Source organism: Leucobacter fengyongliangi, assembly GCF_050971685.1.
Lineage (GTDB): Bacteria > Actinomycetota > Actinomycetes > Actinomycetales > Microbacteriaceae > Leucobacter.
The window spans coordinates 1-115,343 of record NZ_JBPCEU010000012.1 but is presented as its reverse complement, the minus strand read 5'-3'; the positions used below and the strand labels follow the sequence as shown (position 1 = coordinate 115,343).

The window sequence follows — 115,343 nt, the reverse complement described above, 5'->3', positions numbered from 1 at the left end:
TGACGAGCGAGCTGGGTGCCAGCGCCCCGACGACCGGCGGCACCGACGCGACCGAGAGTCTCGAAGACGAAGACGGCGATGTGCCGATCGTGCGTTTCGTGAACCTCATCATTTCGCAGGCGATTCAGGATCGCGCCTCCGACATTCACATTGACCCCACCGAGAAGCGACTGCGCGTGCGGTACCGCATCGACGGCGTGCTGCACGACGTGCAGCAGGCGCCGACCTCGATCAAAGACGGGGTGATCTCGCGTCTGAAGATCATGAGCGGCATCGACATCGCCGAACGGCGCAAGCCCCAGGATGGCCGCATTTCGGTGACCCACAACGGTCGCTCGATCGACCTGCGCGTGGCGACGCTGCCCACGGTGTGGGGCGAGAAGATCGTCATGCGTATTCTCGACAACTCGGCATCGAAGATCAAGCTCTCAGACCTTCACATGTCGCCGCGCAACATGGACGTGTACTCGCAGTCGTTCAGAAAACCGCACGGCATGCTGCTCGTGACCGGGCCTACCGGCTCGGGCAAGTCGACCACGCTGTACACGACCCTCAGCGAGGTCGCCCGGCCCGAGATCAACGTGATCACCGTCGAAGACCCGGTGGAGTACCGGATGGACGGTGTGAGCCAGATGCAGGTGAACCCGCGCGCGGGCCTTACCTTCGCGAGCGCGCTGCGGTCGATTCTGCGTGGCGACCCCGACGTGGTGCTCGTGGGTGAGATCCGCGACGCGGAGACCGCGCAGATCTCGATCGAGGCGGCCCTCACCGGGCACCTCGTGCTGTCGACCCTGCACACGAACGATGCGCCGAGCGCGATCACGCGCCTCGTCGAGATGGGTATCGAACCCTTCCTTGTGGCCTCGGCGCTTGAGTCGGTCGTCGCGCAGCGGCTTGCGCGGCGGCTGTGCGACAAGTGCAAGGTGATGCGCAAGCCCGACGGGGAGCTGCTCGAGCGGTTGGGGTTCACGATTCCGGGCGGCGAGGCGCTCGTGGGCGAGCCCGTCGGCTGCTCGCGTTGCTCGAACACCGGGTACCGGGGGCGCGTCGCGTTGCACGAGGTGATGATCGTGAGCGAGGGGGTACAGCGTCTTGCGGTTGCTCACGCCTCGGGGCTTGAGGTGCGCGAGTTGGCGGTCGAGGAGGGTATGGTCCCGCTGCGAGAAGACGGGTGGCGCAAGGTGCTCGAGGGCATCACCTCGATCGAAGAAGTGCTGCGCGTCGCGTCGTGAGTTTTTCAGCGTCGGCATTGCCGGCGCATCGGTGTAGCACTGGCTACACTGTGATGAGGTTGCCGCTTGCGTGGTGCCAATAAGGGGGACGTAATGACGGGTTCGTTCGTGCTGGATGATGCGCTGGCGCATGTGGCGAGTGTGCAAGCTTCTGACTTGCATTTGGCGGTCGGATCACCGCCGGTGATTCGCGTCGATGGGCAGCTGCAGCATTTGCCGGGCGGCTTTGAACGTTTCACGCCCGACACACTTCGCGAGGTGTTGCTGTCGATCGTCACCCCCGATCAGCGAGAAAAGCTCGAGACCGAGCTCGAGCTCGATCTCGCTTATTCGGCCGTGGGCGTTGGCCGGTTTCGCGTGAACATGTACTGGCAGCGCAACTCGTTGGGTGCAGCATTTCGCTTCATCGACAACAAGATTCGCTCGCTTGATGAGCTAGGCATGCCCCCGCAGGTGCGTGACTTCGCCTACCTGCCGCGCGGCCTGGTACTCGTCACCGGGCCCACCGGCTCGGGCAAGTCGACCACCTTGGCATCGCTCATTGACGTCGTGAACACCGATCTGGCGAGCCACGTGATGACGGTGGAAGACCCGATTGAGTTCTTGCATAAGCACAAGAAGTCGATTGTGAATCAGCGCGAGGTCGGCACTGACACGCACACCTTCGCGGCGGCGCTGAAGCATGTGCTGCGGCAGGATCCCGACGTGATTCTGGTGGGCGAGCTGCGCGATCTCGAGTCGATCTCGGTGGCGCTCACCGCGGCCGAGACCGGGCACCTCGTGTTTGCGACCTTGCACACGGTCGACGCGGCGCAGTCGATCGACCGCATCATCGATGTCTTCCCGTCACACCAGCAGGGCCAGATTCGTACGCAGCTCTCGGCCAGCCTGCAGGGCGTGATCTCACAGACACTGCTGCGCAAGATCGGGGGTGGCCGCGTGGTCGCAACTGAGGTGATGAAGATGACCCCCGCGATCGGGCACCTCGTGCGCGAGGCGAAGTCGCACCAGATCTATTCGAGCTTGCAGTCTGGAGCCGAGCACGGCATGCACACGATGGATCAGTCACTCGCCGACCTCGTGCGGCAGGGCATCGTGACCTACGACCACGCTCGCGAGAAGGCGAGCGATCTGAAGAGTTTCGAGTCGCTCGCGACGCGCGGTGCCGGCGATCGTGACGCTGCCGCAGACGCGATGGCGGTGGCCGGGCTTGGCTTTGACGACGAGTTCGCCGTCACCGACCTGCCGCGACGCAAGAGGTTCTAAGACATGGCCGAGTCGACGACCCTCTACGTCTACCGAGCGCGCAACAGTGCCGGCAAGACTGTCAAGGGACGCCTGCACGCCGCGAGCGAGGCCGCGGCCGTGAATGCGGTCGAGGCGCAGGGCCTCATTCCGGTCTGGGTCAAAGACAACGATTCACTCGGACTTAACAAAGACCTCAACATTGCGTTTCTGGAGAAGAAGCCGAGCCTGAAAGACCTCGCGATTGCCTCGCAGCAACTCTCGGTGATGGTGGGCTCGGGCGTCACAATCTTGCGTGCCCTCGAAATCGTGAGCCAACAGACGGAGAACCAGATTCTCGCGAAGGGCTTTGCTGATGCCCGTCGCGAGGTCGGGCAGGGTTCGTCACTGTCTGCCGCGATGGAGCGCCGCCCGAAGGTGTTCCCGCTGATCATGGTCAACCTGGTCCGTGTAGGCGAGGCGGGCGGCTTTCTCGACGAGGCGCTGGAATCGGTGGCGAAGAACTTCGAGACCGAGCTGAAGCTACAGCAGAAGGTCAAAGGCGCGATGGCGTACCCCGTCGTCGTGTTGTTCGTCGCGATTCTCTCGGTGATCGCGATGCTGGTGTTCGTGGTGCCCACCTTCGAGAGCCTCTTTGCCGGGTTCGGCGATGAGCTTCCCGTGCCCACGCAGATTCTGGTCGCGATGTCGCGCTCGGCGGTGGTGTGGGTGCCGCTGCTCGCGATCATCTCGATCGCGGTGGCGTTCTGGTACTCACGCAATAAGAATGAAGAGAAGGTTCGGAAGGTCGTCGACACCGCGAAGGTGAACATGCCGATCTTCGGGCAGCTCTTTCGCAAGGTAGCGATCGCGCGCTTCAGCCGCAACCTCGCGGTGATGCTGAACGCGGGCGTACCCATGCTGCAGGCGATCGGCCTCGTGGCGAAAGTCTCGAGCAACTGGGTGATTGAGCAGGCGCTGCTCGAGGCCGAGAACTCGGTGCGGCACGGGCGCCCGTTTGCCCTGCCCCTGGCGCAACACGACGTGTTTCCGCCGATGGTCACCCAAATGGTCGCGGTAGGCGAAGACTCGGGCGCGCTCGACAAGATGCTGAAGAGCATCGCAGAATTCTACGACCGCGAGGTTGAGACCGCGGCGGATCAGCTGACCTCGCTCATCGAACCACTACTCATCGTGCTCGTTGGCGTGGTGATCGGTGGCATGGTCGTTGCGCTTTACCTCCCGATCTTCGGCCTCGTCGGCGCCATTCAGGGCTGAGATTCGCCGCTCCAAACACAGTGGCACTTGGTGCCAAATGAAATGTGCGGAACGGCAACGCTACGCAAAGTTGTACTGAATCCCAGTAGACTGAGGGTGTTCCCGGATCAGCACCGTTCGGGAGCCATAACATCCCGGTGCATTGACCTATGGAGTCACACATGCTTGAGCGTATGAAGAACGTTCTGAAGAACCGCAAGGCCGACGGAGACAAGGGCTTCTCGCTCGTTGAGCTTGCGGTGGTTATCGTGATTATCGGCATTCTTGTTGCCATTGCAATTCCGGTGTTTGGGAACCTTCAGACCTCTGCGGAGCGGTCGCAGCTCCAGGCTGGGGCAGCGAATGGCGCCTCGATCATGGCATCGAATATTGCCAGTGATGCTGCTTCGGTTACGGCTGGGTTGTCTAACTTGGCGCAGGACGGCGTCACGATTACATACACAGGAACTACCTTGAGTACTTATTGTGTTCGTGCGGCTAAGGGTACTGCCTGGTCTCAGAAAGGTCCAGTCACTGGTTGCTCGGGCAACAGCTGGGATACCACGCCTCCAACAGTGTCTGCTACAACAGCTATCTAGGGCCACTTAGCAGAGCGCTCTATCTTAAAGGGCAGGGAACCAGCCTCCGGGGTTCCCTGCTCTCAAGTTCTCTATGATGAAGATCTCAGCGTATTTGAGTTGTAGAGCTTCTCGAAGTTCTCAATTTTGAGTTCTGGTCAGTAAAGGTCTGAGTGTCTTGTCTAATGATCGAAAGGCTCAGAAGCGATCCGATGCGGGTATCGGCATGACCGAACTCGCGGTCGCGATCCTAGTGCTCGGCATTGTGCTCGTGGGTCTCTTCCCGCTGGTCATCGATTCCGTGCGTCTCGCAGTTCAAAACGCTGACGTAGCCCAGGCCAACCGCATCGTCGCAACTCAACTCGACCAGAGCCGCGACGAACTCTCGATCAAGGTCTGCGATTCGGCGGCTGTGGAGACACAGAAACCGCTGACACTCGCCGCGCCAGCCAACGAGAAGTTTCAGGCAGATCGCACGGTCACCTGCGGCTCCGATCGCTTGGCTACTGTCACCATCCGGGTGCAGGCGCTTTCCGCCGAATCCAACACCATCGCCGAAGCCACGACCCAGGTAGTCACCGCTGAAAGTACACCATGAACCGCGACCGCAGGGCAGATGACGCAGGCTTCAGCCTGGTCGAGCTCGCGGTCTACATCGTGGTGCTCGGTCTAATCTCCACCATCATCGCGACCACCATGGTCAGCCTGTTCCGCTCGGAGTCGACGGTATCGGGCCTCACCACCTCGGCGAGCGACGGTCAGAACGCCGCTACCCTCCTCCGCGCAGACATCCGCAATGCCCGTGAGTTCCGCGTCACCGACGGCGGCGCGACGCTTACGGCGTCGGTTGCGGGGCGATCCGCCTCGATCACATGGCGCTGCGTGCGCTGGCAGGTCACAGGCACCGGTGATGAACGCACCCTCACTCGCGATGAGAAACCTGATGCTGCTGGCCAGCCCTGGAATACGGTCGGAAGTCTCCCTACATTCTTGACCGAGGTCGGGCCTCGCACCGACGGCGCCACGACCTTTCCCTTCTTCGCGGGTGGGGCCGCCTCCGGGGTGGAGGGAACCCTGACCTACTCCTGGCGGGTGGGTACCTCCGACGGGGGCACGATTAACATCGTCGGCGACACCCGCAACCACACTCAGGGGCAAGTGGCCAACCCTGCCACGACGTGCTTCTGAGAACAAAGCCTGACTGAGAGGATGAACGCATGACCCACCGTGGCACGCTTCCTCACCACCCACTCCGACTGCCCCTGCGCAACGACCACGGCATCGCACTGCCGATGGTGCTCATGGTCTTCATCGTTGGGGTCGCGCTGATCTCTGCATTTCTCGTCGCTATTGTCGGCTCCTCACAGGTCACGGCAACTAACAAGAACATCGTGCAGGCTCAGGCCGCCGCAGAGGCCGGTATTGCCGCTGCTGAGGCCACAATGCGCTCAGCTACCATCGACCCGTGCCTCACCGATTTGAGCGCACTCGCCTCTACCGGCACTCTGACATACAGCTTTTCGACCGCCGTGCCCACCTGTGAGGGTGTCGCTCCCGATCGCCGTGTCGTAATCCGCGCTACCGGCACTGCAAGCGGAGCGAGCGCGACGGTTGAGACCGTCTACCGCTGGGTGCCTGGCGGAGGCACCTCCGGTGGTGCCGGTGATTACTTCATGTACGTCGCGGGTACGAGTGACCTGCAAAACAATTCAATTGCTTTTCTGGGTGGAACCAGCCCGAACCCAGTAATCGCAATGGCAGAATCCGGTCTTGCCTGCAAAGGTCAAATTATGCCTGGATCTTTGCTTATCAAGGGCAATTTCACCGTAGATTCCGGTGGCACGGTCACAGACTCAGCCGGAAAAGCCTTCAACTGCATCGTCAAAGGTTCAGCACATTTCGGAAGCAACCTCAACATCAATGCAACATTGAAGGTCGAGGGTGACCTTCGCTCAGCTGGCACCGGGGAAGTTCCCATCAAGGGCGACGTAACGGGCAGTGTCTTTGCCAATGGCGCGGTAACACTTTCGAACGGGGGGTTGGTCGGCGGGAATATCTCTACCAGCAGTAACGTCTCCGTCGGTGATAACGCTCGAGTGGGTGTTTCAGGAACTCCGGAAAACGACGGAAACATTAATGCAGACGGAAACGTGACTCTCGGATCAGGCTCGGTCGTCGAAGGCAGCGTCACCGCGCGTGGCACCGTCACTCTCACTGGTACGGCTCGGGTAAAAGGCAGCATCACTGCGATTGGAGATGTGAGCCTCGCCGCAACCTCAAACGTCGAGGGTGACGTTACCAGTGGCGGTAAGATCGACGCGAACGGGCAGGTCGGGATCATTCGCTCCACCACCGATCACACAGCCGGCAACCTCACCACCTCGGGAGGGGTATCGGTCGCTAACGGTCGTGAGGTTCCCGGCCGTATCCGCGCCGGATCAAACGTCGACCTTAATGGCGGCAACTGGGTCGGCCGCACCCTCAGCGGATGTGTGGTTCAAGCTCCAGCAGTGAACTGGAATTCCCCGCCTGCGGGCCTTGATATCGATGCGCGGAAGTGCACCTCGACCGCAGGGGCACCGGCTACCCCAACGGTGAGCCTGGTGGGTGCGGTGCCTGCCCCGCCGTTTGCGCCATGGCGCGAATACACGCACACCCCCGAACAAGCCGCGCTCTGGGCAGGCTTCGAAGTGAAGACATACACGGGTTCGAGCCAGTGCGACCCCTGGAACAAGGCTCAATTCAACGGTTGGAAGCAGCTCGGCAGTTCCAGCGGGCCGGTGCTTTACGATTTGCGCAACTGCGGGCTTCTCGACCCCCAGAACGTCGCCGTTGAGGTTCGTTCTGACGCAGTCCTGCTGGTCGATCGGGTGGACTTTAAGAACGTAACCGTGACCTCCCAAGGCGGCGTTGCTCGCAAACTTTGGATCGTAGACCCCGGAACACGAACCGCCTGCACTGTCGGATCTGACTCAGTCACCATTGATGGTACTGACTTCAACTCACCCATCACGACGATGGTGTACACGCCGTGTGGCGTGCACATGCAGAACTCGTCGGTAGTCGGATCGATATACGCCGGCGGCTACTTCACTCAAGGAAGCGCTATCCAGAATTCGCTGACCTTTAGTCCGATAGGGCTTCCGGGTTGGAGTTCTGGGGGCACCACTGGTGGCGGTGGTGGCACGACCTCAGGCACACCTCGGCTTGGCGAGGACATATTGCTCCAACGCAACGTCGACTGATGCAGGCGTGGGGTCCGACCGCGGCCGGGGTGTTTGGGCTGCTCATTGGGTCGTTCCTTAACGTCGTGATTTGGCGAGTGCCGCGAGGGGAGTCGCTCCTTCCCGACAGCCATTGCCCCAAGTGCGACGCGAAGATCCGTCCGTGGCACAATGTGCCGGTGATTTCCTGGATTGCGCTGCGCGGGAGATGTGCGAATTGCGGTACCCGAATCAGCGCGCGCTACCCGCTCGTTGAGATTGCGACGGGTGCAGCGTTCGCCCTCGTGGCGGGGTGGGTGTTCAGTGTGGTCGGCGCGACAACGCCCTTTGGGGCTGCTGGCGCGTTGTCTGCCATTGCCGCGTGGCTCGTGCTCGCTGCATACCTGTGGCTTGCTGCGATCAGCATCGCCCTCACGCTGATCGATCTCGAGCACAAACGACTTCCTGACGCTATCGTCGTGCCGAGTATCGCGGTCGTGACCGCCCTGCTCGGTGTCGCGGCAGCCCTCAGCGGAAACTGGTCGCAATTCGTGTCGGCTCTGGCGGGTGCGGCGATCCTCTTCGTTGCCTACTTCCTGATCGTGCTTGTCTACCCGCGAGGTCTCGGCGGAGGTGACGTGAAGCTCGCGCCGGTGCTGGGCGCGGCACTCGGCTTCGTCGGCTGGGATGCCCTCGCGGTCGGTGCCTTCGCCGGTTTCGTGCTCGGTGCTGTCTACGGCCTGGCCCTCATCGCAATGAGGCGCGGAGGGCGAAAGACTGAGATCCCATTCGGCCCATTCATGCTCGCGGGCGCCTGGGTCGGCGTGTGGGCTGGACCAGCCGTCATGCACGCCTACCTGTCACTCTGGGCACTAGGCTAAGGGAAAGTGAACAATGTGCACTGACCGACCGGCAAAGGGGAGCTGAATGGCCACACGCACCATTGGCCTGGACATTTCTGCCCGGCGCCTTCTTGCCGCGGAAGTGAGTGGGAGTATTGGCCGTCACCCGACGCTGCACCGTGTGCACGCGGTCGAACTGCCCGAGGGAGCGGCAAGAGACTCTGAGGTCATCGACGTACCGGCCGTCTCGAACGCATTGAAGCAGCTGTGGCGCGAAGGCGGCTTTAAGAGCAAGCGTGTGGTGCTCGGAGTGGGGAACCAGCGTGTGCTTGTGCGCGACCACACGGTGCCCCTGATGCCGCTGCCGCAGCTGCAGCAGGCGCTGCCATACCAGGTGGCTGATCTACTTCCCGTGCCCGTGACCGAGACGATTCTCGATTTCTATCCCGTCGCCGAAGTCGAGGGCAGTGACCCGCCGCAGGTGCAAGGGCTGCTTGTCGCCGCCATCAAAGACAGCGTCGAAACCAATGTGGCCACGCTTGAAGACGCAGGGCTGCGGGCCGCGGGCGTAGACCTCTCACCATTCGGGATGCTTCGGGCGCTGATGCCCGGCGGGCAGCTCAACGGGTGTCACACCGTGGTCTACCTCGGCGCGCGCACCACCTTCATCGTGGTCGCGGTAGACGGCACCCCACGCTTCGTGCGCATCGTTCCGGCGGGTGGCGAAACGGTCACCGACGCGGTGGAGGATCTCACCGGGCTGGAGCGTGAAGAGGCTGAAGCCCTGAAGATGACCATTGGCATTGACCAGGGCGCCGATCCGCAATATCGCGAGACAGCCGACGCGATGCTTGCAGCCCTCCGCAGCATTTTCGGGTCTATCCGCAGCACGAACAGCTATTACCTCAGCAACCTCGGGGGGCAACCCATCGAAAGCCTGATCGTGATGGGTGCCGAGACGCTCGTGCCTGGCTTTGTGCGCGCGGTCGGCGAATACGTCGATCTGCCGGTCACAGTCGGCACGCCCCGGGTGGGCGTGCGCGTCGACAAGAGCCTCGACCCCGAGACCTTCGCCAAGTACGAACAAGAACTCGCGATTCCCATCGGTCTGGGTTTGAGGAAGGGGTAGCTCATGGCAATGAAACGAAGCCCCATCGAGTTTGGTCGCAGCCCCAGAGTCAACCTCCTGCCCGAAAAGCAGCGCGCCGAACAACGGCACGAACAGACCCTGCCCAAGCTCCTCCTCGCGCTCGTAGCCAGCGGGGCCGTCGCCGCACTCATTTTCGCCGCGGGCATGATTCCCGTGACCCTCGCGAATCAGGAACTTGCCGCAGTGGAAGCTGAATCGCAGTCGCTGAATGTTGAGATCGCGAGCTTCGGTGAGGCGCAGGAGATGCTGGCCGCAGTGGGCGGCCGGTCATCCGATCGCCTGGTGATCACCGAAACCGAGGTGCTCTTCATGTCACTCCGCGATCAGCTACTCGCCATCGTGCCCGAAGGCTCGACCATTGTTCGGTTCGCGGCTGCCCTGCCCGGCGGCGAGGCAGACGCAGCAGCCGAACCCGCGGTTGCTGAGGCCTGCGCAGCAACGGGATCCTCTCTCGATCTCACGCTGGCGACCCCCGGCGAGGGCGGCCTGACCGCCGCCGCGGCGTTCCTTGAGCGAGCCGGCATGCTTGACGGCCTCGTCTGCGGGCTCGTCATAGATAACAGGCTGCTCAGTGCGGGGGATGTGGCCGCCTCGGAAACTCAGCTTCGCCTCATCTTTGATGAAACGGTGCGAGCCGGTCGCTTCGTTGAGGAGGAAGCTCAGTGAGTGCAAAAACCCGACTTTGGGTGCTGATCACCGGCGTGCTGTGCGCATTCGTGCTGCTGTATGGCGTGGTCGCCGGCCTGTTGCCGCAGTTGACCGCGGCATCGGGCACGAGATCCCTCGCCGACAACACCGCACTCACCGTCGAGACACAGCGAGCGCAGCTCGCGATCCTGCAGCAGGCCGACGCGGACTCCGAAGAGCTTCTCGCCGAACTGGCGGAGCTCGAGATCGCGATTCCTGTGTCCACGGATTGGCCGGTGTTCCTTCGGGAGCTCGCGAGTATCCAAGGTCAGTCCGGGGCGCTCCTGTCGGAGTTCGTGGTGGGCGAATCGATTCTTCCCGAACCCGCTGCGGCCCAAGCAACGCCCGCAGACCCCGCAGCGACAGCGGAGGCCGCTCCGGCGGATCCGGCAGTTGCTGAAGGCGCCGCGGGAGCCGCCGTCGCCGCGACCGGACTCGTCGAGATCCCCATCACCGTCACGGTCACCGGCACGGCAGATCAGGTCGCACAGTTCTTCCGTTTGCTTCAGACGGGGGATCGCCTGGTGTTCGCACAATCTGTCGACATTGACAGCACGGGTGAGACGACGAACGGTACGCTGCTCGGGTCAGTCTTCGTGGTGCCCGAGTGATCCGTGCCGTGCCCCTCGCAGCTGAGCGAGTTGCCTCTATAGACTGAACTGCATGGCCGACACTCAGCTAGACCACCGGCTCACGCCCTTTCGGGCATTTCTCTTCGACCTCGACGGGGTGGTGACCCCGACCGTCACGCTGCACATGCAGGCGTGGCGCGAGACGTTCAACCAGTATTTCGCCGGGCGCGGGCTTGAACCCTTTCGCGACGAAGAGTATTACGTGTCACTCGACGGCCGGCCGCGCTTCGACGGCGTCGCCACGGTGCTCTTCTCCCGGGGACTTGAGCTCGCCGCGGGCACACCCGCGGACGACGACTTCTTCAGCATCTGGGGCATCGGCAACCGCAAGAACCTGGTCTTCGCCGACCTGCTCGCGAGTGACGGGATTGACCCCTACCCGGGCACGATCCGCCTGCTCGATGAGCTGGCGCAGTTCGACGTGCAAATCGGCCTCGTGTCGAGCTCACGCAACGCCGAGGCGGTGCTCGCCGCTGCCGGCGTGCGCGATCGCTTCGAAGTGGTGGTCGACGGGCTCGTGGCCGCCGCCGACGGGCTGCCCGGTAAGCCGAACCCAGACACATACGTCGCCGCAGCCGAGCGGCTCGGTGCTGCACCCGCCGAATCCGTCGTCTTTGAAGATGCCGAGTCGGGCGTCGCCGCCGGCCGCGCCGGGGGCTTCGGTCTCGTCGTAGGTGTCGACCGGGGAGCTGGCGCAGACGCGCTGCGCGCCGCGGGCGCAGACCTCGTGGTCGCAGATCTTGATGAGTTGGTGCGATGAGCCTCCGGCCCGACCCCTTCGGTGCGCGAGTCGAAGAGCTTCGTCGCGACTTTGGCGACGACCCCTGGCGGCTCACCGTTCACGGCACGAGTCGGGAAAGCGCCGCGGTCGATGAGACCCTCTTCGCGCTCGGCAACGGCTACCTCGGCATGCGCGGTAACCACGAAGAGGGCACCCCGCTGGGCAGCCACGGCACCTTCATCAACGGCCTGCACGAGACCTGGCAGATCCAGCATGCCGAGGGCGCGTACGGCTTTGCCGAGCAGGGCCAGACCATCGTGAACGTGCCCGACGCGAAGACGATCCGCATCTATGTCGACGACGAGCGACTCAATCTCGACACCTCCGAGATACTCGACACCCACCGCACCCTCGACCTGCGGGCCGGTACCCTCACCCGCACGCTGCTCTGGCGCAGCCCCACAGGCAAGCGCGTGCGCGTCGAAACGCGCCGACTCGTGTCGCTCGCCTCGCGTCACCTGGCGACGCTCGAGATGCGCGTCACCGTGCTCGATGCTGATGCCGACGTGTCGGTGAGTAGCTTGATCCTCAACCGCCAAGACCTGGGCCGCGTGCGCACCGAGGAGGCCGACGGGGTCGGTGGCGAGCTGCCCGCGGGGGATCCGCGCCAAGCCGAGGTCATGCGCGAGCGAGTGCTCGATCCCGGCCCGATGGTGCGCGACGGACAGCGCAGCATGCTCAGCTACCGGGTGCACAACTCAGGCATGGCGGTCGCGGTGGGGGTGGATCACGACTTCGACCCCGGTCTCGGCGATCTGGCCGAGATCGGGTGGAGCTTCCAAGTCGACGGCACGGCCGACCGGCTGCGGCACGTCTACCAGGGCGTGGCGCGTGCCGGGCGCACGATCCGCCTGCAAAAAACCATCGTGTACCACGCCTCCGCGAAGGCGACCCAGAGTGAGCTCATCGACCGCTGCGTGCAGTCGCTCGATCGCCTGAGGGCGGAGCCACCCGAGCGCCGGTGGTCGGAGCAACGCCGCGTGCTCACCGAATTCTGGAACCGCGCCGACGTCGAGGTCGACGCAGAGCCCGGGGTGCAGCAGGCGATTCGCTGGAACCTGTTTCAACTCGCGCAGGCCACCGCGCGCGCCGACGGCCTTGGGATTCCCGCGAAGGGGGTCACCGGCTCGGGATACAGCGGCCACTACTTCTGGGATTCCGAGATCTACGTGCTGCCGTTCCTCACGTACACGAGCCCGGAGTGGGCGAGAAACGCGATCCGCTCACGTCACCGCATGCTGCCGAAAGCCAGGCACCGCGCAGCGACGATGAACGAAGAAGGCGCGCTGTTTCCCTGGCGCACCATCAATGGCGAGGAGGCCAGCGCCTACTACGCCGCTGGCACCGCGCAGTACCACATCAACGCAGACATCACCTATGCGCTGGCGCGGTACGTGAGCGCGACGAGCGACCTCGAGGTGATGCTGCTCGGGGGCAGCGACATCGCGGTCGAGACCGCCCGCATGTGGGCGAGCCTTGGCTTCTGGCGCACCGACCTCGACGGCACGCACAACTTCCATATTCACGGCGTCACCGGGCCCGACGAATACACGACGGTGGTCAACGACAACCTCTTCACCAACGTGATGGCGCGCTTCAACCTGCGGTTCGCCGCTGAGGTGGTGCGCACCCTCGCCGAGGAAGCGCCGCGCGAACACGCCCAGCTGGTGGATCGGCTGCAGCTGCAGCCCGAGGAGGTACGCGCATGGGAACGCGCCGCCGACGGCATGTGCGTGCCGTACTCGGACGAGTTGCGGGTGCACCCGCAAGACGCTCACTTCCTCGAGCGCGAGGTGTGGGATCTCGAGGCCACCCCGCCCGAGCAGAAGCCGCTGCTGTTGCACTTTCACCCGCTCGTGATCTACCGCTTCCAGGTGCTGAAACAGGCCGACGTGGTGCTGGCCATGCTGCTCGCGAGCGACGAGTTCACCACCGATGAGAAGCGTCGCAACTTCGAGTACTACGACGCGCTCACCACGGGCGATTCAACCCTCTCTGCGGTCGTGCAGTCGATCATCGCCGCCGAGGTGGGGTATCAAGACCTCGCATACTCCTACTTCGATCAGGCGCTTCGCGTCGATCTCGACGACCTACACGGCAACGCCGGCGACGGGGTGCATATTGCCTCTACCGGCGGCGTATGGATGGCGCTCGTGCACGGCTTCGCCGGCATGCGAGACGTGGGCCGCAGGCTCGAATTCGATCCGCGACTGCCCGACCACTGGGGCGGCCTGCGCTTCAAGCTCGCCTGGCGCGGGCAGGTGCTCGGGGTCGAGCTCGCCCCCGCGCGCATCAGCTTCACGCTGCTCGACGGAGACCAACCCCTGCGGGTGCAGGTGCGAGGCGAAGAAGTGGTCGTCGAGCCGGGGGAGCCGCGCCACGTGCGGTTGGATAGCCAGGGCCCGATTCTCGGGCGGTTCCCGGGGCTCTCCGCGGCCATGCTTCCCCGCGAGTCGGAGCCCGGCGCCGTCGCAAACCTCACCTCGGAGATCCCCACTGTGACCTCCGAAATCCCGACTCGCCCGCCGCAGCCGTAAGCTTCCGGCCTGCACGATGGGCCTAGGATAGAGGGTATTCTCGGCCATTCTCGAGCTCTCGAAAGGCAGACGACATGACCTATGTGATCGCGCTTCCCTGCGTTGATGTGAAAGATCGCGCCTGCGTCGACGAGTGCCCGGTCGACTGCATCTACGAGGGTGAGCGTTCGCTCTACATTCACCCCGATGAGTGCGTCGACTGCGGTGCCTGCGAACCGGTGTGTCCGGTTGAGGCCATCTATTACGAAGACGATCTGCCGAGCGAGTGGTCTGACTACTACAAGGCCAATGTCGAGTTCTTCGACGAGATTGGCTCGCCCGGCGGCGCGGCAAAAGTCGGCATCTACAACTTCGACCACCCCATCATCGCGGCGCTCCCGCCGCAGGGGGAGTAGCGTGCGCGGGCCCCTGCCCGACTACCCCTGGGATGCGATGGCGCCCTACGCCGAGCGGGCCGCGGCCCATTCCGGCGGGGCACTGAATCTGTCGATTGGCTCCCCAGTGGATCCGTCGCCCGTCTCCGTGCGGGAGGCGCTGGCCGCTGCAACCGACGCCCACGCCTACCCGGCGACCGCCGGCACCCCGCGCCTGCGCGAGGCGATCGCCGAGTGGTACCTGCGTCGACGGGGCGTCACGGTCGCCCCGAGCGCAGTGTTGCCGACGGTGGGTTCGAAAGAGCTCGTGGCGCTGCTGCCGTTTCTGCTTGGCCTCGGTGCGGGCGAGGCCGTCGCGTTTCCTCGCATCGCGTATCCCTCATACGCGATGGGTGCGGCGCTCGTGGGCGCTGATGCGGTCGCGGCTGACGATCCGGCCGAATGGCCTGAGCACACCCGCCTGGTCTGGCTGAACTCCCCGAGCAATCCCGACGGTCGGGTGCTGAGCATTGAGGCCCTGCGCTCCGCCGTCGTCCGTGCCCGCGAGCTCGGTGCCGTCATCGTCGGCGACGAGTGCTACGCCGAGTTTGGGTGGGATGCGCCCTGGACGAGTGAGCCCATTCCGTCGCTGCTCGATCCGCGCGTCGTGGGCGACGACCACCGCGGAGTGCTCGCCATCTACTCGCTCAGCAAGCAGTCAAACCTCGCTGGGTATCGCGCTGCGTTCTTGGCGGGCGATCAGCAACTGGTGGATCAGCTCCTCACCGTGCGCAAGCACGCCGGCCTCATGCTGCCCGCCCCCGTGCAGGCCGCGATGGTCGCGGCGCTCGGCGACGAGACGCACGTCGACACCCAGCGCGAGCTGTACCGTGCGCGCCGAGCCGTGTTGCGCCCGGCGCTCGAGTCCGCGGGCTACGCGGTCGAGGGCAGCGAAGCCGGGCTCTACCTCTGGGTGACCCGTGGGGTCGATGCGTGGCAGAGCGTGGCCGAGTTCGCCGAACTCGGAATCATCGTGGGGCCGGGCCCGTTCTACGGAGACCACTCTCCGAACCACGTCCGCCTCGCGCTCACCGCGAGTGATGCCGACATTGCCGAGGCCGCGCGTCGCGTCGCCGCGGGGCGCTAGGCGTTTAACCGCCCCAAGACCGCGCGATCCGCTGTTGCGCGAAACGCACAGAAATTGCGCATTTGTTTCGATATCGAGATAGTCTGGGGGTCGAGAAACCTAAAAACTCGCCGAAAGATTGCCGTGAAACGGCTAAGCTTGGAGAGTGCTGTGCTCCATATCAGGCGCACTGCACCCACACCGACCCCACGAGGAGACGACGTGACTGAATCGACTCAGGGCCAAAGCCTTGGTACCGCGAAGCTCACTGTGAATGGCCGTGAGGCGGAGTTCCCGGTGCTCACCGCGGCCGATGGCAACTCTGCCATTGACGTCAGCACGCTGACCAAGCAGACCGGTCTCACCGCACTCGACTACGGGTTCGTAAATACGGCATCTACCAAGTCGGCTATCACCTTCATCGATGGCGAAGAAGGCATCCTGCGCTACCGTGGGTACCCGATCGAGCAGTTGGCCTCCGGGTCCACCTTCCTCGAGGTTGCCTACCTGCTGATCTACGGCGAGCTACCCACGGCAGACGAGCTGGCCGCGTTCGATGGTGAGATCCGCCGCCACACCCTGCTGCACGAAGACATGCGCTACTACTTCGAGGGCGTGCCGCACACCGCGCACCCGATGGCCGTGCTGTCTGGTGGGTTGCAGACTATGTCGACGTACTACGAGAACTCGCTCGACACCGCGGTGCCCGAGTTCGTCGAAGTGAACACGATTCGCCTCCTCGCGAAGCTGCCCGTGCTGGCGGCCTACGCGCACAAGAAGTCGATCGGGCAGGCATTCCTGTACCCCGACAACAACCTGAGCTTTGTCGAGAACTTCCTGCGCCTGAACTTTGGCAACCGTGCCGAGAAGTACGAGATGAATCCGGTGCTCGTCGATGCGCTCGACAAGCTCCTCATTCTGCACGCCGACCACGAGCAGAACGCGTCGACGTCGACCGTGCGCCTCGTCGGCTCGACCGGGGCGAACATGTTCTCCTCGATCTCGGCCGGCATTAACGCGCTGTCGGGCCCGCTGCACGGCGGCGCCAACGAAGCGGTGCTTGACATGCTCGCGCAGATCCGCGACTCGGGTCAGAGCGTGCAGTCGTTCGTTGAGCGCGTGAAGAACAAGGAAGCCGGCGTGAAGCTCATGGGCTTCGGTCACCGCGTGTACAAGAACTACGATCCGCGTGCGCGCATCGTGAAGGAGAGCGCCGGAAAGGTACTCGCCGAACTCGGAGTGAATGATCCGCTGCTGGCGCTCGCGCAGGAGCTCGAGCAGATCGCTCTCGAAGACGACTACTTCAAGGAGCGCAAGCTCTACCCGAACGTCGACTTCTACACCGGCGTGATCTACAAGGCGATGGGCTTCCCGACCCGCATGTTCACGGTGCTGTTCGCGATCGGTCGTCTCCCCGGGTGGATCGCGCAGTGGCGCGAGGCGCACGAAGACGCGCAGACGAAGATCGGCCGCCCGCAGCAGCTGTACATCGGCAGCCGCGAGCGCAACCTCGACCGCTAGACGCTCCGGGGGCCGCGGCCAGCTGTGCTGCCCACGGCCACCTGCGCCATGAGCTATTGGGTTTTGGTCACCACCAAATCCCCCCAGGCACCACCTGATCTCCCAGACCCGGCAGAATGACCTTCAACCGGTGGATCGCGCTCCAAACAGCCGGTTGAAGGTCATTCTGCAGGATGGGGGGGGTGGGGCGGAGTGCCCCGCCTACGCGTGCAGCGCGGCGTTGAGCACGATCCCGTGGCCGGTGCGCGGCAGGGCCTCAACGGCCCCCGTCATCGAGTTGCGGCGGAACAGCAGGTTCGGCACACCCGAAAGCTCGTTCGCCTTCGTGTCCACCGGCTCGCCAGCAGACTCGACGGTGCCGTGCGGCAGTCGCACCTTGGTGCCCGCCGTTACGTACAGCCCGGCCTCCACCACGGTGTCGTCACCGATCGAGATGCCGATGCCCGAGTTCGCCCCGAGCAGCGCGCGCTCGCCCACGCGCACGCGCTCGGTTCCGCCACCCGAGAGGGTTCCCATGATCGAGGCACCGCCACCGATGTCCGAGCCGTCGCCCACAATCACGCCCTGTGAGATGCGACCCTCCACCATCGAGGCACCGAGCGTGCCCGCGTTGAAGTTCACGAACCCCTCGTGCATCACGGTGGTGCCGGGGGCGAGGTGTGCGCCGAGGCGCACGCGAGACGTGTCGGCGATCCGCACACCCTTCGGCACGAGGTAATCGGTGAGCCTGGGGAACTTGTCGAGCCCCACCGCGGTGATACCGGCCCGCTTCAGCACTGGCAGTCGCCGCGCATAGTCGGCCGGCAGCATGGGCCCGGCCGTCGTCCACGCGACGTTCGGCAGCGCCCCAAAAATGCCGTCGAGGTTGAGGGTGTTCGGCTGCACCAGGCAGTGCGAGAGCAGGTGCAGACGCAGGTACGCGTCCTCGGTGCTCGCGGGGGCCGCGTCGAGATCGATCTCGAGATTGACGAACCGCAGCTCGACACCGCGCGTCTCGTCGCGACCGGCGAGCTCCTCGAGGTCGGTGGGTGCGATCAGTGGATCGCGATCCGCCGGGCGATGCCCAAGCTCAGGGGCGGGAAACCAGGCGTCGAGCGTGGTGCCGTCGGAAGCGATGGTGGCGAGGCCTGCGGCCCAGGCGAAGCGCGATTCAGTCATGCCTCTAGGGTAGTAGGGTGAGCAACTCCCCAGAAACTCTCGACCTTGATCCCGCAGCTTGCCCGGTCGAACTGACCCGGCAGCTGTGCAACATCGCATCTGTCTCGGGCGACGAGCGGCGCATCGCCGACGCGGTCGAGCGCCTGCTGCAGGGTGCCCCGCACCTCCACGTCACCCGCGATGGCGATACCCTGATCGCCCGCACTGAGCTGGGGCGAGCGCGCCGCGTCGTGATCGCCGGCCACCTCGACACGGTGCCCATCAACGACAACCTCCCGGTGCGCGATGTGCTCGACCCGGCAACGGGCGAGGCTGTGATCTGGGGTCGCGGCACGGTTGACATGAAGGCCGGGGTTGCGGTGCAACTCGCGCTGGCGCTCGAGCTTGCCGAGCCAACGGCCGACCTGACCTGGGTTTGGTACGACCACGAGGAGGTCGCGAGCGACCTGAATGGGCTGGGCCGCGCGCTCGCCCACGCACCACACCTGTTCGCCGCCGACTTTGCAATTCTCGGCGAGCCCACGAGCGGCACCATCGAGGGCGGCTGCAATGGCACGCTGCGCGCGCGGGTTACCCTGCAGGGTACGCGCGCGCACTCGGCGCGCAGTTGGATGGGCGTGAACGCGATCCACCGAGCCTCGGAACTGCTCGGCAAGCTCGCGCGCTTCGAAGCGGAGATAATCACCGTCGACGGCCTCGACTACCGCGAGGGCCTGAACGCCGTGCGTGTTTCGGGTGGGGTTGCGGGCAACGTGATTCCCGACCGCTGCGATATCGAGGTGAACTATCGCTTCGCACCGAGCCGGTCGAGCGACGAGGCGGTCGCCTTCGTGCGTGCGTTCTTCGCCGATGCCGACGAGGTTGAGATCGTGGATCTCGCGCCCGGGGCGCGCCCCGGCCTCGATGCTCCGCTCGCGCAGAGCCTCGTGCGCGCGGTCGGTGCTCAGCCCACCGCGAAGGTCGGGTGGACGGATGTCTCGCGCTTCTCTGCGCTCGGAATACCCGCGGTGAACTTTGGGCCGGGGGATCCACTTCTTGCGCACGCCGACGACGAACGGGTGTCGACTTCGCAGATTGAACACACGTTTCAGGCGCTCCGAACCTGGCTCGCCGGTGAATTGTGACAAGAGTGGGCACTGAGGGTTTCCCTCGTCTATCTCTCAACCGATACAATTGAGACACCGACGCACAAGCAAGGAGATGCAATGGCGGCAATGAAACCGAGGACCGGCGACGGCCCGATGGAAGCGGTTCGAGAAAGTCGTGTAATCGTAGTTCGGGTTCCGCTTGAGGGCGGCGGCCGTTTGGTTGTTTCTGTCAATGATGCAGAGGCCAAGGAGTTGCGCGACGTGCTTTCTGCTGTCGTCGACGGCTAAATAACAAGATCCAAATATGAACGAAACCCCTGCCCGGTGGGCGGGGGTTTCGTGATTCCGTGAGGCTCTGTGAGCATTCAGAACGCGGTCACACCTCGATGCGCGTGAGCATCAGCAACCCGTCACCCGCAGGCGAAAGCACCGGGGCGATAGCGGGCGACTCAGCGACGGTCGTGAGGAGGTCGCGCATATTCTGGGTCACCTCGTCGCGAGCGGCGGGATCGGTCACGCGGCCGTGGGCGAAGGCATTCGGCACCAAGACGGTGCCCCCGGGGCGTACGATCTGTAGTGCATGCTCGAAGCAGTCGAGCAGATTGGCCGCGTCTGCGTCGACGAGCACCAGGTCGTACGAGCCGAGATTCAAGCGGGGGAGCACCTGCAGCGCATCGCCCTGAATCAGGCGCAGGTGGGCTGAGGGCACCCCGGCTTCAGCGAACACGGTGCGGGCCTGGCGCAGATGCTCGGCCTCGATCTCGATTGAGGTGAGGGTTGCCTCGGGAACGAACCGCAGCAGCGACAGGCCGCTCAACCCCACTCCCGTGCCCACCTCACAAATGGCGCGCGCGCGGGTCGCCGCGGCCAGGCCCGAGAGCTGGGCGGCCACCGCACGACTCACCGGCTCGACACCGATCTCGAGCGACAGCCGACGGGCGCGTACCTGAGCCTCAGACTCAGTGGGGTACTGCTCGGCGTACTGCCAATTGCGTTCGAGCCGGCTCAAGGTTCCTCCGTGATGATGTGTTCGTCGTGCGAATGCCTCTACGTTACCGCCCGCGTTGGCGCCTGGGATGGCGGCGCGCGGCCGAGTCGGATCGGGTGGGCCCGCTGCACTACTATGGCTTCATGGGCTTGACGATCGACAAGATCCTGGTGATCCTCGTGATCGCCATGTTCGTGTTGGGTCCAGAGCGCTTGCCCATGTACGCGAAGAAACTTGGAGAGCTGGTACGCAGTGTCAAGCGCATGGCCGACGGCGCGAAGGATCGACTTCGCGACGAGATGGGCCCCGAGTTTGACGAGGTCGATTGGAAGCAACTCGACCCGCGCCAGTATGACCCGAGACGCATCATTCGTGACGCGCTGCTCGAAGACCAGAAGGAAGCTCAGACCGAGGCCAGGCGCAGCCGTGCCGCGCAGGCGAGCCAGACACGTCGTATCGGCGGCGGCCCCGTCGCGGCTGCGTCAGACGTAACGGGCGCAGTCGCTGCCAGCGGACTTTCTCAGGACAACCCGGGTGGTCCCCTCAACTTCGACGAGGAAGCTACGTGACCGGTAGCGCCATGCTCGATCCCGAAACACTGGCGAACGAGTCCATTTCGCGTGTGCTCGAAGAGAACGCCTCTCTGCAGCGCACCCTGGATGATCTGGGTTCCGCAGTCGATGCACACTCGATCGTTGCCATCACGGATCGTCGCGGCGTGATCCTTGAGGCGAACAGCAAGTTCGTCGAGCTGTCGAAATACACCCGCGAAGAGCTGATCGGAGCGCCGCAGAACATCGTGAACTCGGGCCACCACCCGCGTGAGTTCTGGAAAGAGATGTGGGCGACCATCGGCCGCGGAAACGTGTGGCAACGCGAGCTGTGCAACCGTGCGAAAGACGGCAGCGAGTATTGGGTTGCCACCACGATTGTGCCGATGCTCGACCAGCGGGGCAAGCCCGAACGCTACATCGCGCTTCGCACTGACACGACCAAGCTCCACGCGGCCAGTAGACGTATGCGTGATCTGGCATACCGCGATCCACTGACCGGGCTCTTGAACCGCACCGCCATGCTTGAACGCCTGAACGAATGCACAGCGGGGAGTTCGACGGGGTACCGGGCATTCGTCACGGTGGCGCTCGAAGATCTCGGGGTGTTGAACGACGCGTTCGGATACCCGGAGGGTGATCGGCTGCTGCTGCACACCGCAGAGCGTTTAATTGGCATGCAGCCACGACCCGCCGAGGTCGCGCGCATCGACAACGCGGGGTTTGCGCTGATGTTCGATCAGCTGGGCGAGGACCGAGAAGAGGCCGAAGCGCAGGCGATGATCCTCGCAGAACAGGTCGTGTTCGAGGTGGGCACCACGATTCGGCTCGATCTCGGCTTCTCGCTGGAGCCCGCGGTGCGAGTGGGGTTTGCTCTGTGTGGCGGTGGTGAAAACCAAAGCGGGGCGGAGGTATACCAGCAGGCAGAAATTGCGCGGCGACGTGTTTCGATGTCGCGCGGCACGCATCAGCCCAGCAAGTTTGAGCCCGAGATGGTGGAGGAGATCCGCGATCGAACCAAACTGCTGCTCGAGCTCCGTCACGCCGTCGCACACGATGAGTTGCGACTGTATCTGCAACCCATCGTTGATATTGCAGGAACGGTCGAGGCGTACGAAGGCCTGGTGCGCTGGCAGCACCCCGAGCGAGGCCTCGTGCCGCCTTGCGAGTTCATTCCGCTGGCCGAGCAATCGGGGCTGATCGTTGATCTGGGCACGTGGGTGCTGCATGAGGCGTGCCGGATACTTGGCGAGTGGGCACAAGACGAGGCGAGGCAGCACCTGACCCTGTCGGTGAACGTGAGCGAGCGACAGCTCAACCCACGAAACTTTCCCGATTCCGTGCGCGCAGCGCTTGCCCGGCACGGCGCGCCGGCGGATCGACTCAAGGTCGAGGTGACCGAGAGCCTGATGCACGACGACATTGAGCGCTCGATTCAGGTGCTCGATGAGCTGCGCGAGACCGGGGTGCAGGTTGCCCTCGACGACTTCGGCACCGGGCACTCGTCGCTGAGCTACCTGGTTCGGCTGCCGGTCGATCAGTTGAAGATCGACCGTTCATTCGTGCTGCTCATCACCGAAGACAGCAACGGCGCGGCAATCGTGCAGGCGATCGTTGATCTTGCCCACGTGATGCAACTGAAGGTTGTGGTCGAGGGGGTCGAGACGCGCGAGCAGTTTCTCTTGCTGCGCGAACTCGGCGTCGACTCGTTTCAGGGGTACCTGTTCGGTCGGCCCGCGCCGCTTGCTCAGATCTCTTAAGGCAGCGGATCAGCGCGCGTCGCGCACCGAGACGCCCAGGGGCTTGCCCGCGAGCCCGCGGCCCTGCGCGGCGAGCACCCCGGCGATGCGGTTGAGCTCGCGCGCGGCGGGGTCGTGCGGCAGCTCGAGCACAGCCGGCTGACCGGCATCTCCGGAGGCGCGAAACTCGGCGCTGAGCGGGATGCTCCCGAGCAGCGGTACCACTCCGTGTTCGTCGGAACTCAGGCGGTCGGCAACGAGCTTACCCCCGCCGGTACCAAACAGATCGAGCACCGTGCCGTCTGGCTGCGCGAGGCCCGCCATGTTCTCGATCACGCCGCTCACCCGTTGCCCCGTCTGCCTCGCGACGAGTGCGCTGCGCACCGCAACGTCTGCCGCAGCCTCCTGCGGGGTGGTGACGACGAGCACCTCGGCCTGCGGCAGCAGCTGGCCCACGCTGATCGCCACGTCTCCGGTGCCGGGCGGGAGATCGAGCAGCAGCACGTCGAGGTCGCCAAACCACACATCGCAAAGAAACTGCTCAATCGTGCGGTGCAGCATCGGACCTCGCCACGACACGGCCGTCTGCCGGGGGTCGGAATCGCCCAGGAACATTCCGATCGAGATGACCTTCACCCCGTGAGCTACGGGAGGCAGGATGAGATCGTCGACGCGGGTCGGCTGCTCCACCCGCCCGTCGTGGCTGAGGCCCATCAGCGACGGAATAGAGAAGCCAAACACATCAGCATCAATGAGACCGACGGAAAGGCCACGCGCAGCGAGCGCGGTTGCGAGCGAGACCGTGACCGATGACTTTCCCACGCCGCCCTTGCCGCTCGTCACGGCGATCACTCGGGTGAGTGAGGCGGGACCAAACTGCGACACGCGCTGGGCGCGGGATCCACGCACTCGGTCGGTGAACTCCGCGCGCGCAGCGGGCGACATCACATCGACATCGATGTGCGCGCCCGTCACGCCGGGGGCTGAGAGTGTCGCTGCTCGAGTGTCTGCCTCGATGCGTTGTGCTGCCGGGCAGCCGGCAATCGTGAGCGAGATACCGACGGAGGCGATGCCCGAGTCGTCGACGGTGACCCCGCGTACCATGCCGAGGTCGGTGATAGGGCGAAGGATTTCCGGATCCCGCACGCCGTCGAGCGCGCGCCACACTGCCTGCTCGGTGGCAGTGGCCGACGAGCGATCAGCGAAGTGGATCATCGATCCCTGTGCCGGGTTCAGTCTCTGCGGTATCTGCGGTGTCATTCTTCGGCGAGTCGTCGTTCTGCTCTCGGAAACCCGTACCGATCTCTTCGGCCTGGTCTGCATGCGCAGAACGCTCGGTAGCCTGTTCCTGGCGATCGATCTCGCGCTCCAGCTCGAGGTCGGCCAGGAGCGCCCGGAGCTCGGCGCGCACGAAGTCGCGGTCGGGAAGGTCGCGGAGCGCGATCCGCAATGCAACTACCTCACGCGCGAGGAACTCTGTGTCGGCGAGGGCGCGTTCGGCGCGCTGCCTATCTTGTTCGATCTGCACCCGGTCCCGGTCATCTTGGCGGTTTTGCGCGAGCAGGATCATCGGGGCAGCGTACGACGCCTGCAGGGAAAGAATCAGCGTGAGCGCTGTGAAACCGAGTGCTGCAGAATCGAAGCGCCACGGCTCGGGCGACATCGTATTCCAGGTGAGCCATGCCAATGCGAACACGGTGAGGCCGAGCAAGAACCAGGGCGTACCCATACCGCGGGCGATGCCTTCGGTCCAGCGGCCGAAGCGTTCGTTGCCGCCCCCGTCGCCACGGCGAAACAGACCAAAGCGGCGCTCGGTGCGGCTGTTCGGGCTGGTCGGGGAGTCGAGAGCGGCCCGGCGCCTTGCCGGATTCATCGGTGCGCTCCGGGCAGCGGCGTATCGTCGACCGCGTGGCGCCAGTCGTCGGGAAGGAGATGATCAAGTACGTCGTCGACGGTCACGACACCCACCAGTCGTTGTTGATCGTCAATGACGGGCAGCGCCACCAGGTTGTAGCTGGCGAGGCGCCGCGCGACCTCGGCTGCGCTGGCGTGCACCGACACCGGTTCGATCTCGGTGTCGATGAGCGCAGACATGCGCTCGTGCGGCGGATAGCGCAGCATGCGCTGGAAGTGAGCCATGCCAACGTACTCGCCGGTAGGGGTCTCATAGGGTGGGAGCGTGACATAGACCGCGGATGCCATCGCCGCAGGAATTTCGGTTCGGCGGATCATCGCCAGACCCTCGGCGACACTCGACTCGGCAGAGAGCACTATCGGCGACGGGCTCATGAGGCCACCTGCGGTGTCGGAATGATACTTGAGCAGTCGCCGCACGTCTTTGGCTTCCTCGGGCTCCATGAGTTCGAGGAGTTCCTCGCCCTTGGCTGCGGGGAGTGCGGCAATGAGGTCGGCCGCGTCGTCAGGCTCCATTTCGTCGAGAACATCGGCGGCGCGGTGGTTCGAGACTTGCCCGAGGATCGCAAGTTGGTCGGTCTCGGTCATTTCCTCGAGAGCATCGGCAACCAGGTTGTCGGGCAATTCCGTCACGACCTCGATCATGCGGGCGTTCGGTAGTTCAAGGAGCGCCTCTGCAAGGTCGGCGGGTTTCAGATCGACCAGGGTCTGAATGAGAGATTCTGCCGACTGGGCGTTCGCCGAGTCTGTGGGGAGTCGTAAGTCAGCCCAGCGCACGATGCGGGAGTCGCCGCGCGCGAAGGGGGCCGCCGGCTTGGGCAGTCGCACGAACACCTCGGAAACGATCCACTCGCCCGAGCGCGTGCGATCGATCGCCGCGTCTTCGATCGTGGCGACGCCGGCGACATCCGCCAGGTGCACCTCGCGGCCCATCATCTCGGCGATCATGCGCGTCTCACCCAGTCGCTGCTCGAAGCGGCGCACATTGATGAGACCGGTGGCGATGATCTGGCCCGCACCGATCGACGTGATGCGCCCGATCGGAACAAATACGCGACGTTTGCCCGGGATCTCAACGATGAGCCCCACGACCCGGGGGGCCGCGGCTGCGCGGTAGACCACGAGGACGTCACGGACCTTGCCGATGCGGTCACCGACGGGATCGAATACGCCCCGGCCGGCGAGTCGACGCACGAAAATTCGCGAACTGCTCACAGGTCAAGACTAGTCGGGTTGCCTGGCTGACTCACTGGGCCAGACCCCAGTGTGCCGAAGTTGTTTTCGCGTGCTGCCTCCCTACGGAATTCAAGTGGGAGAGGCATGCTTGCTTTGTCGGGTGCTCAATGAGAGGGAGGGATGCTTTTTGGGCCCAAATCGGTGCTCGCGGGTCGTGAATGTCGGTGGTGCCTGGTTGACTGTACATATGTTCGAAAATGATCTCACTCGCGACGAAGCCGGGTCCGCTGGCGCTGCCGGTTCGGCGCCCGGCGCGGGTGACGCGCGGGCCTCGCGGGTGCGATTCGTTGCCCCGGGGGGTGGCGGCGCGAATGCGGGCCGTGGTGGGCGCGGGAAGCCTGGCGGGCCCGGTCTGATCCACGATTACGATCTGGTGTTGCTCGCCGGGTACCGTGACGATTGGGTCGCGGCGACGAAGCGGAAGGCCGAGGCGGAGGCTGATCAGGCGCGGGCGCTCGCGAAGATCGTCGCACTGTCGCAGCATGTGCGCGAGGAGGTGGCGCCGGGGGCTTCGGATACTCACGATGTGGTGTTGCGGTCGTTCGTTGCGGAGTGCGCGACCCGGGTGCAGGTGAGTGACCGTGCATTGCTTGAGCAGTGCTCGCAGGCATGGAATCTCGCGACCCGGTTCCCGACCGTGTTGACGGCGTTGGGGGTGGGGCAGATCACCACGGCGCATGTGCGCGCGATCGTCGCGGCGGGGGCGCAGCTGCCGGGCGGGGCCGAGGGCGCCACGGTGCGGGCCGGGTTTGAGGCGCGGGCGCTGGAGCTTGCGGGCGAGCTCACCCCGGGGAGGTTGCGTACGAAGTTGCGGCAGGTCGCAGAATCGCTCAACCCGGTGTCGCTCGACGTGCGCCACGAGGTGGCGGTGGCGTGCCGTCGGGTGTGGGTGCGGGAGCTTGAAGACGGGATGGCGGAGATCGGGGCGGAGGTCTCGGCGGTGCTGGCGTATGGCATTTTCGATCGTCTGACGCAGGGTGCACGCGCCACGAAGCGTGCGATCGGTGCGACGGGGGCCGCGGATCCTGATGTGGATGTGCGGGGCATGGATCAGCTTCGCGCCGACATCTTCGCCGATTTGCTGCTCACGGGTGTGACCGGAAGCCCGTGCGAGATCGACGCGGAGCGGTGTGCGGGCCTCGCCGATGATGACGAATCGGGTGCGGGTGCGGGCGGTAGTGCTGGCGGTGGTGCTGGGGGTTGCGGTGCGGGTCACGGTGATGCTGATGCTGATGCTGATGCTGGTGCTGGTGCTGGTCGTGTTGGGCGGGCTCCGACGCATCGGGCCGGGATCTTGGGTGTTGCCCCGACGATCACGGTGTTGCTTCCCACCGGGGAGCACGCTGAGCATGCAACCCTGTCGGGGTACGGGCCGATCGACGCGGTCACCGCGAGGCAGCTCTCCGCGGTCGCGCCGGGCTGGAACCGTGTGGGCCTCAACGAAGACGGTGGGGTGACAAGCACCGACCGGTATCGGCTCACGGAAGCGATGCGGCGCACGCTCGAGGCCCGAGACCAGCACTGCCGGTTCCCAGGGTGTCGAATGCCGACCCACTTCTGCGATGTTGACCACACGGTGGAGTGGATGAACGGTGGGAAGACCAGTCTCGAGAATCAGGCTTTCATGTGCAAACGCCACCACGCGCTGAAACATCCCGACTTGCTGGACACGGCACGCTGGTCGGTGCGGCAAGAACCGGGTGGCACGCTGATCTGGACGAGCCCCCTCGGGGTGGATCATCCCGACCGCCCCGAGTACGCCTATGCCGGGTCGGCATCGGCATCGGCATCGGCATCGGCGCCGCCGCCACCGCCGCCACCACAGCCGGCACCACCGCCGCCACCGCCGCCACCACCGCCACCACAGCCGGCACCACCGCCAGCACCGCAGCAACCGCCACCAGCACCGACATCGCCGGCGCCACCGCAACGGCCACCAGAATCGGGCCAGGGGAGAAGTGCACCAACTGAGTGTTCCGAATCGCCTCCGGGGTAAGGCTGTGGAAGAACTGCGTCATCTGAGGGTTCCGAAGGGCTCCGGTAGCACTAACGAAGCGCCGCCGGTGCGATGACCGAGCCTGCCTGATGAGAGTCAAGTCTCGGAATTATTGGGGAAGGACCAACTCGGGCCAGTGTGCTGGAACCTCAGCGTTTGCATTTTGTGTCGCAACGAACCCTGTATTTGCCTCCCCAACGAACCCTGGATCTGGCTTCGTAACGAAGCCTTGTATCTGGCCCCGCATCGAACGCCGCATCTGGCGCTTTACGAGTCGAGGATCACCTGTTTCACCTGTCCTGCTCCGGAATGTGGGGCCGGCGTGGGAGAATCGCGGCATGAGCAATTCAAATCCCGGTGCAAAGCGGCGCCTGCCGCAGATGCCCGAGCTGCCCAAAGGTGAGGTCATCTCCACCTACGATCACTACGCAGACGCGATGCACGCTGTCGATCGCCTCGCGCGTGCAGACTTTCCCGTGAATCAAGTCTCGATACTTGGGAATGACGTGCGCAGTGTGGAACGAGTCACTGGAAAGCTCACCTATGGTCGCGTTGCGCTCATGGGAGCGCTTTCCGGTGCATATCTCGGCCTATTTCTCGGTCTCCTGCTATTTATCTTTCAACCGGAAAATTCGGCGATATTCGGCGTCTTTCTTTCTGCGATAGCAATTGGCGCGGGATTCGGAATGCTTTTCGGCGTGCTCTCTTATGCTATGAATCGAAATAGAAGAGACTTTTCTTCAGTTATGCAATTCGTTGCGACAAGATATGACCTCATTGCTTCGCCCGCTTTGGTGCATCAAGCGAGAGAAATTCTGGCGAGAAGCAACGATTAGTGCGCAGCCTCGTATTTCGCGAGCAGCGCGGCCGGAATTCTGCCCCGGTCAGACACCTCGAAGCCCTGTGCGCGCAACCAGGCACGTACCCCCTTCAGATCGGCACTCCCGCTGGCGCTCGAGTTGGCGCGAACTCCGGCGCGCGATGAGGCGCGAGAAGAACTCCCGACCTTGCGTGCGGCAGCGAGATAGCTAGACAATGCTGCACGCATCTCATCGGTGTGCTCGTCGGTGAGATCGATCTCGTAGTCCACACCGTCGAAGGCGAACTTCACAGTGCGGCCCGCGCCCGGAACAATTTCAGTGCCGTCGAGATCGTCGACGAGGATTTCAGTAATTCGCTTTGCCATGAGACACCCTGTATTTTATTCGTTCGAGCGAAAGTCGCAAAATGTATCGGAATTGCCTCATCAGGTGATGAGTTGGATACATAGATTAGGAATGAGTATAAGGGAACTCGGAATTCACGCGCGGATTCACCGAATCATTCCTCCTGATGCGCAGAAGTGAATTTACTCTCCGGGTGTGCGACGTGAGCGAACCCATTCCTCGACGGCCTCGGGAGTGCGGGGAATCGCTGCAGAAAGATTGATGCTGCCGTCTTCGGTGACAAGAATGTCGTCTTCGATGCGCACCCCAATGCCGCGATACTCGGCGGGGGCGGTGAGATCGTCGGGCTGGAAGTAGAGCCCGGGCTCGATCGTGAACACCATTCCCGCCTCCACGATCCCGTCAAGGTACATTTCTCGCCGTGCCTGCGCGCAGTCGTGCACGTCAAGTCCCAGGTGGTGGCTCGTGCCGTGCACCATGTAGCGGCGGTGATAGGGGGTGGTGTCGCCGGTCGCGGCTGCGGGCAACAATCCCCACTCGCGGGTCTTTCGCTCGATCACGCGCATCGCAGCATCGTGCACATCACCAAAGCGGATCCCGGGCCGCACGATGGCTCGCGCCGCGTCCGCCGCCTCGAGCACCGCTTCGTACACTCGGCGCTGCACCTCGGTGAAGGTGCCCGAGATCGGCACCGTGCGCGTAATGTCAGCGGTGTAGAGGCTGTCCATCTCCACCCCGGCATCGAGCAGCAGCAGCTCGCCGTCGCGCACCTCGCCATCGTTGCGCACCCAGTGCAGGGTGCACGCGTGGTCGCCTGCCGCCGCGATCGTCTCGTACCCGACGGTGTTGCCCTCAAGTCTTGCGCGCTGGTTGAACACGCCCTCGACGACGCGCTCACCGCGGGGCGCCTGCGCGGCCCGGCCGAGGGCGCTGAGCACGTCATCAAAGCCGCGGGCGGTCGCGTCGACGGCCGATCGCAGCTCGCTCACCTCGAACTCATCTTTCACGAGCCGCATCTCGGATGTCACGCGCGCCAGCTCCGCGTCAGCCAGTGTTCGATCATGGTCGTTGTCGACGAAGGCATCGAGCGGTGCGGTTGCGAGGCCAAGGTCGGCCGCGACCTGGGCGAGCGAGGGGCGGTTCCCGATCCAGAACTCTCCGATCTCGGAGTTCGCGAAGAACTCGTCGGTGTCGCGGCCGGCGCTCTCGCGGAAGTACAGCGTGGCGGTGTGGGTCTGCGCCGATCCGCCATCTGATGCAGCCTCAGCCACCGGGTCGAGCACGAGGATCGCGCCGGGCTCGGCATCGCTGCCCCAGCCCGTGAGGTGAGCGAACGCGCTGTGGGCTCGAAACTGATAGAACGTGTCGTTTGAGCGCTGCTTCATGACGCCCGCCTTGATCACGAGCCGCTCACCGACGAACTGGGTTCCCAGGGCAGCACGTCGCCGCGCGGCAAACCCTGCCGCCGGGCGCTCGGTGGGAAGCTGCTCGTTACGCTCGGCCCAGCCAGACATGACGTAGGCGAGAAATCCCTCCCCGCCCGGGGTCGTGCTCCGGCTGCTGTTGTCGATCTCTGCCTCGTGAGTGGCTGCCTCGTGCGTGGTTGCCTCGTGCGTGGCTGCCTCGGTCTCGCTGTGCGTCATGCCTTCCATCTTCCCACTGGTCGCTGAAGTGGCACCCAGAGACAATACGATGGGGGAATGAGCACACGGTTGCGGGCTGACGGGATTTCGTCGCAGCCCATGCGTTTCGACCTCCACACGCACTCCGTGCACTCCGACGGCACGACGACCCCGACCGAGATCTCGCACCTCGCGGCATCGCTCGGGCTTGGCGGTTTCGCCCTCACCGACCACGACACCACCGAGGGCTGGGAGGAGGGGCGCGTCGCGGCCAGCGCAGCGGGTCTCGAGTTTCTGCCCGGCATGGAGATCACCACGAAGCACGAGGGCCGATCCACTCACCTGTTGGCCTATGGGATCGACCCGAGCCACGACGATCTCACCGCCGCGCTCGCACGGGTGCGTGAGTCGCGGGTAGGGCGTGCGCGCGAGATGGTGCGCCGTCTCGCCGCGGATTTCGACATCGTCTGGGAATCGGTGAACGCAGAGGGGTCAGTGCGAACCGTGGGGCGACCCCACATTGCCGACGCGCTCGTGGACGCGGGATACTTCGCAGATCGCTCGGCAGCCTTCGCCGATGTGCTGCACCCGGGATCGGCATATTACCTACCCACCTACGCGATCGACACGGTCGAAGCGATTCGTATGGTGCGCGATGCCGGGGGGGTCGCCGTGCTCGCGCACCCGGCCGCGGGCCGTCACCGTCGGGCGGTCGACCCGTCGGTACTCGAGATTCTGGTCGAGGCGGGTCTTTGGGGTATCGAGCTCGACCACCCCGAGAATCGACGCGAGTGGATCCCGGTGCTTGCCGACTTCGCCGATGCACATGGGCTGCACGTCACCGGGGCGAGCGACTATCACGGCGCGGGGAAGCCGAACCGGCTCGGCGAACACACGAGCCCGGCAGCGATCTGGGACGCGATTCGCGCCCAGGTCGCTGCGCCGCACTAGCCGACCCGGTTCGGTTCAGTCCGCTCTGCCGCAAAGCAGGGTTCAGCGGGAATGCCGGGAAGCGACCGACCCGCTGAACCTCCTCGGGCCGGTGCCCGAGTCTCTGCTCTACCTATTCGGTGCTCTACCTATTCGGTGCTCTTCCTATTCGGCGGAGCTTTCAGTGGCCTGCGCCTCACTCGTGCCGCTCGCGGGTGCCTCTCCGGCACCGGTGTTGCGGCGGCGACGCCTGCGCCTGCGCGCCGAGGTCGAGGTGCCTTCGCCCAGGGCGATGGCCTGAATCGCTTCGCGATCCGCGCCGGGCTCGCCGGTTCCCTCACTGTCGTGACCGTGACCCTCGTGACCGTGTGCCTCGTGACGACCGCGCCCCTTTGGGTTCGCGCTGCGCGTGCGGCTACGGGTGCGACTGGCGGAGCCTGATCCGCCCTCTGACGGACCTGCTGAATCTTCTGAACCATCGCGAGCCGACCCGCCGCGAGCCGACCCGCTGCGAGTTGAACCGCCGCGAGTGGAGCCGCTGCGACCCTGGTCGCTGCGTGGTGCGCGCTCCTTGATCGGCGTCGCCTTGAGGCGGCCCTTGGTGCCCTCGGGGATCTTCAACTCCTCCATGAAGTGCGGGGAGGAGGAGTAGGTCTCGCGCGGCTCGGGGATGCCAAACTCGAGCGCGTTGTTAATGAGCGCCCACTTGTGCATATCGTCCCAGTCGACGAAGGTGACCGCGATGCCGGTGCGCCCAGCGCGTCCCGTGCGCCCCACCCGGTGCAGGTAGGCCTTCTCGTCTTCGGGCACCGTGTGGTTGATCACGTGCGTCACGTCGTCAACGTCGATGCCGCGAGCCGCGACATCGGTGGCGATGAGGATCTCTTTCTTGCCGGCCTTGAACGCGGCCATCGCGCGCTCGCGCTGCTCCTGGTTCAGGTCGCCGTGCACGCTGACCGCTGCGAAGCCGCGATCGGTGAGTTCTTCCTGCAGCCTCGCTGCGGCACGCTTGGTGCGCATGAAGATCACGGTCTTGCCGCGACCCTCGGCCTGCAAAATGCGACCGATGATCTCGTCTTTGTCGAGCGAGTGCGCGCGGTAGATGATGTGCTCGATGTTCGCCTGCATCTGCCCCTCGTCGGGGTCAGTCGCGCGAATGTGGATCGGGTTTTTCATAAAGCGGCGAGCCAGCGCGACGATCGTGCCCGGCATCGTGGCCGAGAAAAGCATGGTGTGGCGCACCGGTGGGGTCTGCGCGAACAGCTTTTCGATATCGGCGAGGAAGCCGAGGTCGAGCATCTTGTCGGCCTCATCGAGCACCATTTCGCGCACATTCTTGAGATCGAGGATGCGCTGGCCGGCGAGGTCAAGCAGACGACCCGGGGTGCCGACGACGACCTGCGCGCCGTCTTTCAGCTGATCGATCTGGCCTTCGTACGCCTTGCCGCCATAGATCGGCACGATCTTGGTCGCGCGGCCCTTGGCGGCGAGCTCGAGGTCTTCGAACACCTGCACCGCAAGCTCGCGGGTCGGTACGACCACGAGGGCCTGCACACCGGGCCCGGGCGCATCGCCGAGGCGCTGCAGCAGCGGAAGGCCAAACCCGAAGGTCTTGCCGGTGCCGGTCTTGGCCTGCCCAATGATGTCTTGGCCCGAGAGCGCAAGCGGAATAGTTTCAACTTGGATGGGAAACGCGTCGATGATGCCGGAAGACGCCAAAGCGTCGACCAGGTCTTGTTCGACGCCGAGTTCAGAGAACGTGGTCACGTGAGATCCTGTCGGTAGAGCTGTTGCTACGCGCTGACTGAGCCCTACGCGTAGCGCGCCGCTGCTCCTCGGCAGTGGCACCAAATGACGTGCAGGCGAGAGAAAGAGTCGCCTGCTTGCCCCAGTCTATGCGGTGGGCATCTGCATGCGCCGGTACACTGGCCAAGTGTTCGAGTGGATCAAGGGGCTGCGCAAGCCGAAGGTGCCCGCGCGCTTGTCAGGTGTGCGAAACGGTGACGTCGATGCGGTGCGCGTTGAGCTTGCGGAATTTGCCCCCGGAATTCTGCCGTTTCTGGGTCTGACCGCCTACCTGCAACTCGAACTCTACGAGGCCTCTGCGACGGCCGTCGCTGGCGCACCAAACCTGCAAGCCAAAGAGGTGCTCGCCCGCGTGGCTGGGGTGAGTCTGCATAAACACCAGAAGCTCACCGATGAACTTCGGCGCCGCGGGCACGAGCCGCATAAGGTGATGACGCCGTTCACCGAGGTGATCGATAGCTACATCGATCGCATTGAGGTGCGCGACTGGCACCAACACGTGCTCTCCATTTACCTCGTGGGTGGGCTCTTCGACGGGTTCTTCGCGGCGCTCGCCGGGGGCCTGAAAGACAGCTATCGCTCCGATGCCGTGTCGATTTTGCGCGATTCGACCGGGCGTGACGAGCTGGCCGAGCTGCTTTCCTCTGAGATCGCCGCGGATCCGACGATCGCCCACCGCCTGTCGCTCTGGGGCCGCAGGCTTGTCGGCGACACGCTGCTCGTCTCGCGCGCGGTGCTCACGCTGAGCGAGAAGCGAGAGTTCGTGGCGAGTGAGGTCGAGCCGGTCTTCACCGAACTGATTGCAGACCACACCAGGCGCATGGACAGCCTGGGTCTGACCGCCTAGGTGTTCGCGACCGAGGGAGTGCCGGTGGGGTTTTCGGGGGTGGATCAGCCGCAGTTGCAGTGCCGCTACTTTCGCGCCGATGAGTGTCGCTCGTGTTCGCTCATTGAGACTCCATATGCCAGGCAACTTGCCGAGAAGTTCGAGCGTTGCCGCGCACTTCTTCCCGCCATTCGCGAGGATGCCTGGCTCGAGCCCTTCTCCGGCGGCGATCGCGGGTTTCGCAATCGCGCCAAGCTCGTGGTGGGGGGAGCCCCCGGCCACGTCACGCTGGGTATCCTCGGGCCAGAAGGCCGCGGCGTTGATCTGCGCGAGTGCGCGATCCAATCTCCTGGCATCGCCTCAGAGCTTCCGGCGCTCGCCGAGTTGTTGAACGCGCTCGGCATCGAGCCCTACGACGTGCCCGCGCGGCGCGGTGAGCTCAAGTTCGTGCACGTCACGGAGGCGCCAGCCGATCCACTGGCAAATGGGGGCGGCGAGCTGATGCTGCGGTTCGTGGTGCGCAGTGAACACGGGCTTGCCCTGCTGCGCTCGGCGCTGGCCTCGATTCGCCGCGCCCTGCCGCGGGCAACGGTCATCTCGGTGAATCTCCTGCCCGAACATAGGGCGGTGCTGGAGGGAGAGCGCGAAGAGATGCTGTTCGGCACCTCGCTGCCGATGCGACTCGGACCGGTCACCCTGCACCTGCAGCCCCAGAGCTTCTTCCAGACGAATACCGCGGTCGCGCGCGCACTCTACGCACAGGTCTCCGGGTGGATCGACGAGATCGGCCCCGCCTCGGTGTGGGATCTGTACTGCGGTGTTGGCGGCTTCGCTCTGCACTGCGCGGGCCCCGGCCGCGAGGTGCTGGGCGTCGAGCTGAGCCCCGCCGCGGTGAGCGCGGCGACGCGATCCGCAGGTGAAGCCGGTCTCGACGCACGCTTTGTGGCCGGCGACGCAACCGAATTTGCGTTAGCCACGGCACCCGGCGAGCTGCCTGATACGCTCATCGTGAACCCGCCCCGGCGCGGGATCGGACATGAACTCGCGTCGTGGATCGAGGGGTCGGGCATGGCCCACGTTGTCTACTCGAGCTGCAATCCCGAGTCCCTTGCGCGCGATCTCGCCGCCATGCCCGCTTACGTCGTGCGGGAGGCGCGAGTCTTCGACATGTTCCCGCATACCCGGCATGTCGAAGTCGCGTGCCTGCTCGAAAGCAGATAGGAAGAGACTGTGCCAAAGCGTTTAGTGTGCAGTGGGTGTGAGCAACTCCCGAAGCTCGTGTTCTCCGAATCCGATGTCTACGTTCACCTGCCAACGGATCGACACCTCGTTCTCGTCGAGCGGGAGCTCACGGCACACGGCTACTCCTTCTCCCGGGTTGACGGCGGATTGCTCGTCCCTGCGGTCGACTTTGAGAGCTTTCTCGGGTTCCTGAGTTCCTCCGTGTTTAACACGGTCGAGAAGAAAGACGTGAAGGTTCTTCCGCTGCAACGAGGCGAGGCATTGAGCTTCGCTGCGATCCGGAATCTGAAGAGTCTCTCGGAGTGGGAGATCATTGCGCACGGCCAGGATGTCGTGTCGATCATCGATGAGGCCCGCATCAAAACCCTGTTCCAGCCGATTATCCGGGCGGAGACGGGCGAAATATACGGCTACGAGGCGCTGAGTCGGGGCATCTTGCCCGACGGCAGCATCATGAGCCCGGCCCGCCTGTTCTCTCAGGCGAAGGCGATGGATCTGCTCTTCTACCTCGATCGCGCGTGTCGCGAGGCTTCCCTGCGTGCCGCGGCTCGGCAGGGGATCACCCGGAAAATTTTCATCAACTTCGTGCCCACGGCAATCTACGAGCCAACACTCTGTTTGCAGACGACGGCGCGCGTGCTCGCCGAGGAAGGGCTCGATTCCGAGCAGGTGGTGTTCGAAGTCGTTGAGACCGAGAAGGTGGAGGACTTCGGCCACCTCAACCGCATTCTTGATTACTATCGCGACAAGGGATATTCCACCGCGCTCGATGACATCGGTAGCGGGTTCTCCGATGTGGGAACGCTCCTGCAGCTCCGACCCGACTACATGAAAATTGACATGGAGGTCATTCGCGACATCCATCTCCATCCGCACAAACAGGAACTGCTCGACGTGTTCATCGAGAACGGCAAGAAGATCGGCCTCAGCATTCTCGCCGAGGGGATTGAGACGCTCGAAGAATACCGTTATCTGCGCGAGAGAGACGTTGACCTGATGCAGGGGTACCTCTTCGGGAAACCCGAAGAGGTACCAGTAGCAACGGTGAGGATGCCCGAATAACGGGTAGCTGGGCTAGTTGACGAACCCCACGCGACGACCTGAATCTGAGCCGAGCTCGACGTAGGCGATCGCGGCGGTGGCGACGAGGTAGTGCTTGCCCTTGGAATCGGTGAAGGTCACGAGCGGCTCGCTGCCTGAGATGGCCTTCCCCACGAGTTCCTGCAGTTCGGCGACTGCGACGTTCGACTCGAAGCTCAGTTCGCGAGGGGAGTGGGTGATGCCGATACGAACTTCCACGGGTGCCTCCTGGGGTGAATGACGTCTGAAACCGTTCGCGCGTGGGCGCTACAAGCTGTGCCTTGAGTCTACGGCGTTGCATGTTCGCAGATGGTGGATCGGGCTATTCGTTCGCCATGAGCGCAGACCATGCCGAAACCGCGCGCAGTCGGTGTCGGAGGGTCGCCCTAAGCTGGCGGCATGGTCACGCTCGATCCCTCCCAGCAGCTTGTGCTTTCGCTCGACCCGGCCCGACACGCGCGTGTGCTCGGCGCACCGGGCAGCGGCAAGACCGAGGTGCTCGTGGAAGCGGTCGCGCGCCTGCTCGAACTGCCGGGCTGGGGCGAACATGACATCTGGGTCTGGGGGGCCAATCGCGAGGTGGCCGCGGGCCTCCGCGGCAGACTCGAACGTCGCATTGAAGGGCCGCTCGGGGGCACACCCGCGCGCACCGCGACATCGTTCGCGTTTGCGCTGCTGCAGCGGATCGCCGCGACCGAGGGGCGCACACCGCCGAGGCTGCTGACGGGCACGGCTCACGACGAGGCGGTCGCGCTCATCGTCGAGGCTGCGCTCGCCGCGGGAGGCGAGACGCCGTCGATGCTTCAGGCGGGGGTGCTCCACCCTGATGTGCTGCGGGGTGAGTCGTTCCGCGCTGAGGTGCGCGAGGTGTCAAGGGTGCTCGACGACTTCGCGATCCACCCGGAAGAACTTGCCACCAGGTTGCGGCGTGCGCTTCGGGAGGGTGGGGGCGCCCACACGCTGTTGCCCGACCCCGAGCTTGCCGAACATTGGCTCGTCGCGTGCGAACTGGTGGCCGCGGTGAATGCGCATTTGCGGGCCACACGGCCCGACGAGCTGTCTTCCAGCGAGTTGATGCGTGTGGCCGCTGGCGCGCTGGTGTCGCAGCAGAACGTCGCGGTGCCGCGATTGGTCCTGGTCGACGATGCGCAGGAGCTCGGGGAAGGAGAGCTTGCGCTTCTGGCCGCCCTCGTGAGGCGGGGCGCTCGCGTCTGGTCATTCGGAGACCCCGACATCTCCACGGGCGCGTTCCACGGCGAGCGGGTGCGAATGCTCGCGGGGGTGAGCGCTGAGCTTGAGCGGCGCGGCGCTCCGGCGTTGCCCACCGGACTCACCGAACAACTGGTGATTCTCACACGCGTCCATCGGCAGGGTCAGGTGCTCAGAACATTCGTGCAGCAGGTGAGCGCCCGGGTCGGCACCGCGGGTGTCGGCCAGCAGCGGGAGGCGGGGGCCGCCCCGCGAACTGACGCTGCGGAGCTCGCAGGGCCTGGGGGCAGCGTGCAGTTTGCGACGGTCGCCTCGTCGGCCGAGCAGCTGGGTGTCATCGCGCATCGGCTGCGCCGCAGGCGGCTGGGCCTCGATGCTGAGATGCCGATGGCATGGAGCGACATGGCCGTGATTTGCCGCAGCAGGGGTGAAGTGATCCGCACCGCGCGTGTGCTTGCCGGGCACCAGGTGCCGACGAGCGTAGCCGCCGGCGGAGTCGTGCTGCGAGATTCCCAGCTCGTGCGCGAACTCATCCTGATCTTGCAACACGCGCTTGGTTTTGAATCGCTCACGCCACGACACCTGCTCGATCTGCTGGGTGGTGTGATCGGCGGGCTCGACCCCATCGCGCTGCGTCGACTCCGGGGTGAGCTTCGACTGCAGGAAAATCGGCGCGCGCGTGCCGAGGAACGGCCTCCGGTCTCCGTCGAGGAACTCGTCGCGCAGGCCTGCGCCGCTCCGAGCAGTGCCCCGGTCGTCGACTCGCGCGCAGGCCGAAGTCTCGGACGTCTCGGCGCGCTGCTCTCGGCGGCGCGGGTGGCGGCCGAGCGGGGCGGAACCCCGCGAGAGGTGTTGTGGGAGATTTGGCACGGAACGGGCCTCGCCGCCTCACTGCAGAATGAGGCGCTCGAAGGTCGTGGCTCGCGCGCGGACGAGGCCCACCGTTCGCTCGACGCCGTGCTTGGTCTCTTTTTTGCGCTGCAGCGACACGAGGAGCAGGACAGCAATCTCCCCGTCTCCGACCTGCTGCGAGAGCTGCTTGTGAGTTCGGTGCCCAAAGACTCGCTCGCAGCTCGGAGCGAGCGCGACGTGGTGACGGTGACCACACCTCAGGGTGTCATCGGTCGCGAATTCGGTGTGGTGTGCGTGCTCGGGCCGCAGGAGGGATCGTGGCCCAACCTGCGATCCCGCGGCTCGCTACTCGGCGTGATCGCGCTGGAACGATGGTTGCGCGGAGAGGTGGCCGCGGCACCTTCTCGCAAAGACACCCTGCACGATGAACTTCGGCTCCTCGTGCACACCTGTGCACGGGCCCGCCACGAACTGCTCGCCGTCGCAATTTCCGATGAGGATCACCACCCCAGCGCCTTTTTCGGCCTCGGCCGCGATTACGCGGTCGCGGGGCCCCTGCCGAGCACCAGGTTGACCCTGCGAGGTGCGGTGGCCGAGATGCGACGTCGACTGACCGCTGACTCAGGCGATGAAGTAGCGCTTCGTTCTCTCGTAGCGCTCGCCCGCGCGGGTGCCTCCGGCGCACACCCGACGGAATGGTATGGCGTGAGCCCCCCGAGTACCGAGCGGCCGCTGGTTGATCTTGCCGGCGACCCCGAGGCGTTCGTTTCGGTGAGCCCCTCGCGGCTCGAAGATGCCGAGCGGTGTCCGCTCGACTGGGCGATTTCGACGCTCGGGGGAGGCGGTACTGGCGTGAGCCAGGGAATCGGCACCCTGCTGCACCGTGCGCTGGAGACGGCGGATGGTGCGGTCAGTGCTGAGGAGCTGGTCGAGGTGGTGGCCGCCGAGTGGGGTGGTCTCGTATTCGAGGCCGAATGGGAGGCGGAGCGAAAGATGGAGCTCGTGAAAGAGATGGCCCGCGGGCTTGCCGACTACCTTGCTGAGTTCGAGGGTTCGAATCGGGTGGTCGTCGGGCGTGAAGCAAAGCTCCGACTGGAGATCGATCGTGCCCGCATCGTGGGTGTCGCCGATCGGCTCGAGGCGCGTGAACTCGCAGATGGAAGGGTCGAGATCTCGGTGGTCGACCTCAAGACCGGCGCCACGATGCCCTCGGGCCCAGAGCTTCCCACGCACGCACAGTTGCAGGCCTATCAGTTGGGGCTGATCCACCACGCGTTTGATATCGAGGGTGAGATTTCGGCTGCCAGCACGGTGAACGGAGGCGCGAGGCTGCTGTTCGTGCACCCGGATGTGCGCACCACCAGGGGGGCGGAGGCGGGCAGCACCTTTCGTCAGCCGACGCAGCCCCTGCTCGATACCGAGGGGCAGCGCGTGTTCAGGGAGCGCGTGGCCGCGGTGGCGGAGGTGATGGCCGCGGGTACATTCGTGGCTCGCGTCGAACATCACTGCAGCGACCCGCATGCACTCGGGGGGGCGTGCAGGCTTCACGTGATTCCGGCGGTGAGCCACGCATGAGCGATCAGAGCCCCAACTCCAAGATGGAGACTCCCGCACGCATGCCCGTGCCCGTATTCTCGGCTGCGCGAGTGGCCGAAATTATGGCAGGTCCGGGCCATACCGTGATCATCCCCACCGCAGAGCAGACGACGATCATCGAGCATCCTCTCGGCGGCACCGCCCTCGTGATCGCCGGCGCCGGCAGCGGCAAGACCGAGACGATGGCCAACCGAGTGGTCTGGCTCGTTGCGAACGGTTTTGCTGACCCCTCGCAGATCCTCGGCCTCACGTTCACCCGTAAGGCGGCCGGAGAGTTGGGTGAGCGCATCGCGGGGCGGCTCGCGACGTTCACCGAGCGGCTGATCGATGCCGGCCAACGGGGCCGACTCAGTGCTACAGAGGTGGATCGGGCCCAGGCGCTCGCGGAGGTGCTCGGCGATGGCCTCGACCTGCCTGACGTGAGTACCTACAACGCCTTCGCGTCGGGTGTCGTGCAGGAGTTCGGAGCACTCGCCGGGATCGCCTCCTCGGCCACCGTCATCGACGAGGCCACCGCGTGGCGCATCGCGCGCGACGTGGTGTGCGCGAGCACCGACCCCGAACTGGTGTCGTCGGGCGATTCCATTGCGCAAGTGGTGGGCCGGGTCATCGAACTCGACCACGCGGTCTCAGACAACCTCACGTCATTCGACCTCGTCGCCCAGGTGATCACCGAGTTCGAGCGGGTGGGCTCGCTGCCCTATAACGACAAGTCGACAGGTGCACACAAGCTCTACGCCGAAATTCGAGACATTCTGAAGAACATGCGCGGCACGCAGATCGCGCTCCGGCTCGCGCGGGTGTTCGCCGAGGAGAAGCGACGGCGTGGGCTGATCGAGTTCTCCGACCAGCTAGCCCTCGCTGTCGAGACCCTCCAGCGCTTCCCCAAGGCGACGGTCCAACTTCGGCAGCGCACCCCGGTCGTGCTGCTTGACGAAGTGCAAGACACTTCGGTGGGCCAGACACGATTGCTGTCGATGCTTTACGCCGGAACCTCGGTGATGGCCGTTGGCGATCCGCACCAATCGATCTATGGCTTCCGCGGGGCCTCGGCAGACAATCTGCGGTCGTTCCTTCGCGACTTTCGCCGACCCGGGGCCCCAGCTGCGGAGGCCGCGACGCTCAGCCTCTCGGTGAGCTGGCGCAACCCGAGCGAGGTGCTGAAGGTAGCGAACACGATCTCGGCACCGCTGACCGCGACCACGCCGGTCGATGTGCCGCGGCTCCGCTCGAAGGAAGAGCATCTCGGACCGAAGACTGGCACGGCAGTCGGTGCCAGTGCCAGTGCCAGTGCCAGTGCTAGTGCTGGTGCAGGTGACCTCCGAGCGAAGGCGCACACTGCGGTGGAGTGGCGGTTTCCCGAGACGCTTGACGAGGAATTCGAGCAGCTCGCGACCTGGATGCGAGATGCCCGCGCCGAGCACCTGCAACGCACCGGAACTCCCGCGACTGCGGCCGTGGTGATGCGCGCTCGCAAGTGGATGCCGGCCGTTTCCGACGCGCTCACGCGGGCGGGGGTGCCCAATCGCATCGTCGGTCTCGGGGGGCTCCTCACCACACCCGAGGTGACCGAGGTGGTGTGCGCGCTGCGCTGCGTGTGGTTTGCAGATGCGGGTTCAGACCTCATACGGCTTCTCGCAAGCCCCAGGTTTCGCGTCGGCGCTGCGGACCTCGCGGGCCTGCGCCACGCCGCGAGCTGGTTCGCGAAGCGAGACACCGGCCAGCAACCGCTGAGCGAGGAAGACCTGCGGGGCGAACAGGCGCTTCCCGACCCGGATCGGCAGTTCACCCTGCTCGATGCGGTCGATGAAATCAGCTCGATGAAGCGGCTCGACCACGTCGCTCTTGCGCGCATCAGCGAGGTGGGGAAGGAACGTATTCGTGAGGCGGGTCAGGTGTTGCGGCGCCTGCGACAGGCGGTTGGGCGCGACATTCCGGGTCTGCTGCGTGCGGTCGAATACGAGTTGCGGATCGACATCGAACTCGAGGCGAATGAGCGCACGGGGTACGCGGGCGGTGCGCTTGCCCGCGCAAATCTCGATGCCTTCACCGACCTCATCGAGGTGTTTCTCTCGACCGACAAGCACGGCACCCTCGCCTCGGTGTTGGCGTGGCTCGAACGTCTCACCGAGCTCGATCAGGCCGCCGAACACGTTCCCGAACCCGAGCCTGGCACGGTGCACCTCATCACGGGCCACGGTGCCAAGGGGCTTGAGTGGGACCTGGTGGCGGTGCCGCGACTCGTCGAGAGTGAGTTTCCCGGCTCGCCCAAGGAAGGCCTGGGGTGGCTGCGCCCCGGGAAGATTCCTGACGAGCTTCGAGGGGATGCCGCCGCGCGGCCAAAACTCGACTGGCGCATCGCCACGACCCAGGCGGAGTTGCGAGAGCGCATCATGGGTACCCGCGGGAAGGGTGACGGGTCCACCGAGCCCGTGCCCGGGTATAAAGAGCTCCTTGCCGAACGCAGCCAGGAGGAAGAACGTCGCCTCGCTTACGTCGCGGTGACCCGCGCGGCCTCCCGGCTGCTCCTCACCGGATCGTTTTGGGGCGGAACGAAAACCCCGCGCGGTCCTTCGACCTTCCTCACCGAGCTCGCTGACGCGGGGGTCATCACGGGGCTTCCTGTGCAGAGTGCGCACGAGGAGGACCCCCTCGACCGGCCCGAACGAACGGCGGAGTGGCCACTGGATCCGCTGGGCGCGCGCGCGGAGGCGGTGCTCACCGCGGCGGCGACGCTCGAACGGGCGCTCGAGGAGCCGGCGGAGTCTCGTCCGCCGCAACACGGAGCTGGCGTGGAGCCCACGGTGGAACTCCTGCTTGCCGAGCGCGATGCTGCCACCCGGGACGCGGTTCAGCCAGCGAACGCTGAACGACTCACCGCATCGACCTTCCACGAGTTCATCGAACATCCCGCGGAGGCCGAGCGGCGCAGGATCCGCCCGGTGCCGATGCGACCCTATCGGCGTACCCGCACCGGAAACCGTTTCCACGAGTGGGTCGAACGTCGCGTGACCACGAGCCTGGGCACGGCGGTGCCGCTGTGGGGGTTTGATCCGGAAACCGACGATCTCTCGCGACTCGAGTTTGATGGAGAACCCGAACTGCAGCCACTGATCGAGCAGTTCGAGCGCTCACGCTTTGCTGATCGTCAGCCGATCGCCGTCGAACTCGAGGTATCGATTCCGTTCGCGGGCAGACGACTCGTCTGCAAGCTTGACGCGGTGTACGCAACCGGCGAGGGAACGGACGCTCGGGTCGAGGTCGTCGATTGGAAGTCCGGACGCCCGCCAAAGAACGACGCGGAGCGCCGCTCGCGCTTCCTGCAGCTCGACCTGTATCGGCACGCCTACGCGCAATGGGCTGGCATCGATCCCGCGCGCATCGATGTCACCCTGTTTTACGTTGCAGAGGGGCAGGAGTTGCGTGGCGAGGGCAACCGTTCCCTTGCTGAACTCGAACAACTGTGGCTGGCCGCCGCAGAGTCACTGCACGGGGAGGCATAGCCGCGGGCTTTTCCGAGGGTCTCCAGCTATCTCTCGAGCGGATCGATCGGCTGTGTCGCCTGATCGTTAATGGAGGCAGGACCCTCGCTGGGCTCTGACGTTTCTTCAGGCGCTTGTGCATCGCCCTGCGCGGGCACCGCAACGGGTTCGATGAAGTCGGTGTCCGCGTGAAACATGCGATCTTCGTCGAGCGCCTCGTATTCCGCGGTCTCAGAACGCGGGTCGAACGGCACGTCAGGAACCTCGTCGAGCAGTTGCTCGACTTCGCTTCCGGAAAGGGTGCTGCGCGCCGGAATGGGGGTGCCCAGTCGGTCAAGCCGATCCACCAATCGATCGAACATCGCAACCGCATCGTCGACAACAACCGAATCGTGCGTGTCGACCCCGTGGAGCAGCCAGCGCGCGACCTCGAGTTGATGGTAAAAGTGGGCCCGGGCGCGAATTTCGCGCATTCCCGTGACTCCGCGAATCGCCGAATACCGCGCGAGTACTGCATCGAGCGCGTCGCCACTCGAAGCGAGCAACCATGCGAGATCCGTCGCCGGATCGCCGGCGGCGAGCGCGTCCCAGCCCAAGATGCCGACAATCTGGTCGTCGGTCACGATCAGCTGATCTGCGGTCAAGGATCCGTGCACGACGGTCGGGGCGAAATCCCAGAGTGAGGTCGACCGGAGCGTGTCGAGCCACCTTTGATGCACGGTTTCGGGCAGCAGGTGGGTCTGCGCGGCACGCTCGACGAGTCGCAGGGCCTGGCCTCGCGCCTCTTGGGCCGACCGCGTGGGCAACCCACCCTGCTGCACCAACGAAGTGGGGAGATTGTGGATCGCGGCGAGCGCCTCGGCGACCGGCTGCAGCAGCAGTGCATCTGCCTCGACGTTGCCCGCATCGACACGACCGCCCTCAATGAATGTGGTGACGACTGCTCGCGTGTCGCCCGCGCGAGTGATTCCGCGTGTGAAGGGCACAGCGAACGGCAGTTCTTCCCGTGCGCCCTCGGCAAGGGCGGCAAGCCCGAGCAGCTCGGCCGACTGCCGTACCTCTGCGTTCGGGGTTCGGGGGACGCGGATAATCAGGTCGCCGTCGTCGGTGACGAGGACCGCCGAGCTGTACGCACCGTCGCCGTCGGCGGTGTGGGAACGGGTGCCGCGAACGTTCAGCCCGGGCACCGCCGAGGTTGCCAGCGCGGCTAAGGTTAGAGGGGTGCTCGCCATACGTTCAGCGTAGGCATGAGCACGGCGTGGCGGGGCACGCCACGCGCAGGGACTGCGATGCCGGCTGAATGAGGAGCAACGTATGACGCACCGGGATGCGCCGCCGCTATCGGGAAGCGGCATCGACCGCGATGCCCGCACCCGCATGAGCGAGGCCACGCTGGACGCTGCCTGGCGGGAGCCGCAGACCCGGCTCTTGCGGTTGCGCGGCGGGCAGGTGTCGGTCCTGCAATCCGTGGATGGTGCCATTGCCTTGGCGCTGAGCCCAATCACTTCTGACCGACTGCCTTCGGCTCTGTACCTCGGTCGCTGGGAAGGTCGCGCAATATTCGCGGAGGTTCTCGACGTGCAGTCGACGTCAGGGGAGCAGACCGACGGGACCACTGGCGAGCCGGGCGACTCGGGAGCTGCTGGCGACTCCGGCTCTGCTGGTGATGCCGGCGATGCCGGCGATGCCGGCGATGCCGGCGATGCTGCAGAATCCGGCAGCCCAATCGCACAATGGCGGCACCCCTTCGAGTTCAGCTCGGACCTTGACCGCGCGGAACGCGAACTCATGACCACGGCACTCGCACTGAGCAACTGGCACGCGAGCCACCCGTATTCGACCCGCGACGGCCAGCGCACCGAGCCGGTACTCGGTGGATGGGCGAGACACGATGCGCACGGTGGCGAGCACTTTCCACGCACCGACCCCGCGGTGATTGTTCTGGTTGAGCACGAAGACCGGCTGTTGCTGGGCTCGAACGTGTTGTGGGAATCCGGCAGATTCTCGTTGCTCGCGGGTTTTGTTGAGGCGGGCGAGTCGGCGGAACAGGCGGTGGTGCGCGAGGTGGGTGAAGAAGCGGGCATCCGCGTCGGCGACGTGCGCTACGTCGCCTCACAGCCATGGCCATTCCCGCGCTCGCTGATGCTCGGTTTCCGGGCGAGGCTCGCGCCGGGTGTGCACCCCGACGACGTGATTCCGGAGCCGGAAGAGATTTCCGAGTTGCGTTGGTTCACGCGCGAGGAGCTTCGCGCGCCCGCGCCGGGTCTCCTCCTTCCGGGCACGTTGTCGATCGCCAGGTGGCTGATCGACGGGTGGGTTGCCGAGGGCGACGACCACGGAGAAGGCTCGGAGGACGCGGGAGGCGTTTCGTGATCGACGTGCTCGACGGGCTTGATCCCGATCAGCGGGAGATTGCCGAGTGCGTGCGTGGCCCAGTGCTCGTGCTTGCCGGTGCGGGCACCGGCAAGACTCGCACAATTACACGGCGGATCGCGCACGGCGTGCGCACCGGGGTGTACACCCCCGAGCGTGTGCTTGCGGTGACGTTCACCCGGAAGGCCGCGGGAGAAATGCAGGGCCGACTGCGGGCACTCGGCGCAGAGGGCGTTCGCGCGCAGACGTTTCACGGTGCCGCACTCGCGCAACTCGGCTTCTTCTGGCCGCAACTGGTGGGTGGCCCCGCGCCGAAGGTGTTGGGGGGCAAGATTCCCACGGTCTCTCAGGCCGTGGAGTCGCTGCATCTGCGCCTCCCCACCGAGACCTTGCGCGACATCGCGAGTGAGATCGAGTGGCGCAAGGTGTCGATGCTCGGTCTCGAGAGTTACGCTGCGAAGCTCACCGCTGCAGTGGATCCGCGCCCCGTGCCCTCGGGCATCACTGCCGAGCAACTCCTCGCGATCCACGAGCGATACGGCAGTCTGCTCGACGACCGTCGCCAGATTGACTTTGAGGACGTACTGATTCTCTTGGCCGGCATGCTCGAAACCGAGCCCCGCGCCGCGATGCAGGTGCGCGAGCGCTATCGATTCTTCACCGTCGATGAGTATCAGGACGTGTCGCCGCTGCAACACGCGGTGTTGCGCGCCTGGCTGGGCGAGCGCGACGACGTGTGTGTCGTTGGTGACGCGAGCCAGACCATTTACAGCTTCGCGGGGGCATCGAGTTCGTTCCTGCTGCGGTTCGCCGGCGAACACCCGAACGCCCGCGAGTTTCGGCTCGAGCGTAACTACCGCTCGACTGAGCCGATCGTGCGCTGCGCGAACCGGCTGATGCGGGATCGGCCGGGCGCACTCACGCTCGAGTCCCAGCGTGAATCGACCGTGCACGAGAACCTTCCCACGGTGGAGTGGTTTGCGAATGAGAAGGACGAGGCGCAGGCTGTCGCTGCCTCCATCAAGGCGAGCATTGCCGCGGGAACGCCAGCCAGCGAGATCGCGGTGCTCTTTCGCACCAATGCCCAGTCGGCGAGCGTGGAGGCCGAGCTCGATCGATTCGGGATCGGGTCGCGGGTGCACGGCGCTCAGCGGTTCTTCGATCGTGCGGATGTGCGGCAGGCGGTCATGCTCATTCGTGGCCAGTCGAAGGTCGCGGATCCTCGCCCGTTGTTTCAGATTGTGAGCGATCTGCTCAGGTCGTGCGGGTGGAGCTCCCAGCCCCCCGCGGGGTCGGCTGGGCGGGAACGCTGGCAGGCGCTCAATGGCATTCTCACTCTCGTCGATGAGCAGCCGCCCGGAACCACCGTGCATGCGTTTAGTGAAGAATTGCTTGCCAGGCAGCGTGCACACCACGAGCCGACGCTTGACACGGTGACGCTCAGCGCGGTGCACGCGGCCAAGGGGCTCGAGTGGTCACTCGTTCACCTCATTGGCATGAGCGAGGGCCTGTTTCCTATCTCTTACGCCACAGACGAAGAAGCGATCGAGGAAGAACGTCGGCTCGTCTATGTGGCCATTACACGGGCAAGGGACGAGTTGCGTATCTCTGGCTCAGCCGGCCGTGCGCGCGGCGGGCGTCAGCCTTCGCGCTTCATCGCCGAGGCTGGGCTCACCATGGCTGGCTGAGGGTTGAGGCCTCGACGTGCCAGGGCACCGCGCTCGCCGTCGCACACGCACAGTCGGGGTGCGCCAGCACTGAGTGCTCCTCGGGAATCGTGCTCGGCATTCCGTCTTCGACTCTTAGGCGCAGCTGCGTCACCCGCTGCCAGTCGGACTCATCCCACCGTCGGTGCACGTAGGCCAGCGCGAGCGCCGAGGCGAACTCTGCACTCGCCGGAGTCTCCGCCGCGGGGAAGCGCCCGTGGAGTTGCGCGGCGAGCGCGGGGAGGCCCGGGTCGTGAGCGACCTCGCGGAGGTGCAGACAGGTAATACACGGTGCGCGGCCGGGGATCACCAGTGGCCCGATGCGGACGCTGCGATCGGTGAACCGCACCGCCAGGTGCGGCAGGCCAGAGGCGGCAAGTTCGTGAAAGGTCGCCGGAGGCTCCATGAATCGCTCCACCACGATGCAGAGGTCGGGTGAGACGTGGTCGCTCGCGAGTGCATCACTCGGTAGGAGCGACCAGTGAAGCGATTCCCAACCTGCGCGACCGACGGCGCTGCGGAGGCTCTCGGCCGCGCCGCCCGTGCCGAGAACCGCGATGCGCAGCCGACGTGCTTCGACGGGGGCCGTCCCGACAGCGGATTTCTCGCGTCTGTCGCCACTCGACCCGCCACTCGACCCGCCACTCGACCCGCCATTCGACCCTCCGTTCGACCCGCCCCGCGATACGCCGCGTGCGTTGCCGTGTGGGTCATCAATTCGTCGGGTGACGAGCACGGGGGCAACGAGTTCGATCAGTGCTCGCCGCTCTGCTGCTGTCGCGCCCACGAGCAGCGATGCCCGGGGCAATTCCGAGAGCGGCAGCCCCCGTTGTAGCACACCCAGAAGTCGCTGGGTGCCCGCGGAGGGCGCTGTGATTCGTGCCTCTGCTCGGTCAAAGCCCAGTCGCAGTGTCTGCGGATCTTCCCAACACAGGGGGAGTGCCGGGTCAATGCAAGCGAACGATTCCTTCATGCTCCCAGCATGCCGCTCGCGACCCCGCGTCTGTGAGTTCTCCACAGAGCCAGTCGAAGTGTCCGAGAATTCCTCCGTGCGCCCGGCCTGTGAGGGGGATTACACCGGTGGAGGAGTTGGCTCCTCGCCGCGGCGGTTCTCGCCGGAATCGCCCTCGCCAAACTGGCCCGTGTCGCTCCCCGCTGACGGCAGGTCACCATCAAGTAGCAGTGCGAGTTCCCGATCAAAATCATCTGGCTCGGAGGCTGCGGGTTCGACACCAGCGAGGCCCAGTCGCTCGAGCAAGCGGGCCGGGTGATCGAGCTCTTCGGCCGTCGGCAACAGATCGGGATGCGACCAGAGGTCATCACGTCGAGCGGTGCCTCCGCGCTCGGCCACCAGTCGCCAGACCGCCGCCGCCTCGCGTTGGCGGCGCGGACGAAGCTCAAGGCCCACGAGGGTGCTGAATGCGTGCTCGGCGGGGCCGCCAGCGGCACGGCGGCGCCGCACCATCTCGCCGATCGCGTCGGCACCCGGCAGACGTGTCACCGCGGCCGCAGTGACAACGTCGACCCAACCCTCGATCAGGGCAAGCATCGTCTCAAGTCGTTGGTGCGCAGCCTCTTGCTCGGGGGTCTTCGGCGGAATCAGAGCACCGCTGGAGACCAGGTCCTGGATCTTCGAGGTGTCGGACGGATCGAGATCCCTCGCGAGCTCTTCGATATGTGAGGTGTCGATGCGCATTCCGCGCGCGTAATCGGTGACTGCGGTGATGAGGTGCAAGCGCAACCACTTTGTGTGGCGAAACAGCCGCGCGTGGGCAAGTTCACGCACCGCGAGATAGAGCGTCACCGCCTCCGCGTCCTGGTCGAGGCCGGTGGCGAACGACGTCACCCCGCTGGGGATCAAGGTTCCACCCTCGCGGCCGGGCCCCGCGAACAGTGGGATTCCCACATCGCCGCCAGCGGCGACCTCGTGCGAGAGTTTGCCCACGATCTGTCCGAGTTGGGTCGCAAAAAGGGCGCCACCGACACTTCGCAACATGGGGCCAAACTGGGTGATTGAGCCAGACAGCTCCTCGGGAAGTTGGCCGGTCAGGGCATCGGTGAGCGCGCGGGCGATGGAGTCGGCGACGGGTTCGGCCAGGCTGATCCACGTGTCTACGCTTTGCTGTACCCATTCAATGCGGGTGATCGCTCGCGGCGCATCGGGAGCTTGGCCGACATCGGTCACCTCGTCGAGCCAGAGCGAGGCGACAGGAAAGGCTCGCAGGGCCCCGGCTGGGTCACCCGACGGCCCGCCTCCGCCAGCGATCTCGATCGCTGTACGCCGTGTGATGGACCAGTCGATGCCCTCGGTGGGATTCTGCATGGCCTGCTGCAGCGAGGCAAAAAGGCCCTGCAGGGCAGCAGGGTCGCCCGGGAGTCCGGCCGCCTGGGCGAGGGTCGCTGGATCGAAACTCGGGTCGGTCGGGCCGCCTCCGCCCGCAAGCAAATCGCGCAGCATGCGCTGCAGTTCATTGAAGGCATCGTCTCCGTTTGCCTCGGGTGTGCCTTCGTGGTCTTGCGCGCCCATGCTGTCTCCTTGCGTTCGAAACCACGCTACGGCACACACTCAAGAATCGGCTGCTAGATTGTGCCCACTCGGCCGCCCGGGTTCCGCTCACTGCGAACAGATGTCGGAAGCGGGCCGATGACGGAAGGACAGCGTGGCGCACAACACGAACGTGACGGCAGGTGGTGGGGTGCGCGGCTGGTGGATCGGGGCAGCCTTCCTGGTGCTCATGACCCTGGGTGCAGCAACAATTCCTTCCCCCTACGCTATCGAGCAACCCGGCCCGGTAGTCGATGCGTTCGGCAGCATCGAAACCGCGGAAGGGGAAACCCCCGTCATCACAGTTGAGGGGGTCGAGACCTTTCCCACGAGTGGCACCATCAATATTCTGAGCGTGACGATCAGCGGATCGCCCGACCGGCCCCTCGCATGGCTGGCACTCGCGCGCACCTGGTTCGACCCAACGCAATCTGTGGTGCCGCTCTCTGCACTCTTCCCCGAGGGCATTTCAGCGGAGGAGCGCGCAGCCGCGAACGCCCAATTGATGGAGACCTCGCAGCTGCAGGCAACCGCAGCCGCGCTCGGTCAGCTCGGACAACCCCTGACCGGCGAGGTGCGGGTGATGTCCGTCGTAGACGGCGGTCCGGCCGAGGGGATTCTGGAACAAGGGGACACGATTCTTGCTGCTGGCGAGCGCGAGATCGGAGGGCTTGGTGAATTGCAGGCGGCGCTAGCTCAGGCCGGATCCGGCGGACAGCTCACCCTGGACATTGCCCGAGGCGGAAATGACCTGAGGGTTGTCGTGAGCCCGCAGGCACGCGGAAGCGATCCACAACCCTTACTCGGTGTGACCGTCACCACGGAACTCGAGATTCCGTTTGACGTCGAGTTCCAACTCGACAAGATTGGCGGCCCGAGCGCTGGACTCACCTTCGCGCTGGCACTCTACGACCTCCTCACCCCGGGTGAGCTCACGGGCGGGCTGACCGTGAGTACCACAGGAACGATTGATGAGGTCGGCACCGTCGGCCCGATCGGGGGCGTGCCCCAGAAACTGTGGGGCGCGGCAAACGCGGGCACGGACCTCATCCTCCTTCCCCTCGCAAACTGTAGGGATCTCCCAGAGTCCCTGCCTGAGGGGGTACAGGTCGTGCCGGTGGCGACACTCACCGAAGCGATTACCGCCATTGACGCCGTCAAGGCGGGCGAGACCCCAGCAGGGCTCGAGCGTTGTGAGGCCCCCGTGTAACAGGGCAGGAATCGGCCAGCCCGGATCCTGCCCAGTGCGTGTCCAGTGCTTTGTCAGAGCGGACAGATAGGGTGGGAAAGACGCTGAATACGCGACCCCTACAGGAAGTATCGACGTGACCGACCAGACCAAAGTTGACTCGCCGGCCCGCCCGCGCCGTATCTCACCCCTCGCCGTCACGGTGGTGTTGGTGGTGGTGCTCATACTCGGCTTCCTCGCGGCAGCCACCATCATCGGCGAGGTGATGTGGTTTGATCAGCTCGGCTTCTTGCCGGTGCTGACGACCCAGTGGATCGCCGCAGGTGCGATGTTCCTCGTCGGCTTTGTGGTGATGGCCGTGCCGGTGTTTTTCGCCATCGATCTTGCCTACCGGAAGCGCCCGGTGTATGCGCGACTCACCGCGCAACTCGATCGTTATCAGGAATTGGTTGAGCCGCTGCGCCGACTCATCAAGTGGCTCTTGCCAGCGGTCTTTGGACTCTTTGCCGGCCTGGCCACGGCATCACAGTGGCAGAGCGTATTGCTGTGGCTGAACGCCGAGCCCACCGGTACAACCGACGCCGAATTCGGCCTCGATATTTCCTTTTACCTGTTTGATTTGCCGCTTTTGCAGGGCATCGTGGGATTCGCGTCGGCGGTTATCCTGATTAGCCTGCTCGCGGGTGTCGCGACAAGCTATCTCTACGGTGGCATTGCCTTCTCCGGTCGCGACGTGCGCATTTCAAAGTCCACGCGCATTCAGGCCGCTGTGCTGGCCACGCTCTATCTTCTGCTGCAGGGTGTGAGCCTTTGGCTTGATCAGTACCTCACCTTGACCGACGACGCAGGTCTGTTTACCGGCGCGACCTTCGCGGGCGTGCACGCAGTGATTCCCGGCAAGCAGATTCTGGCGGGGATCGCGGTTCTGGTAGCGGTTCTCTTCATCATCACCGCGTTCACCGGCAAGTGGCGGCTGCCGGTCACCGGTACCGTGCTCTTGCTGGTGTCGAGTCTGGTTCTCGGCGTGGGGTATCCGTGGGCGGTGCAGCAGTTCCAGGTCACCCCTGATGAGAAGAGCCTCGAAAGTGATTACCTGGCGCGAAACATTGAGGCTACCCGTACCGCGTTCGGAATCGACGAGGTTGAGGTCGAGCGCTACGACGCGGTCACAACCGCAGAGCCGGGTGCGCTTCGCGACGATGCCGTAGCGACCGCCAACATTCGTATCATCGACCCCGAAGTGGTGTCGGCGACCTTCGCGCAGCTCGAGCAGAGCCGACAGTACTACCAGTTCCCCGACTCGCTGAGCGTTGATCGCTACGAGATTGACGGTGAGGTCGTCGACACGGTGTCGGCGGTGCGCGACATCAACGTGGAGAGTCAGACGAGCTGGTTCAACCGCACGCTCGTCTACACCCACGGATATGGACTAGTTGCCGCGTACGGCAACCAACGCTCCGAGGGCGGCGAGCCGGTGTTTCTGGAGAGCGGGATCCCGACGAGTGGGCGCCTCGGCGAGTTTGAGCCGCGCATCTACTTCGGTATGAACTCGCCCGAGTACTCCATCGTTGGCGGCGAGCGCGAGCGCCCAATCGAGCTTGACTATCCAGCTGATGATGAGAGCGAAGCTCCCGCAGCGGAACCGGCTGCCGCGGCTGACGAAACAGCCGCAGAGGGTGCGACTGACACGACAGACGCGGAAGCTTCTGCCGCCGAGGAAGAGGCCGCGATCGCAGCCGAGGCCGAAGCTGCAGCCGCCGATGAGGAAGTCGTAGCTGAGTCTGACGGGACGAGGCAGAACCTCACCACCTTCACGGGGGGCGGTGGCCCGGTGCTGTCGAACATCTTCACGAAGCTGATCTATGCCTTGAAGTTCCAAGATATGGAGGTCCTGCTCTCGGGTGCCGTCGTCGATGGTTCGGAGATTCTCTACGACCGAAACCCGGTTGACCGCGTGTCGAAAGTGGCCCCGTACCTCACGATCGACTCTGCTCCGTATGCGTCGGTCGTCGACGGGCGAGTGGTCTGGATCGTCGACGGGTACACCACCTCGTCCGACTACCCTTACTCTGACCTGAACGATTTCAACGCGCTCAAGGTCGATGCCGACAATCCCCGTACCTCGCCGCTCATCGATCCGGTGAACTACATTCGCAACTCGGTGAAGGCCACCGTCGATGCGTATGACGGCTCAGTGAACCTGTACGCGTGGGACGCGGAGGATCCACTGTTGAAGGCCTGGGGCAACGTTTTCCCCGGCACGCTGAAGCCGGTCGACGAGATGAGCGGTGACCTGCTCAGCCACGTTCGGTACCCGGGCGACCTGTTCCGCGCGCAACGCGAGGTGCTCTCGAAGTACCACGTCACCGACGCGGGAGCGTTCTACTCCTCAGAGGATGCGTGGCGGACGCCGAACGATCCGGTCTCAGCTTCAGCCGGGAGCGCCGACGCACTGCGTCAGCCGCCCTACTACCTGACCCTTTCCGCAGGTACCGGCGCTGAGCCCAACTTCTCGATCTACTCGACCTATATTCCTGCCGCGGAGGGCGAGGGGCAGCGCGACATCCTGACCGGGTATCTCGCTGCGAACGCCAACGCAGGTTCGAAAGACGGCGTCGTCGCTGAGGGGTACGGTACGCTCAAGCTGTTGACGTTGCCCAAGGGCAACACCGTGCCGGGTCCGGGTCAGGTACAGAACAGCTTCACCACCGACTCGCAGGTTTCGAACCTGCTGAATATTCTCCGTCAGGGTGAGAGCCAGGTCATTAGTGGCAACCTGCTCACTCTGCCGCTCGGCGGCGGTCTGCTTTACGTGCAGCCGGTCTACGTCCAAGCTTCCTCGGGTACGAGCTTCCCGATCCTGCAGAAGGTGCTCGTCTCCTTCGGCGATCAGATTGCGTTCGAAGACACGCTTGACCAAGCGCTCGATTCGCTCTTCGGTGGGAACTCAGGCGCCCAGGCCGGAGATGGTGACGTGCCGGTCGGCGAGGGGGAGACGCCCGCCACGGATGGTGCAACTGACGGCGGAGAGACCACCGCCCCCAGCGCCGGGTCGGCCACACAGTCGGCTGCGATGCAGGCTGCTCTGCAGGCGATGCAGCAGGCAATTGCGGATCGGGATCAGGCGATGAAGGATGGTGACTGGGCCGCATACGGTGAGGCCGATCAGCGGCTTCGGGCCGCACTTGAGCAGGCCATCCAGGCAGAGTAGTCGGTGCGGGTGGCTTCGCTCTCTCGGGAACGCAGGCCGCTCAAGATTAGGCGCTCACAGGCGGGCTCGGAAAGAAATTTCCGAGCCCGTTTCTGTTACTCGGGCGAGGTCGCGAATCGATTGCTGCTCGGACGCTGAGAGGCCTGGCCGCGGAGGCTCCGCGAGAGGAAACCGGGAAAACAAAAGAGGCGCCCGTGAGGGCGCCTCTTTCTTTTTCGTTGCGGGGGCAGGATTTGAACCTACGACCTCCGGGTTATGAGCCCGGCGAGCTACCGAACTGCTCCACCCCGCGGCACAAGAATTAACTCTAGCACGGAAGTCTGCGCGGCACGAATCGAGGCCAGGTGAGGGCGTTTCTTCGGTCTCTCGTGCCTGTGGAAAGCGGGCGCGGCGGGGAAGCGCGCCCACGCATGCTGGGGAAACCAAATCGAAGGGATCCCCATGACTCGCTTACGAGCACGCACGTTTACATTCGCCCGAATGCTGGCGCTGGGCCTTGCGGTGGTTCTCGGCCTCTCGATCGTCGTCCTTGGCGGTCCTGGCCAGACTCCAGCGTCAGCGTATACGCCGGGGCGGATGCTTGACTTCAACGGATGGCCAGTCGGCACTTTTCAGCTCGCGAACGGCCAGTTCGTCTATTGCGTCGAGCCTGGTGCGAACCCACCGAACCAGACCCAGCAGTGGGCCGATGTGGTGGACGAACTGCGAGGGTACTCGATCGATATGTCGGATGTCACCGGCTGGTCGGGCCAGGTATCGACAGCGCCGATTAGCGGCGAGCCACTGAGGAGAATCAACTATGTGCTGTCGACTCACGGTGACACCCAGAGCGCAGACACCGCGGTGGCGGTGCAGTTCGCGATCTGGATGCTTCGTGAGGGTGCTGGCGAGGCTGCCTGGCTGGCTCATCACATCGCCTGGGTGGAGCAGCACGGTGGCATGAGCCAGATGAATGCGGCGCGCGCCTTGGTTGCTGAGGCCATCGCCATCGCCCTTCCTCCGTCCCCGCCGAGCCCCACTGCACTGCACCTGCGGGAGGAAGGCGATTTCGGTGAGGGTGTGGTCGCGTATCCCGAGGGTGCAACCGAACTGCGCATCTCCGGAGGCGCTTTTGCCGATGGCTCGACTGTCATGACGCTTGATGGCAGCGCAGCGGGCGAGGTGAGCTGGCGCGCGCACCTGCACCCCAGCGGGTGGCAGCGCCTGAACCACGTGCGGGTGAGCGGGTCGTGGAGTCTGCCCTCTCGGGGCTGGCCCGCGCAACTCGAGGTGTACCCGTCACTCGTTCCGGAGGAGCAGACGCTGAGCTGGGCGGTCGGGCCGGTAAGCGAGACCTATTCGGGAGAGTGGGCACCCGTCGAAATCGCCATCGACACACAGTTTTCGCCAGTCCTGTCCACGCAGGTTGTTGAGCGGTGGCTCCCGCGCGAGAGCACTCCCTTCGCCGACAGGGTCACCCTATCGGTGGGTGAAGACAGTGCGCCCTGGGCGCAGCGCGTTCATGGCGAGGGGGGCTACACGTTCGCTCCGATCGTGGCGAACGGTGTGGTGTACGGCCCGTTCAACCGGCCCCAAACGCTCAGCGATTCGGTTCCCGTTGGTGCCCCGATTGCGGGAACGGCCAGGTTGGTGGCCGACCGAGGGCCCGGATCATACGAGATCACCAGCGCGCACGTGCCTGACGAGTCGGGGTACTACTACTGGGTGTGGGAGGTCGCTGAGACCACCCAGCTCCCTGAGGTCAGAAGTGCGCAGCTCCTTGCTGCCGACTACCGCTTCACTGACAGGTTTGGCCTTGTTGAGGAAGGGCATGTCACAGCCACTCGGCTTCGCTGGAACACTGAGCTCCTGAGCAATGAAGTGACGATCGACCAGTTGCATCTGACCGACCGGCTGACAGCGACACTGCACGGCGGCGCTTGGTTGCGCGACGAGACGGGCGCCAGAATTCCCGCGCGCATTCGTCTCAGCGTCTATGAGTCCTCTCAGATGCCCCGGCAGCAAAGTGAGCTTCCTGTGGGCGCACAAGAAATTGCCCGAGGGTTTATTGAGGTGAATGCTCCGAATCGAACGATCACCTCGGACCCTATCGCGCTCCCCGAGGGCACCCGCGGCTGGGTGACCATCCGTGCGTGCCTCGTGGCGGAAGACCAGCAGGAGAGGTGGCGTGGATACGTGGAGGAGTGGTGTGACGACTATGGCGTTCCTGCGGAGACGGCCCGCATCGTTGTGCCCGAGTCGCTCGCGATCACGGGCGGTGCAGGAATCGAGGCTTTGGCGATCGGCGGGTTTACCATCCTCGTAACCGGGGTCGCGCTGCTGGTTGTGTCGCGAGTCCGTCGTCCACGAGCGTGAGCGGCGGGTGCGAGGCAAAATCAAAGCGCGCAGCACCTCTCCAGTCGACACAAGTCAAATTCATAGAATTGCCGGGCATGCTGGTCACACGAGAAAGGGAGCCCCAATGACTCAGACCCCCGATGCGGATCAACCGACCACCCAGTACCCGACCTTCGTTCAACAGCCCGTGCAACAGGTATCGCAGGCTCCCCAGCCGATGCAGGCACCGCAGCCTCAGCGCAACCGAAGCGGTGGCCTGGTCGCAGGAATCGCCATTGGAGCCATCATCGGCAGTCTCGTCGGTGGCGGCGCAGCGGCGGTCATCGCCACGAATGTTGGTGGCGCGCCGGTCGTGCAGGCCACGGGTGGAACGTTGACGCTCTCGAACGTGGATTCCGCGACTGCGATCTCCGGGGTTGCAGCGGTTGCGACGCCCAGCGTGGTGACCCTCCAGGTCACCTCCGCAGCGGGCAGCGGATCGGGCTCCGGAGTCATCTTTACCTCCGATGGGTACATCATCACGAACGCTCACGTAGCCACGCTGTCGGGTGCGACCGCCGACCCCGAGATCTTTGTGCGCCTGAGCGATGGCACCAGGCTGAGCGCGGTGCTCGTCGGGAGCGATCCCTACGCAGACATCGCGGTGGTGAAGGTAGATGCCGAGGGGCTCACCCCGATGGCCATCGCCGATTCTGAGGCGATCAACGTCGGCGATCTCGCGGTGGCCATCGGTGCGCCGTTGAATCTCTCGAATACGGTCACCAGTGGAGTTGTGAGCGCCCTCAACCGTGGGATCTCGATCGCCAGCTCCATGGTGCCGGAGGGAACAGACGATGAGGTTGCGCCGGAGGACCCAAACGGGGGCAACGAGTTCCCATGGGACTTCCGGTTCGAGACACCCGAAAATCAGGGCCAGCAACAGATGCGTGGAAGTGCAAGCGTCGCGGTGCCCGTCTTGCAGACCGACGCATCGATCAACCCAGGAAACTCCGGGGGAGCGCTGCTGAACGCGCGCGCCGAACTGATCGGCATCAACGTAGCGCTGGCATCGAACGATAATTCAGCGACGGCCGGAAGCGACGGACTGGGCTTCGCCATACCGTCGAACCTCGCGGTGCGCGTCGCGGAGGCGATCGTCGCTGGCGAGCAGCCATCGCACGGTCTGCTCGGTGTGAGCGTCGTGGCGGCAAGTCAAGACACCGACGAGGATGCAAATCGCGAGGGCGGCCTGATCGCCGAAGTGGTTCCCGGGGGAGCTGCAGAAGAAGCTGGCCTCCGGGTCGGCGACGTGATCACCGCAGTGGACGGCGTGGCAGTTGATTCCAGCACCGCGGTTTCCGCAATGATTCGGTTGCACGCGGGCGGCAGCGACGTGACCATCACGTACTCCCGGGATGGCGAGCTGAGCGAGGTCGAGGTGACACTCGGCACGCTCGAATGGTAATCACGCAACGAACCTTCGCGGGCGCCGCTCACCGGGTATGAACCGGCTGCGCGGCGCCCGCGCTGTCTCTCTGCCTTCGCGCCCCGCGTATGCCATAGGGTGTCAGTCGTGAGTGATGGCGGACTGAACTTTGCGCGCGCGAACCTGGCGAAGCTTCTCGCGCTTCCCACGTTTGCCTTCGCATGGATACTCGCACTCTTCGTACCCCGATCTGCTACTCGCTGGGTATTCGGCAGCGGCAGTGGAGTCGCGGAGGGCGCACTTGCAGTGGCGCGCGCGCTCCGTCACACCGACTCGCAGGCACAGATCATGTGGGCGGTAGCTACTGATGACGAAGCGCACGCTGCAGAGGCAGAGGGCTTCACCCCAGTGCGTCGGAGTAGCTGGTCAGGGTTTTGGGCAACGCTTCGTGCCGGGCAAATCGTCGTTACCCACGGGCACGGTGATGCGAATCGATACGGAGTGTTCGGTGCCCGTGTGACGCACCTCATTCACGGTGCCCCGCTGAAGCGTCTACATCTCGATTCCCCGGTCACGACCCAGTTCTCCGGCCCCTCGATCGTGCGGGCGCTCCTCCGGCGTATGTATCTCGCCGGCAGCAACAGAATCGAGCTTTTTGTTGCGGGTTCGGTCACTGCCGCGGAACGACTTCGCACCGCGTATCGCGTGGCGCCTGGGCGCGTGCGCGTGCTCGGCGATCCCCGTGACGATGTTGTCGCCGCACAGGCCGCGGATCCGCGCCTCGCCGCCAACGCGCGGATCGAGGTGCGTGAGCTTCTCGGGCTGCCGCCTGAGGCCGCAGAATACGAACGCCCAGAGCCCCTGGTGCTGTATGCGCCGACGTGGCGAGACGGTGATGTCGACCCGGGAGTTCCGACCGCACAGGAGGCAGCGTCGATCCACAAGCTCATGGAGAGTTTGGGTGCACGACTGGTGCTGCGCCCCCACCCCCTGGGTGCCGGACCGTACGCCGAGGTCACGGGAGCGCGGGTGCACCTGCTGGGCGCGGAGACGGTGCGCGACATCACCCCGCTCCTCGGCGCGTTCGATGCCATCATTACCGACTACTCGTCGATCGCGGTCGATTTCTCGCTGTTGGCGCGCCCCATCGTTTGGTTTGCGCCGGATCTCGAGCACTACGTCAGGACCCGGGGACTGTACGAGCCACTGGAGGTCACCTCGGCCGGCCAGTTGCAGCGGGACTGGCCCGGGGCCCTTCGCCACCTGTCCGAAGTCATTGTTCCGGGATCGCGGGCCCGTCGTGCGGCTGAGACAGACGCACGCACCCTTGCGAGGCGGTTCCACGCGCATCCCGAGGGGGGTGCCGCTGCGCGGGTCGTCGCGGAAATCGTGCGACTTGGACAGCCTGCGCGCGAACGGATCCCCGCCGGGGCCGTGTTTTTCGAAAGCTATTACGGGCGTCAGGTCAGCTGCAATCCGCTTGCCATCGACCGAGAGATTGCGATCAGGCACCCCGAGGTGCCGAGGTACTGGAGCGTCATCAGCGAGCGGATCACCCCGCCACCGGGAGCACTCCCCGTGCTGGTGGGTGGGGCAGACTGGCTCGCCGTGCGACGCCGCGCACGACTCCTTGTGGTCAATGACTGGTTGCGTTACGGATTCCGCAGACACCGCGGTCAGACCGTGCTGCAGACCTGGCACGGCACGATGCTCAAGCACCTGGCGCTCGGTCGCCCCGGCATGACGCTGCGCACGCGCCTCGCGATCCGCCGAGAGAGCAGGCGCTGGAATTTGCTGCTGTCGCAGAATCCGCATTCCACCGCCCAATTTCGCACCAGCTACGCCTACCGCGGGGAGATCCTCGAGACCGGCTACCCCCGAGACGATCGCCTGGCGAACGCGCTTGCTGGAGCGGAACGCAGCCCGGTGCGCATCGACACGGCGCGGAGAACACTGGGCATTCCCGGGGGCCGACGCGTGCTTGTCTACGCTCCGACGTGGCGCGACTCGCGACTCGCGCTCGTTGACGAGCTCGACGTTCGTGCGCTCGCCGCCGAGCTGGGTGACGACTGGGTCGTAGTCGCCCGTGGCCACACGCGCACGCACGGCCTGGGAACGTATGCCGGGGTCGACGGTGGTGTCATCGATGCGTCGGCTCACCCCGACGTGAACGACGTGATTCTGGCCGCCGACTTCCTTGTGACCGACTACTCCTCGGTGATGTTTGACGCGGCGGTCGCGCGGGTACCAACGATCTGCTTCGTTCCCGATCTCGCGCAGTATCGCGACCGCGAGCGCGGCTTCACATTTGAGTTCGATGCGCTCGCGCCGGGCCCGCTTCTCACCGAGCGCAGTGCGGTGGTCGCATGCGCGCAGGAGCTTGCAGCTCATGGCGCCGCCGCACCATGGATACTGGAGAACGCAGCGACCGCCGAGCGCTTTCGCGACACCTTTGCCCCGCACGACGACGGAGGTGCCGCAGCACGCGTGGTTGACGCGCTTGAAGCTCGGGGAGCCCTACCGCGCGCGTGACCGATCCACGGTGCGGCTCGCGCCCCCCGCGATTCCGACGAGGAACCCGACCCCCCAGCTGACGTGCATGGTGACGAGCACTGCGGCACCCACGAGGCGTTCGCGCACTCCGTGCAGAGCGGGGAGCCGCGTCGTGCCAAACGCCACCGCGCCCGCGTAGGCGAGTGGCAGTGCGTGCACCACCGACCACCAGGCCCACGGTACGAGCCCGACGCACTGCAGCGCGAGCACGACGAGGCTCGTGGTCAACGCCAGCACGAGCGCACCCGGGGCGAAGAATCGCCACGGATGAGCGCGCGGGTGGCGACGCACCAAGACGGCTCGCCAGGCACCCGTGGCGAAAAACTGGCGCGAGAGATCCGGCAGACTGGCACGCGGCCAGTAGGTGACGCGCAACGACGGATCGAACCACACGATTCCGCCCGCCATGCGGATGCGCAGGTTGAGTTCCCAGTCCTCGCCCCGGCGGATGCCTGGATCGTAGCCTCCGACGGCTTCGATTGCCTCCCGACGGAAAATACCCAGGTAGGCGCTTTCGGCGGGACCGGGGGTTCCGTCGCCGTGATATGCGCCGCCCCCCAGACCATAGGGACTGTTGTAGCCGGCCGCGATCGCACGCTGAACCGTGGTGCGGCCCGCGGCCTGCATCACCCCGCCGACGTTCGCCGCGCCCTCGCGACGCAGCGCGGCGATCCCCGCGCTCGTGTACTCGGGCACGAGCTCGCTGTGGGCATCCACCCGCACAACCACGGGAAACCTGCTTGTAGCGATCGCGAGATTCAGGCCGATGGGGATGTCTCGCCCGGGGTTCTCAACGAGCCGCACCCGAGGGTCGGCAGCGGCCAGGCGATCCGCAATCTCAGTGCTGCGGTCGGTCGACGGCCCGAGCGCCAACACGATTTCTTTCTCGCCCTTGTACTGCTGCCCAAGAATTGTGCGCACGGCGGTTTCGAGGTGCTCTTCCTCATTGAGGACCGGCATCACGTAGCTCACCGCGGGCAGTGAGGGCAGGGGAGTCAAGTGCACCCCATGATCTTCCCACGCGCCGCTCGGGAGGATCGTCCCAGCGGCCGCGGCTACGCTGGGAGGATGCAGTTTTCCAAGGACAGTAAGCGCGCGATTCGGCTCGCCAAGCGGGTACTCAAGGGTCGGCGTGCCTTCTTTGAAGTACGCGATTTGCTCGCCGCCCGTGGCCCGCTGCCGGCGGGTAAGTTCCGCGTGGGGGTGTATTTCGCTGACAGCGACGTCAACATCTACCAGATGCGGCAGTGGTATGCACCGCTCCGCGAACTCTCGAAAACCCACCCGGTCCTCTTGATTGCCCGCAACGCAGCCGGAGCCCGGCAGCTCATGCACGAGAGTGGGCTGGAGGTCGCTTTCGCACCAAAAGTCACCGGTCTGGAGCGGCTGATTGTCGAGCAACCACTGGAGGTGATTCTCTATGTCAACCAGAACACCAGGAACTTTCAGATGATGCGGTACGGGAGTCGCTGGCACGTGTTCATCAACCATGGTGAGAGCGACAAGATGTACATGACCAGCAACCAGCACAAGGCGTACGATTTTGCGTTCGTTGCGGGAGATGCCGCACGAGCCCGACTCTCGAAGGCACTGTGGGACTACGACGTTGACGCGCGCACCGTCGCGATTGGGAGGCCACAAACCGATCACCTTGCGGGCGACCCGCCTTTTCCCGACGACGACCGCACCGTCGTGTTCTATGCCCCCACGTGGGAGGGCGACCGCCCGGCGGCTAGCTATGGTTCAGTCGCCTCTCACGGAGAAACACTCGTGCGTCGCCTGCTTCAGACCGGCCGACATCGCGTGGTGTATCGGCCTCACCCGCGCAGCGGGGTGGTGGATCCCGCCTTTGGTGCGGCAAATGAGCGCATCATCGCGGCACTCGCTGAGGCAAATCGGCGCGATCCTTCGGCCCATCACGTCTTCGACCAGTCGCCCCAGCTTGGATGGCAGCTCAGCTTGCCGGATGTTGCCATCTGCGACGTCTCAGCGATGATCTACGATCGGCTCGCGACAGGTAAGCCACTCATGGTCACGCGTCCGCTCGCGCCCGAGGCGGAGATCGACGAGGGTGGGTACCTCAGCGTGTGCGAGTGGCTGAGTGCCAGCGACACGGAGACAGTAGACGAGGTGCTCGATCGTGTTATCGGGGACAACGCCGCGCGCGAGCGTCTGGGCACGTGGTCGAAGCACTACTTCGGCGACACCACACCCGGGGCCCCGAGCAGGCGTTTCCGTGAGGCCATTGAAGCACTCTTCGTTCGTGCGGACGAGTGGAAAGCTCGTACGCGGTCGTAATTCGGGGAGCGGCTGAGCAGCAGACGAAACCTAGCTGTTGTGCTCGGAATTGTAGCGGTTCAGCACGTCATCGATCGGGCCATCGAGTTGCAGCTTGCCCTGGTCGAGGTAGAGCCCGCGGCTGCAAAACCGCCGGAGGTCGCGCTCGTTGTGAGAAACGAGAAACAGGGTCTTTCCCTCGGCGAGGAGCGCGTCGATCCGCCGATAGCATTTCGTTCGAAAGGCCTTGTCGCCAACGGCAAGCACCTCATCAACCAGCAGCACCGGCTCGTCGAGTTGCGAGACCACCGAGAAAGCAACGCGCACTTTCATGCCGCTCGAGAGGTGTTTGAACGGCGTGTCGAGCACGCCCTGAGCGCCGGCGAACTCGACGATTGCATCAAATCGCTCGGCGAGCTCCGCGCGACTGAGCCCGTGCAAGCCGGCCGTGAGGTGAATGTTGTCGCGCACCGTCAGGTCGCCAGCAAAGCCGCCGGTGAGCTCGATCAAGGGTGCAACTCCGCCGTGCACCGTGACGTGACCGATGTCGGGAAGTAGTACTCCCGCGACGAGTTTCAAGAGGGTCGACTTTCCCTGGCCGTTCCGCCCCACCACCCCGATCGCTTCGCCCGCGTGAACGGTGAACGAGACGTCTCGCAATGCCCAGAATTCACCCGTGTGTGTGCGTCGCTGCTTGCCGGCGAACAGGTCTTTGAAGCTGCGCCTCGCCCCGCGATTGCGTCGGAATCTCACACCGAGACCCGATGCAGTAATGATCGCCGGGGCAGCGCCCGGGGTGTGCTGCTGGCTTGCTCCGATGTGTGCGTCCACTTCGTGAGATGAGGTCACGTTACAGCTCCTTCAATACGCCACCGACGCTGCGGCGAAAGACGAGAATGCCGACGAGGAGCGTCACCGCGGTGATCGCCGATGAGACACCGACCAGGGCCCAGTTGAGTTGATCGGGGAAAAAACCCGCGCGGAAGAGGGCGAAGATGCCGGAGAGCGGATTGGCCCACGCGAGCGGTGCGACGACCGCCGGAAGGTCACTGGCGCCGTAGATCACGGGTGAGGCATAGAACAACATGCGCAGCACTAGCTTCGCCGCTCGCTCAAGATCGCGGAAGAACACGACAAGCGGTGCCAGTATGAGCCCGACACCCAAAATGAGGGCACCCATCAAGATGATCCCCAGCGGGAACAGCAGGATGTACCAGTTCACGCTCGCGCCGTTGATCAGAGCGAACAGCACCAGCACGGGCAAGCTGAGAAGGAATTCGATGCCCTTTGCACAGACGATGCGGGCGACCCAGATCCACCGCGGAAGCGCGACGGAGCGCACGAGCTTGACGTCGCGCAGGAAGGCGCGTGTTGAATCTCCGACTGCACCGTTGAACCACACCCAGGGCAGCATGGCGGTGAGGAGAAACACGATGTATGGCTCCTCGCCGAGGCTCCGGGGGAGGAGCTGGCTGAAGATGAACCAGTAGATCAGGCTCATCAGCAGCGGGTCGAGGATGGACCAGAAATAGCCGAGCACCGAAGTTGCGTAGCGAACCTTGAGGTCACGAACCGTCAGGAGTCGCAGCGAGCGCCACGCGCTCGCGCGAGGGGAGCCCGGGGCGCGGTGCCTGCGGGTGTCGGCGGGTGAAGTCACAGGCCTATTCTGCCTGTATTCCGGGTGTCATTGCTGGAGAGTCAGTCGCGAACCGCAGGCGTTGGGGTTTGGTAGGTTAGGGGTGTGTCACATTTGCCCCCCAGCGCTGATCTCACGCCCGACTCCGGTTCCGGCGGTCTGACCGGTGTCGAAGCCGAGGGCAAGCCAGGTGCGAACGCGGATCCGGGTCTGCCGCGCACAGTGAGACGGCGTCCGCAGAGACGGTCGGTTTCTGCCGGAACGAGCCGATCCGCGACCTCGATTGCGTCTGACGAGGTGGCTGATATGAGCAGGACTGAAGATACCACTGATTTCGTTGCATCGACTGACGTGGTAGACCCCAGTGCCGTGACCAGTTCAGCAGACCTGGTTGAGCCTGAGCTTGAGGATTCCCCCGAGACTGAGCCCGAGCCTGAGCCTGAGCCTGAGGATTCCCCCGAGCCCGAGCCCGAAACTCTGCTCGCTACCGAGGGTGCGCCTCAGCCCGAAGCGTCCTCGGCGCCGGAGGCACTCCCGGTTCGTGACGCAGAGCCGTCCTCCGAGCCAGCACCGGCTCCTCAAGCGGCACCGCGCACTGGCCGCATTGAGATCCCCGTTCCGTCAATCGTGCGTGCGCGTGAACGTGCTGCGGCGGTGGCCCAAAACCCGGTGGTGCTGCGCACCGAGCAACTCACCAAGAGTTACGGGCAGGTATTGGCCGCGGCTGAGATTTCCATCGAGGTACATGCCGGATCTTTTACCGGGATTGTTGGGCCCAACGGAGCGGGTAAGACCACTGTGCTTTCGATGATCAGCGGGGTGAATCGTCCGACCTCTGGCCGCATTACGGTGCACGGAATCGATGTATGGTCTGATGGGCCCGCGGCGAAGCGAGTACTTGGCACACTGCCCGACCGGTTGCGATTGTTCGACCGACTCAGTGGCGCGCAATTGTTGTATTACGCGGGAGTCCTGCACGGTGTCGACGAGTCTTCACTCGCTCAGCGCGCATCCGAACTCGCGAAGGCTTTCGGTCTTGAGCCTGCGCTCGACCGGCCGGTGTCTGATTACTCCGCCGGAATGCAGAAGAAGATCGGCCTCGCGTGCGCCATGATCCACGCGCCCGAGGTGCTGGTGCTCGACGAGCCGTTTGAAGCGATCGACCCTGTTTCGGCCTCCAACGTCACTGAGATCCTCGAGAAGTTTGTCGGCGGCGGCGGCAGCGTCATCATGTCGAGTCACAGCCTCGACCTGATCCAGCGTGTCTGCGACAACGTCGTGGTGATCGTCGATGGTTCGGTGATTGCTCAGGGCACGGTCGACGCGGTGCGCGACGGATTGAGTCTTGAAGAGCGGTTCCGGCATCTCACCGATGCCCCTGACTCCGGGAAGGGGCTGGAGTGGTTGCACGGCTCTGCAGACTCCGACTAGCACTTCTCCTCAGCGTTTTCCGCGGCACACCCTCGGCCGTTGCGCGGTCGGTCATTACCGGGGTGCTCGCTTTGGCTGGTGCTGTTGCCCTGACAGTTCTTCCCCAGTGGATCGAGCCTTCGGAGTCTGCCTACGCGGGGATTGACACGATACTGGTCTCCGTAGTGATTGCGGCTGCCGTCATCATGCCGCTCTTCGCAAACCGCAACCACCTCGAGCCGAAGCACTTCGCTCAGTATCCCGCTCGCTCCTCACAGATTGCCGCCGGGATGTTGATCAGTACCGTGTTGAGCTGGCCGACGCTGTGGTTCGTCGGATGGTGGGTGTCGCTCGTTGCACTCCGGCCTGAGTGGCGATCGGTGTGGTGGGCTCTGGCACTTGGTGCGGTGCTCGCGCTCCTCCTCACGATTTCAGGTGCCCGGGTTGCCTCCGCGGTTGCGAAGCTTGTCGTCTCTTCGCGAAGCGCCGGCGCTGTTCGGGCGACCGGCCTCCTGTTGCTCATTGCCGCGCTTCCTGTTGTCGTGTTTGCGGTCACGCAGGCGCTCAGTTCCCCTGGTGGCAAGCTCACACGTGACGCTGCGACGGTGCTGGGATGGACTCCATTGGGAGCCACCGTGGCAGGAATCACGAACGCCGCAGCTGGCGATATTGCAGGTGCCCTGCTGCGTTTCGGCGTGGTTGCGCTGACAGTGCTTGTGTTGGTTCTCGCATGGTTTTTGCTCGTCAGAGTCTCGCTTGAGCGCATCGATCGGCCGACTGACCCGAACGTTGCTCGCCAAGGCCTCGATTGGTTTGATCGTTTCTCTGCCAAGCCGGGGCCGGTGATCGGCGCTCGCGCGCTCACCTATTGGGTCCGCGATCCGCGTTACCGGGTTGCGCTTGCCGCGATCCCACTGGCACCGGTGCTCATCGTGCTCGCGCTGTGGGTCGCTGGAGTTGATGCACACACGCTCGCGCTGGTGCCGCTGCCGGTCATCCTGTTGCTGCTGGGGTGGTCGCTGCACAACGATGTGGCGATGGATTCGACGGCACTGTGGATCCATGTGGCCAGTGGCACCCGGGGCCGAGACGATCGGTTTGGGCGACTTGCGCCGGTGCTGCTGCTGGGGTTGCCGCTCGCGCTGGTGGGATCAAGCGTCACGGTGACGGTGATGGGGGACTGGCGCGTGCTTCCAGCAGTCATTGGGATGAACCTCGGCGTACTGCTTGCTGCAGCCGGGGTGTCGAGCGTATTTTCCGCACTCATGCCATACCCGTCGACTCGCCCAGGGGACAGTCCCTTCGCGCAACCTGCCGTTTCTGGTGCCGGGTCAGGCCTCGCGCAGAGCCTGTCGATGATGGTCGCGCTCGTACTCGCGGTGCCCCCCATCTGGGTTGCCGCGTCCGCGATCAGCGCGGTGAGCTTTGGCATGAATTTCTGGGCACTCATCTTCGGTGCTGGGTACGGGCTCGTCGTGGTGACAGTCGGGGTGCTGATCGGCGGCCGTGTCTTTGACCGTGCCGCCCCAGAACTGCTCGCGCTGACGCAAACCTTCGATTGATGTGTGGATCGGGCAGTTCTGATCTCGATCACACTGTTGCCGAGTGCCACGATTATTGCTGAGGCGCTTCCCTGGAACGGCGCGTAGAATCTTCTCCATGGGTATCTTTACGCGTGACAATCCGGCCGGTGGCGGCGGAACTGATGTGCTGGATCGCGAGCTTGAGCAGCTGCTGAATGAGGAACAGGTCGAAGACGGCGATCATGAACGCTTCTCGCACTTCGTGCCGAAAGACAAGATCCTTGAATCCGCGGTGACAGGAAAGCCGGTTCGCGCACTGTGCGGCAAGAAGTGGACTCCGTCACGTGACCCGGAGAAGTTTCCGGTGTGCCCTGACTGCAAGAAGATCTACGATCGCATGCGCAAGTAGGCCGCGCCCCGGTCAGAGTAACTGACCAGGGCGGTGGTGCTTTGCGCGGGTGTCGCGCCAGACTCCTAGCGGTACTCCGTGGTAATCGCGGGGTCACCGCGGGTGAGGCTCATCGCGCTCGGAGGGAGCTCGGCCAGGCTGCGCCGGTGGCGGTCGCGCGCCGCCAGCATTCCACTCACTCCAGTGTGTTCTGGCTGGGTTATCCCGTCGCGCACCAGGGGAACGATGAGTTCTCGCGAGTCGCCCGCCAGCTCGGTTCCCTCTGGCTCGCCTCCGGGGCCGTCCCCAAGGAAGACCAGCTCAAGGGTCGCGATGCCGCGAGCATTCAACAGTCGGCGGACGCTCTTACGCCCGCCCACAGAGGCCTTGTCGGTGGATTTCTTCGCGACCGACACCCATTCGCCGTCGTTCCCCCTGCGGGCGACCAGTTTGTACACCATCCCCATCGTGGGTGATCCAGAACCCACGACCACCGAGGTTCCCACTCCAAAGCTGTCCACCGGCGCTGCCGCGAGCGCCGCGACCGTGTACTCATCGAGGTCGTTGGTCACCGTGATCTTGGTGGCGGTGGCTCCCAGTTCGTCTAATAACTCTCGTACACGGGCGACCACCACAGGGAGGTCGCCGGAGTCGATGCGAACTGCGCCGAGCGATGTTCCCGCGACCTCCACAGCGGTGCGCACCCCCTGCTCAATGTCGTATGTGTCGACGAGTAACGTGGTGTCTGACCCGAGGGTGGCGACTTGCGCGGCGAAGGCTTCGCGCTCGCTGTCGTGGAGCAGCGTAAACGAGTGCGCGGCGGTCCCCATGGTGGGAATGCCAAAGCGTCTGCCCGCTTCGAGGTTTGAGGTTGCGCTGAAGCCAGCGATGTACGCGGCTCGCGCGGCCGTCACCGCGCTGTGCTCGCCGGTGCGTCGGCTTCCCATTTCGGCGAGGGGCTTGCCGCCAGCGGCGTGCACCATCCGCGAGGCCGCCGTCGCGATCGCGGAGTCGGCGTTCAATATGCTGAGCGCCAAGGTTTCGAGTACGACCCCCTCTGCGAAGGTGGACTCGACGGTCAAGAGGGGGGCGCCGGGGAAGAACACCTCGCCTTCCGGGTACCCCCAGATGTTGCCCGAGAATCGGTAGTTCGCGAGCCAGTCGAGCGTTTCACTGCGCAGGAAACCCTGTTCGCTGAGCCAACTGAGCTCGGTCTCGGTGAAACGGAACCGTTCGATCGCCTCGAGAAGGCGACCGGTGCCCGCGACCACGCCGTACTTTCGTGCCCCGGAGAGGCGACGCGCGAAGAGTTCGAAAACGCACGCTCGATCCGCGGTGCCCGCGGCGAGCGCCGCGTCGACCATCGTGAGTTCGTAGTGATCGGTGAGGAGTGCCGTTGATGTGCTCACTCCGCCAGCCTAATGAAAATCTCGGGAGGCGACAGCGGCCGGGGCCGCAAGAGGCTCGAAACGGTGTGCGATCACGTTACACACTCCCTCGGGAGTGCGCTCGAGTACCCCGGCGATGAGGAGCGCGGGTGAGGTGCGAGCTACCAGGCGATAACGGGCCCAGACTCCCGCAAAGACCACGACGTTCACGGTGCCCGACTCGTCCTCAAGGGTGAGAAACGTGATGCCACCCGCTGTGCCCGGGCGTTGCCGGTGCGTCACCAGCCCGGCCACCGTCACGACCCCACCCGGCCGAGCCCGCATGATCCGATCCGATCGGGTAATCCCACGCGCGTCGAGGCTGTCTCGCAACAGTGCGAGCGGGTGCGCTCCGGCGACCACCCCGGTGCTCCACAGGTCAAGCGCCGTTTGTTCGGCCGCGGTGAGCACCGGCAGCAGGGGTGGCTGCACGTGTACGGCAACGCCCGGCAGATACTGTTCGCGATTTTCGGCGGCCGGGCCGGCAGACCAGAGAGCCTCGCGTCGCCCGATGCCCAGTCCGGCGCACGCGCCGGCCGAACCGAGCGCCTCGAGTTTCACGCGATCGAGGTCGGCGCGGCGAGCCAGGTCTGCGAGATCGAGGAAGGGGCCATCGCGTCGCGCGCGAACGATGCGCTCGGCGCTGACGGTGTCGATACCGCGCACCTGGGCGAGGCCAAGACGCACCGCGAACGCACCGTCCCTGCGGTGCTGCATGCTCGTGTCGGGGGCGTCTGGAGCGAACGGCGGCACCGGGGGCTGCGTAAACGCGGTGCACGCGTCGAGCCCAGTGGGCTTCGCGCGATCCACCATTTTTTCGAGCCCGGCGAGCACATCCGACTGCTGCACATCGGCGGGGCGCACCTCCACCCCGTGCCGGCGCGCGTCTTCGACCAGCGTGCGTGGCGCATAGAACCCCATCGGCTGCGAGCGCAGCAGGCCAGCGAGAAACGCCGCGGGGGTGTGCAGCTTGAACCAGGCGCTCGTGTACACCAGCAGGGCGAAGCTGATGGAGTGACTCTCGGCAAAACCAAACGCCGCGAATGCCTCGATTTGCGCGTAGATGCGTTCGGCGGTGGCAGCATCGATGCCGTTCGCCTCCATCCCCTCGAAGAGTCGGGAGCGCAGCCGCTCAATCTTTTCCACGCCACGCTTTGACCCCATGGCCCGCCGCAGCAGGTCGGCATCTTCGGCGGAACAGCCGCCCACGGCCATCGCCATCTGCATGAGCTGCTCTTGAAACAGCGGCACCCCCAGGGTGCGCTCCAGCACCGGTGTGAGTGACGGGTGGGGGTAGGTGATTGCCTCGGTGCCGGCCCTTCGACGCAGGTAGGGGTGGATCGCGCCGCCCTGCAGCGGTCCGGGACGTATGAGGGCGATCTCGACGACCAGGTCGTAGAAGCAGCGCGGGCGGAGGCGGGGCAGCGTGTTCAACTGGGCGCGGCTCTCGAGCTGGAACACCCCGATCGCGTCGGCGCGACACAGCATGTCGTACACCCCCGCCTCGTCACGGGGCAGCGTCTCGAGACTCCACCGCTCACCGGTGGCCTCCGCCGCGAGCTCGATGGTGACCCGCAGGGCACTGAGCATGCCGAGGCCGAGGAGGTCGAATTTCACGAGGCCCATCGACGCACAGTCGTCTTTGTCCCACTGCAGCACGGTGCGCCCGGGCATCCGTGCGTGCTCGATTGGGCAGACCTCGCCCACTGGTCGCTCGGTGAGCACCATACCCCCCGAGTGGATTCCGAGGTGCCGCGGAGCACGCATGAGCTGACCCGCGAGGGCGAGCACGTCGGGTGGGATCACAGGCCCACCCTGCTCGGCGCTGTCGGGCAGGCTGCTCCAGCGCTCCAGCCCCCGGGTCCATGCGCGCTGTTGACCGCTGCTGAACCCGAGTGCCTTTGCGGCATCGCGCACCGCGCTTTTCGGCCGGTAGCTGATGACGTTCGCAACTTGCGCCGCGTTGCGCCTGCCGTAGGTGGCGTACACGTACTGGATCACCTCCTCGCGTCGGTCGCTCTCGAAATCGACATCGATGTCCGGTTCTTCCTCACGCATGCTCGAGAGGAAGCGCTCGAAGGGCAGTTGATAGTGGATCGAGTCGACCGCCGTGATCCCGAGCACGTAACAGACCGCCGAGTTCGCAGCGGATCCCCGACCCTGACACAGGATGCCGCGGCTGCGTGCGAACTGTACGATGTCGCGCACAATGAGGAAGTATCCGGGGAAGTCCTTCGCCTCGATGAGCGCCAGCTCCTTCTCGAGCCGGGCGGTGATGTCAGGGTCGGGGAGGCGGTATCGTTCCGCGGCGCCCTGGTAGGCCAGTTCTCGTAGCCAGCTCATCAGGGTGTGCCCCTCGGGCGGCTGCAGTTTCGGTAACTTCGGCCGCGCCGTGCGCAGGGGGAAGGCCAATTCCTTGGCGAGCGGTGCGGTGCGTGCGACGGCGGCCGGGTGTCTGGCGAATCGGCGGTGCATGGCGGCCCCCGATCTGAGGCGCGCGGCACCGTTTGCGGGGAGAAACGGGTCGAGTTCGTCGAGGCTGCGCCGGGCACGGATCGCGGCGACGGCCTCCGCCAGCGGAGCCTCTGCAGCCGTGGCAAAATGCACCCCGCCGGTGGCGAGGGTGGGGAGCCGCTCCTCGTGTGCCAGCGCGGCAAGGCGGTCGTTGAGTACGTCGTCACCGGGATGCCCGTGATCGGTGAGTTCGACGAACACTCGGTCTCGTCCGAAGAGTGACGTGAGGTGGCCGAGTGCGGCACGCGCCGCGCGCTCGCCATCAGCGCGGTTGGAAGCGTTCGCGAGCGCACGGCGCACGCTGCCCTTGCGGCACCCGGTGAGCACAACCCATTCCTCACCGCTCGCCGCGGCCAATTCCTCAAGGTCGTACACGGGGCGCCCCTTATGCCCTCCGGCCAGTTGCCCCTCGGTGATGGCGCTGGAGAGTCGGTGATACCCCCCGACTCCCTGGGCGAGGAGGAGCAGGTGCGTGCCCTGCGGATCCGCAACGCCCAGTTGCGGGACATCGAGCCCGAGGGAGAGCTCGGCTCCGAAGACCGTGGCAAGCTCGGGGTGCTCTGCCGCTGCCTCAGCGAAACGCGCGGCACCCTGAAACCCGTCGTGGTCGGTGATGGCGAGCCCGAAGAGTCCGAGCCTTGATGCCTCGGCGACGAGCGCTTCGGGAGAGCTCGCGCCGTCGAGGAAACTGAAGTGCGAGTGCGCGTGAAGTTCGGCATAGGGAAACGTGGCGGCGGGTTCGTGCCCTGCACGCGCGCCCGAACCAGGGTTCGCCGCGAGTGTTTCTGTGAAATGCGCTGTGGGATGTGGACGCGACTGCGCGGGCGGTGACGCGGGCGATGATGCGGGCGATAGTGCGGGCGATGGTGCGGGACGCAGCGGGCCGCGCCCCGAGAGCGTGCGCTCAAGTTCACCCCAGGGGATAGCCGGATTATTCCATCCCACGTCAGCCTCCTTCCGTCGGTGTGCGACTATGCATAGTGAGCTTCGACGAGCCACCGCCCAGTGGGGTTAATCCCTCGGGCGGCTTCCCGGCCAGACGCTTTGCCAGACGCTCGGTCAAGTGCTCCGCTAGGCCCTCGGCCAGACCCTGGGGCATCTTGAGTGCCAGTATCTGGGCCATGGGGTTGACCCGAGCCTCCATGTTCGTATCTCAAAAGCCAGGCGTCGCCGTCCGCAAGCAGTACCTGCATGCGATACCCGGCCCGGCCCCCCGCCCACCACCGTTCATGCAATGGCCAAGGGGCGGACCACGCCTCGATCGCCGCGGTCAAGTGCTTACCATCGATGCTCAGGCGTGCCGGATGAGACGCGAGGACATCGTCTTCGGTGGGCCACACCGGGGCACCCGAGTCATCACGCAACTCCGCGCTCAGTTCCTGCGTGAAAACGGTGTTGGGGAGGGCGCCGGTGATGCGCCCTGGCCAGGGGCCATCCCGCAGGCGAACACGGGAGCGGGGAGCACGACGTGTCTCCGCGCGGGTACCCCAAGGCACTAATCGTTGCCGCTCTGCGGTGAGCCTTCCGCCGGTAAGTTCGCCCGTGCCGACACCCTCGTGACCGACGAGGCTTTGCACTCGGCTGAGATGGTGATGCACGCGTTCGTCAGGGGCCGTGTTCCACAGCCCCGGCTCGTGGCTCGCAGCGTGCGCTGTACGGATCGGAGTGAGGCGTACCTCGGCGATGCCCGACCCCCCTCGATCTGGATCTCGGGGAACGGTGGCAGCTTGCCATCGTACGCGGTTCACCACATCGCTGGTGGTGAAGTGGCTGGGGTGTGCCCAGGTGCGTTCGTGCCGAATGCCGATGTCGTCGGTGAGTTCCACACGCAGCTCAGTGCAGACGAGCCCGTGCTCAATTAACCCACGGGTGAATGCCTCGGCAGAGGAGCTGCAAGCAAAGGCGAGTTGGTCTGCGCCGTCGAGCGGGGGCTCGAACGCACAATCGACCGAAAGCTCAATCTCGGGGTCACGCGAACGAACCTCGGCGGCGTGCGCGGCACCCAGCCCGCGTGCGCGTCGGTGCGCGACGATGCCAGCAGAACCGAAGCGTTCGCGAACCGCATCCTCTGGGAGGGCGGCCAACGCGCCGAGTGTGCGAATGCCGAGCCGAGCAAGCACGTCAGCAAAATCGAGAGATGACGCACGGGCAACCGAGAGGGGGCCGAGGAACGCTGCCGTGTGCTCGGTACGCACGATGCGCACGCCGGGCGAAGGGATATCCACCCCCGGGTCTGCCTCGAATGCTCGCGTGGCCTGCTCTGCGGCAAAGCGCCCGCTTGCTACCCCCACTCGGGATTCCGGAAACCCGAGCTCAACCATGCGGGCTACAAGCGTTGCCGCTGCCGCTTCCTCGCTGCCGAAGTAACGTGCAGGCCCGCGTGCGCGCATGGCGCAGAGCCCCGGGCGGAGCGGCTCGACTCCCGGAATGGTCTGTTCAATCGCTGCGAGTACCGGCGCGAAACGGCGCACGTCGACCTCCGGGTCGTGTGGGTGCACTTCGAGGTCAGGGCATCGCGAGCGTGCCTCTCGTTCGCGAAGTCCGACGCGCACACCAGCCAGGCGGGCTGCCTGCGAGCATGCGACCACCTGATGCTGCGCGATGAGGGCGAGCGTCAGATGTTCATTGATGGATCCCTCTTCTTCGTGTTCGCTGAGATATGCGTGCACGGGCCAGTCGGGCACCCACAGCGCGATCACCCGCTCGGCTTGCTCGCTCATGATGCACCCACTCGGGGAAGTGCCCCGGAGAGTCGACCGTCACGAAACACGACGGTGTGCTGTTTGGGGCCCCGTCGATCGTCGGAACGGACGGTGAGTTCGTGCGTCAGGAGCATTCCGTGGCCGCGTCCGAGCCCACCCCAGCGTGAGTTCGTCACGCGGAGTGTGCTCTCGGCCTTTGGCCACTGCCCGAGCACTACGAGTGCTGCACCATGATCGCGGAGTCGTGCAGCCAGCCGTTCCGCGTCTGGTGCGCGCACCTGACTCGACGGGCGCAGGAGCAGCACAGTGAGGACCTCGCTCAGGGTTCCCGCGATGCTGATCGAGTGCGGCCCCGGATCGGGCACCAGCACAAAGCGATCGAGCGCCACCCCGAGCTCGGCCGCTGCCTCAGCCCCGAGCTCGGGGAGGCCGATGGCTCCGCACCACGCGCCCGAGGCAGATGCGGCGGAAATCAGCGCGAGAGAGAGCTGCAGCGACCCAGAAACGATCGTGGCGCTGCCTCGCCGTAACGCACCGCCGGGCAAGAGATCGCGCAACTCTGGCGGAGTGGGGAGCGCGTCGTCCCCCAGCCGCATGGGCTGCATCTGCGTGATGCGCTCCTGCAGCGTGCGAACGGTTGCGGCCTGATTCATGCAGCAATGTTCGAACATATGTTCGAACAAGTCAAGTTGAAATTTCACTCACCGGCGCGTCGTCATACGTGCGCCTGTGCCCTGGGCGGGATCCACTTCGAACCCCGGGAAGGGGTGTCTCGGTGAACCAAGTAGGATGGGCGTGATGAATGACGATGACCTTGACGATTACGAGCGTGAAGCAGAACTTTCGCTGTTTCGTGAGTACCGCGATGTCGCTGGCCAGTTCCGCTACGTTGTCGAAACAGAGCGACGCTTCTACCTCGCCAACGATGTGCAGCTTGAGCGTCGAGACGCGGGAAGTGACTTCTACTTCGAACTCACGATGACTGACGTGTGGGTGTGGGATGTGTATCGCGCCGACCGCTTCGTGAAGTCGGTGCGGGTCCTCACCTTCAAAGACGTCAACGTTGAAGAGCTCACGGCGCGTGAGTTTAAGTTGCCCCAAGAACTCTCGATCGACGAATAGGGTTCGGCGGCAACGCTTTGCCGCTCACACCCGGGTCTGATCTGTGGATCGCCTGACCTTTCCACAGACTTCCTGAGGCGCCAGCGCGGCACGGGGATGCCCGGTCAGTCTGGTCGTATGACTGAATCGACCACCCCTCAGCACCCTACGGGGCAGCGCAATCGTGCCGTTGGAGCCCGCGGTGAACAACTCGCGGCCGACTATCTGGAAGCACTCGGGTATCGCCTCCTCGCGCGAAACTGGCGTGGGGGCAGGCAGGGTGAACTTGACCTCGTCGCCCGTGATGGCGACTGCATCGTCGCCGTTGAGGTGAAGACGCGAAGCGGCACCGGATACGGGCACCCACTGGAGGCGATCACTGCGCAGAAGGCCGGTCGCCTGCGGAGGCTGCTGCTCAGTTGGGTACGAGAAGTGTCGCCCGGACCCGCTCGGCTGCGTGTTGACGCGGTCGGCATCACCCTTCGCGTCGGCGAACGACCTCGAATCGATCACGTGCGGGGCATCGGATGAGCGCCACTGTCTGCCGTGTGGCCGCAATTGCACTTACCGGGCTGCAGGGAACGCGGGTGCTCGTGGAAGCGGTGGTGTCGAATCAGCTCCCGGGCATGGCGATCATCGGGCTGCCAGACACCGCGCTCGCCGAAGCGAAGCAGCGGGTTCGGCTTGCCACCCAGCAGGTCGGTTTGGCGCTGTCTGATCGTTTCATCGTGGTGAACCTCAGCCCCGCGGCGCTTCCCAAACAGGGGTCGGGGTTCGACCTGGCCATCGCACTCGCGGCGCTCGCCGCATCCGGGCACCTGCCCACGGGCCGCCTCGCAGAGACCGCTCACCTCGGGGAACTCAGTCTTGATGGTGAGCTGCGGCGACCTCCCGGGCTCCTCAGCGCGGTGCTCGCGGCGCGGGAGTTGGGTTTCAGGCGGGTGATGGTGCCCGCACACGGCGCACGCGAAGCCTCCCTGGTACCGGGCATCGAAGTGGTTGCCGCCCGCGACCTGCGTGATGCAGTCGCCTGGCACCGCGGTGAGAGTGGCGGTTGTGAGAATGCGCATTGGGCGGAGGGATCCTCTGCCGACCCAGCTTCCGAGGCAGGGGAGCAGGGAAAAGGGCTGCAATCCCTGGAACACACCGAGGGAGAACCCGACATGTTCGATGTGATTGGCCAGCCAGACGCGGTGGAAGCACTCATGGTTGCTGCAGCTGGGCGGCACCACGTGTCGATGATGGGCCCTCCGGGCGCAGGGAAGACGCTGTTGGCGACTCGGCTGCCGTCGATCCTGCCCGATCTCAGCCTCGATGAATCGATCGTTGCGAGCAGCATCGCATCGCTCGGAGGTGCGGGGCTCACCGAACTCGTCACGCGGCCTCCGTTCGAAAGCCCACATCACACGGCCTCGAAGGTCTCGATCATCGGAGGCGGCGATTCTGTCTCGGTGAGGCCAGGTGCAGTCACGAGATCCTGCTTTGGTGTGTTGTTTCTCGATGAGGCTCCTGAGTTTCCCAGCGCGGTGCTCGATGCGTTGCGGCAACCCCTGGAATCCGGAGAGGTCGAGATTCATCGAGCCCGAATTCGAGCGACGTTGCCCGCCCGCGTGCAACTGGTGATCGCTGCGAACCCCTGCCCCTGTGGAAATGCCGACTCGTTAGACGCAGTCGAGCCTTGTCGCTGTACCCCGAGCACACGAGTGCGCTATCGCAACCGGCTGTCTGGCCCACTTACCGACCGCATCGACCTCCGGTTGAATGTGCGCCGCGTTTCAACAGTGTTGCTCGGACAGGTCGAATCGTGTCCGCGGCCCACCAGCGCAGAGCTTCGGCTACGCGTGGTCGATGCCCGGGCGGCGATGGCCGATCGCCTTCGAAATACGCCGTGGTCGGTGAATGCCGATGTGCCGGGCCACTGGCTCCGCGATTCATTTGTGGCGCTCCCGAAAAGCGTTACGACGGTACTTGACGCCGCGCTGAGCAGAGGATCCCTGACGCTGCGCGGCTACGACCGAACCCTAAAACTTGCCTGGTCATTGAGCGATCTGGCAGGCAGAGGCAGCCCGGGTCGAGATGAACTCGCACACGCATTGGCTTTACGCGGAGGAGCAACCCCATGAACATAGTGCCAATACCCCGGCTCGTCGGTGCCGATCGGCTTGCTGCCGACCCGCAGGTGCGGGGGTTACTTACACGCCTCGCCGGTTGCCCAGACGATAGTCAGGAGTATGCAGACGCGCTGCTCGCGCGAATTGCCTGGTCGCGCATCGCCGAACCTGGGGACGGGGTGGCTGGCGAGCTCCTCGCTGCTCTGGGACCCGAGCGGTCCCTGCAACTGCTCATCGCAGGCGTGACGCCCGTGCAACTTCGTGATGCGGCATCACGGGCGGGAGTAGATCTCGCCACGTGCGCGGCAGAATCTGCGTTGGGTCGATGGCTTCCCAGAGTGGATCGCGCCGAGACCATGCGCGACATCGAACGGGGCATGGAAGCAGATCTCTGCGTGATTGTTCCCGGCGATGCCGCGTGGCCGATCCTGCTGGACGACCTGGGGCCACACGCACCGTTTCTCCTGTGGGTGCGAGGTGATCCTGTGCATTTCGCCTCCCCGTCACTGTCGGTCGTCGGTGCTCGCGCTGCGACCGGATACGGTACCCATGTGACGGCCGAGATCGTCGCCGGTGTATGCGCGGCAGGATTCAGCATCGTGTCGGGTGCTGCGTACGGTATTGACGCGGTGGCACATCGCACTGCGCTTGCCGCAGAAGCCCCCACTGTTGCAGTGCTCGCCGGGGGTGCTGATCGCGCGTACCCGCAGTCGCATGACGGGTTGCTGGGTAAGATCAGCGTGACCGGTGCGGTCTGTGCGGAGATGGTGCCCGGTGCTGCCCCGACCCGCTGGAGATTTCTGCAACGGAATCGCATTATTGCTGCGCTCTCCTCTGCGACCCTGGTGACCGAAGCGGGGGTACGCTCCGGAACACTGAACACCGCAGGGCATGCGGCCGAACTGGGGCGGGCGCTCGGGGCAGTCCCCGGCCCGGTCACCTCGGTGGCATCCAGCGGGTGCCACAAACTTATTCGCGAGTACGGTGCGGCCCTCATCACCAACGCTCGTGAGGCATGTGAGCTGGCCGGCCTGGGAGACGAACTCGAGATCTTTCGGGATGGTTCACAGGTATCGGGGGAGACGGGCGGCACCGCTCGTCAACCCTCTGCGCACGGTCGGGTGATTGATGCCCTCCCGCTGCGGGGAAGCCGAACACTGATTGAAGTTGCACGGCTCGCGGGTCTGAGTGTCGGGGAGGCGCGCACCACCCTTGCTGAACTCGAACTCCTGCAGGAGGTCGCACGGCGCGATGACCCCGGCGCGGCAGAACAGAAGTGGGCCTTGGTGCGTCGACAATAGGGGCATGCGGCTAGACAGGGCGATTGAGGGCTTTCTTTCCGCTGTCGAATTCGAGTACGGCTACTCGGCGCACACCGTGAAGGCGTATCGGCGCGACCTGCACTCGCTCGCCGAGTACGTAGCCTCAGATCTCGAAGCTTCTAACGCCAGAGATGTCGGCATCGAGGCGCTCGATCTCGAGCGCCTGCGTGGCTGGCTTTGGCACCGGCAACAAGCGGGTCTCGCTGCCAGCACGCTCGCACGGAATGTTGCCACCGCGAAATCCTTCGGGAGTTGGCTCGAACGGAGACAGCTCGTTCCCGGCAGCCCGGCATCGCGGTTGCGCGCGCCGAAAACGGCCCGCCCGCTCCCTCGAGTCCTCAGCGAGGACCAGGTCACCAGAATTCTTGACCGGGCCGCGGGCCGCGCCAAGACCGGCGATCCCGTTGAAGTGCGTGATCTCGCGGTTCTTGAGCTGTTGTACGCTACCGCGTTGCGTGTGAACGAGCTGTGTACCCTCTCGCTCAGCGGGCTTGACTTGCAAGAGCGCACCGTTCGGGTCACCGGAAAAGGCAACAAGCAGCGCGTCGTGCCCCTGGGCGCTCCGGCGGCGCGGGCACTTGATGCCTATCTCTTGAGCGCTCGGCACCTGCTCGCTGCTCGCGTGTCAGAGGTCCCTTCCGTGTCTCGCGTCTCCGCTCTTCCTGCAGAATCGGGGTATTCGGCGTTGCGAGGCGCGGGGGATCGCGTCGTGTTCTTGGGAAACACTGGTCGCCCGCTCACGGCCCAGGCCGTGTACCGCTTGGTCGCACGCGAGTTGGAGCAGGAACCGGGCAGCGGCCCGCGAGGCCCGCACACGCTGCGGCACACGGCAGCCACCCATCTGCTCAACGGAGGAGCAGACCTGCGCGTGGTGCAAGAGATGCTCGGGCACGCGAGCCTCGGTAGTACACAGGTGTACACCCACGTCTCGACCGAGCGACTCGCAGCCGCCTACCGCCAGGCCCATCCGCGCGCGTGATGCGTCCGCCTGATCTACGCATTTAGCGCTCGAGCGAGGGAAGCAGTACGGGTTTCGGGCGGAGAAATCTCAGCGGATTCACGTATGCGCCATCGACGCGCGCTCCCAGGTGGACGCAGGATGCCTGACAGTGCCCGCCAGACCCGACCGTGCCGATGATCTCGCCCCGACTCACCTCGTCTCCCTCACGAAGCGTGGTGGTGAGGGGTTCAAACGACACTAGGGTGCGGTCGTCGATGCGCAGGGTGATGACGGGCCGATCCACCACCGTACCGACGAACGAGACCGTGCCTGCTGCTGGGGCGCGCACCGCGTCGCCGGCGCTCGTGGGAAGATCGATACCCCGGTGCCCTGCTGCATAGTGGCCGCCGGGAAGCGAGAACGGTGCACTGACGATGAGCGGATGGCCGAGCGGCGGGAACCAGAGCGACCCCGCCAGCGTTATGAGCGCTGCGATACTACTGATGCGGTGAATTCCGAGCATGCATCAACGGTGTCAGCGGCGTGAGTGCGGTGCCCGGGAGTGAAGACATCTGTGGACTACTCAGGCCACCGCACTCGTCGGTGTGGGGTGTGAGCGGTGAATCCAGCATCTGCGGGTTCTCCGGGAGTCCCCGGGCCGTAGTGCTGTCGATGCTACACTTGTGGGGCACCTCTCACGAGGTGACTTCGCGTGCCCGCTCAACGGAGCACCGCCAACGGTCCCCACCGTACCTTCTCGTTTGCGAGTTTGTTGCAGGGGCGGCGGAGCCTGGGGCACCAGGATTCGGGAATCGTCCCGAAGAAATCAACCGCAAGAGTGCGCCCGTTTGAGGCGTGCAGAACAGGAGAACGGCAATGGCCGTCGTAACTATTCGTCAGTTGCTCGACAGCGGCGTTCACTTTGGACACCAGACGCGCCGCTGGAACCCGAAGATGAAGCGCTTCATCTTCACTGAGCGTTCGGGCATCTACATCATCGACCTGCAGCAGTCGCTCGGGTACATCGATGATGCCTACGCATTCGTGAAGCAGACCGTCGCGCGCGGTGGAAACGTTCTCTTCGTGGGAACGAAGAAGCAGGCGCAGGAAGCGATCGCCGAGCAGGCTGACCGCGTGAACCAGCCCTACGTGAACCAGCGCTGGCTGGGCGGTCTGTTGACCAACTTCCAGACCGTAACGGGCCGACTTGAGCGCATGAAGGAGCTTGAGCAGCTTGACTACGAGGGTGGCACCAGCGGATTCACCAAGAAGGAACTGCTGCTGAAGAAGCGCGAGCTCGAGAAGCTGCAGAAGTCGCTTGGCGGTATCCGTCACATGACCAAGACTCCGTCAGCGCTTTGGGTGGTCGACACCAAGAAGGAGCACCTCGCGATCGACGAGGCGAAGAAGCTGGGTATCCCCGTCATCGCTATCCTCGACACGAACTGCGATCCCGATGAGGTCACCTACCCGATCCCCGGTAACGACGATGCCATCCGTTCGGTAGCGCTGCTCACACGCGTGATCGCCGATGCCATCGCCGAGGGCCTCATGGAGCGTCACCAGAAGAACGATGGCGGCGCAGTCGCCGCTGAGCCCCTCGCCGAGTGGGAGGTCGAACTGCTGAACGCGGACAAGACCGATGCGCCCGCCGAGGATGCTACTGCTGAGGCTCCCGCTGCTGAGGACGCCGCTGCTGAGGCACCTGCCGCTGAGGCTTCCGCTGCCGAGGTCGCTGAAGCTGCTGCCGAAGCACCCGCTGCCGAGTAACTCGGCGTTCTTCCCACTTTCCACGATCTGACCAAGAACTGACTAAAAGGAGTCATCTATGGCATCGGTGAGCATGGCCGCCGTGAAGGAGCTACGCGACCGTTTGGGCGCTGGCATGGTCGATAGCAAGAACGCTCTGGTTGAGGCCGAGGGCGACATCGAGAAGGCAATCGAGATCCTTCGCCTCAAGGGGCTGAAGGGTGTCGCGAAGCGCGAAGGCCGCGAGGCAAGCGAAGGTCTCGTTGCTGTCGCGCAGACCGAAGGTCGCGCAACAATGATCGAGCTCGTGTGTGAGACCGACTTCGTCGCGAAGAACGAGAAGTTCATTGCGCTCGGCGAGAAGGTGCTCGGGGCGATTGCTGCCGCGAACGCGAATACCCTCGAAGAGGCGCTGGCCGCTCCTCTTGAGGGCGGTACCGTCGAGTCGGTCATCACTGATGAGTCTGCGATTCTGGGAGAGAAGCTTGTGCTTCGCCGGGTTTCGGTGGTTGAGGCCCCGAAGACCGCGTTCTACCTGCACCGCACCTCGAAAGATCTGCCCCCGCAGATCGGCGTGGTAATCGGATATGACGGTGACGACGAGAAGGCTGCCTTGAGCATTGCTCAGCACATCTCCTTCGCTGAGCCACAGTATGTGACCCGCGAAGAGGTGCCGCAGGCTGATGTCGACAAAGAGCGCGACATCGTCACGGAAATCTCGAAGAACGAGGGCAAGCCTGAGGCTGCTCTGCCGAAGATCATCGCGGGTCGCCTCGACGCATTCTTCAAGCAGATCGTTCTGAACGAACAGGTACACGCACTTGACGAGCAGAAGCGCCCGGTCGCTGCCGTGGCTTCCGCCACGGGCACCACGGTGATCGGGTTCGCCCGCTCGAAGGTCGGTTCCTAACACCTCTGTTACGAGACCCGGGCCCCAGACGGGCCCGGGTCTCGTGCTGTACCCGCTACCCTGATATCAGACGCCGAATCAAGGAGATCCACACGATGACCACACCTCGCAAACGACGCGTGCTGCTGAAGCTATCCGGCGAGGCATTCGGCGGGGGAACCCTGGGCGTGAATCCCGATGTGGTCAGTCAGATTGCCCGCGAGATCGCGGCAGCGATGGATGTCGCTGAGGTCGCAGTGGTTGTGGGCGGAGGGAACTTCTTCCGCGGCGCGGAGCTTTCGCAGCGGGGTATGGATCGCGCTCGCGCGGACTACATGGGAATGCTGGGTACCGTCATGAACGCGCTCGCGTTGCAAGACTTCCTTGAGCAGGCGGGGGTGTCGAGCCGGGTGCAATCGGCCATCACGATGACACAGGTGGCTGAAACCTACATTCCACTCCGCGCCATCCGCCACCTCGAAAAGGGGCGCGTGGTGATTTTTGGTGCGGGAGCGGGCCTTCCATACTTCTCCACTGACACGGTCGCAGCTCAGCGTGCACTTGAGGTGCGAGCCGACGAGGTGCTCGTCGCCAAGAACGGTGTCGACGGGGTGTACACGGCGGATCCACGAATCGACCCCGACGCGACGCTCATCGACCAGATCAGCTACAACGACGCACTCGTGCGCGGCTTGAAAGTAGTCGATTCCACGTCCTTCAGCCTCTGCATGGACAACGGTATGCCGATGCGAGTATTCGGTATGGAGCCCGCGGGCAACGTGACCGCAGCGCTCCGTGGGGAGCCGCTCGGCACCCTCGTGCATAGCTGAGCGCCAGTACACTCAATCTAACGATAATCACCGAAGGAGCACACCGTGATTGATGAGGTCTTCGCAGACGTCAAGGACCGGATGACCAAAGCGGTCGACTCGACCAAAGAGAACTTCGCCACTGTGCGAACCGGGCGGGCTGCCCCTTCAATGCTGCAGAATGTGCTCGTCGATTACTACGGCACGCCTACCCCGCTTCCGCAGCTCGCGTCAGTACAAAACCAAGATGCGCGAAGCCTGATCATCACTCCCTACGACAAGGGTGCGATGAAAGAGATCGAGCAGTCGATCCGCGACATCCCCAACCTCGGCGCAAATCCGTCGAACGATGGGTCGGTCATTCGTCTCGCGCTTCCCGAACTCACGGAAGATCGTCGCAAGGAATTCGTCAAGATAGTGAAGGCGAAGGCCGAAGACGGGCGAGTCGCCATACGTAACCTCCGCCGTCACGCGAAAGATTCCTTCGAGGAGCTCAAGGGCGAGGTCGGCGAAGATGACGTGGCGCGCGCAGAAAAAGAGCTTGAGGCGGTGACCAAGCAGTTTATTGACCAGATCGACGAGGCAATGAAGCGCAAGGAAACCGAGCTGATGGAGGTCTAACTCGTGTCGGGCCACGACCGGCGAGAAGAACTGCGGGCTCAATTTGAGTTGACCAAAGCGAGCCTCGAAGCGACCAGCGCCAGGATCGAGAAAAAGGCTGGACGAAACCTCTTTCTCGCGTTTGGATCGGCCCTTGTCTTCGGGGGCCTGTTCCTCGGGAGCCTGTTCTTCATCGAGCAGCTCTTCATTCTTTTCCTGGCGGGGCTGCTCTCAATCGCACTCGTTGAGCTCGCCTCGGCGTTTCGTTTGGCAGGCCGGCGCGTTCCCCGGGTGGGCGTCGTGCTCGGCGGGCTCATCATCATCCTCGGCGCCTATTTCTGGGGTGCCGAGGGCATGCTGCTCGGTCTGTTTGCTGGGTCTGTGCTCCTCACCATGTGGCGCCTCGTTGAGGGTGTCATTCCCGGGGGAGAAGTCGCCCCTCAGACGCTCATTCGCGACGTGTTCTCGGGCCTTTTTTCCCTCGTGTACATCCCGTTCTTGGGCTCTTACACGGTTCTCATGGTGCAAGGAGAGCGCGGGGAGTGGTGGGTATTCGCCATGGTGCTCGTGGTCGTCTCGGTGGATGTCGGGGCCTATGCGGCAGGGGTCACCCTCGGAAAGCACAAGATGACCCCGCGCATCAGCCCGAACAAGACCTGGGAGGGCTTCGCCGGTGCGGCGGTTTTCGCAGTGCTCTCTGGCGTGCTGATCTCGGTACTGGCCCTGGAGCAACCGTGGTGGGTCGGCGTGGTGCTCGGCATTATTGTGCTGATCACAGCGACCGGCGGTGACCTTACAGAGTCGCTGATCAAGCGAAACCTCGGCGTGAAGGATATGAGTTCGTGGATTCCGGGTCACGGCGGTTTTCTCGACCGCCTCGACTCGCTCTTGCCGTCTACCGTCGGGGCCTATGCCCTCGCGCTGAGCCTCGGAGTCCTTGCATGAGTGGGTCAAAGAACTTCCGCACAGGTCGGAGCGGGCAGAATAGTACGGTGAGCACTGCATTTCCTCGAGCAACCGGCAAGCAATACGGATACCGACCCGAGCAAGTTGACGAGTTTCTGGCCCGCGCCCGAGCGACGTTTGAGCAATCGGCCTCCGAGAACGACGCCATGAAGTCTTCCGACATCCGGCACACGGCTTTTTCGCTCAAGCGTCGGGGCTATTCCGCACGGCACGTGGATGCCGCGATGGATCGCCTGGAAGAGGTATTTGCTCAGCGCGAGCGCCGTGCCTACATGGCCGAGATTGGCGAGAACGCGTGGTGGGCCGAGGTGCAACAACTCCTCTCTGAGATCCGTGGACGGTTGGAACGCGAACGTGGCAAGCGGTTTCATTCGCGTGGATTTTTCGCGATGGGATACCGGCGTTCTCAGGTCGACGCGTTTCTCGATCGGGTGCAGGCGCTGCTCGCAGGCAAGGGAAGTTTGGCCCCCGCAGAGGTGCGCAACGTAGTCTTTCACGCCCAGTGGAGAGGGTACGACGAAGACCAGGTCGACGCGTTTCTTGACGCGGTCGTTGACCTGATGCTTGCGACCTCCGACTGAGCCCGACCTGGCCGTTCGCCCAGCCATGAGATAGAATCGTTATATTGTGACTTCTTCGACACCTGCCGCACGACCGCCCATCTCTCGCCTGACCCGTTTTCGTGGGTTATTCGCGGGCATCGCCGCCGTCGGTTTCTTTGGCACCGCGGTCGTTGCGCCACTCTCCATTCCGACCACTGCACTCGCTGACGAGGCGTTCTACGAGCGCATTCATCAGGAGTTTGTGCCTGAGGTCACTGAGTTGGCCCTCGATGTGAGTGTCTCGCCGCTGGTAGAGATTCCCGAGCCGAAGCCGGAACCCGTTGTGGCGCCAGCGCCAGCACCCGCGGCCGCAGCGCCAGTGAGCTTCGCACCCCTGCTCTACACCGGTGGTGGATCACCCGCTGAGTGGATGGCCGCAGCAGGTATTCCCCAGGCTGACTGGGGGTACGTTGACTTCATCGTCAGTCGTGAAAGCGGCTGGAACCCCAATGCCACCAACAGTAGTTCCGGTGCTTGCGGACTGGTTCAGGCATTGCCCTGCAGCAAGGTTCCCGGTGGCAACGGGTACGACCCGGTCGCTAACCTGACGTGGGCAAACGGCTACGCGATCGGCCGTTACGGCAGCTGGGCGGGCGCTCACGCGTTCTGGACTTCCAACCACTGGTGGTAGGAAACACCCGCAATGCCTCGAAAGCATCGGCGCTCGGAATCTGAGCCGCTCGGAGATATTTCACGTCTCGCACACGGAGGAGCCCGGCTCGAGTCGCGTCGAGGCCGTGAGTACAACGTACGCGATATACCCGCGCAGCGGGCCGAGAAAGCGTATCGATGCCCCGGCTGCGCACAAGACGTGCCTGCAGGTCAGGCGCACCTAGTCGTGTGGAGCGCTGACAATTTCTTCGGCGACGATGCAGCAGTGCGAGACCGTCGGCACTGGCACAATCATTGCTGGCGTCTGAGCTGATCTCACACCTCGCATCAGCACGCCTAGAACAGCGTGGGGGTGACCGCCTCGGGGGTGGGAAGCTCGACTGACGGAGTGGGGACGGAACCTCCCGCCAAGCCAGGGCCAGCGTCTGCAACGGTGCCGCGCTGGAACGCCGTCGCCGCGGCGCGTGCGCGATCGTCGGCCGCCTCGTTGAGGGGGTGGCCAGCGTGACCCTTCACCCATTCAAAACGCACGTTCCGTCCCGAAAGTGCCTCATCGAGCGATTCGAGAAGTTCTCGATTCAGCACCGGCTTGCCGTCGGCCTTGCGCCAGCCCCGGCGCTTCCACCCGGGCATCCACTGCGTCACGGAGTTAATGACGTATTGGCTGTCGCACAGAATAACGAGGGGAGTGTCTGGCTGATCCGCCGTGGCGTGTAGCAGATCGATGACCGCCATCAACTCGCCCTGATTATTCGTCGCTCGGGGCCACCCGCCCGCTCGCCACTGCGAGTCGTCGATATACCAGGCCCAGCCAGCAGGCCCGGGGTTACCGAGGGCAGAACCGTCTGCGGCTGCGGTGATCGTCATGACTCAATCTTGCCAGAGGCGAGACCCCTACCATTGACAGGAAGCATCGAAGGGGCGGGAATGAAAGACATCACCAGTGGATCAGTGCTCAGGGCACAGCGCGAAGATATCGAGTTGCACACCTCCGACGGGCTGAAGCTCGTCGGAGAGCTGGCGATGCCGGAAGGTCGCCCGCCACGCGCCACCCTCGTGACGCTGCATCCCCTGCCGACTGCCGGCGGATACATGGACTCACACGTGCTGAGAAAGGCCTCCTGGAGGCTTCCAGAGCTTGCTGGTCTTGCCGTGTTGCGGTTCAACACCCGCGGCACGTCCTCGCCTCGCGGCACGAGTGAGGGATCCTTTGACGGCGGGAACGCCGAGAGCGCAGATGTTGCGGCGGCCATGCGATTGGTTGCCGAGCGAGGGCTCCCAAACCCCTGGATCGTCGGCTGGTCTTTCGGAACCGAACTTGCCCTCAAGTACGGGCTCGAACACCCGATCCGCGGGGCGATCCTGCTCTCGCCGCCACTGCACCGCGCCACCGACACCGATCTCCTGCGGTGGGCGGATGCCGAGCCGGAACTGCACGTCTTGGTGCCCGAACTCGACGATTTTCTTCAACCCGACGAGGCCGCACGACGTTTCGCTCTGGTTCCGAGGGCCCGTGTCATAGGTGTAGAAGGTGCGAAGCACCTCTGGGTGGGCGAGAAGTACGTGCGGCGGGTGCTTGACGAAATCGTCGGGATTATCGGCACCGCGGAAGTGCCGCTCCCTGAAGCAGTAACTGAAGCGCGGTTCGCCCAGTAGCTACGAGGGACTATTCCCCGGTGCCAGGCCGATCTGCTGGCGAGGGAAGTTGCGATGCCGATCGCTCGGTGGCGCTCTCAGTCGCAGACTGCAGTTTTCGCGCGTTGGTCACCACTTCTCCCAGGCTTTCAAAGTAACGAGCCACCGCAACGCGTTCGACCTTCAGCTGCGACATGCGATCCTCGGCATCGAGCAGAACCTTGGTGGCGCGGTTCTCAGCGTCGGTAAAGGTCGCATGGGCGCGTCGTTCCGCCTCCTGCACGATCTCAGCGGCCTGACGCTCGGCCTCTGACCTCAGCGTGTGCGCCTCGGTGGCCGCAGCCTGAGTTAGAGCGTTGACCTCGGCGCGAAGCTTCTCTGCGTGCTGAGTGAGCTCGGCAAGTTCAGCCTCGGCCGCGTGACGTGCTTCGAGAGCCGCCGCAGCTGTCGCAGCCTGTCGGTCGGCGATCTCGCGCTCCAAGTGCTCAGTTCGTTCAGCCATGCTGGTGGTGAACTCAGCGAGTTCTTTTGCCAGCCGTTGGCGTTGCGCTGAGGCTGCGTCTTCGGTTTCGGCGCGTAGTGTGGCGAGTGCATGCTCTTCGGACGCGCGAAGATTTGCGAGTTCCTCACGGGTATCCGCGCGGAGCAACTTCACCTCTTCGTTTACCTTGGCTCGCTCGCTGGCGACCTCACTCGCCACAGCGGCGACCGCGTGTTCGCGCTCGTTCGCAAGGGATAGGGTGTGCGCCTCCAACTCGGCGGCAAGCCTGCGGTCGTGGTCAGCGCGCTCCCTGGAGAGGTCAGATTCGAGGCTGGTGCGGTCCCGATCCACCTGGAGCATGAACTGCTCACGCTCGAGACCGAGGACTGCGGCGGCCTCTTCCTGTTCAAGTCGGAGGCGTTCGCCATGAGCAGCTACCTGATCGGCGAGGGCACGCTCGTGTTCGGCAAGTTCTGCGTTCAGCCGAGCATCGTGGGCCGCTTGCTCCTCAGCAAGGCGAGTCTCGTGTGCCCGAACCGCTGTCGCGAGTTCGGCTTCATGACGTGTGACGAGTCGTTGAAGTTCCAGCTCCTGGGTCTCACGCTCGGCCGCGATCGCTCGCTCGTGGTCAGCTCGCTCGCGCGTAAGCTCCACGCGCTGCGCCTCTCGCTCTGAGGCCAGCTGCGCCTCGTGACCCTCGATCTCGTCCCGCAACATCTGATCGTGCTCGGCGAGTTCCGCGGCCAGTTCGTCATCATGCAGCGACCGAGCCGACGTGAGTTCGGTATCAAGCAGCGCCCGCGCATTCTCCCTTTCTAGCCTGGACTGCTCTGCCTGCTGCTCCAGCGAGGCACGTTGCGCCTCGGCTGCGCGCGCAAGGTCAGAGGTGTGCACGGCAAGTTCGGCTGCGAGGCGTGCGGTGTGTGAGTGTTCGCTCTGTGTGAGACGACGTTCATGGGCCGCACGCTCTTCAGCAATTGTTTGATCGTGCTCGGATCGCTCCTGAGCGATCTTCGTACGGAGCGTCTCGATCTCGTCGGTCAGTTGCAGCCTGAGTGCGTCGGTCTCGGCAATGAGCGCGTGTTCGCGTTCCGAGTAGCGGCGCTCGAGTTCGGTTTCGCGATCGTGCACCCGGGCAGTGAACTCCGCCTCTTGGCGCTCACGCTCGCTCTCGAACTGGGCGCGAGCAAGTTCGGCCTCACGTGTGGAGGTCTCGCGCTCGCGCTCGAACTGCGCGGCGGCGAGCTCGGTGCGCTGCCGCACCTCGTCTGCGGCTGCGTGTGCGTCAATGGTGAGCCGCTCTGCGCGTGCCTGTGCCTCCGCGACGAGCGCCCGCGCTTCAGCCTGGGCGGTCTCGAGTTCGGTGGTGGTGTCGCGGGTCGAAGTGCTTCGCAGCAACTCGGCCGACCGGTGTGCTTCATCGCCGAGACGCTTGCTTTCCGCCTGCGTGCGCGTGGTCAGCTCGTCCGCTTCCCGCCTCGACTCGGTGAGGAGTTTCTCGGCCTGCTCGGTCGCTGAGGTGACGAGCTCGTCTGCGCGCGCCTGCGCGTGTTCCAGCAGCCGCTTGGTCTCCTGCTCGGTCTTGCGACGCAAGCGCTCGGCATCGATGTCTGCCTGGGCGATGAGCGTCTCAGCGTGCTGCTCAGCAATTTGCAGGCTTTTTTCTACGCGCAGTCCCAGCCCGCTGTATCCCGTTGCACCGAGTTCGGCCACCTGGGCGCGGAGATCCTCAATCAACACCTGCTGTTCACCCGCGGTCTGTACCGACTCTGCGTAGCTGGTCTGCAGCGATTCGGTGTGCGCTTGAAGTGTCGTGATGTGCTGGGTCAGCGCGCTGATCTGAGCGTCGACCTCGCCGCGGTGGTAACCGCGAAGCGCGGGAGTGAACTGCGGGCTGGCTTCGGTCACGACGTCCTCCGGGTGGCAGGGGTATACGACCTCAAGTGCGACTTGCCGAGGCTTCCCTACCGAGGCCATGATAGTTCGGTCCGCTGGAGAGTGGCCTTGAGTTGTATGGGGTGTCTTGTCGCTCCGGATTGAACTCACGGAAAGCTCCGGTAGCGTTGACTTACAAAGTGTGCCGCCAATCTGGTGTGCACGTGCGACATTCAGACCCGAGCGACAGGAGGCACCCATGAGATTTGGGTTTGCTATTGCGGCTCTCGTGCTCTCAGGCATCTTCCTCGTTCTCGGAATCGGGCAGCGAACATTTCTCGCCGGACCATCTGAGATTGTGTTTGAGACAGCACTCGCGGAAGAGACAGGTTTTGCCGTCATTCCAGGAGACGTCTTTGCCACAGTTCCTGGGCAAGCCAATGTCGTGGTCAGTGGTGCAGCGGCATTCGCTGCGATCGGTTCCGCACGCGATGTTGCGGCCTGGGTTGAGCCGTTCTCGCACGCAGAGATTGCGATTGACGAGTCCGAATCCCGACTGGCCAGCAGCTCGGTTCCCGGCGTGGTGTCACAGTCGGAGGAATCCACTCCCGCAACAGACGCTGAGAATGGCACTCCGGCGGTCGACGGTGCCGCCGAGGGTGAAGCACCCGAAGCGGATGCCGAGCTCGAACTTCTCGATCCCCGCGGAAGTGACCTGTGGGTTGAAGAACGGAGCCTCGCGCCGGTCAGTGAGGCAGACGCAGACGCACCAGACGCTGCAGAGGGCGATGCCGCAGACAGCGGATCAGCCTCCGCGAGCTCCGATGCAGGGGGCAAGATTCGGCTTCCACTTGATGTTGATGATGGTGACGCGGTGCTCGTTTCGGTCGACGTTGCCGCTGGCGATTCGGCTGCGGTCGCGATCGAATGGGTCCAGGATCAACGCACTCCGTTCGCAGGCCCCTTGCTCGTGACAGGCGCTCTTCTTGCGGTCGTGGGTGCGGTGCTCTACCTTCTCGCGGTCGATCACGATCGCCGCGGTCTGGGGCCCCGACGCGGAAGGAAGGGTCCACTCCTCGGCATTCGGGATTCGGTGACGCGCCGACGGCGGGGTGAGCAGGATCAGAAACGCCAGGATTCGCCGGGCAACACTCCTGCCGAGACCAAGAATCAGCGTACGGCAGCGCGCAGGATCGCCCTCCCCAGCGTCGGGCTTGCGCTCGCGTTGGGCCTGAGCGGCTGCTCCGCGAGCTACTGGCCCGACCTGAGCCCGGCTGAGACAGAGCTAGAGGATCAAAACGATGATGGTGAGTCAGCCGTCGCACCGGTACCCGTCACGCGCACGCAGATCGATCGTATTGTGGGCGACATTGCCGCGATAGCGGGCGAGGCCGATGACGCGCTAGACGCGGAAATCCTCAAGGAACGCTTCACCGGTGATGCCCTTCTGCAGCGCACCGCGAACTATACGATCAGGCAGTCGGTGCCGGATTATGCCGTCGTGCCGCCCCGCATTACGAGCGAAGCGCTGGGGTACGAACTCGTCCAGTCGACAGAGGGTTGGCCCCGCACCGTGTTCGTTACCGTCGCCTCCGAGAGCGGCGTTGACTCGGAACCCGAGGCCACCGATCCTCCCGCCGAGGGTGAAGACGCTGCGACCAGCGATGAGAACGCCGAGCCAGCGGCATCACCCTCGCTTGCGATCATCATGACGCAGGCTGCCCCTCATGAGAACTTCATGGTCTCGCGGGTGATTTCGCTTCGCGGCGGTATCACGATGCCTGAGGCCGCGCCCGCCGAAGAAGGCACCGCGATCTTGAAAGACGATTTGCAGACGCTGGTGCTTTCACCGGGGGAGGTGGGCGCTGCCTACGCTGCGGTGCTTTCCGGAGGTTCCGATGTTCCCGAGGCCGCGCTCTTCGACCTTGCCGAAGACACCCTGATCGAACGCAGTGGCGCCGCCTGGGCCGCCCAGTCACAAGCCACGGCAGATGCCGCGGGTCAGGGGGTCGTCTATTCGGTCACGGCAGAGCAATCAGGCTCGAAGATCATCAGCCTCTCTACCGGGGTGGGTGGCGCCCTCGTGGCGACGACCGTGCTTGAAAACCGTATTGAAGAGCCCGGCTCCAGCCGCTGGAAGCCCACTCCGCCAGCCAGCGTGACAGCGCTCTCCGGATTGTCGGGGCAGCAAGACCGACTCGTCAGCGAAGTACAGCATCAACTTCTGTTCTTCGTGCCGAGCAAGACCAGCAACGCCCCCATCCAGTTGCTGGGGTTCACCAGTGATCTCGTGGGAGCAAGGAACTAATCATGTCGCAGCAGATTCCCGAACGACTCCCCGGTGGCGGGGTCGACCTGAGTCACCTCGCAGCGCGAGGACAGACACCGGCTCGTCCCGGGGCACCCGAGGGCGCGCAGGCTGGCGCTGCCGGGCAGACGGTAGACGTACCCGCGCTCGTCTTCGATGTCACCGAGCAGACACTCCAGAACGCGGCACAGCTGTCGATGGTGGTGCCGGTCATCGTTGAACTGTGGTCGAGTCTCGAACCGCAGTCGGCGGTGTTGGGCCCGATCTTCCAGAAGCTGGCGCACGAATTCGCAGGCCGGATTGTAGTGGCCAGGGTCGACGTCGATACGAACCCGGGCCTCGCCCAGGCCTTCCAAGTACAGGCGGTACCCGCGGCCGTAGCGCTAGTCGGCGGTCGCCCCGTGCCGCTGTTTCAGGGCCAGGTGCCTGAAGATCAGGTTCGCGACGTGCTCACCCAACTCACGCAGATCGCCGCGCAGCAGGGGATCAACGGACGGGTCAACGCGCCTGAATTAGCTGGCGACGGCGAGGCATCCCAGCAGCCCGCCGAGCCCCCGGTGAACCCTGCCCACGCGGAGGCCCTCGAGGCTCTCGGACGGGGTGATTTCGCCGCGGCGATTACGGCCTACGAAGCGGTGCTCTTGAAGGCGCCCGCAGACCACGAGGCGCGCGCGGCCCTGGTGCAGGTTCGTCTGCTCGATCGGTTGCAAGGTCTCTCCGCCGATGCGGTTCGCTCGGAGGCCGCCGCGGCGCCCACCGACGTCGACGCGCAGTTGCGCGTGGCCGACCTCGATGTGTCTGGAGGGCACGTGGAGGATGCCTTCCTTCGGCTCCTTGAGCTGTTCTCCGCATCGACTGAAGCTGGCGATCGCTCTGCTATTCGGGAGCGAATGCTCGAGCTTTTCGAGGTTGTCGGCGTGGCGGATCCGCGAGTGCAGGCTGCGCGCACTCGACTCGCCAACCTGCTTTACTGAGGCTCACCGTGGCTCCTGTTCGGGCGTATCTCGACCACGCCGCGACCTCGCCGATGCCCGAACCGGTCTTTGAGGCCTACACCGCCGCGCTCCGCACAGTCGGGAACCCCGCATCGACGCACGCCCACGGGCAGGCGGCGAGTGAGTCTCTCGAGAGTGCGCGCGAGCGGATCGCCAGCGCTCTGGGCTGCGACTCAGCAGAGCTGTCCCTGACGAGCGGTGGCACCGAATCGATCAATCTCGCGCTCAAGGGGATGTACTGGGCGCGTCGTCGGCATGGCGCCGGCTCAGTCCTCCTGGTGCCCGAGGGTGAACACCACGCCACCATCGAGGCCGCCGAGTGGCTTCGCGACACCCAGGGTGCCGATCTGCGCTGGCTCCCGATCGATCACCAGGGGGTGCTTCGCCCCGAGGTGCTCGCGAGCGCGATTGAACATGCGGGTGCCGACAACGTGGCTCTGGTGTCGTTTCTCTGGGCCAACAATGAGGTGGGAAGCGTGCAGCCGGTGCAGGCCCTCGCCCGCGCGGCGCGATCCGCCGGCGTGCCGGTGCACATCGACGCGGTCTCGGCGCTCGGGCAGGTGCCGATCGATTTTCGGGCATCTGGCGCCTCAGCGCTCAGCGTCTCAGCGCATAAGATCGGCGGCCCGGTGGGGGTGGGTGCGCTGGTGCTCGGTCGAGGCGCGAGTGCAGATCCGCTGTTTCATGGCGGATCCCAGCAGCGTGCACGCTCGGGCACGCAGAATGTCGCCGGTGCGGTGGGTTTTGCTGCCGCACTTGATTGGGCTGGCCTTGCGACCCCAGGGTCGACGCTCGAGACAGCAGCGGATCGGCACGCCCACATGGGGGATCTGCGAGATCGGCTCATCGCCGGTCTGCGAGAAGTCGTTCCCGACGCGGTGCTGCGAGGGGCGGCTCCGGGCCCGGGACGACTTCCCGGAAACGCTCATTTCACCTTTCCCGAGTGTCAGGGCGACTCGCTCGTGTTCCTGCTCGATGCCGCCGGAATTTCCGCCTCCGTCGGCTCAGCCTGCCAGGCCGGGGTAGCGGAGGTATCGCACGTACTGCTTGCGATGGGAGTGCCTGAGGAGGAAGCTATCGGCTCGCTGCGCTTCACCCTGGGGCCCGACTCCACCGCGGCGGAGGTCGATGCGTTGCTCGCCGCACTTCCCGACGCGGTGGCGCGCGCGCGACGGGCCGGATTGAGTTGACATGTTCAGCGTCTCGGGCGGGAAGCTGAGATTCACACCGCGGGGCTGCTGATTTTTCCGGCCCCCGATAGACTGCCCGGATGAAGATTTTGGCTGCGATGAGTGGTGGAGTGGACTCGGCGGTCGCAGCGGCTCGTGCGGTCGAGGCCGGTCACGAAGTCGTCGGGGTGCATCTTGCGCTCAGTCGCATGCCCGGAACGCTCCGTACCGGATCCCGGGGATGCTGCACGATCGAAGATTCGATGGATGCCAGGCGAGCCGCGAATCTCCTCGACATACCCTTTTATGTGTGGGATTTTAGCGAGCGTTTCAAGGAAGACGTCGTCGACGATTTTGTTGCCGAGTATGCTGCCGGGCGCACCCCGAACCCGTGCCTCCGCTGTAACGAAAAGATCAAGTTCCAGGCTCTGCTCGACAAGGCCATAGCTCTGGGCTTCGACGCGGTCGCGACCGGACACTACGCGACCCTGCTCGACACGCCGACTGGGCGAGAACTGCATCGGGCGAGCGCCTGGGCAAAAGATCAGTCCTACGTGCTTGGCGTACTCACCGAAGAGCAACTGGCGCACTGCTACTTCCCGCTCGGCGACACGCCCTCCAAACAGCTCATCCGTCGGGAGGCTGAGGAGCGGGGTCTGCAGGTCGCGCAGAAGCCCGACAGCCACGACATTTGCTTTATTCCCGACGGCGACACCCGCGGGTGGCTCTCCGGGCACCTGGAGCGCACACCCGGGGAGATCGTGGACGAATCCGGCGATGTCGTGGGCACCCACGACGGTGCCAACGGCTACACAGTGGGGCAGCGACGTGGGCTGCAGCTCGGCACGCCCGCGGCCGATGGCCAGCCGCGCTACGTGCTCTCGATCCGGCCAGTGTCGAACCAAGTGGTCGTTGGGTCGAAAGATCGTCTGGCGATCGGGCGGATCGCCGGTGGCCGGTACAGCTTCACCGGGGCACCGGGATTCGATCTGGAAGTGCCGTTCGCCTGCGAGGTGCAGATTCGTGCACACGCGGATCCGGTTCCAGCGACCGCTGCGCTGCGCAAGATCCACGATTCCGATCGCACCGAGCACCACCGTGCAGACGCGACCCACGAAATTGTGGTGGAGATTGACCTGGTGCACGCAGAGCCGCTGCTCGGCGTTGCTCCCGGGCAGAGCGCCGTGCTGTACATCGGCACCCGGGTTCTCGGTCAGTTCACGATAGATCGCACCGAGGCGGCCGAGACGATGTCGGCAGTCGCTTCTACACTGGCTGTGTGAGCACGCAGCCTTTTGATCCCGCAGCCCCGGCACCAGTACCCATTGATTTCGCTAGCGCGCGGGCGGCCAGCGAAAAACTGACCGACCTGATCGACCGCTACCGCCTCGCGTACTATTCTGAGGCGACCAGCCTCGTCTCAGATGCCGAGTACGACGGGTTGATCCACCAGCTTGAAGCCATCGAGCAGGCGTTCCCCGAGCTCGCGGGGCTCGATAGCCCCACGCAGCAGGTGGGTGCAGCGGTCGTCTCAGCGGGTTTTCCCGAACACGAGCACGCCGAACGCATGCTCAGCCTCGACAACGTGTTTTCGCTTGAGGAGTTCACCGAGTGGGCCGAGAAAACGCGCGCAGCCTCGGGCCGTGACGTGCGCTGGCTGAGTGAACTGAAAATCGACGGGGCAGCGATTTCGCTCGCCTATCGGAACGGCCAGTTGGAAACCGCCACAACCCGAGGCGACGGCCGGAGGGGTGAAGACATCACCGAAAACGTGCGGTTCATTTCGGCGATCCCCACTTCGCTCGTCGGGGAGGGCATCCCTGAATTTTTCGAGGCGCGCGGAGAGGTATTTATCGGGCGCGAAAATTTCGAGTCGTTGAATCAGAGGCAGCACGAGCTGCAGTCTGAATTCGAGGCTGAACAACGAGCGAAGGGCGTTCCCGACGACAAGATCACGGTGCGGTTTCCCGAGTTCGCGAACGCTCGCAATACCGCCGCAGGAAGCCTGCGACAGCGCGCCGAGAAGAAGTCGGCGCGGGAGCTTGAGCTAATGGCGGAGCGGCTGGGAAAGCTCTCGTTGTACGTGCACGGAATCGGAGCCTGGAATGATCCGCAGTTCGCGAATCAGTCCGATGCGTACCGGCTGCTGGGCGAGTGGGGGCTGCCCGTGTCGCCACACTCTCGCGTATTCGATACCGTCGCGGAGGTCGTGGATTTCATTGAGGATCGCGGCACACACCGTGACCAGGTCGAGCACGAGATCGACGGCATCGTGGTCAAGGTCGACGAGCTCGCGTTGCACGCTGAGCTCGGTGAGACGAGTCGCGCGCCACGGTGGGCGATTGCCTTCAAGTACCCGCCGATGGAGGTGCACACCCGGTTACTCGACATTCGAGTCGGGATCGGCAGAACGGGGCGCGCAACTCCGTATGCGGTCATGGCCCCGATACGGGTGGCGGGATCGACCGTGAGCCAGGCGACGCTTCACAACCAGGAGGTCGTGAAGGCCAAGGGCGTGCTGATCGGCGACACGGTGGTGCTGCGGAAAGCGGGTGATGTGATTCCCGAGATTCTCGGTGCGGTGGTGGAGCGGCGCGACGGCACCGAACGGGAATGGCAGATGCCCGCTGAGTGTCCTGAGTGTGGGTCTGAGTTGCGCCCCATGAAGGAGGGCGACATCGACCTGCGGTGCCCGAATAGTCGCGGCTGCCCCGCACAGTTGCGCGGCCGGGTTGAGCACATCGGGTCTCGTGGTGCGCTTGACATCGAGGTGCTGGGGGAGGTCACGGCGGCGGCACTGACCCAGCCGGAGGTACCGGCTGATCCACCACTCACCACCGAGGCGGGCCTGTTCGACCTGACGATCGATCAGCTGGTGCCCATTGTGGTCATCGTGCGCGACGCGGAGACTGGCGAACCGAAGACTGACGAGGCTGGCGAAGCGGTGCGACGAGCGCCGTTTCAGAAGACCACCGTGACCTATCCGCCCGGGTGGGAAGATGCGCCGGCGGCCAAGCGGCGAGCCGCAGGTGTGAAGAAAGATTTCGCGGTGGTGACACCGTCGAAAGATGCCGAGACGCTCCTCGCCGAGCTTGAGGCCGCCAAGACCAAGCCACTGTGGCGACTGCTGGTGGCGCTCAATATTCGTCACGTGGGGCCGGTCGCGGCACGCGCGCTTGCCGATTGGTTTGGGTCGCTTGATGCCATCCGCGCGGCGAGCAGCGAGGAACTCGCTGAGGTCGAGGGTGTCGGTGAGACGATCGCGCAGTCGGTGCGCGAGTGGTTCGCGGTCGATTGGCATCGTGAAATTGTGGATCGCTGGGCGGCTGCGGGTGTGCAGTGGGCGACCCCGGGGCATCCGGGGCCGGGCGCGGCAGCGGCCAGCGGCGGCGTGCTCGCTGGCCTGACAATCGTTGCGACGGGCTCGCTCGAGGGGTTCACCCGCGACGGGGCGAAGGAAGCCATCATTCAGGCGGGTGGCAAGGCCGCATCGAGCGTCTCGAAGAAGACGGACTTCGTAGCGGCTGGCCCGGGCGCGGGGTCAAAACTCGCGAAGGCGGAGGAACTCGGCATTCCTGTGCTCGATGCCAGCCAATTCGCCGTGCTGGTGACCCAGGGCCCTGGCGCGCTGGGAGGCGAGATCTAGCTGACACATCCTCGCCCTCGGATCGAGGGTTGGGCGGGTATCTGGTGAGTTATCCACAGATCTGGGTTGGGGCAACCGAAGCGACGGTGCGATGCCTAGGCTCGAACCGGGGGACGTCACGGATCGCCCACTCCGGGCATCACGAAGGAGCAGTCATGCATCAAATCAGCGACGTGTGTCGCCCTACCTGGGCCGATTCCGACCCATTGCTGACCGAGTATTACGACACCGAGTGGGGCATGCCGGTACTTGACGATGTCGGGATGTTTGAACGGCTCTCCCTCGAGGCCTTTCAGTCGGGGCTGTCATGGCTCACGGTGTTGCGCAAGCGCCCGGCATTCCGGGACGCATTCGAGGGGTTCGAGCCGAATGCCGTTGCCGCGTATACGGAGTCTGACATTGAACGGTTACTCGGAAACCCGGGAATTATTCGGAATCGGCGAAAGATCGAGGCGACCATCTCGAATGCCGCTGCCACGCTCGCGCTGCGAGAGCACGGGCGCGACCTGGCGAGCGTCGTGTGGTCGTTTGCGCCGGATCGATCGCCTGCGCCGCTGACCGAGGATGAGGTGCCGAGTACCTCCCCGGAATCGGTCGAGCTTGCGCGAGAACTCAAACGCCTGGGATTCGTGTTTGTCGGGCCGACGACCGTGTACGCGCTCATGACCGCGGTGGGCGTGGTTGATGCGCACCTGGTGACGAGCCACCGCCGCGGCTGCTCGGGGCTGTGGAATCCGGATGGCAGCCGGGCCGAATCCTGGGCGCTCGCACCCGCCGACACGGCCGTGACACCGGTATCTGCCCCGCGATAGGCTCGCGGTATGTGCACACGGTTTCTCTGGTCATCCGCTGGCCAGCCCGGATCAGGTATCGTTCTCGTCGGTCGCAGCATGGACTGGGTTGAACCCACGCAAACCGTCCTGGCTGTGCGCCCCCGGGGTGCCGCGCGGGAGAGTGCGCCCGGCGATCCGGGAAACCTGAGTTGGGTTTCCGATTTCGGCAGCGTCGTTGCGCTGATGTACGGCAAGATCGCGGTCGATGGGCTCAATGAGCGCGGATTTCAGGTGAGCGGCCTCTACCTTGCTGAATCTGATTACGGATCGCGCGACACGGAGAGGCCCGGGCTCATGTTGCACCAGGCCGTGCAACTGCTGCTCGATCGCTTCGACACGGTCGCTTCGGCGGTGCAGTGGCTGACCGAGAGCCGAGTTCAAATCATTCCGCTCATGATTGGGGATCACCCCGGCACCGCACACCTGTCGATGGCAGACCAGGCCGGCGACTCGGCCATTGTGGAGTTTCTTGACGGCGACATCTCGGTGCATCACGGGTCCGAGTTCACCGTGATGACGAACTCGCCGACGTATGATCAGCAGCTCGAACTGCTGAAGAACTATAGGGGTCTCGGTGGCGAGCAGCCGCTGCCCGGCGGTACCGATTCCCCGGAGCGGTTCGCCAGGGCCGCGTTCTACTCGGCACGGCTTCCCGAGACATCAGATGCGCGAGAGGCGGCAACCTACGTCTTCAGCGTGATCCGCAACGCTTCGGCGCCATACGGCACTGCCGACCCGGTGCGGCCGAACGTGTCGACCACGAGGTGGCGCACCGTGGCCGACCTCACCGACCTCGTCTACTTCTTCGAGTCGACGCGCTCACCCAATGTCGTGTGGGTTCCCCTCGCCGAGCTTTCCTTCGCCCCGGGACCGGAGCGAGTGCTCGACCTCGTCAATGAACCCGATCGGAGCGGCAACGTCGCGTCCGAGTTCGTTGCCGTAGCTTAACCGGCGCTGTCGTTCGACCGGTCGTGGCCACGGCTGCGCCTCGTCGGGGGGAGCCATTGGGCGCCGGAAGGCGCGATCCCGAACGCCGGTAGGATGGTCGAGTTCCCACACGACCACTCCAGATGGAGCAGCATGCCTGAAACCAGCGCGGAGAACGGCGAGATCACGGTGGAAACCGTGAGGCACCTCGCCGGCCTTTCCCGTATCGCCCTGACCGACGGAGAACTCGATTCTCTCACTCGTGAGATCGACTCGATTCTGCACAGCATTGCCAAGGTGAGCGAGGTGGCCGGGGCGGACGTCCCGCCGACGAGCCACCCGATTCCCATCACGAACGTCACGCGACCCGACGAGATCGCTGATGTTCTGACGCTCGAGCAGGCGCTGCAGAACGCCCCCGACGCGGCTGATGGCATGTTTCGCGTGTCATCGATCCTGGGGGAGGAGCAGTAATGGGCGACCTGATTCGCATGACCGCGGCGGAGCTTGCGGGTGTGCTCGCGAGTGGAGAGGTATCGTCAGAAGAGGCCACTCGCGCCCACCTCGACCGCATTACAGAAGTCGACGGTGAACTCCACGCCTTCCTCGCAACGAACCACGAGGCATCGCTCGACGCGGCGCGGGCAGTGGATGCCAGGCGCGCGTCTGGCGAGAAGCTCGGAGAGCTCGCCGGCGTGCCGATCGCGATCAAAGACGTTCTGGTCACGACCGACATGCCCTCCACTTCGGGCTCGAAAATCCTCGAAGGGTATCGCTCGCCCTTCGACGCGACCGCCGTGGCGAAGGCACGATCCGCCGGGCTCATCTCAATTGGCAAGACCAATATGGATGAGTTCGCGATGGGCTCGTCAACCGAGAACTCCGCGTACGGGGTAACCCGCAATCCGTGGGCACTCGATCGCGTTCCCGGTGGTTCCGGCGGCGGATCGGCAGTGGCCGTGAGCGCGTTTGAGGCCCCGCTTGCGCTGGGCAGCGATACGGGCGGCTCGATCCGCCAGCCCGCCGCGCTCACCGGCACGGTCGGCGCAAAGCCCACGTATGGCGGGGTGAGCCGATACGGCGCAATCGCCCTCGCCTCATCGCTCGATCAGATCGGGCCGGTTGCTCGCACCGTGCTCGATACGGCGCTGCTGCACGATGTGATTGTCGGCCACGATCATCACGACTCGACTTCGCTCAATCACGACTGGCCATCGATGGCAGCTGCGGCACGTGACGGAGTCGACGCAGAGTCGCTTCGCGGGCTTCGGGTGGGGGTCGTCAAGCAGCTCATGCTCGAGGGCGTGCAGCCCGGGGTGAAGGCGCGCTTTGAGGAAGCGCTGGCGCTGCTGTCAGCCCAAGGGGCGGAGATTGTCGAGATCGACGCACCTCACTTCGAGTATGCGGTCGCCGCGTACTATCTCATCCTGCCTGCCGAGGCCTCCAGCAACCTGGCGAAATTCGACTCTGTTCGGTTCGGCCTGCGGGTGAACCCGCAGGGTGGTGGAACCGTGGAAGACGTGATGAGCGCCTCGCGGGCGCAAGGTTTTGGCGCCGAGGTGAAGCGACGAATCATTCTCGGCACCTATGCGCTCTCCGCCGGGTATTACGACGCGTACTACGGCAGCGCACAGAAAGTGCGCACGCTGATTCAGCGCGACTTCGCCGCCGCGTTCGCGCAGGTCGATGTGATCGCCTCGCCGACCGCGCCGACCACCGCATGGCGGTTGGGCGAGCACGCGGGCGATCCGATGCAGGATTACCTCAACGACGCGACGACGATCCCGGCGAACCTTGCCGGGATTCCGGGACTGAGCCTCCCCATCGGCACGGCCGTCGAGGACGGTCTTCCGGTGGGCCTGCAACTCTTGGCTCCGGCGTACGAAGACGCGCGCCTCTACCGGGCCGGCGCGGCCATTGAGCGCATCATCGAGGAACGCGACGGCACGCCGTTCTGGGCGCAGGCCCCGTCGCTCGCAGGCATCACCGCCGGAAAGGCAGCACTCTGATGGCGAAAACCAAACTGATGGATTTTGACCGAGCTCTTGAGCTCTTCGAGCCGGTCATCGGACTAGAGGTGCACGTCGAGCTGAACACGCGCACGAAGATGTTCAGTTCCGCACCGAACGTCTTTGGCTCGGATCCCAACACGAATCTGACACCCGTGTGCCTCGGACTCCCCGGTAGCCTGCCAGTCATCAACGAGCAGGCGGTGCGGTACTCGATCAGCCTCGGTCTTGCCCTCGGGTGTGAAATTGCCGAGGTGTCGGGCTTCGCGCGGAAGAACTATTTCTACCCGGACATGGCGAAGAACTACCAGATCTCGCAGTACGACGACCCCATCGCGTTTGACGGCTCGGTCGAGATCGAGCTCGCCTCGGGCAGGGTCGTGCACGTGCCGATCGAGCGCGCACACATGGAGGAGGATGCCGGCAAGCTCACCCATATGGGTGGATCGACGGGCCGCATCCAGGGCGCAGAATACTCGTTGGTCGATTACAACCGCGCCGGAGTTCCACTGGTCGAGATCGTTACGCGCCCCATCTTCGGCGGGGAAGCTGACACCCCTGAGATCGCCGCCACCTACGTGTCGACGATTCGTGACCTCGTTGTCTCCCTTGGCATCTCGGATGCACGGATGGAGCGCGGAAACCTTCGCTGCGATGCGAACGTGTCGCTCCGACCCCGCGGGAATGAGGGCGCCGGCATGACCGTGCTCGGCACACGCACGGAGACCAAGAATGTGAACTCGCTGCGTTCGGTCGAGCGCGCGGTGCGATTCGAGATTCAGCGTCAGGCGCAGATCCTGTCTGAGGGCGGCTCCATTACTCAGGAGACCCGTCACTGGCACGAAGACACGGGGGAGACCTCACCGGGCCGACCGAAGAGCGATGCCGACGACTATCGGTATTTCCCAGAGCCAGATCTGGCCCCGATGACCCCCTCGCGGGCCCTCGTAGAGGAGCTTCGGGCCGAACTTCCGGAACACCCGACGCTGCGCAGGCGTCGTTTGCGTGAGGACTGGGGCTTCACCGTGCTGGAGTTCCAGGACGTGGTGAACGCCGGACTGCTGCAGAACATCGAGGAGACGGTCGCCGCTGGCGTGCCCGCACACACCGCGCGGAAGTGGTGGACGGGTGAAATCGCCCGCATTGCGAACGAACGATCGGCAGCTCCGAGCGATCTCATCACCGTTGAGCAGCTCGCGGCCGTGGTGACGCTCGTCGACGCCGGCACGTTGAACGACAAGCTGGCTCGCCAGGTGATTCAGGGAATCATTGCCGGAGAGGGCACCGCGCAAGAGATCGTCGACGCCCGCGGGCTCGCCATCGTCTCTGACGACGGTGCGCTGATCGAGGCGATTGACGCGGCTCTCGCCGAGCAGCCCGATGTGTTGGCGAAGATCCGCGACGGGAAGGTACAGGCCGCTGGGGCGGTCATTGGAGCGGTGATGAAGGCGATGCGCGGTCAGGCCGACGCGGCGCGAGTTCGCGAGCTCGTGCTCGAGCGCGCGACCGCCTAGTGGTGGATCGGGGCTGGCTGCTGGGGTTCGCGGCTGGCCCCGATCGGCACTGTCGCTCGGCCAAAATTCCACGGGAAGAGTCACACGTTCGTGACGCTCTGGGTTCCGCTGGGCGCGCTTCGTGACTAGGGTGGGGCCATGAAAGTCAACATTCCGAGCGATACCGAACTAGCCGACCTGATCGAGCATCGTGATCCCGCGAGTGTCACGGTCTATCTTCCTTCCTCGCCGGTGCCGGCGGAGCGGGAACGCCTCCAGCTTGCGCTCCGACAGCATGCCAAAAAAGCGGAAAACGCGCTTGAGGCCGCCGGTATTGATGGCCATAACCGCCGTGCAATCGCAGACAGCTTCGACCGTTTGCAGACCGACCGGGAGTTCTGGGATTCCCAGGCTCGCTCGCTCGCACTCTTCCTGAGCCCGAGCGGCACGCACGCGTTCCACGTCGCGAACGACCTCCCTGAGCACTTCTCGGTCGGCGACCGATTCGATGTGGGGCCGCTCCTGCGCTCGGTGTCCTTCGCGAACGAGGGATTCGTGCTCACGATTACACAGAGTTCGGCTCATCTCTACGAACTCCGGGCGGATCGGGGCGCGACCGAGGTTCCTCTTGCAGACTTGCCCGAGGATGCGTCCGAGGTGTTGCGTCAGGAGCCGCACGGGGGCCAGGCCGATCGGGTCAGCGACACGGGAGCGTTGGGGCCGAAGATCCAGCAGCGCAAGTACTGTTCCGTGATCCAGGATGCCGTACTGCCGCACCTGGGAGACGACCACATTCCCTTGATTTTGTGTGCGACCGACGATTTGGAGCCGGCGTATCGGGAGGTCAACTCCTATCGACACCTGGCTGAGGCGGGAATTCCTCAGCACCCGGATTCGCTCACCCCAAAGGAGCTAGATCAGGAGGCCCGTGCGATCCTCGATGCCTTGCACGCGCAGCAACTGGCCGGGTGGAAAGAACGATTCGAGAATCTGCGCGGGGAGGGCACCGCGGTGAGCCAACTCACCGAAGTCGCGCGCGCGGCCACCGCGGGCGCGGTGAGCGAACTGTGCTTCGACCTCGAATCGACTGCCCTTGAGGGCACGATCGATGATGCGGGGGCGATTCACCCGGCCACCGAGGCCACGCACACCACCTATGGGCTGATCGACGAGTTGGCCGTTCGTGTGCTGCGCACCGGGGGCACCGTCCGTGCCGTGCGAAAGGGAGAACTTCCCGACGACAGTCCGGTCGCGGCGATCTTGCGGTATCCGCCGGTTCGCTGAGTTGGGGCGCACCGACTCCTCGATTCTGCACGTTGACATGGACTCGTTCTTTGTCTCCGTGGAGTTGCTCGATCGGCCGGAGTTGCGGGGCGTGCCGACGGCGGTGGCGCACGAAACCGGGCGATCGGTGATCTCCAGCGCGAGCTACGAAGCGCGAGCGTACGGAGTGAGATCGGCGATGCCCGTCTCCCGCGCCAAGCAGCTGTGCCCATCGCTTGTGCTGATGGAGCCCACGTACGCGAAGTATCGTGATGCCTCCCGCACGGTGATGGCGATCTTTCACGAGTTCACGCCCCTCGTCGAGCCGCTCAGTATCGACGAGGCATTCCTTGACGTGTCAGGTTCGACGAAGCTCTTTGGCCCACCCGCCGAGATTGCGCGAAGGCTCCGCGCCACCATTCGTGAACGCACCGGCCTGCCGGCATCAGTCGGGCTTGCGAGCACGAAACACGTCGCGAAGCTTGCTTCCCAGCGCGCGAAGCCCGACGGGGTGCTCGAGATTCCGCACGCCGGCACGCTCGACTTCCTGCACCCGCTCCCTGTTGAGGCGATCTGGGGTGTCGGCGCGGCGACGGCGAAGGCGCTGCATGCTCGCGCGATCCACACGGTCGGAGATCTGTCGCGGGAGCCTCTGCCCAGCCTTGAACGGGTGGTCGGGCGGGCAAGCGCAGCCAAGCTGCATGAACTCGCGAACGGCCGTGACGCGCGCGAAGTGCGCACCACGCGCATCGAGAAGAGCATCGGGCACGAAGAAACCTTTGCGTTCGACGAGACTGATGCCACGGTAATCGAACGCGAATTGCTGCGCCTCTCCACGCGCACGGCCGAGCGCCTTCGGGAGCACGGTGCCGAGGCGCGCACCATCGCGATCAAGGTGCGGTGGGGCAATTTCGAGACCCTCTCGCGCTCCCGCACCCTCGCCGAAGCGACGAATTCCTCGCAGCGGATCTACCGCACCGCACGAGAACTGTTCGCCTCGGTCGGCTCTGAAGGTCGGGCGGTGCGGCTCATCGGCGTGCGGGCAGAGCAGCTCATTCCCGAGGGGCAGGAGTCTGAGGCCCTCTGGAGCGAGGACGAGGATTGGCGCGCAGTGGATCAGGCCGTCGACGATGTGCGGATCCGCTTCGGAAGCGTTGGCCTCACCCCCGCCCGGCTGCTCCAGCCACGGCAGGATGTGGTCGATCCGCGCTCGCTCGAATCGCCGTAGGCGCAGCCGCGCTCGTGCGTGCTGCGCTGCGCGCTAAGGGCGGAGGGTTGTGCGCTAGTCTTCCTCGGGCGTGGTCTGCATGCGCAGGATCGATTCGAGGATGGCCGCGAGCCAGTCGTAGACGAGCACCGTGCCACGTGTGTCAGGGGTGACGAGCAACCGCTCGTGGGCTTCATCTGAGTCGAGCCCAATACGGGCGGCGATGGCGAGCCGCAGCGCGGTGAGCGTGCGCACCCAGGCGGAGAGCGTGGCGGGTGTCACCTCGATCTCGACGGGTTCGGGCTCGTCACCCTCGGTCGGTGTAGCGCCCAGGCCGAGCTCAGAGGTCACCAGGATCGCGTCTTGCAGCTTGCGGTTGATGAGTCCTTGCTCGGTCACGCGACGAAACTGCGACGCGTCGTCGTCCCCCTCGTAGGCGTCGGGGAAGAGCCTGGCCAAAGCGGGGTCTTCGGGGGTTGCCTCAGACCCGCCGACCTCGAGACTCGCGAACAGTGGATCCGGGTCGAGTGCCGTGCGGCTGTGGCTCTGCAGCAGCTCGATCAGTTGGCCGGTGAGTTGATCGAGCAGGTGCGCCTCGTCAAAGTCGAGCCGCACCCGAAGCGCGCCGCTCGGGAGGGGGAGGAGTCTCATGGGCTACCTGCCTGCCGAACGGTTGCCCACAATCCGTAGCCGTGCATGGCTTCGACGTGCAGCTCCATTTCCTCGCGGGTTCCCTCAGCGACCACGGCGCTGCCCTCGGTGTGCACACGCAGCATGAGCCTCTCAGACTCAGTGCGGTCGAATCCAAAGTGCTCCCGGAAAACATATGCCACATACGACATGAGATTCACCGGATCGTCCCACACCACCGTCTGCCAGGGCCGATCGGGCACGGGGGAGATCCGCTCGCGTCGACGCAGTTCTGGCCGCGCGCGCGTTCCGCTCATCATCCCCACCCCAACTCGTGAATGCGGGCCTCGCTCAGACCGTAGAAATGCGCAATCTCGTGCACCAGCGTGATGCGGATCTCGGCGATGAGATGCTCGTGATCGACACAGTGTGCGAGCAGGTTCTCCCGATACAGGATGATGCGATCCGGCTCTTCTCCGTACCCATACGAATCGCGCTCGGCAAGCGAAAATCCCTCGTACACGCCCAGCACGTCGCTGCCATCTTCGGGGGCATCCTCGACCAGAAAAATGACATTGTCGAGCTTGGCCAGCATGTCGGCATGCAGGCTGTCGAGCCCCTCGCCGACGAGGTGCTCGAAGTCTTCGTGCGAGACATCCCACATGCCTTCACCCTACACAGTTCACTCGCAGTACGACGTCTCAACTCCGAGTTCTGGCAGGCGTCGCGCAGGGCTGTGCGACGCGATCCACTGGGGTGTTCAGTGAACCGACACCCGCGGTTCACCGTGCGGGCACCGTCGCATCATCTGGGAACGACAGCCTGGTGACCGTCCCCTGCGCTGCGTGCGCTGGGCTGCACCCATCGTAAGAAGAAAGAGGCGTATGCGTACTCGACACCCCTGGTTGAAGACTCTCGGCGGCATTGCCTGCGCGGGCGTCGTCGCTGCCCCGCTCATTGTGCCCGTGACAGCGTACGCGGCTCCGAGCCTGCCACCGCTCGTCATCAACGAGGTGATCCAAGATAACGACGCGATTGCCGACGCGATCGAGGTGCTGAACCTCGGCGACACAGCGGTCGATATCTCCGGGTGGATCCTGGCCGATGACAAGAACTCGATGCCGGTGTCTGAGGGTACCGTGGTTCAGCCGGGCCAGTATCTCGCCATCACGGTCGATGACGATACTCGCCTCGACAAGTTCGGTCTGGGCAAGGCGGATCAGGCGAACCTGAAGCTTCCCGACGGCACACTGGTCGATACGTACGCGTGGAGCGGGCACGTCAGCACCTCGTACGGACGATGCGTCGACGGCACCGGCGATTTTCGGGTCACCGTCGAGGCGACCCCGAACGCGGCAAATGCGTGCGTCGCGACGCCCCTGGGCAACATCAAGATCAACGAGGTCGAGTCGAACGGCGACACCGAAGACTGGGTCGAACTGACCAACATCAGCGACTGGGAGATTGATATCGCCGGGCTTGTGCTGACCGATAACGACCCCACGCACACGTATGAAATTCCGGCGGGTACGGCGCTGGCACCCGGCGAATTCGCCGTGTTGAATGGCGGCGATTTCGGCTTCGGGCTGGGCGGTGCGGATGCTGCTCGCCTGCTCGACGGCGGGACCGTCGTTGACGAGTACGCGTGGACAGCTCACGCGGCGCACACCTATGGTCGCTGCCCGGACGGGCTGGGCGAGTTCGCCTCGACCGCTTTGTCGACGAAGGGCGGCGCGAACGATTGCGCCGCACCCGAGATTCCAGCGATCGTCGTGAACGAGGTCGAATCGAGCGACGGCACCCCCGGCGACTGGATTGAGTTGTTTAACCTCAGCGATGCCGCGGTGGATCTCACCGGCTGGGTGGTGCGCGACAACGACGACGCACACGTGTCGACGCTGCCCGCAGGGTCGACGATCGAGGCAGGAGGGTTCTTCGTGGTCGAAGAGGCCCAGCTCGGTTTCGGCCTGGGTAAGGCAGACTCTGCGCGTGTGTATCTTCCGGGCGGTCACACTTTGGTGGATTCGTACTCGTGGACGGCAACCGTCGATGACCAACATGCTCCGACGACCTTCGGGCGGTGCCCGGACGGCACCGGAGAGTGGAAGATCACCACGGCATCGACCAAGGGTGCCTCGAACGACTGTGGCATGGCCGTGCGCATCAACGAGGTGGAGACCTCGGATGACTGGGTCGAGCTGATCAACGTCGGGTTCGAATCAGTGGATCTCGGCGGCATGAAGCTGCGCGACGGCGGTGCAGGAAACGACGCCTACGTGTTCGCCCCGGGCATCCAGCTCGCCGCGGGCGGCTACCTGCAGGTTGCGGTGAAAGAGACCTTTGGGCTCGGCAAGGACGATCGGGTCACCCTATTCGCCGCGGACGACGCTGAACTCGATTCGGTGTCGTGGCTGAGCCACCCGGTGCCCTCACTCGGGCGTTGCCCAGATGGAACTGGTGACTTCGTGAACACGCGAGAGGCGACCCCCGGAGCAGCGAATGCCTGCGTCGGTGACTTGATCGTTGACGCGTGGCCGGGAGCCGAGGGTATGGCGACCGTGGATGTCGCCAACACCTTCGGCACCGACATGAGTGGCGTGGTCTTCGAAGATGGTGGCGTGATCTGGGCGGTCAACAATGGCAACGGAACGCTGCACAAGCTGCAGCTCACCGGTGGGTCGCTGACCGAGGCCGACGGCTGGGTCGACGGGCGCACCCTGCGCTACCCCGACGGCACCGGCACCGTGGATGCCGAGGGCGTGGCGCTGATCGCCGGATCCTCTGCCAATGGCGTGCTCGTTGCCTCTGAGCGCAACACGGGAGGCACCGACGGGGGGAGCCGACCCTCGGTGCTGCGCTTCGACGTTGCCGGAACCGGCGACCTGGTTGCCACTCACGAGTGGAATCTCGCAACGGACTACCCGGGCATTGGTGCGAACGCCGGTGTCGAGGGTGTGGCATGGATCGCCGACTCCGAGCTGACCGCCGCCGGCCTTATCGATGAGACGACGGGTGCGGTCTACGACCCGGCCAGCTACCCGGCGCACCTGGGCGGAGTCGTCTTCGTGGGCGTCGAGGCGAGCAACACGGTCGCGGGCTACGTACTGGGTGAGGCCGGAGAAATGATCCGCATCGCCGAGTTCGAGACCGCCTTCCCGGGGGTCATGGAACTGGAATATGACCCCTCAACAGCGTTGCTGTGGGTCGTGTGTGACGAGGTGTGCGACGGTCGCTCGCAGGTGTTCAAGATCGGCGCGTCCGAATCCGCACCCGGTGCGTTTGCTCCCGTGGCGACTTATGAGCGCCCGGCAGGCACCAGCAACTTCGCGAACGAGGGCTTCGCAATCGCGCCGATCGACCAGTGCACAGACGGTTCGCGCGCGGTCATCTGGGCGAATGACGATCAGACCGATGGTCACGCCTTCCGCGTTGGATCGATCGACTGTGTCGGTGATGAGACCGGCGGAGAAACCGGCGGGTCGACGCCTGACGGATCCACTCCTGGTGGCAGCACCCCAGGCGGCTCGACTACGCCCCCCTCGGTGACCAGCCTCACCGATTCGCTCCGCGGAGGCATCAGCGCACCGGGCGAATTGCGGGCCGGCTCGACGGTCACCATCACGGTGGGTGCCGCATATGCTGGGCAGACGGTCAATGTCTGGCTCTTCTCGACGCCAGTTCACCTCGGAAGCCCGGTCGTGAGCGCGACCGGTACCGTGACCGTGGCTCTGCCAACCGACCTGCCGACCGGCACCCACCGTCTGGTGGTTGCCGCCGCCGATGGCTCCGTCATCGGGTGGCAGAACGTGCAGGTCGTCGGTCGCTCGACCGGTGGCGTGCTTGCGTCGACAGGCGTGGATCCCGCGATCCACCTGATGCTCGCGGGTGGAAGCGCGGTGCTCCTGCTGCTCGCCGCCACGGCCACCGCCCTCGGGCGGCGCACCGCCTAGCGGGAGACTCTTCGTAGCGCTGAGCACTTCGGCTCGCTCGAGTGCTTGAATGGCTCGCTCACGCCCACATCGGCCCTTCTCGGTACCCACCTCGCATGTCGTGCGGTAGGTGTAGAGGAGGGCCGTGCGTGTCTGAGTTGGAGTTGCGGGCCCCGCATGGGATATGATCGTGGGGTTGCCTCGTGAGTTACGCTCGCGTGGTCAGCATGGTGGGCATAGCTCAGTTGGTAGAGCACCGGCTTGTGGTGCCGGTGGTCGCGGGTTCAAGTCCCGTTGTCCACCCCATATGGGCGAGGTTCAAACCTTCGACAAGAGTTTCCACTCTTGAAAAGGTTTGGACCTCGTCCTTTTTCTTTGCCTCAGCAGCCCAGTTCAGAGCGTTCGCCTGAGACTGCACATCACAGAGTGCCTCGTACGACGGCTGGTACTCGACCTTCACTTCCCGATCCTCGTCGATGAAGATCTTCCGGAAGAACGCCTGGTTACACAGTCGCCTGTTCTGGTTGTCGCACCGGCTATAGATCAGCGAGATGTTCGCCAGCAACGCCAGGCAGTCATCGAGATACACGCGTGCCGCCGCGTACTCATCATGGTGAGCCGACAGCCTCCCCTTGATGTCATCGAGCCTGGCCTCGATCCGCATCTGCTCTTCCTTGAGCAGTTCGAGTGAGATCGCACCCGAATAGTGCGCCCGCAGAACGACGAGCCGCTCCTCCTCCAGCGAAGCGCGCTCCTTCGCGAGTGACTCCAACTCGCCCGAGTCTGAAGCCAGCAGTCGATCGAACTCGGCGTGGATCATCCCCGCGAGCGACTGGCGCAGGTCCGCTGAGATCTGGATCGTCTCGTAGTACTTCTCGACCATGCGCTCGACGTCCTCGATGAGGATCGCCTGCCGGGTGCATCCCGTCTTCTTCGAATGACGACCGTTGCACACGAAGTACGGGTAGATCTTGCCCTTGCCGTTGTTCGCGTTGACGATGATGAACCTCGAACCGCACGCCCCGCAGTAGATCGTGCCCTTCAAGTAGTGCGCGTGAAGCTGGGTGGCGTCCGCTGCTGAGACATGCGACTCGAGGACGTTCTGCACCTGGTACCAGACCTCCTTCGGGACCAGTGCTTCGTGCGAGCCCGGATACACCGCTCCCTTGAAGCGCACCATGCCCCGGTAGTACGGGTTCGTCAGCATCCGCTGCACGCTCGTCTTTCCGAGCGGCTTCGACGCACGCTTCGGCGTCGGCGGGGTCGTCAACCCACGGGCTTCGAGCTCGCGCTGCATCTGCGACAGCGTCCACCGGCCCGACGCGAATTGTTCGAACGCCCACCGCACGAGCGGCGCACGCTCCTCGTCCAGCACGACCGTCCGGTTCTCGCGGCCCCGCTCATCGCGCACGCCGACGTTCAGATAGCCGATCGGTGCCCTGTTCGTCGTGCCGCCCTGCGCGGCCTTCTGCGAGAGGCCCTTCACGGTCTCAGTGGCGAGGTTGCGCGAGTAGAACTCAGCGATCGACGACATGATGCCGTGCAGCAGCATGCCCGACGGCGTCTCGTCGATGTTCTCGCTCGCCGACACGAGGGTGACGCCCGCGTCACGCAGCGCCATGTGGATCGCGACGTCGTCGGCACGGTTGCGGGCGAGGCGGTCGACTTTGTGGACGATGCAGTAGTTCACCTGATGCGCGGTGACGTACTCGATCATCTTCATCAACTGCGGACGGTCAGCCTTCCTGGCTGATTCGCCCGCATCGACGAACTCCTCGATCACCGTTGCACCGAGCGCCTCCGCCTTACGCAGGTTCGCCTCGCGCTGGGCCGGGATCGAATATCCCTCGTCGGTGCCGCCCTTCTCCGCCTGCTCCTTCGTGGAGACACGCAGGTACATGACAGCGACCGGGCCGCCGGTCGCGTAGGCAGGATGGATCAACCCGCTCGATGGGGATACGACTGTGGTGTTCGTGGTCATGGCTCTTCTCCGCGTGTGCTTGACAGCGCCCGCCGCGGCATCGTCAACTGCGAATGTTGATCGTGAGAAGAGCCCGAAGGCTGTAGGCCTAGGTCCAGAAGGACCACGTTTACGTGCCCCGTGCCGAAGCTCGGGGGTTTAAGAACCACAACATCCGCTGCTACGGCGGACGGTTACATTCTACGCTTGCCCCTCCCGGCTCGCATCGAGAATCTTGTCGCCCGGCTCTGCCGCGCGACGCTCGCCAAGGTCCTGAAGGGCGAAGCGGATCATGATTTCCGTCAGCAGGTTCAGATCCGGCTGCTCACGGTGAACCGCACGAATGCTCAGACGGCGCTCCTCGCGGCTCCGACGATCCGTCTGCTTCTCGTAGTGCCCGCTCACGATTCCTGCACCTCGCCTGTGCTGGGGTCAGCGTTGGCGAAGAACGCATCTTCTGCCGCTTGTCGGGCCGAGACCGCGACGAGCACGAACTTCACGAAGTCAGCGTCACGGTCGGTGATGACTTCTTCGACGATCTCCTGGTCGCGGTTCTCGCCCGGCCACGGCGTCTGCCGGGTAGGCCGGTCGCGATCCCGTTTGGTACCGCAGGCGGCAACCCAATCTCGGAGCCGGCCGCGTGCATCCGCGAAGTCGCGGTGCCAGCCAAACGGCGCTGAACCGTCCTGGTCAGGGTCGTAGGCGCAGAGCCAGTGCAGGTGCAGCGCTGAGAGTTCCCAGAGCAACTCCGGATGCCGGTGCCAGTACGGCGGGATCTCCGAGGCCGGTAGTCCGTACTCGATCCGAAGCCAGTTGACCCACCGATTCAGCTCCAGCAGCTCCTGTTCGAGATCGTGAGCCGTGAGCAGGTTCCAGTTGATCGGGCGCGGTGGCCCAGCTTGAGGCTCTGGCTCGTAGCTCGGCTCGGGAACGTCATCAATGCCCGTGTGCTGGTCCATGCTCACAGCCCCATGGCCGCGTCCCTTTGAGTGGTGGAAATTCGCGTCACCAGTGCAAGGGTCAGTAGCAGTAGTTTAGGCCGCGTTCAGCTCGGCGAGCATCACCTCCCCAGTAGTGCCCCGTAGAGTGGTGTAACGCGCCCCGGCCCGCTGAAAGACCAGCGTGGCCACCGGGGACACCTTCGAGAAGCCTTCTAACTCTCACTCGAAAGGGCATCGCACCGATGACCACTGCCTCTATTGTCGACCCTGCCAGCGTCCTCACCCAAGCCCTGAGCGACGCGTCGCCCGATCTGATGCGCACCCTGCTGCAAACCATGATCAACACCCTCCTCTCAGCCGAAGCAGACGCTATCTGCGGCGCCGAATACGGCAAGCCCTCACCCGAGCGCACCAACTCTCGCAACGGTTACCGGGCCCGTGACCTCGATACCCGAGTGGGAACGATCGATGTGCGAGTCCCGAAACTGCGGCAGGGCACCTATTTCCCCGAGTGGCTCCTGGAACGCCGCAAGCGTTCAGAGTCAGCGATGATCACCGTCGTCGCTGATGCCTACCTCGCCGGCGTCTCTACACGCCGCATGGACAAACTCGTCAAGACCCTCGGCATTCACTCACTCTCGAAATCACAGGTTTCCCGCATGGCGGGCGAGCTGGACGAGCATGTACACGAGTTCCGCACCCGCCCGTTGGGCGAGGCAGGACCGTTCACATTCGTCGCGTGTGACGCTCTCACCATGAAGGTCCGCGAAGGCGGTCGCGTCGTGAGTACCGTCGTGCTCGTCGCGACCGGCGTCAACCATGACGGGCATCGCGAGGTACTCGGTGTGCAGGTATCGACCAGCGAGACCGCGATGGCATGGAACATGTTCTTCGCGGACCTCGTCGCGCGCGGCCTCACCGGGGTCAAGCTCATCACCTCTGACGCGCACGCGGGCCTCGTGGAAGCCATGCGCGCGAACTTCCCCGGGACGTCATGGCAGCGTTGCCGCACCCATTACGCGGCGAACCTGATGACGGTGTGCCCGAAATCGATGTGGCCGGCAGTGAAAGCGATGCTGCATTCCGTCTACGATCAGCCCGATGCCCCGAGCGTCGAGGCTCAGTTCGACAGGCTCCTGGATTACGTGGCCGAGAAACTTCCCGATGTGCACGCACACCTCGATGCTGCCCGGGCTGACATTCTCGCGTTCGCTGAGTACCCGAAGGACGTGTGGCAGCAGATCTGGTCGAACAACCCGAACGAACGGTTGAACCGTGAGATCCGCCGCCGTACTGACGTGGTCGGGATCTTCCCGAACCGGGCCGCGATCACCCGGCTTGTCGGGGCGGTGCTTGCAGAGCAGTCTGACGAGTGGGCTGAGGGGCGACGATATCTCGGTCTCGAAGTTCTCGCCCGTTGCCGGCTCACCCTGGTGCCAGAGATTTCCGAGGAGGTGATGACGGGGCTACCACTCGCGTTAAGCGCGTAACTCGATCACTTCTTGAAGCGACACCGTTACACCACTCCACGGGACTTGACC

Annotated in this window: 94 protein-coding genes, 2 tRNA genes and 1 pseudogene (1 of these 97 running past the window's edge); 68 read left to right on the top strand and 29 right to left on the bottom strand. The window is 64.7% G+C overall.

Annotation, left to right across the window (positions count from 1 at the left end; all coding sequences use genetic code 11):
- The 16 genes from ACR0R4_RS10255 to ACR0R4_RS10180 all read left to right on the top strand — a co-directional run.
- Positions 1-1,232: the 3' portion of a GspE/PulE family protein gene (locus ACR0R4_RS10255; RefSeq protein ID WP_433647303.1), read on the top strand. 433 nt of this gene lie to the left of the window's left edge; 1,232 of the gene's 1,665 nt are visible here — the last part of the coding sequence; its start codon lies beyond the left edge, outside the window; its stop codon occupies positions 1,230-1,232.
- Between the two features lie 93 nt (positions 1,233-1,325).
- A complete protein-coding gene (locus tag ACR0R4_RS10250; RefSeq protein WP_433647301.1) occupies positions 1,326-2,498 on the top strand; it encodes a type IV pilus twitching motility protein PilT in 1,173 nt (390 codons plus the stop codon).
- A 3-nt stretch (positions 2,499-2,501) separates the two neighbouring features.
- On the top strand, positions 2,502-3,734 hold the full coding sequence (locus tag ACR0R4_RS10245) for a type II secretion system F family protein (protein WP_433647300.1): 1,233 nt from the start codon (positions 2,502-2,504) through the stop codon (positions 3,732-3,734).
- A gap of 161 nt (positions 3,735-3,895) precedes the next feature.
- On the top strand, positions 3,896-4,312 hold the full coding sequence (locus ACR0R4_RS10240) for a prepilin-type N-terminal cleavage/methylation domain-containing protein (RefSeq protein WP_433647299.1): 417 nt from the start codon (positions 3,896-3,898) through the stop codon (positions 4,310-4,312).
- 157 nt (positions 4,313-4,469) lie between these two features.
- Entirely contained in the window at positions 4,470-4,889 is a 420-nt protein-coding gene (locus ACR0R4_RS10235; protein ID WP_433647298.1) for a type II secretion system protein, read from the top strand.
- Positions 4,886-5,479 (top strand): PulJ/GspJ family protein, encoded by a 594-nt coding sequence (locus tag ACR0R4_RS10230; RefSeq protein WP_433647297.1) that lies wholly within the window; start codon positions 4,886-4,888, stop codon positions 5,477-5,479. Before ACR0R4_RS10235 ends, ACR0R4_RS10230 begins: the two co-directional genes overlap by 4 nt.
- 29 nt (positions 5,480-5,508) lie before the next feature.
- Positions 5,509-7,536: a bactofilin family protein gene (locus ACR0R4_RS10225; RefSeq protein ID WP_433647296.1), complete on the top strand. Its 2,028-nt coding sequence runs from the start codon at positions 5,509-5,511 to the stop codon at positions 7,534-7,536.
- The gene (locus ACR0R4_RS10220) at positions 7,536-8,375 is read left to right on the top strand and encodes a prepilin peptidase (protein ID WP_433647295.1); all 840 of its coding nucleotides are present in this window, start codon (positions 7,536-7,538) and stop codon (positions 8,373-8,375) included. Before ACR0R4_RS10225 ends, ACR0R4_RS10220 begins: the two co-directional genes overlap by 1 nt.
- A gap of 46 nt (positions 8,376-8,421) precedes the next feature.
- Positions 8,422-9,465, top strand: a complete 1,044-nt coding sequence (gene pilM, locus ACR0R4_RS10215; RefSeq protein ID WP_433647294.1) for a type IV pilus assembly protein PilM — start codon at positions 8,422-8,424, stop codon at positions 9,463-9,465.
- A 3-nt stretch (positions 9,466-9,468) separates the two neighbouring features.
- Entirely contained in the window at positions 9,469-10,152 is a 684-nt protein-coding gene (locus ACR0R4_RS10210; RefSeq protein ID WP_433647293.1) for a PilN family protein, read from the top strand.
- Complete coding sequence (locus ACR0R4_RS10205; RefSeq protein ID WP_433647292.1) at positions 10,149-10,784, top strand: hypothetical protein; 636 nt, start codon at positions 10,149-10,151, stop codon at positions 10,782-10,784. Before ACR0R4_RS10210 ends, ACR0R4_RS10205 begins: the two co-directional genes overlap by 4 nt.
- A gap of 52 nt (positions 10,785-10,836) precedes the next feature.
- A complete protein-coding gene (locus ACR0R4_RS10200) occupies positions 10,837-11,565 on the top strand; it encodes an HAD family hydrolase (protein ID WP_433647291.1) in 729 nt (242 codons plus the stop codon).
- Positions 11,562-14,123, top strand: coding sequence for a glycoside hydrolase family 65 protein (locus ACR0R4_RS10195; RefSeq protein WP_433647290.1), 2,562 nt, complete (start codon positions 11,562-11,564; stop codon positions 14,121-14,123). Before ACR0R4_RS10200 ends, ACR0R4_RS10195 begins: the two co-directional genes overlap by 4 nt.
- 74 nt (positions 14,124-14,197) lie before the next feature.
- Positions 14,198-14,518, top strand: coding sequence for a ferredoxin (fdxA, locus tag ACR0R4_RS10190; protein WP_433647289.1), 321 nt, complete (start codon positions 14,198-14,200; stop codon positions 14,516-14,518).
- A 1-nt stretch (position 14,519) separates the two neighbouring features.
- Positions 14,520-15,623, top strand: a complete 1,104-nt coding sequence (gene dapC, locus ACR0R4_RS10185) for a succinyldiaminopimelate transaminase (RefSeq protein ID WP_433647288.1) — start codon at positions 14,520-14,522, stop codon at positions 15,621-15,623.
- Positions 15,624-15,824: 201 nt separating this feature from the next.
- Positions 15,825-17,123, top strand: coding sequence for a citrate synthase (locus tag ACR0R4_RS10180; RefSeq protein WP_433647286.1), 1,299 nt, complete (start codon positions 15,825-15,827; stop codon positions 17,121-17,123).
- Positions 17,124-17,324: 201 nt separating this feature from the next.
- Here the strand turns inward: ACR0R4_RS10180 and dapD are convergent, their stop codons facing one another.
- Positions 17,325-18,281 (bottom strand): 2,3,4,5-tetrahydropyridine-2,6-dicarboxylate N-succinyltransferase, encoded by a 957-nt coding sequence (dapD, locus tag ACR0R4_RS10175; RefSeq protein WP_433647285.1) that lies wholly within the window; start codon positions 18,279-18,281, stop codon positions 17,325-17,327.
- A 17-nt stretch (positions 18,282-18,298) separates the two neighbouring features.
- Here dapD and dapE point away from each other — a divergent pair, with 17 nt between their 5' ends.
- Entirely contained in the window at positions 18,299-19,405 is a 1,107-nt protein-coding gene (gene dapE / locus ACR0R4_RS10170; RefSeq protein ID WP_433647284.1) for a succinyl-diaminopimelate desuccinylase, read from the top strand.
- A gap of 81 nt (positions 19,406-19,486) precedes the next feature.
- Entirely contained in the window at positions 19,487-19,657 is a 171-nt protein-coding gene (locus ACR0R4_RS10165) for a DUF3117 domain-containing protein (protein WP_433647283.1), read from the top strand.
- A gap of 88 nt (positions 19,658-19,745) precedes the next feature.
- Here the strand turns inward: ACR0R4_RS10165 and ACR0R4_RS10160 are convergent, their stop codons facing one another.
- On the bottom strand, positions 19,746-20,378 hold the full coding sequence (locus ACR0R4_RS10160) for an O-methyltransferase (protein WP_433647282.1): 633 nt from the start codon (positions 20,376-20,378) through the stop codon (positions 19,746-19,748).
- Positions 20,379-20,500: 122 nt separating this feature from the next.
- On the opposite strand from ACR0R4_RS10160, the gene ACR0R4_RS10155 reads away from it, so the two are divergent.
- Entirely contained in the window at positions 20,501-20,926 is a 426-nt protein-coding gene (locus ACR0R4_RS10155) for a twin-arginine translocase TatA/TatE family subunit (RefSeq protein ID WP_433647314.1), read from the top strand.
- Positions 20,923-22,668 (top strand): putative bifunctional diguanylate cyclase/phosphodiesterase, encoded by a 1,746-nt coding sequence (locus tag ACR0R4_RS10150; protein ID WP_433647281.1) that lies wholly within the window; start codon positions 20,923-20,925, stop codon positions 22,666-22,668. Before ACR0R4_RS10155 ends, ACR0R4_RS10150 begins: the two co-directional genes overlap by 4 nt.
- A 9-nt stretch (positions 22,669-22,677) precedes the next feature.
- Here the strand turns inward: ACR0R4_RS10150 and ACR0R4_RS10145 are convergent, their stop codons facing one another.
- The 3 genes from ACR0R4_RS10145 to ACR0R4_RS10135 are packed head-to-tail and all read right to left on the bottom strand — an operon-like array spanning position 22,678 to position 25,776.
- On the bottom strand, positions 22,678-23,862 hold the full coding sequence (locus tag ACR0R4_RS10145) for an Mrp/NBP35 family ATP-binding protein (RefSeq protein ID WP_433647313.1): 1,185 nt from the start codon (positions 23,860-23,862) through the stop codon (positions 22,678-22,680).
- On the bottom strand, positions 23,846-24,520 hold the full coding sequence (locus ACR0R4_RS10140; protein ID WP_433647280.1) for a DUF1003 domain-containing protein: 675 nt from the start codon (positions 24,518-24,520) through the stop codon (positions 23,846-23,848). The genes ACR0R4_RS10145 and ACR0R4_RS10140 overlap by 17 nt, the downstream gene beginning before the upstream one ends.
- The gene (locus tag ACR0R4_RS10135) at positions 24,517-25,776 is read right to left on the bottom strand and encodes a magnesium transporter MgtE N-terminal domain-containing protein (RefSeq protein WP_433647279.1); all 1,260 of its coding nucleotides are present in this window, start codon (positions 25,774-25,776) and stop codon (positions 24,517-24,519) included. The genes ACR0R4_RS10140 and ACR0R4_RS10135 overlap by 4 nt, the downstream gene beginning before the upstream one ends.
- A 208-nt stretch (positions 25,777-25,984) precedes the next feature.
- Here ACR0R4_RS10135 and ACR0R4_RS10130 point away from each other — a divergent pair, with 208 nt between their 5' ends.
- Together ACR0R4_RS10130 and ACR0R4_RS10125 are read left to right on the top strand one after the other, a co-directional pair.
- Positions 25,985-27,793, top strand: coding sequence for an HNH endonuclease signature motif containing protein (locus ACR0R4_RS10130; RefSeq protein WP_433647278.1), 1,809 nt, complete (start codon positions 25,985-25,987; stop codon positions 27,791-27,793).
- A gap of 338 nt (positions 27,794-28,131) precedes the next feature.
- Positions 28,132-28,629, top strand: coding sequence for a YflT domain-containing protein (locus ACR0R4_RS10125; protein WP_433647277.1), 498 nt, complete (start codon positions 28,132-28,134; stop codon positions 28,627-28,629).
- Here the strand turns inward: ACR0R4_RS10125 and ACR0R4_RS10120 are convergent.
- Positions 28,626-28,979 (bottom strand): histone-like nucleoid-structuring protein Lsr2, encoded by a 354-nt coding sequence (locus tag ACR0R4_RS10120; protein ID WP_433647276.1) that lies wholly within the window; start codon positions 28,977-28,979, stop codon positions 28,626-28,628. The two genes, ACR0R4_RS10125 and ACR0R4_RS10120, sit on opposite strands and share 4 nt — an antisense overlap.
- A gap of 162 nt (positions 28,980-29,141) precedes the next feature.
- Positions 29,142-30,611 (bottom strand): aminopeptidase P family protein, encoded by a 1,470-nt coding sequence (locus tag ACR0R4_RS10115; RefSeq protein WP_433647275.1) that lies wholly within the window; start codon positions 30,609-30,611, stop codon positions 29,142-29,144.
- Between the two features lie 48 nt (positions 30,612-30,659).
- Between ACR0R4_RS10115 and ACR0R4_RS10110 the strand changes: the two genes are divergently transcribed.
- Entirely contained in the window at positions 30,660-31,532 is an 873-nt protein-coding gene (locus ACR0R4_RS10110; protein ID WP_433647274.1) for a PHP domain-containing protein, read from the top strand.
- 144 nt (positions 31,533-31,676) lie between these two features.
- Here the strand turns inward: ACR0R4_RS10110 and ACR0R4_RS10105 are convergent, their stop codons facing one another.
- A complete protein-coding gene (locus ACR0R4_RS10105; protein ID WP_433647273.1) occupies positions 31,677-33,278 on the bottom strand; it encodes a DEAD/DEAH box helicase in 1,602 nt (533 codons plus the stop codon).
- A 166-nt stretch (positions 33,279-33,444) separates the two neighbouring features.
- Between ACR0R4_RS10105 and ACR0R4_RS10100 the strand changes: the two genes are divergently transcribed.
- Genes ACR0R4_RS10100 through ACR0R4_RS10090 form a run of 3 tightly spaced genes read left to right on the top strand, consistent with a single transcriptional unit; the run spans position 33,445 to position 36,447 of the window.
- Entirely contained in the window at positions 33,445-34,164 is a 720-nt protein-coding gene (locus tag ACR0R4_RS10100) for a ferritin-like fold-containing protein (RefSeq protein WP_433647272.1), read from the top strand.
- 24 nt (positions 34,165-34,188) lie between these two features.
- Complete coding sequence (locus ACR0R4_RS10095; protein WP_433647271.1) at positions 34,189-35,364, top strand: methyltransferase domain-containing protein; 1,176 nt, start codon at positions 34,189-34,191, stop codon at positions 35,362-35,364.
- Between the two features lie 9 nt (positions 35,365-35,373).
- Entirely contained in the window at positions 35,374-36,447 is a 1,074-nt protein-coding gene (locus tag ACR0R4_RS10090; RefSeq protein ID WP_433647270.1) for an EAL domain-containing protein, read from the top strand.
- Between the two features lie 12 nt (positions 36,448-36,459).
- Here the strand turns inward: ACR0R4_RS10090 and ACR0R4_RS10085 are convergent, their stop codons facing one another.
- The gene (locus ACR0R4_RS10085) at positions 36,460-36,684 is read right to left on the bottom strand and encodes a DUF3107 domain-containing protein (protein WP_433647269.1); all 225 of its coding nucleotides are present in this window, start codon (positions 36,682-36,684) and stop codon (positions 36,460-36,462) included.
- 180 nt (positions 36,685-36,864) lie between these two features.
- On the opposite strand from ACR0R4_RS10085, the gene ACR0R4_RS10080 reads away from it, so the two are divergent.
- Positions 36,865-40,101 carry a PD-(D/E)XK nuclease family protein gene (locus ACR0R4_RS10080; protein ID WP_433647268.1) on the top strand — a complete coding sequence of 1,079 codons (3,237 nt, stop codon included), beginning with the start codon at positions 36,865-36,867 and terminating at the stop codon, positions 40,099-40,101.
- Positions 40,098-43,625 (top strand): ATP-dependent helicase, encoded by a 3,528-nt coding sequence (locus ACR0R4_RS10075; protein WP_433647267.1) that lies wholly within the window; start codon positions 40,098-40,100, stop codon positions 43,623-43,625. Before ACR0R4_RS10080 ends, ACR0R4_RS10075 begins: the two co-directional genes overlap by 4 nt.
- A gap of 26 nt (positions 43,626-43,651) precedes the next feature.
- Here the strand turns inward: ACR0R4_RS10075 and ACR0R4_RS10070 are convergent, their stop codons facing one another.
- A complete protein-coding gene (locus ACR0R4_RS10070; protein ID WP_433647266.1) occupies positions 43,652-44,836 on the bottom strand; it encodes a phosphotransferase in 1,185 nt (394 codons plus the stop codon).
- 82 nt (positions 44,837-44,918) lie between these two features.
- Here ACR0R4_RS10070 and nudC point away from each other — a divergent pair, with 82 nt between their 5' ends.
- Together nudC and ACR0R4_RS10060 are read left to right on the top strand one after the other, a co-directional pair.
- The gene (gene nudC / locus ACR0R4_RS10065) at positions 44,919-45,977 is read left to right on the top strand and encodes an NAD(+) diphosphatase (RefSeq protein WP_433647265.1); all 1,059 of its coding nucleotides are present in this window, start codon (positions 44,919-44,921) and stop codon (positions 45,975-45,977) included.
- The gene (locus ACR0R4_RS10060; protein WP_433647264.1) at positions 45,974-47,665 is read left to right on the top strand and encodes an ATP-dependent helicase; all 1,692 of its coding nucleotides are present in this window, start codon (positions 45,974-45,976) and stop codon (positions 47,663-47,665) included. Before nudC ends, ACR0R4_RS10060 begins: the two co-directional genes overlap by 4 nt.
- Here ACR0R4_RS10060 and ACR0R4_RS10055 read toward each other — a convergent pair.
- Positions 47,649-48,701: a hypothetical protein gene (locus ACR0R4_RS10055; protein ID WP_433647263.1), complete on the bottom strand. Its 1,053-nt coding sequence runs from the start codon at positions 48,699-48,701 to the stop codon at positions 47,649-47,651. The genes ACR0R4_RS10060 and ACR0R4_RS10055 overlap by 17 nt on opposite strands.
- A gap of 54 nt (positions 48,702-48,755) precedes the next feature.
- The gene (locus ACR0R4_RS10050; protein WP_433647262.1) at positions 48,756-50,210 is read right to left on the bottom strand and encodes a zinc-dependent metalloprotease; all 1,455 of its coding nucleotides are present in this window, start codon (positions 50,208-50,210) and stop codon (positions 48,756-48,758) included.
- Positions 50,211-50,343: 133 nt separating this feature from the next.
- Here ACR0R4_RS10050 and ACR0R4_RS10045 point away from each other — a divergent pair, with 133 nt between their 5' ends.
- The gene (locus ACR0R4_RS10045) at positions 50,344-51,438 is read left to right on the top strand and encodes a YlbL family protein (RefSeq protein ID WP_433647261.1); all 1,095 of its coding nucleotides are present in this window, start codon (positions 50,344-50,346) and stop codon (positions 51,436-51,438) included.
- Between the two features lie 115 nt (positions 51,439-51,553).
- Positions 51,554-54,628 carry a UPF0182 family membrane protein gene (locus ACR0R4_RS10040; RefSeq protein WP_433647260.1) on the top strand — a complete coding sequence of 1,025 codons (3,075 nt, stop codon included), beginning with the start codon at positions 51,554-51,556 and terminating at the stop codon, positions 54,626-54,628.
- A 218-nt stretch (positions 54,629-54,846) separates the two neighbouring features.
- Here the strand turns inward: ACR0R4_RS10040 and ACR0R4_RS10035 are convergent.
- Positions 54,847-54,920: transfer RNA gene (locus ACR0R4_RS10035), tRNA-Met, on the bottom strand.
- 149 nt (positions 54,921-55,069) lie between these two features.
- On the opposite strand from ACR0R4_RS10035, the gene ACR0R4_RS10030 reads away from it, so the two are divergent.
- From ACR0R4_RS10030 to ACR0R4_RS10020, 3 genes are all read left to right on the top strand, one after another.
- Complete coding sequence (locus tag ACR0R4_RS10030; protein ID WP_433647259.1) at positions 55,070-56,983, top strand: hypothetical protein; 1,914 nt, start codon at positions 55,070-55,072, stop codon at positions 56,981-56,983.
- A gap of 106 nt (positions 56,984-57,089) precedes the next feature.
- The gene (locus ACR0R4_RS10025; RefSeq protein WP_433647258.1) at positions 57,090-58,409 is read left to right on the top strand and encodes a S1C family serine protease; all 1,320 of its coding nucleotides are present in this window, start codon (positions 57,090-57,092) and stop codon (positions 58,407-58,409) included.
- 108 nt (positions 58,410-58,517) lie between these two features.
- Positions 58,518-60,902 (top strand): CDP-glycerol glycerophosphotransferase family protein, encoded by a 2,385-nt coding sequence (locus ACR0R4_RS10020; RefSeq protein ID WP_433647257.1) that lies wholly within the window; start codon positions 58,518-58,520, stop codon positions 60,900-60,902.
- Here the strand turns inward: ACR0R4_RS10020 and ACR0R4_RS10015 are convergent.
- Positions 60,888-61,928 carry a glycosyltransferase family 2 protein gene (locus ACR0R4_RS10015; RefSeq protein WP_433647256.1) on the bottom strand — a complete coding sequence of 347 codons (1,041 nt, stop codon included), beginning with the start codon at positions 61,926-61,928 and terminating at the stop codon, positions 60,888-60,890. The two genes, ACR0R4_RS10020 and ACR0R4_RS10015, sit on opposite strands and share 15 nt — an antisense overlap.
- Before the next feature lie 63 nt (positions 61,929-61,991).
- On the opposite strand from ACR0R4_RS10015, the gene ACR0R4_RS10010 reads away from it, so the two are divergent.
- Positions 61,992-63,221 carry a CDP-glycerol glycerophosphotransferase family protein gene (locus tag ACR0R4_RS10010; RefSeq protein WP_433647255.1) on the top strand — a complete coding sequence of 410 codons (1,230 nt, stop codon included), beginning with the start codon at positions 61,992-61,994 and terminating at the stop codon, positions 63,219-63,221.
- 30 nt (positions 63,222-63,251) lie between these two features.
- Here ACR0R4_RS10010 and ACR0R4_RS10005 read toward each other — a convergent pair whose 3' ends face one another.
- Both ACR0R4_RS10005 and ACR0R4_RS10000 read right to left on the bottom strand, forming a co-directional pair.
- On the bottom strand, positions 63,252-64,019 hold the full coding sequence (locus ACR0R4_RS10005) for an ABC transporter ATP-binding protein (RefSeq protein ID WP_433647312.1): 768 nt from the start codon (positions 64,017-64,019) through the stop codon (positions 63,252-63,254).
- A gap of 31 nt (positions 64,020-64,050) precedes the next feature.
- The gene (locus ACR0R4_RS10000; RefSeq protein ID WP_433647254.1) at positions 64,051-64,857 is read right to left on the bottom strand and encodes an ABC transporter permease; all 807 of its coding nucleotides are present in this window, start codon (positions 64,855-64,857) and stop codon (positions 64,051-64,053) included.
- A gap of 84 nt (positions 64,858-64,941) precedes the next feature.
- Here ACR0R4_RS10000 and ACR0R4_RS09995 point away from each other — a divergent pair, with 84 nt between their 5' ends.
- The 3 genes from ACR0R4_RS09995 (at position 64,942) to ACR0R4_RS09985 (ending at position 68,178) form a co-directional block, all read left to right on the top strand.
- Complete coding sequence (locus ACR0R4_RS09995; RefSeq protein ID WP_433647253.1) at positions 64,942-66,267, top strand: ABC transporter ATP-binding protein; 1,326 nt, start codon at positions 64,942-64,944, stop codon at positions 66,265-66,267.
- A complete protein-coding gene (locus tag ACR0R4_RS09990) occupies positions 66,237-67,808 on the top strand; it encodes a hypothetical protein (protein WP_433647252.1) in 1,572 nt (523 codons plus the stop codon). Before ACR0R4_RS09995 ends, ACR0R4_RS09990 begins: the two co-directional genes overlap by 31 nt.
- A gap of 97 nt (positions 67,809-67,905) precedes the next feature.
- Positions 67,906-68,178, top strand: a complete 273-nt coding sequence (locus ACR0R4_RS09985; RefSeq protein WP_433647251.1) for a DUF3039 domain-containing protein — start codon at positions 67,906-67,908, stop codon at positions 68,176-68,178.
- Between the two features lie 65 nt (positions 68,179-68,243).
- On the opposite strand, the gene ACR0R4_RS09980 is transcribed toward ACR0R4_RS09985, so the two are convergent.
- Genes ACR0R4_RS09980 through imuA' form a run of 4 tightly spaced genes read right to left on the bottom strand, consistent with a single transcriptional unit; the run spans position 68,244 to position 75,453 of the window.
- Positions 68,244-69,566 (bottom strand): nicotinate phosphoribosyltransferase, encoded by a 1,323-nt coding sequence (locus ACR0R4_RS09980; protein ID WP_433647249.1) that lies wholly within the window; start codon positions 69,564-69,566, stop codon positions 68,244-68,246.
- 9 nt (positions 69,567-69,575) lie between these two features.
- Complete coding sequence (locus tag ACR0R4_RS09975; RefSeq protein WP_433647247.1) at positions 69,576-73,043, bottom strand: error-prone DNA polymerase; 3,468 nt, start codon at positions 73,041-73,043, stop codon at positions 69,576-69,578.
- 26 nt (positions 73,044-73,069) lie between these two features.
- Positions 73,070-74,818, bottom strand: a complete 1,749-nt coding sequence (locus ACR0R4_RS09970; protein WP_433647245.1) for a DNA polymerase Y family protein — start codon at positions 74,816-74,818, stop codon at positions 73,070-73,072.
- Entirely contained in the window at positions 74,815-75,453 is a 639-nt protein-coding gene (gene imuA' / locus ACR0R4_RS09965) for a DnaE2-dependent mutagenesis accessory factor ImuA' (protein ID WP_433647243.1), read from the bottom strand. The genes ACR0R4_RS09970 and imuA' overlap by 4 nt, the downstream gene beginning before the upstream one ends.
- A gap of 145 nt (positions 75,454-75,598) precedes the next feature.
- Here imuA' and ACR0R4_RS09960 point away from each other — a divergent pair, with 145 nt between their 5' ends.
- The 5 genes from ACR0R4_RS09960 (at position 75,599) to ACR0R4_RS09940 (ending at position 80,313) form a co-directional block, all read left to right on the top strand.
- Positions 75,599-75,922, top strand: a complete 324-nt coding sequence (locus ACR0R4_RS09960) for a DUF2469 domain-containing protein (RefSeq protein ID WP_433647241.1) — start codon at positions 75,599-75,601, stop codon at positions 75,920-75,922.
- A 117-nt stretch (positions 75,923-76,039) separates the two neighbouring features.
- Entirely contained in the window at positions 76,040-76,432 is a 393-nt protein-coding gene (locus ACR0R4_RS09955) for a YraN family protein (RefSeq protein WP_433647240.1), read from the top strand.
- Positions 76,429-78,024 carry a YifB family Mg chelatase-like AAA ATPase gene (locus ACR0R4_RS09950; RefSeq protein WP_433647239.1) on the top strand — a complete coding sequence of 532 codons (1,596 nt, stop codon included), beginning with the start codon at positions 76,429-76,431 and terminating at the stop codon, positions 78,022-78,024. The genes ACR0R4_RS09955 and ACR0R4_RS09950 overlap by 4 nt, the downstream gene beginning before the upstream one ends.
- Complete coding sequence (gene dprA, locus ACR0R4_RS09945; protein ID WP_433647238.1) at positions 78,021-79,313, top strand: DNA-processing protein DprA; 1,293 nt, start codon at positions 78,021-78,023, stop codon at positions 79,311-79,313. Before ACR0R4_RS09950 ends, dprA begins: the two co-directional genes overlap by 4 nt.
- Positions 79,314-79,317: 4 nt before the next feature.
- Positions 79,318-80,313, top strand: a complete 996-nt coding sequence (locus ACR0R4_RS09940; RefSeq protein WP_433647237.1) for a tyrosine-type recombinase/integrase — start codon at positions 79,318-79,320, stop codon at positions 80,311-80,313.
- A 22-nt stretch (positions 80,314-80,335) separates the two neighbouring features.
- Here the strand turns inward: ACR0R4_RS09940 and ACR0R4_RS09935 are convergent, their stop codons facing one another.
- Positions 80,336-80,797 (bottom strand): M23 family metallopeptidase, encoded by a 462-nt coding sequence (locus ACR0R4_RS09935; protein WP_433647236.1) that lies wholly within the window; start codon positions 80,795-80,797, stop codon positions 80,336-80,338.
- Positions 80,798-81,150: 353 nt separating this feature from the next.
- Between ACR0R4_RS09935 and rpsB the strand changes: the two genes are divergently transcribed.
- The 8 genes from rpsB (at position 81,151) to ACR0R4_RS13080 (ending at position 86,814) form a co-directional block, all read left to right on the top strand.
- Complete coding sequence (gene rpsB / locus ACR0R4_RS09930; RefSeq protein WP_433647235.1) at positions 81,151-82,044, top strand: 30S ribosomal protein S2; 894 nt, start codon at positions 81,151-81,153, stop codon at positions 82,042-82,044.
- Positions 82,045-82,102: 58 nt separating this feature from the next.
- A complete protein-coding gene (tsf, locus tag ACR0R4_RS09925; protein WP_433647234.1) occupies positions 82,103-82,933 on the top strand; it encodes a translation elongation factor Ts in 831 nt (276 codons plus the stop codon).
- A 95-nt stretch (positions 82,934-83,028) separates the two neighbouring features.
- Entirely contained in the window at positions 83,029-83,742 is a 714-nt protein-coding gene (gene pyrH / locus ACR0R4_RS09920) for a UMP kinase (protein WP_433647233.1), read from the top strand.
- 45 nt (positions 83,743-83,787) lie between these two features.
- Positions 83,788-84,342 carry a ribosome recycling factor gene (gene frr, locus ACR0R4_RS09915; protein WP_433647232.1) on the top strand — a complete coding sequence of 185 codons (555 nt, stop codon included), beginning with the start codon at positions 83,788-83,790 and terminating at the stop codon, positions 84,340-84,342.
- Positions 84,343-84,345: 3 nt separating this feature from the next.
- Complete coding sequence (locus ACR0R4_RS09910) at positions 84,346-85,266, top strand: phosphatidate cytidylyltransferase (protein ID WP_433647231.1); 921 nt, start codon at positions 84,346-84,348, stop codon at positions 85,264-85,266.
- 47 nt (positions 85,267-85,313) lie between these two features.
- Complete coding sequence (locus ACR0R4_RS09905; protein ID WP_433647230.1) at positions 85,314-85,868, top strand: DivIVA domain-containing protein; 555 nt, start codon at positions 85,314-85,316, stop codon at positions 85,866-85,868.
- A 46-nt stretch (positions 85,869-85,914) separates the two neighbouring features.
- Positions 85,915-86,520 carry an aggregation-promoting factor C-terminal-like domain-containing protein gene (locus tag ACR0R4_RS09900; RefSeq protein WP_433647229.1) on the top strand — a complete coding sequence of 202 codons (606 nt, stop codon included), beginning with the start codon at positions 85,915-85,917 and terminating at the stop codon, positions 86,518-86,520.
- Between the two features lie 12 nt (positions 86,521-86,532).
- Positions 86,533-86,814, top strand: a complete 282-nt coding sequence (locus tag ACR0R4_RS13080; protein WP_504362687.1) for an Rv1322 family protein — start codon at positions 86,533-86,535, stop codon at positions 86,812-86,814.
- A 23-nt stretch (positions 86,815-86,837) separates the two neighbouring features.
- Here ACR0R4_RS13080 and ACR0R4_RS09895 read toward each other — a convergent pair whose 3' ends face one another.
- Positions 86,838-87,368 carry a ribonuclease H family protein gene (locus tag ACR0R4_RS09895; RefSeq protein ID WP_433647228.1) on the bottom strand — a complete coding sequence of 177 codons (531 nt, stop codon included), beginning with the start codon at positions 87,366-87,368 and terminating at the stop codon, positions 86,838-86,840.
- 60 nt (positions 87,369-87,428) lie between these two features.
- On the opposite strand from ACR0R4_RS09895, the gene ACR0R4_RS09890 reads away from it, so the two are divergent.
- A complete protein-coding gene (locus ACR0R4_RS09890; RefSeq protein WP_433647227.1) occupies positions 87,429-88,157 on the top strand; it encodes an alpha/beta hydrolase in 729 nt (242 codons plus the stop codon).
- 10 nt (positions 88,158-88,167) lie between these two features.
- Here the strand turns inward: ACR0R4_RS09890 and ACR0R4_RS09885 are convergent, their stop codons facing one another.
- Complete coding sequence (locus ACR0R4_RS09885; protein WP_433647226.1) at positions 88,168-90,525, bottom strand: hypothetical protein; 2,358 nt, start codon at positions 90,523-90,525, stop codon at positions 88,168-88,170.
- Between the two features lie 226 nt (positions 90,526-90,751).
- Here ACR0R4_RS09885 and ACR0R4_RS09880 point away from each other — a divergent pair, with 226 nt between their 5' ends.
- The 12 genes from ACR0R4_RS09880 to dinB all read left to right on the top strand — a co-directional run bounded on the left by ACR0R4_RS09880 (position 90,752) and on the right by dinB (position 106,363).
- Positions 90,752-92,800 (top strand): DUF8094 domain-containing protein, encoded by a 2,049-nt coding sequence (locus ACR0R4_RS09880; protein WP_433647225.1) that lies wholly within the window; start codon positions 90,752-90,754, stop codon positions 92,798-92,800.
- 2 nt (positions 92,801-92,802) lie between these two features.
- Positions 92,803-93,774 carry a tetratricopeptide repeat protein gene (locus ACR0R4_RS09875; RefSeq protein WP_433647224.1) on the top strand — a complete coding sequence of 324 codons (972 nt, stop codon included), beginning with the start codon at positions 92,803-92,805 and terminating at the stop codon, positions 93,772-93,774.
- A gap of 8 nt (positions 93,775-93,782) precedes the next feature.
- On the top strand, positions 93,783-94,985 hold the full coding sequence (locus ACR0R4_RS09870) for a cysteine desulfurase family protein (RefSeq protein WP_433647223.1): 1,203 nt from the start codon (positions 93,783-93,785) through the stop codon (positions 94,983-94,985).
- An 80-nt stretch (positions 94,986-95,065) separates the two neighbouring features.
- On the top strand, positions 95,066-96,247 hold the full coding sequence (mnmA, locus tag ACR0R4_RS09865) for a tRNA 2-thiouridine(34) synthase MnmA (protein WP_433647222.1): 1,182 nt from the start codon (positions 95,066-95,068) through the stop codon (positions 96,245-96,247).
- Positions 96,244-98,610, top strand: a complete 2,367-nt coding sequence (gene ligA, locus ACR0R4_RS09860) for an NAD-dependent DNA ligase LigA (RefSeq protein WP_433647221.1) — start codon at positions 96,244-96,246, stop codon at positions 98,608-98,610. The genes mnmA and ligA overlap by 4 nt, the downstream gene beginning before the upstream one ends.
- Positions 98,611-98,765: 155 nt before the next feature.
- A complete protein-coding gene (locus ACR0R4_RS09855) occupies positions 98,766-99,422 on the top strand; it encodes a DNA-3-methyladenine glycosylase I (protein WP_433647220.1) in 657 nt (218 codons plus the stop codon).
- Positions 99,423-99,431: 9 nt separating this feature from the next.
- Entirely contained in the window at positions 99,432-100,391 is a 960-nt protein-coding gene (locus ACR0R4_RS09850) for a linear amide C-N hydrolase (protein WP_433647219.1), read from the top strand.
- A gap of 132 nt (positions 100,392-100,523) precedes the next feature.
- Positions 100,524-100,844 carry an Asp-tRNA(Asn)/Glu-tRNA(Gln) amidotransferase subunit GatC gene (gene gatC, locus ACR0R4_RS09845; protein ID WP_433647217.1) on the top strand — a complete coding sequence of 107 codons (321 nt, stop codon included), beginning with the start codon at positions 100,524-100,526 and terminating at the stop codon, positions 100,842-100,844.
- On the top strand, positions 100,844-102,379 hold the full coding sequence (gene gatA / locus ACR0R4_RS09840) for an Asp-tRNA(Asn)/Glu-tRNA(Gln) amidotransferase subunit GatA (RefSeq protein ID WP_433647216.1): 1,536 nt from the start codon (positions 100,844-100,846) through the stop codon (positions 102,377-102,379). Before gatC ends, gatA begins: the two co-directional genes overlap by 1 nt.
- Positions 102,379-103,893, top strand: coding sequence for an Asp-tRNA(Asn)/Glu-tRNA(Gln) amidotransferase subunit GatB (gene gatB, locus ACR0R4_RS09835; protein WP_433647215.1), 1,515 nt, complete (start codon positions 102,379-102,381; stop codon positions 103,891-103,893). Before gatA ends, gatB begins: the two co-directional genes overlap by 1 nt.
- 138 nt (positions 103,894-104,031) lie before the next feature.
- Positions 104,032-105,156 (top strand): baeRF11 domain-containing protein, encoded by a 1,125-nt coding sequence (locus ACR0R4_RS09830; RefSeq protein ID WP_433647214.1) that lies wholly within the window; start codon positions 104,032-104,034, stop codon positions 105,154-105,156.
- Positions 105,140-106,363 (top strand): DNA polymerase IV, encoded by a 1,224-nt coding sequence (gene dinB / locus ACR0R4_RS09825; RefSeq protein WP_433647311.1) that lies wholly within the window; start codon positions 105,140-105,142, stop codon positions 106,361-106,363. The genes ACR0R4_RS09830 and dinB overlap by 17 nt, the downstream gene beginning before the upstream one ends.
- A gap of 54 nt (positions 106,364-106,417) precedes the next feature.
- Here dinB and ACR0R4_RS09820 read toward each other — a convergent pair whose 3' ends face one another.
- Genes ACR0R4_RS09820 through ACR0R4_RS09810 form a run of 3 tightly spaced genes read right to left on the bottom strand, consistent with a single transcriptional unit; the run spans position 106,418 to position 107,636 of the window.
- Positions 106,418-106,993 carry a DUF2017 family protein gene (locus tag ACR0R4_RS09820; RefSeq protein ID WP_433647213.1) on the bottom strand — a complete coding sequence of 192 codons (576 nt, stop codon included), beginning with the start codon at positions 106,991-106,993 and terminating at the stop codon, positions 106,418-106,420.
- Complete coding sequence (clpS, locus tag ACR0R4_RS09815) at positions 106,990-107,289, bottom strand: ATP-dependent Clp protease adapter ClpS (protein ID WP_433647212.1); 300 nt, start codon at positions 107,287-107,289, stop codon at positions 106,990-106,992. Before clpS ends, ACR0R4_RS09820 begins: the two co-directional genes overlap by 4 nt.
- A complete protein-coding gene (locus tag ACR0R4_RS09810; RefSeq protein ID WP_433647211.1) occupies positions 107,289-107,636 on the bottom strand; it encodes a metallopeptidase family protein in 348 nt (115 codons plus the stop codon). The genes clpS and ACR0R4_RS09810 overlap by 1 nt, the downstream gene beginning before the upstream one ends.
- 220 nt (positions 107,637-107,856) lie before the next feature.
- On the opposite strand from ACR0R4_RS09810, the gene ACR0R4_RS09805 reads away from it, so the two are divergent.
- Together ACR0R4_RS09805 and ACR0R4_RS09800 are read left to right on the top strand one after the other, a co-directional pair.
- Complete coding sequence (locus ACR0R4_RS09805) at positions 107,857-110,922, top strand: lamin tail domain-containing protein (RefSeq protein ID WP_433647210.1); 3,066 nt, start codon at positions 107,857-107,859, stop codon at positions 110,920-110,922.
- 209 nt (positions 110,923-111,131) lie between these two features.
- A tRNA-His gene (locus ACR0R4_RS09800) sits at positions 111,132-111,207 on the top strand.
- Between the two features lie 574 nt (positions 111,208-111,781).
- Here the strand turns inward: ACR0R4_RS09800 and ACR0R4_RS09795 are convergent.
- From ACR0R4_RS09795 to ACR0R4_RS09785, 3 genes and pseudogenes are all read right to left on the bottom strand, one after another.
- Positions 111,782-112,801: pseudogene (locus ACR0R4_RS09795) on the bottom strand (recombinase family protein); the annotation flags it as partial.
- Positions 112,802-113,062: 261 nt separating this feature from the next.
- A complete protein-coding gene (locus tag ACR0R4_RS09790) occupies positions 113,063-113,266 on the bottom strand; it encodes a hypothetical protein (RefSeq protein ID WP_433647209.1) in 204 nt (67 codons plus the stop codon).
- Entirely contained in the window at positions 113,263-113,820 is a 558-nt protein-coding gene (locus tag ACR0R4_RS09785) for a hypothetical protein (protein ID WP_433647208.1), read from the bottom strand. Before ACR0R4_RS09785 ends, ACR0R4_RS09790 begins: the two co-directional genes overlap by 4 nt.
- A 224-nt stretch (positions 113,821-114,044) precedes the next feature.
- Between ACR0R4_RS09785 and ACR0R4_RS09780 the strand changes: the two genes are divergently transcribed.
- On the top strand, positions 114,045-115,292 hold the full coding sequence (locus ACR0R4_RS09780; protein WP_433645844.1) for an IS256 family transposase: 1,248 nt from the start codon (positions 114,045-114,047) through the stop codon (positions 115,290-115,292).
- The last annotated feature ends 51 nt before the right edge of the window (positions 115,293-115,343 follow it).

Coding starts and splice junctions, on each gene's coding strand:
- ACR0R4_RS10250 (WP_433647301.1), top strand. CDS start 1,326: ATGACGGGTTCGTTCGTGCTGGATGATGCGCTGGCGCATGTGGCGAGT.
- ACR0R4_RS10245 (WP_433647300.1), top strand. CDS start 2,502: ATGGCCGAGTCGACGACCCTCTACGTCTACCGAGCGCGCAACAGTGCC.
- ACR0R4_RS10240 (WP_433647299.1), top strand. CDS start 3,896: ATGCTTGAGCGTATGAAGAACGTTCTGAAGAACCGCAAGGCCGACGGA.
- ACR0R4_RS10230 (WP_433647297.1), top strand. CDS start 4,886: ATGAACCGCGACCGCAGGGCAGATGACGCAGGCTTCAGCCTGGTCGAG.
- ACR0R4_RS10225 (WP_433647296.1), top strand. CDS start 5,509: ATGACCCACCGTGGCACGCTTCCTCACCACCCACTCCGACTGCCCCTG.
- ACR0R4_RS10220 (WP_433647295.1), top strand. CDS start 7,536: ATGCAGGCGTGGGGTCCGACCGCGGCCGGGGTGTTTGGGCTGCTCATT.
- pilM (WP_433647294.1), top strand. CDS start 8,422: ATGGCCACACGCACCATTGGCCTGGACATTTCTGCCCGGCGCCTTCTT.
- ACR0R4_RS10210 (WP_433647293.1), top strand. CDS start 9,469: ATGGCAATGAAACGAAGCCCCATCGAGTTTGGTCGCAGCCCCAGAGTC.
- ACR0R4_RS10200 (WP_433647291.1), top strand. CDS start 10,837: ATGGCCGACACTCAGCTAGACCACCGGCTCACGCCCTTTCGGGCATTT.
- ACR0R4_RS10195 (WP_433647290.1), top strand. CDS start 11,562: ATGAGCCTCCGGCCCGACCCCTTCGGTGCGCGAGTCGAAGAGCTTCGT.
- fdxA (WP_433647289.1), top strand. CDS start 14,198: ATGACCTATGTGATCGCGCTTCCCTGCGTTGATGTGAAAGATCGCGCC.
- dapD (WP_433647285.1), bottom strand. CDS start 18,281: ATGACTGAATCGCGCTTCGCCTGGGCCGCAGGCCTCGCCACCATCGCT.
- ACR0R4_RS10165 (WP_433647283.1), top strand. CDS start 19,487: ATGGCGGCAATGAAACCGAGGACCGGCGACGGCCCGATGGAAGCGGTT.
- ACR0R4_RS10155 (WP_433647314.1), top strand. CDS start 20,501: ATGGGCTTGACGATCGACAAGATCCTGGTGATCCTCGTGATCGCCATG.
- ACR0R4_RS10145 (WP_433647313.1), bottom strand. CDS start 23,862: ATGATCCACTTCGCTGATCGCTCGTCGGCCACTGCCACCGAGCAGGCA.
- ACR0R4_RS10140 (WP_433647280.1), bottom strand. CDS start 24,520: ATGAATCCGGCAAGGCGCCGGGCCGCTCTCGACTCCCCGACCAGCCCG.
- ACR0R4_RS10130 (WP_433647278.1), top strand. CDS start 25,985: ATGTTCGAAAATGATCTCACTCGCGACGAAGCCGGGTCCGCTGGCGCT.
- ACR0R4_RS10125 (WP_433647277.1), top strand. CDS start 28,132: ATGAGCAATTCAAATCCCGGTGCAAAGCGGCGCCTGCCGCAGATGCCC.
- ACR0R4_RS10120 (WP_433647276.1), bottom strand. CDS start 28,979: ATGGCAAAGCGAATTACTGAAATCCTCGTCGACGATCTCGACGGCACT.
- ACR0R4_RS10115 (WP_433647275.1), bottom strand. CDS start 30,611: ATGGAAGGCATGACGCACAGCGAGACCGAGGCAGCCACGCACGAGGCA.
- ACR0R4_RS10110 (WP_433647274.1), top strand. CDS start 30,660: ATGAGCACACGGTTGCGGGCTGACGGGATTTCGTCGCAGCCCATGCGT.
- ACR0R4_RS10080 (WP_433647268.1), top strand. CDS start 36,865: ATGGTCACGCTCGATCCCTCCCAGCAGCTTGTGCTTTCGCTCGACCCG.
- ACR0R4_RS10075 (WP_433647267.1), top strand. CDS start 40,098: ATGAGCGATCAGAGCCCCAACTCCAAGATGGAGACTCCCGCACGCATG.
- ACR0R4_RS10070 (WP_433647266.1), bottom strand. CDS start 44,836: ATGGCGAGCACCCCTCTAACCTTAGCCGCGCTGGCAACCTCGGCGGTG.
- nudC (WP_433647265.1), top strand. CDS start 44,919: ATGACGCACCGGGATGCGCCGCCGCTATCGGGAAGCGGCATCGACCGC.
- ACR0R4_RS10050 (WP_433647262.1), bottom strand. CDS start 50,210: ATGGGCGCGCAAGACCACGAAGGCACACCCGAGGCAAACGGAGACGAT.
- ACR0R4_RS10030 (WP_433647259.1), top strand. CDS start 55,070: ATGACTCGCTTACGAGCACGCACGTTTACATTCGCCCGAATGCTGGCG.
- ACR0R4_RS10025 (WP_433647258.1), top strand. CDS start 57,090: ATGACTCAGACCCCCGATGCGGATCAACCGACCACCCAGTACCCGACC.
- ACR0R4_RS10010 (WP_433647255.1), top strand. CDS start 61,992: ATGCAGTTTTCCAAGGACAGTAAGCGCGCGATTCGGCTCGCCAAGCGG.
- ACR0R4_RS09985 (WP_433647251.1), top strand. CDS start 67,906: ATGGGTATCTTTACGCGTGACAATCCGGCCGGTGGCGGCGGAACTGAT.
- ACR0R4_RS09970 (WP_433647245.1), bottom strand. CDS start 74,818: ATGAGCGAGCAAGCCGAGCGGGTGATCGCGCTGTGGGTGCCCGACTGG.
- imuA' (WP_433647243.1), bottom strand. CDS start 75,453: ATGAATCAGGCCGCAACCGTTCGCACGCTGCAGGAGCGCATCACGCAG.
- ACR0R4_RS09960 (WP_433647241.1), top strand. CDS start 75,599: ATGAATGACGATGACCTTGACGATTACGAGCGTGAAGCAGAACTTTCG.
- ACR0R4_RS09955 (WP_433647240.1), top strand. CDS start 76,040: ATGACTGAATCGACCACCCCTCAGCACCCTACGGGGCAGCGCAATCGT.
- ACR0R4_RS09950 (WP_433647239.1), top strand. CDS start 76,429: ATGAGCGCCACTGTCTGCCGTGTGGCCGCAATTGCACTTACCGGGCTG.
- dprA (WP_433647238.1), top strand. CDS start 78,021: ATGAACATAGTGCCAATACCCCGGCTCGTCGGTGCCGATCGGCTTGCT.
- ACR0R4_RS09940 (WP_433647237.1), top strand. CDS start 79,318: ATGCGGCTAGACAGGGCGATTGAGGGCTTTCTTTCCGCTGTCGAATTC.
- ACR0R4_RS09935 (WP_433647236.1), bottom strand. CDS start 80,797: ATGCTCGGAATTCACCGCATCAGTAGTATCGCAGCGCTCATAACGCTG.
- rpsB (WP_433647235.1), top strand. CDS start 81,151: ATGGCCGTCGTAACTATTCGTCAGTTGCTCGACAGCGGCGTTCACTTT.
- tsf (WP_433647234.1), top strand. CDS start 82,103: ATGGCATCGGTGAGCATGGCCGCCGTGAAGGAGCTACGCGACCGTTTG.
- pyrH (WP_433647233.1), top strand. CDS start 83,029: ATGACCACACCTCGCAAACGACGCGTGCTGCTGAAGCTATCCGGCGAG.
- ACR0R4_RS13080 (WP_504362687.1), top strand. CDS start 86,533: ATGCCTCGAAAGCATCGGCGCTCGGAATCTGAGCCGCTCGGAGATATT.
- ACR0R4_RS09895 (WP_433647228.1), bottom strand. CDS start 87,368: ATGACGATCACCGCAGCCGCAGACGGTTCTGCCCTCGGTAACCCCGGG.
- ACR0R4_RS09890 (WP_433647227.1), top strand. CDS start 87,429: ATGAAAGACATCACCAGTGGATCAGTGCTCAGGGCACAGCGCGAAGAT.
- ACR0R4_RS09880 (WP_433647225.1), top strand. CDS start 90,752: ATGAGATTTGGGTTTGCTATTGCGGCTCTCGTGCTCTCAGGCATCTTC.
- ACR0R4_RS09875 (WP_433647224.1), top strand. CDS start 92,803: ATGTCGCAGCAGATTCCCGAACGACTCCCCGGTGGCGGGGTCGACCTG.
- mnmA (WP_433647222.1), top strand. CDS start 95,066: ATGAAGATTTTGGCTGCGATGAGTGGTGGAGTGGACTCGGCGGTCGCA.
- ACR0R4_RS09855 (WP_433647220.1), top strand. CDS start 98,766: ATGCATCAAATCAGCGACGTGTGTCGCCCTACCTGGGCCGATTCCGAC.
- ACR0R4_RS09850 (WP_433647219.1), top strand. CDS start 99,432: ATGTGCACACGGTTTCTCTGGTCATCCGCTGGCCAGCCCGGATCAGGT.
- gatC (WP_433647217.1), top strand. CDS start 100,524: ATGCCTGAAACCAGCGCGGAGAACGGCGAGATCACGGTGGAAACCGTG.
- gatA (WP_433647216.1), top strand. CDS start 100,844: ATGGGCGACCTGATTCGCATGACCGCGGCGGAGCTTGCGGGTGTGCTC.
- gatB (WP_433647215.1), top strand. CDS start 102,379: ATGGCGAAAACCAAACTGATGGATTTTGACCGAGCTCTTGAGCTCTTC.
- ACR0R4_RS09830 (WP_433647214.1), top strand. CDS start 104,032: ATGAAAGTCAACATTCCGAGCGATACCGAACTAGCCGACCTGATCGAG.
- ACR0R4_RS09820 (WP_433647213.1), bottom strand. CDS start 106,993: ATGAGACTCCTCCCCCTCCCGAGCGGCGCGCTTCGGGTGCGGCTCGAC.
- clpS (WP_433647212.1), bottom strand. CDS start 107,289: ATGAGCGGAACGCGCGCGCGGCCAGAACTGCGTCGACGCGAGCGGATC.
- ACR0R4_RS09810 (WP_433647211.1), bottom strand. CDS start 107,636: ATGTGGGATGTCTCGCACGAAGACTTCGAGCACCTCGTCGGCGAGGGG.
- ACR0R4_RS09805 (WP_433647210.1), top strand. CDS start 107,857: ATGCGTACTCGACACCCCTGGTTGAAGACTCTCGGCGGCATTGCCTGC.
- ACR0R4_RS09785 (WP_433647208.1), bottom strand. CDS start 113,820: ATGGACCAGCACACGGGCATTGATGACGTTCCCGAGCCGAGCTACGAG.
- ACR0R4_RS09780 (WP_433645844.1), top strand. CDS start 114,045: ATGACCACTGCCTCTATTGTCGACCCTGCCAGCGTCCTCACCCAAGCC.